Genomic DNA, 113937 nt, shown 5'->3' with positions numbered 1-113937 from the left:
GGCTTGATGTCGACGTTCTTCTTGGCGCCATAGGCCAGGTCTTCCCAGTGCAGCGGCACATAGGCAGCGTCGTCGATCAGCATGGCTTCCACCTTCTGCAGGATGGCGGCACGCTTGGCAGGATCGGTCTCGGTGTTGGCTTCCATCACCATCTTGTCAGCTTCTGCGTTGGCATAACCGCCGCAGTTGTACTGACCCATGCCGGTCTTGGCATCCTTGGTGAAGGTCAGGAACTCGAAGAAGTTCGCACTGTCTTCGGTGTCGGAGTGCCAGCCGATCAGCTGCATGTCAGCGGCGCACTTGTCAAACTCCGGCCAGTACTGGGCCACCGGCATGGTCTTCAGATCCACCTTGATGTTGATCTTGGACAGCATGGCGGAGACAGCCTGGGCAATCTTGACGTCGTTGACGTAGCGGGCAGCCGGGGAGATGAAGCTCATCTTGAAGCCCTTCTCGTAACCGGCTTCCTTCATCAGCTCCTTGGCCTTGGCCAGATCATACTGGGGCTTGAGCGCCTCGTTGTAGCCTGCGTAGCCTTTCGGGCTCAGCTGGCCGGCCGGGGTACCGAAGCCCTTGTTGATCTTGTCGACGATGCCCACCTGGTTGATGGCGTAGTTGATCGCCTGACGCACGCGCTTGTCTTTCAGCGCCGGGTTGGTGTTCTGGTTCAGCTCGATGATGATGGCACGAGTACCGGACAGGGTGACCAGCTGGGAATCCTTGCCGTTCTTCACGCGCTCCAGATCGTTCGGGGCAACCGGGTAGATCATGTCCACGTCGCCGCCCAGCAGGGCTGCAACACGGGTGGCGTCTTCCTTGATCGGTACCACGGTCAGGTTTTCGACGTTGCCCTTGGAGGCCTTGTCCCAGTAGTTGGCGTTGCGCACGTATTCCAACTTCACGCCCTGCTCGCGGAACTTGACGCTGAACGGACCGGTACCGGAGACATTGGTGGAGGCGAAGGAGTCACCGTTCTTCACGATCTCGGCCTTGTCCTTGCCCGCCTCGGTCTTGCCGCTATAGAACTTGGAGTCCATCGGGAAGATGTAGGTGACGGTCTGCAGCACCAGCGGGAACGGCTTGGCGGTGACGAGATCCACGGTGAAATCATCCACCTTCTTGGCTTCGGCGATGGGGTCGAAGATCGCCTTGAAGTCCGGGGAGGCCTTCAGACGGTTGACGGTCCATACCACGTCATCGGCGGTGAAGTCGTTGCCGGAGTGGAACTTCACACCCTTGCGCAGGTGGAAACGGACGGTCTTGTCGTCGATGCGCTCATACTTCTCGGCCAGACGCGGCTCGAACTGCAGATCCTGGGTGTAACGCATCAGGGGGTCGAACACCAGGTGAGACATCTCCAGGGTCTGACCGGAGAGCTGCTCCTGCGGGTCCAGAGAGGTGGCGTCGGACGCGACGGCGACCTTGATGTCGGCAGCAGAAACGTTGAACGCGAGACCAGCGGCGAACAGCGCCATGGCGATCTTGGATAATCCTTTCTTCATGTCTTTCTCCATGCTTTTGGCTTTTTATTGACACTTTTTTTGACAAACAGATCGGCGAAGCCTTTTTCCTGACTCGGCTTTCCTAGCTTGCGATCTCCAGCCCCTCGCGGGACATTCCCTTGAATTCCGGCATGAGGGAGATCAGCTTGCGGCTGTACTCATGCTCGGCATTAGTGAACAGTTTCTCGGTCTCGGCCACTTCCACCAGATGACCGTGCTGCATCACACCGATGCGGTCGCACATCTGGCGGATGACCGGCAGATCGTGACTGATGAACAGCATGGTGAGCCCAAGCTCCTGTTGCAAGTCTTTGAGCAGGTTGAGGATCTGGGCCTGCACCGAGACATCCAGCGCCGAGGTCGGCTCGTCGCAGATGAGGAAGCGCGGGCGGGTCGCCAGGGCGCGGGCAATGGAGATGCGCTGGCGCTGGCCACCGGAGAACTCGTGGGGATACTTGACCCCGGCGCCGCGGCCCAGACCCACGTGATCCAGCAGGTCCCCGACGATCTGCTCTATCTGCCGCTCGCTCTCGGCGAGGCGGTGGAAGCGGATCGGCTCGGCGATGATGTCACGCACCTTCATGCGCGGGTTCATCGAAGAGTACGGGTTCTGGAACACCATCTGCATCTGGCGGCGCAGGGGACGACGCTCGTGCTCCCCTTTCAGGGCGGTGAGATCGATCCCCTCGAAGACAATCTTGCCGGTGTCGGGCGGATAGAGCCCGGTGATGGCACGGGCGATGGTGGATTTGCCGGAGCCCGACTCCCCCACCAGACCGAAAGTCTCACCCTCGAAGATCTCGAAGCTGATGTTGTTGCAGGCGCGCACGTACTGGCGGCGGCTCGGGAAGATGGAATCCTTGGTGACGAACTTCAGATCCACGTTCTCCACCCGCAGCAGCGCGCCTTCATAGGTGCGCTCGTCCTGACTCTGGCCGAGCCAGTGGGTCTTGAGATCGATGCTGGTATCCGCCGCACCGGCATCCTCGATATAGGAGACCAGGGGGAAGCGCACCAGCTTCACATCCGAGCGGGGCACCGCCGAGATGAGGCTGCGGGTATAGGGGTGATTGGGGCGGCCCAGCACCTGTTCGGTGGTGCCGAACTCCACCAGATCGCCGCGGTACATCACCGCCACCTTGTCGGTGACGTTGGAGACCACCCCCATGTCATGGGTCACCAGCATGCAGCCTACCTGGCGCTCTTTGCACAGGTTGCGGATGAGCTGGAGGATCTGATCCTGGATGGAGACGTCCAGCGCCGTGGTCGGCTCATCGGCGATGATGAGCTCGGGATCCCCGGAGAGGGCGATGGCGATCACCACCCGCTGGCGCATGCCACCGGAGAACTGGTGAGGATACTGCTTGATGCGCACGTCCGGGTTCGGGATCCCCACCGCCCCCATCAGCTCGAGGGCCTTGGCAAAGGCCGCCTCGCGAGACAGGTCGGTGTTGGCGAGGATGGTCTCCACCAGCTGCTGCTCCACGGTGAACAGCGGGTTGAGGGAGGTCATGGGATCCTGGAAGATGAAACCGATGCGCGAGCCGCGAATGGCCCGCATCTCGTTCTGGCTCTTGCCGGAGATGAGCTCGCCGTTGAGGTAGATGTCACCACGGGCGATGCGACCGGGCGGGCTCAACAGATCGATGACGGCGTTGCCGATGGTGGATTTGCCAGCGCCGGACTCACCGACGACGCCGACGATCTCGCCCTTTTCAACAGAAAAAGAGAGATCCTTGACCGCGGCAAGCACCCCGTAGCGGGAGGGGTACTCGATCCGCAAGTTTTTGACTTCAAGCAAGGACATGGTTACCTCTGCGGGGGACATCCGTCCCAAATAATTCGTCCGTAAATCAGCCGCAGATGCTGGTTGTGCCTTGGTACTGCTCGAGAGCCGTTGTTGTGTAATTAACGCTCAATCCATGAGGCAGCCAAACCAGCGATCCGGGCGGGTTTTTTGCATTTTTTTGGAATAACCCGCGAGTAAGTTAGTCGGTTTGCCCGCGGGTGTAAATGATCCAGTTATACAATTTCGCAATACTTTGCCCAGAGAATGCCGGCACCCTGGGGTTAAAATGTCGATAAAAGTCACATTACTAGAGATTACGCTGGCAATGCGAGACCATCAACCAATTATGTTTCAACAAAATAGCAACAAACAATCTTATTCACTATCAGCATTATGCTGACCAGCTTCGAATGAGTAGTGAATATTTATGTGAAATGATTTTTTGACGGCAGCATATCCGGAGTAAGGAAAAATAGGCAGAGCTAAATAGGGACAATGCAGAAGGATCAACCTGGGCCACAGGCCCGCCGGCACGGCAAGCCGGGAGGGATTGCATACAAAAAAACGCAGGCCCCTCAGGGCCTGCGTGTGCGGTATATCCGACCTCTTTGCAAGTGGAGAGGAGTGAAAAAACAGCGAGAGGGCGTTTGGGAGCCGCCTCCCCTCACCAGTGGGCAAGCAGTTGCATGCAGGCCAGGGCGAACAGGCCGGCGATGAGATCGTCCAGCATGATGCCAAGCCCGCCGTGAATGCGGCGATCGAACCAGGAGATGGGCCAGGGCTTGAGCACGTCGAACAGGCGAAACAGCACGAAGCCCGCCAGCACCCACTCCCAGCCGGCCGGGGCCGCAATCATGGTGACCCCGAATCCGATGACCTCGTCCCAGACGATGGCCCCGTGATCCGGCATCCCGATGGCGTCGGTGGCGCTCTGGCAGATGCGGATGCCCGCCACGAAACCCACCACCAGCAGGGCGATGAACCAGGAGGTCGGCAGCCCGCTCACCAAGAGATAGAGCGGGATGGCTGCCAGGGTCCCCATGGTGCCCGGCGCCTTGGGGGAGAGGCCGGAGCCAAAGCCCACCGCCAGAAAGTGGAGCGGGTTTTTAAGGTTCAGCCGCGTCAGCTCGGGCTTTATCTTGAAAGACATCATGCGAAGTGATCCCAGCCCTTGAGGTGCAGTTCGACGGGTTGTTCGTCCTGCAGGTAGTCGATGCCAGGCTCCCCGGCCAGGATGCGACCGATGCGGGTGAACTTCACGCCACAATTGGCCAGCGCCGTGTCCAGGGCACCGTGATGCTCCTGGGGCACGGTGAAGCAGAGCTCGTAGTCGTCGCCCCCGGCCAGGGCCAGCTGCCAGGCATCCATGACCGGCACCGCATCCTGCAACACGGGGGAGAGGGGCAGCAGATTGAGATCGATCTGGGCCCGCACGCCGGACGCCTTGAGGATGTGGCCGAGATCGGACGCCAGGCCGTCGGAGAGATCCAGGGCGCTGCTTGCCAGCCCGCGCAGGGCCTGACCGGCCAGGATGCGGGGATGGGGATGGTCGAGGCGCGGCAGCACGGCCGCCAGCTGGTTCTCGTTGAGGGTGCGCTTGCCCAGCAGGTGGGAGAGCGCCAGGGCGGCATCTCCCAGGGTACCGGTCACGTAGACCCCATCACCGGCCTTGGCGCCGCTGCGCATCAGGGCGCGACCTGCCGGGACCGATCCTTTCACCGAGACGGTGATGGAGAGGGGCCCGCGGGTCATGTCTCCCCCCACCAGCGCCACGTTGTAGTACTCGGCGAGCTCGAGGAACCCTTCGGCGAAACCGGCGACCCAGCGCTCGTTGATGGCGGGCAGGGTCAGGGCCAGGGAGACCCAGCGCGGCTCGGCCCCCATGGCGGCCAGATCGGAGAGATTGACCGCCAGCGCCTTGTAGCCGAGATCCACCGGATCCATGTCGGGGAAGAAGTGCACGCCGCTCACCAGGGTGTCCGTGCTCACCGCCAACTGGGCGTCGGGGGGCAGGGTCAGCAGGGCACAGTCATCTCCAGGGCCCATCACCACGTCCTTGCGGGCGTGGGGGACCTTGAAGTACTTCTCAATCAGCTCAAATTCACCCATACAGTAAAAAGCCAGCAATAAGCTGGCTCCTCTCTTAATTGCTGACGGACAGCAGGATCAGCGCTTGGGCAGCGTCTTGATCACCTTGTCCAGGACGCCGTTGACAAACTTGTGGCTGTCATCGGCGGCGAAGGCTTTGGCCAGCTCGATCGCTTCGTTGATCACCACGCGCGGCGGCACATCTTCACGACGGGTCAGCTCGTAGGTCGCCAGACGCAGGATCGCCTTGTCCACCATGTCCACTTCTTCCAGCGGACGGGAGAGGAAAGGCGCGAACACCTTGTCCAGCTCGTTGCAGTGGACCGCAACCCCGAACAGCAGATCGCGGAAATAGTTCAGGTCCACACCCTTGGTGTCCTGATCGATCTTGAACTGCTCTTCGATGTCGCCCACGTTGGCCTGGGTCATCTGCCACTGGTAGATGGCCTGGGTGGCGCAATGGCGGGCCTTACGGCGCTCGGACGGTTTCAATGCATTTCTCCTCGTTACACGTCCAGTTGTTTCAGGACGTTGATCATTTCGAGCGCGCTCAGTGCAGCCTCTGCACCCTTGTTACCCGCCTTGGTACCGGCGCGTTCGATGGCTTGTTCAATGTTTTCGGTGGTCAGCACGCCGAAGGCAACGGGAATGTCGTATTCCATCATTACCTGGGCCAGACCCTTGCCGTTCTCGCTCGCTACCAGTTCGAAGTGGTAGGTACCGCCGCGGATGACGGTGCCGAGTGCGACGATGGCGTCGTATTGACCGCTCTTGGCCAGCTTCTTGGCCGCCAGGGGAATTTCGACGGCCCCCGGTACGCGCACCAGGGTCAGATTGCTCTCCTGGACCTGACCTTGACGCTTCAGCACGTCCAGCGCGCCGTTCACCAGGCTGTCATTGATGAAGCTGTTGAAACGGGCAACGACAATAGCAACACGCGCCTCGGGAGCGGCGATATTTCCTTCGATAATCTTCATTGGAAATCCTGTCTCTGTGCAATCAATTAGGGGCCGGGCTCAAAAGTGCACGCATTCTAGCACAACAGAGCCGCGACAAAAAACCATGGCCGCAACGGGCGGCCATGGTGATGAATTCAACCGTACGCAGCGCTTACTCGCCGACGTACTCCACCACTTCCAGACCAAAGCCACCGAGGGCATGGTACTTCTTGGGGGAGCTCAACAGGCGCATCTTGCCGACCCCCAGCGCCTTGAGGATCTGGGAACCGACGCCGACCCGGCGCGAGGTGCCCTGCCACTTGGCCCCTTCCGGTGCCAGCCCCTTGTCGGCGGCTTCAAAACCCTTGACCCTGGCCAGCAGCTCGGCGCCATGGGCTTCCGCCCCCAGGATCACCAGCACCCCGCCCTCGTCGGCGATGCGGGCCATGGATTTGGGCAGCGGCCAGCTGCGGGCGCTGTGGCGGTCGGTGAGCAGCAGATCGCTCAGCACGTCGTGCAGGTGCACCCGTACCAGGGTCGGCTGGTCGGCCTTCACGTCCCCTTTCTTCAGGGCGAAGTGCACCTGGTTGTCGATGGTGTCGCGGAAGGTGACGAGGTCGAACTCGCCGTATTCGGTGGGCAACTTGCACTCGGCCACCTTCTCTACCGTGGTCTCGTGCTGGTTGCGGTATTCGATAAGGTCGGCAATGGTGCCGAGCTTGATGCCGTGCTGCTCGGCAAAAATCTCGAGATCCGGGCGCCGGGCCATGGTGCCGTCTTCGTTGAGGATCTCGACGATGACGGAGGCTGGCTCGAAGCCGGCCAGCCGGGCCAGATCGCAGCCCGCTTCGGTGTGGCCGGCGCGGGTCAGCACACCGCCATCCTGCGCCATCAGCGGGAAGATGTGGCCGGGCTGCACCAGATCGGCGGCCTTGGCATGGGGCGCCACCGCGGCCTGCACGGTGACGGCGCGGTCGGCGGCGGAGATGCCGGTGGTCACCCCTTCCGCCGCCTCGATGGAGACGGTGAAGGCGGTGGAGAACTGGGCATTGTTGCGATCGACCATCAGCGGCAGCGCCAGCTGCTTGCAGCGATCCCGGGTCAGGGTCAGGCAGATGAGGCCACGACCGTAGCGCGCCATGAAGTTGATGTCTTCCGGGCGGACACAGGAGGCGGCCATGATCAGGTCCCCTTCGTTCTCCCTGTCTTCGTCATCCATCAGGATCACCATCTTGCCAGCCTTGATATCGGCAATGATTTCCTGGGTCGTGCTCAGCGCCATGGGCTACTCCATCAACATGCTTGGGGATTGAGCCAGTCGGCTCGACTTGATACTGCGTATTGTGCTCTAGATGGGGGCACGCGGCCCCGTTTCAATCCGCGCGGGATCACAGAACCGCGTTTTCCCGTCAAAACGGCTCACAAGAATCCGGACTGGGCCAGCTTTTCCAGGGTCAGGGTAGAGGCACTGCTCTGCTCGCGCTTGCCCGTCATCAGCCGCTCCAGATAGCGGGCTATCTGGTCGACCTCGAGGTTGACCCGGTAGCCGGGTTTCCAGCGGGCGATGGTGGTCTCCTGGGCGGTGTGGGGCACGATGGTCAGCCGGAAGAGATCCCCCTGAACCGCATTGACGGTGAGGCTGATGCCATCCACCGCAATCGACCCCTTCTCGGCGATGTAGCGGGAGAGCTCCCCCGGCGCCTTGATCCAGTATTCGATGGCGCGGCCGCTGGACGATTTGCTCTTCACCTCGCCGATGCCGTCCACGTGGCCGGAGACCAGGTGGCCGCCGAGGCGGGAGGTGGGCATCAGCGCCTTTTCGAGGTTGACCGGATCCCCCACCTTGGCGGCAGAAAAACCGGTGCGGGAGAGGGTCTCCAGGGAGACGTCGGCGGTATAGCTGTGATCCCCGAGCGCCACCACGGTGAGACAGACGCCGTTGGTGGCGATGGAGTCGCCCAGCTTGACGTCACTGAAGTCCAGGGTCGGCGCGTGCACGGTGAGGGCCATGTCCTCCCCCTGGCGACGCAGCTCGGCCAGGGTTCCCACCGCTTCGATAATTCCGGTAAACATGCAGATCACCTTGCTGATGACGGGGGCGATGGATGCCCCCGTGAACATTGAAAAATCAGGCTATTTTCGCAGTGATGCGAATATCCTGGCCAAGCATGCGCACATCCTTGAGGTTGAGTTTGGGGGCCTGGAACAGCCGGGTCAGCCCCGGCAGATGGAACAGGCCGCGCCCCTCATCCCCCATCAGTTTGGGCGCCTGATAGAGCACCAGCTCGTCCACCAGCCCCTTCTCCAGCAGGGCGCCGCACAGCCGTGGCCCCGCCTCCACCAGTACCGAGTTGACGTTCTGTTTGGCCAGCAGCATGAAGAGGCTGACCAGATCCAGCTTGCCATCCAGCAGCGGCACCTCCAGCTGCTGCACCCAGGCGGGCCACTCACCGGATGCCTTGTGGCGGGCCAGCAGTACCGGGCTCTCGCTCTGGAACAGGGGCAGATCCGGGGTGAGCCGGTTTTGCGAATCCACGATGACCCGCAGCGGCTGGCGCAGGGTCTCTTTGGGATAGACCGCCTTGACCGAGGGGGGCAGCTCGTCCCAGCGCACGGTGAGGGAGGCGCCATCCGCCAGCACGGTTTCGGCGCTGGAGAGGACCGCATCGTGACGGGCCCGCAGCCGCTGCACGTCCCGGCGCGCCTCCGGAGAGGTGATCCACTGGCTCTCGCCACTCGCCATGGCGGTGCGACCATCCAGGCTCGCCCCCAGCTTGACCGTCACCAGCGGAAACGCGGTGCGCATCCGCTTGAAGAAACCGGGATTGAGGGCCTCGGCTTCTGCGGCCAGCAGGCCGAAATCGGTCTTGATCCCCGCCTCGGAGAGCATCCGCAGGCCACGCCCGCCCACCTGGGGATTGGGATCCACCATGGCGGCGACCACCCGGGTCACCCCGGCCTTGATGAGTGCCTCGGCGCAGGGGGGCGTGCGACCGTGATGGGAGCAGGGCTCCAGGGTCACATAGGCGGTGGCACCGCGGGCCTCTTCCCCTGCCGCGTGCAGAGCATAGACCTCGGCATGGGGCTCACCGGCCCGCTTGTGCCAGCCCTCCCCCACCACCACGCCGGCCTTCACCAGCACGGCGCCGACGCAGGGGTTGGGGGCCGTGGTGTAACGGCCGCGCCGGGCCAGTTCGAGGGCCCGGCTCATCCATTGGTAATCGTCTTGACTAAACATCCGGGCTCCTGTGTCCAGCAACCTGTCCCCGGTGGCACGGCCATCCGATGGGACAAGAAAATAGGGTGTACGCGCTTGCCGCACGCCTTCTCGGGCAGATCGGCCATGGCATCTGACGCCATGGCGACGGACACACACATCGCAGGATGCGGCCGCACGCCCTCATACTCTTTCACCAGTGCAACGATGCGCTATCTGGATGTCTCACTGGTGTAACAACTGGCGCTGCCGCAACGGCAGCCCCTCTCTTATTCACATAGGGAGCGACAGGCCGGCGTTACTTCTCCAGCTTGGCGATCTCTTCCCCGAATTCGCGAATGTCTTCAAAGCTGCGGTAGACGGAGGCAAAGCGGATGTAGGCCACCTTGTCCAGGCTCTTGAGCTCATCCATCACCAGATTGCCCACTAATTGGGAGGCGACTTCACGCTCGCCGGTGGCCCGCAGGCGGGACTTGATGTGGTTGACCGCCTTCTCGATGGCCTCCATGCTCACCGGCCGCTTCTCCAGCGCCCGCAGAATGCCGGCCCGCAGCTTGTCTTCGTTGAAGGGCTCGCGGGAGCCGTTGGACTTGATGACGCGGGGCATGACCAGTTCGGCCATTTCGAAGGTGGTAAAACGCTCGTGACAGAGCAGGCATTCGCGACGGCGGCGCACCTGATGGCCCTCGGCCACCAGACGGGAATCGATCACCTTGGTATCAACGGCACTACAGAAAGGGCAATGCATCTGACCTCCGGCGTGGATGAAAATGGGCGCGGGCCCCGGGGGCTGGCGCTAGGCCGGCCAGTGTAACACGGCCATCCAGAGCCGGTAAAAGCCCATGAAAACAAGGGACAACCAGCCAGACCTTCGGGCAGGACTCAGTCGTCATAGGGCAACGCCTCGGGGTCGCAATCCTGGTAATCGGGGGCAGGATCCGCCGCGAACCGGCGAGCAGCCACATGGCTGTGGCCCAGCATCAGCGCCTTGCCCACCCGGTGCATGCCATCCATCACCCGACCGGCGCTGTCCAGCAGGATGGGATAGGCGAGATCCGCCGCCATCATGAGCTGGCAATGCGCCACCACGCTGCGCACCGTGGGCGTGGCGTCGCCATGGCCGTACCAGTGGTCGCGGTCAAGCTCGGCAATCTCGCCGAGTGCCACCGCCTGCACCGGCAGGTTGCGGCTCAGCCGGATCAAACGGCGCACATCCCAGGCCAGCAGCCCCTGTTCGCTGGCGCGAAAGTGGTACTGGGCGCGAACCGTCTGCCGCAGTGACGCCTCCAGCACGTCCTCTTCCATGTCATTGCACATGGTCACCTCTGTCTCATCTTGCCAGACGCTGCAAAAAAACAATGCCACCCGAAGGTGGCATTGGTCTTCAACCTGAAGGTCAGGCTGATTATGCGTAGACCGGGAAGCGGCGGCAGATGTCCAGCACCTTCTCGCGCACGGTCGCCAGCACTTCTTCGTTGTCGTGGCTGTCCAGCACGTCGCAGATCCAGTTGGCCAACTGGATGGACTCGGCTTCCTTGAAGCCGCGGCGGGTGATGGCCGGGGTGCCGATACGCACGCCGGAGGTCACGAACGGGGAACGCGGGTCGTTCGGTACGGAGTTCTTGTTGACGGTGATGTTGGCCTTGCCGAGGGCTGCATCGGCATCTTTGCCAGTCAGCTCGCGACCGATCAGGTCAACCAGCATCAGATGGTTGTCGGTACCGCCGGAGACGATCTTGTAGCCGCGCTCGATAAAGGTCGCCGCCATGGCCTTGGCGTTCTTCACGACCTGGGCCTGGTAGGTCTTGAACTCGGGCTCCAGCGCTTCCTTGAAGGCCACAGCCTTGCCGGCGATGACGTGCATCAGCGGGCCGCCCTGACCACCCGGGAAGACGGCGGAGTTCAGCTTCTTGTACAGATCTTCGTCGTCGGCGGCGGAGAGGATCAGACCACCGCGCGGACCGGCCAGGGTCTTGTGAGTGGTGGAGGTGACCACGTGAGCATGGGGCACCGGGTTCGGGTAGACGCCGGCGGCAATCAGACCGGCCACGTGGGCCATGTCCACGAACAGGTAAGCACCGATCTTGTCGGCGATTTCGCGCATGCGGGCCCAGTCGACGATGCCGGAGTAGGCGGAGAAGCCGCCGATCATCATCTTCGGCTTGTGCTCAACGGCCAGGCGCTCCATCTCGTCGTAGTCGATCTTGCCGGACTCGTCGATGCCGTAGGGGATGATGTTGTACAGCTTGCCGGAGAAGTTGACGGGGGAGCCGTGGGTCAGGTGACCGCCGTGGGCCAGGTTCATGCCGAGCACGGTGTCGCCCGGTTGCAGCAGGGCCATGTAGACGGCGCTGTTGGCCTGGGAGCCGGAGTGCGGCTGCACGTTGGCGTAGGTGGCACCGAACAGCTCTTTGGCGCGCTCGATGGCCAGGGTTTCAACCACATCCACATACTCGCAACCGCCGTAGTAACGCTTGGCCGGGTAGCCTTCGGCGTACTTGTTGGTCAACTGGGAGCCCTGGGCTTCCATGACGCGGGGGCTGGTGTAGTTCTCGGACGCAATCAGCTCGATGTGCTCTTCCTGACGACGGGTCTCGTCTGTGATGGCCTGCCACAGCTCTGGATCATAGCCGGCGATGGTCATGTCACGTTTCAACATCCGTTTATCTCCTGAAAATCGTTTGCGCGATAGGTGAAGTGGGCCCGCGCATTGTAACGTGAGCTGGATCAAAGAGACAGTCCAACCACCCAAAAAATTGTTTATAAAATGTAAAATACGTCGCAAATTTCGAATCCCGCCCCCTGGCTTCGCTCATCCCCCCGACCTCCACACACCCGCAATCCGGCTCCAGCGATCGTCCCCGCTTCCCGGGCAAGGCGATAGAAACCAGAGCCAGATCATGGATATAGCATTTACTAACAGATAACATCTTTAGGCCATGGGACATCTGCACGAGCGGGTGTCGCTCCCTGCCATCCCGGAACACAAGGGGAAACGCCATGATGGATCATCTGATGCTGTTCGTGATTGTCGCGGTCTTCGCTCTCTTCTACTGGGTCTACTACACCGCCAGCCGCAAGGGTGCCTGCACCGCCAACTGGGAGACACTTCCCACCCGGGAGCAGTACCTGGCGGCCCATCCCGGCGCCGCCGACGGGGATCTCATCTTCTGCATCCATTGCGGTCATCATCAGCAGCGGGAGGTCGGCCTAGTGCACCAGATGGATTACCGCCGCCAGCACATCTGCCCCCGTTGCAAGCAGGTGCTCTATCGCGTCGAGGAGTAGGTCGGTCTCCTCGTCGCCCACGGTGATCCCGCGATAGCGCCCCCCTCTCCTGGCGCTATCCGGCCAAAAGGCCCCATGAGTTTCCTTTATTTTTAAAGTCGTTAGAATCGGGGGCCATCAAGGCTCCCGATTGTCATCCACGGAGGAAAAATGCAGGAATTCATGGCGACCAGCGAACGCCGGGCCGAGCTTTACTGGTGGTTTTCCACCCTGTTTGCTGCCGAACTCAGTGATGCACAGATCGCTGAATACGACACCTATGACGTGCGCAGCTTCTTGAAGAGCCTCTCTACTCTCGACCCCATGCGCGAAGCCGTGGCCGAGCTCAACGACGCCATCGCCCGCCTGCTGGTGCGCCCCGAGCGCCAGACGGCGCTGGCCGCCGACTTCGCCGGCCTGTTCCTGAGCGCTCCCGGGCAGGGTGCCCTGCCCTACGAATCCCTCTACCGGGGCGAAGGCAAGCAGCTGATGCAGGCCCCCATGACCGAGATGCAGGCACGCCTCGCTCGCCTCGGCATCAATGTCAGCGACAAGTACAATGAGCCTGCCGATCATCTGGCCATCGAGCTGGATCTGATGGGCAGCCTCATCATCCGCGCCGCCGAGTCGACCACCGCCGACCAGCGCGAGGCGTGGCTTGGCGAGCAGGAGTCCCTGCTGCACGGTCACCTGCTGGGCTGGTTCGAGCGCTTCGAGCAGGCCTGCCGGGCCGCCGACACGTTTGGCTTCTACGGTGCCAGTGCCCGCCTGCTGGGGGTCTTCCTCAAGATGGACGCCAACTACCTCTCCCTGGTCAAACCGGCACCGTCCGCCGACTGAGCCCGGCATGAAGACAGCCCTGCTTCTTATCGCATGCTGGCTGCTGGCCCTGATCCCGCTGGATCAGGGTCTCACTCCCCTCGTGACGCTGCTGTTCAACCCGGACCGCGCGCTCTACGGCACCGCCCAGCTCACCGGCTTTGCCGGCATCCTGCTGACCCTCTACCTCGCCAATCTCGGGGTGGAAGTGGTGCTGCGTCGCCGTTTCCAGATAGCGGGCATGCTGGCCCTGCTCGCCGCCTGGGCAGATTTCATCAACAGCAGCGGCACCGAGAGCCACTGGCTGGTGCTCTACGCCATGGCGTTGCCGTTTCATCTGGTGGGCTGGCTGGTATTTGTTCGCGGGATCCAGGCATTTGGCCGCCAGAAAGGCTGACATCTCGTTGATTTCACACCCTTCTCACACTTTCTTTCTCTCCTGACACTTCCTGCCATACTGACACAGTCGTCCTAATGACAAAGCAATCAATTCAGGAGCCTCCATGGAAAAAGTGCTGCCCGAATCGGTTCCGACACGGCATTTGTCAGGCCCGCTCTCTCCCTACGAGTTGCAACAGCTGTTCGCCCAGGCGCCCGTCGGGATTGGGGTCTTCGATCACGAGTTCAGGTGTCGCGACGTCAACGGACGCTTTGCCGAACTGACCGGCCTCGCGCGGGCAGAGCACCCGGGCAAGACGCTGTTCGACATTGTCCCTGCCCAGACTCCCCAGCTGCTCCCGCTGTTTCAGCAACTGCGACAAGGTCCCCCCCGATGCGCATTTGAGGTGGAGACGGTCGGTCTCTCCCGCGCGGCCTCCCCGGCACGCTGGCAAGTGAGCGTCAGCTCCGTGCTGGATGAGGAGGGCACCTTCAGCGGCATCTTCCTCGTGATGAGGGAGTCCGTACAGACAAGCACCCACCTCGACGCACCCGCGTCCCCCGGCCTGCAGGAGATGACCCACCTTCATGCACTGCGTCTCTATCAGGCCGAAGCCCGCTTGCAGCACCTCTCCTATTACGATCCTCTCACCGATCTCGGCAATCGCCATCTGCTGCAAGAGCGCCTCACCCTGGAGATAGAGACGGCCAGGGTGAACCGCCACGTCCTGGCGCTGCTGTTCATCGATCTCGACGGCTTCAAGCTCATCAACGACAACCTGGGGCACAGTGCCGGCGATCTGCTGCTCAAGCTGTCGGCAGACCGCATTCGCCACTGCCTGCGCCCCGGAGACATCGCCATCCGGCTGGGGGCAGACGAATTTCTGGTGTTGCTGCCCGCCATCAGAGACACCCAGGATCTGCTGGGTCTCATCGAGGGGTTGCAACGCAGGCTGCACGATCCCGCCGACATCGGCCAGGAGCGGGTGAGGCTCTCCGCCAGCATCGGCGTCTCCCTCTATCCGGAGCATGGCCAGACCCCGGACAGCCTTATCAGCGCGGCGGACAACGCCATGCATGAAGCCAAGCGCCGTGGCCGCAACGGCTATCTGTTCCACTCCCCCGACATGACGGCACAGACCAGGGAGCGGATGCTGCTGGAGCAGGGACTGCTCAAGGCCATTGAGCAGCAAGAGTTTCGCCTGCTCTACCAACCCATGACGGATCTGGCGGATGGTCATCTCAGCGGCCTGGAGGCCCTGATCCGCTGGCAGCATCCCAGCCTTGGCATGATATCCCCGGACCGTTTCATTCCGGTGGCAGAGGAGTGCGGTCTCATCGAACCACTGGGCGAATGGGTGATGCGCACCGCCTGCCGGCAAGGGCAGCAGTGGCTAACCGAAGGGCTCGCCGTGCCCCGGCTCTCGGTCAATGTGTCGGTCAGGGAGATGCGCTCCCACGACTACGTGGAGCGGGTGACAGCCATTCTGGCCGAGACCGGTTTTCCTGCCGAGCGGCTGGAGATCGAGGTGACCGAGAGCATCATCCAGAGCGTGGATCACAGTCTGCGGCTCTTCACCCGTCTCAAGGCGCTGGGGGTACAGATCGCCATCGACGACTTCGGCACCGGTTTCTCCTCCCTGAGCCTGCTCAGGAGCCTGCCCATCGATCGCATCAAGATAGACAGGGCCTTCGTCCAGGCGTTGCCCGACGACAAGCACAGCCGCGAGCTGTGCCGTACCATAGTCCAACTGGCCAGCTCCCTCGGCATGGCCGTCACGGCGGAAGGGATAGAAACCCAGCCTCAGCGCCAGTTCCTGCAATCCCTGCGTTGCGAAGAGGGACAGGGCTACCTGTTCAGCCATCCCCTGCCAGAACCCAGCCTGCCTCCCCTGCTCCCCCTCCGCCATTGAGCCTTGGCCGCGCCACCACGCAAGCAAAGAAGGGAGCCCATGGCTCCCTTCTTTGCCCTCAACGTGTCTTCTCACCTGCTAACTTCGTCGCTATCCAAAAGTCTAATTGCCCTCGGGAACCAAAGGTATAAGTTGTTACTCAATCATTAAGAAAATGTATTCACAGGAGTGAGAGATGAGCGAGAGCAAGGTCTACCCGGTCAAGGCCCACATCGGCAACGGCGCCCTGCTGGACAAGGAAGGTTATGAAGCCATGTATCAAGCGTCGGTGCAGGATCCGGACGCCTTCTGGGGGGAGCAGGGCAAGATCCTTGACTGGATGACCCCCTACACCCGCGTCAAGAACACCTCCTACGATCCGGGCCACGTCTCCATCAAGTGGTATGAGGATGGTCTGCTCAACGTCTCGGCCAACTGCCTGGATCGTCATCTGAGCGAGCGCGGCGACAAGGTCGCCATCATCTGGGAAGGGGACAACCCAGCTGAAGATCGCAAGATCACCTATCGCGAACTGCACGCCGAAGTGTGCAAGTTTGCCAACGTGCTCAAAGCCCAGGGGGTCAAGCGTGGCCACATGGTCTGCCTTTATATGCCCATGGTGCCGGAGGCGGCCATCGCCATGCTGGCCTGTACCCGCATCGGGGCCGTGCACAGCATCGTCTTCGGCGGCTTCTCGCCGGAGGCGCTCTCGGGCCGCATCATCGACTCCGGCGCCTCCGTCGTCATCACCGCCGATGAGGGGTTGCGAGGCGGTCGCCCCATCCCCCTCAAGAAGAACGTGGATGAGGCCCTTACCCACCCGGATACCAAGGTCAGCAAGGTGATCGTCCTCAAGCGCACCGGTGGCAACGTGGCCTGGCACGAGCACAGAGACATCTGGTGGCATGATGCGGTCAACGCCGCCAGCCCGGATTGTCCGCCCGAAGCCATGGGCGCCGAAGATCCCCTGTTCGTGCTCTACACCTCCGGCTCCACCGGCAAGCCCAAGGGTGTGCTGCACACCACGGGCGGCTATCTGGTCTATGCCGCCCTCACCTTCAAATACGTGTTCGACTACCACGAAGAGGACATCTACTGGTGTACCGCCGACGTGGGTTGGGTCACCGGTCACTCCTATCTGGTCTACGGGCCGCTGGCCAACGGCGCCACCACCGTCATGTTCGAAGGGGTGCCCAATTACCCGGCCACCAACCGCATGAGTCAGGTGGTGGACAAACACCAGGTCACCATCCTCTATACCGCCCCCACCGCCATTCGCGCACTGATGGCCAAGGGCAAGGAGGCTGTCGAAGGCACTTCCCGCACCAGCCTGCGCATCATGGGGTCGGTGGGTGAACCCATCAACCCGGAAGCCTGGGAGTGGTACTACCGCACCATCGGCGACGAGCGCTGCCCCATCGTCGACACCTGGTGGCAGACCGAGACCGGCGGCATCCTCATCACTCCGCTGCCCGGCGTCACCGCGCTCAAGCCCGGCTCGGCCACTCGTCCCTTCTTCGGAGTACAGCCTGCTCTGGTGGACAACCTGGGTGAGCCACTGGAAGGCGCCACCGAGGGCAACCTGGTGATCACCGACTCCTGGCCCGGCCAGATGCGTACCGTGTTCGGCGATCACGAGCGCTTCGAGCAGACCTACTTCTCCACCTTCCCGGGTCGCTACTTCACCGGCGACGGTGCCCGTCGCGACGAGGACGGCTACTACTGGATCACCGGCCGGGTGGATGATGTACTCAACGTCTCCGGCCACCGCATGGGCACCGCCGAAATCGAGTCCGCTCTGGTGGCCCATCCGAAGATCGCCGAAGCGGCGGTGGTGGGCGTTCCCCACGAGATCAAGGGACAGGGCATCTACGCCTATGTCACCCTGATCGCCGGGGAAGAGCCGAGCCGCGAGCTGCACAAGGAAGTGAAGGAGTGGGTGCGCAAGGAGATTGGCGCCATCGCGACCCCGGACGTGATCCACTGGGCAGAAGGGCTGCCCAAGACCCGTTCCGGCAAGATCATGCGGCGCATATTGCGCAAGATCGCCACCGGCGAAACCGACAGCCTGGGGGATATCTCCACCCTGGCGGATCCGGGGGTCGTGGACAAGCTGATCCGCGAGAAGTCGGAAGCGGCGTGAGTCTCTTCCCCACGTCAACAGAGCCGGCCACGTGCCGGCTTTGTTGTCTTCGGGATCCGGACAGAGCAGAGTTCGGTGGCAGGCAGGGCTTGCGGGCAAACCAGGCCAATAAATAGCCAGATGTAGAGATTAGACCAGTAAAATGCTGCTAATTTTCACGAAATCAATATAATTGCGAAATCTGTGTGTCAGGGCACACCGATTTGTGCAAAAATTGGCTAGATTTTTGGTAGTCCAAAGATAGCTGATAGATAGCAGCATAATCATCGAGGATGTACTCAATATGTCGCAACATCACCGAATCCTCCTGCTTAACGGCCCCAATCTGAATCTGCTGGGCAAGCGGGAACCGGGAATCTACGGCAGCAAGACGCTCGATGAGATCGTCGCCGATCTGACGCGCAGCGCCAGCGAACTCGGTGTCACCCTGGAACATCTGCAATCCAATGCCGAGCACGAGCTGATCGGCCGAATCCATCAGGCCATGGGCCAGGTGGATTTCATCATCATCAATCCCGCCGCCTTCACCCATACCAGCGTTGCCCTGCGCGATGCCCTGCTGGGTGTGGCCATCCCCTTTATCGAGGTTCACCTGTCAAACGTTCATGCCAGGGAGCCCTTCCGTCATCACTCCTATCTGTCTGATGTCGCCAAGGGGGTGATCTGCGGGTTGGGTGCCGATGGTTACCAATTCGCTTTAACCGCGGCCGTGCATCAGTTGCGCGCGGCTTGATAATCACTGATCAGATAAAGAAGAAAGAGAATGCTAATGGATATCCGCAAAATCAAGAAGCTGATTGAACTGGTTGAAGAGTCCGGCATCGCCGAGCTGGAAATCTCCGAAGGGGAAGAGTCCGTTCGCATCAGCCGTAATTTCTCCGGCCAGGTTAGCGTTGCCCCGCAGATGATCATGCCCCAGGCCGCAGCTCAGGTTGCCGCACCGGTTGCCGCTGCTCCGGCAGCAGCCGCTGCACCTGCTGCCGATGCCGCCCCGAGCGGTCATCTGATGCGCTCCCCCATGGTGGGCTCCTTCTACCGCTCCTCCAGCCCGGAAGCCAAGCCGTTCGTGGAAGTCGGTCAGCACGTCAATGTCGGCGACACCCTGTGCATCGTCGAAGCCATGAAAATGATGAACCAAATCGAGTCTGACAAGGCCGGCGTGATCAAAGCGATCCTGGTTGAAAATGGTCAGGCCGTCGAGTTTGACGAGCCGCTGTTCATCATCGAATAAGGGAAAATGCCACCCATGTTGGACAAAGTAGTCATCGCCAACCGCGGTGAAATTGCCCTGCGGATCCTGCGCGCCTGCAAAGAGCTCGGGATCAAGACAGTGGCCGTTCACTCCACTGCCGATCGGGAGCTCAAGCATGTGCTCCTGGCGGACGAAACCATCTGCATCGGCAAACCTGCCAGCGGTGAGTCCTACCTCAATGTGCCGGCCATCATCGCCGCCGCCGAGGTGACCGGTGCCGTCGCCATCCACCCGGGCTACGGCTTCCTCTCCGAGAATGCCGACTTCGCCGAAGTGGTCGAGAAATCCGGCTTCATCTTCATCGGCCCGCGCGCCGAGACCATTCGCCTGATGGGTGACAAGGTCTCCGCCATCGAGGCGATGAAGAAGGCGGGCGTGCCCTGCGTACCCGGCTCCGACGGCCCGGTGGACAACGATGCCAAGCGCAACGCCGCCATCGCCAAGCGGATCGGGTATCCGGTGATCATCAAGGCCGCCGGTGGCGGTGGTGGTCGCGGCATGCGCGTGGTGCGCAACGAGGCCGAACTGGCCTCCGCCATCGCGCTGACCAAATCCGAAGCGGGCCAGTTCTTCAAGAACGACATGGTCTACATGGAGAAGTACCTGGAGAACCCGCGCCACATCGAGATCCAGGTGCTGGCTGACGGTCAGGGTACCGCCCTCTATCTGGGTGAGCGGGACTGCTCCATGCAGCGCCGTCACCAGAAGGTCGTGGAAGAGGCGCCGGCCCCCGGCATCACCGAGGAGATGCGCAAGTTCATCGGTGAGCGCTGTGTGCGCGCCTGTCTCGAGATCGGCTACCGCGGTGCGGGTACCTTCGAGTTCCTGTACGAGAACGGCGAGTTCTATTTCATCGAGATGAACACCCGTATCCAGGTGGAACATCCGGTCACCGAGATGGTCACCGGCGTCGACCTCATCAAGGAGCAGCTGCGCATTGCCGCCGGTCAGCCCCTGTCGATCACCCAGCAGGACATCCGCATCCGTGGCCATGCCATCGAGTGCCGGATCAATGCCGAAGATCCGGCCACCTTCCTGCCCTCTCCTGGTCTCATCCAGCGCTTCCACGCGCCGGGCGGCCTGGGCGTGCGCTGGGAATCCCACATCTATGCGGGTTACAAGGTCCCCCCCTACTACGATTCCATGATCGGCAAGCTGATCTGCTACGGGGAGAACCGCGACGTGGCCATCGCCCGCATGCGCCACTCCCTCGACGAGCTGGTGGTGGAAGGGATCAAGACCAACATCGCCCTGCAAAAAGAGATCATGAAGGACGAAAACTTCCAGCACGGTGGCACTAACATCCACTACCTGCACAAGAAGTTGGGTCTGTAATGGCTTGAGGCCCGACCCATTGAGCAAGGTGGCCGCATGAGCAGCCACTACCTGCACAAGAAGCCGGGTCTGTAATGGCTTGAGGCCCGACCCATTGAGCACGGTGGCAGCACAGAGCGGCCACCACCTGCACAAGAAGTCGGGTCTGCAAAGACCCCTTTCATCGGGAAATTGCGCGATCCACCCGGATCGCCAACGTAAAAAAGGGCCATGGCGACATGGCCCTTTTTTGTTATTCTTGCGCCCCGCTCACTCGTCGGAGGCCACAGTGAACCGTTTCGCACTCGCCCGTCGGGAAGCAGCCTTCTGCCTGCTGCTGACCCTGCTCTACTTTGTCGCCTGGTATGGCTCGGCGTATTTCATCCCCGAGGATCTCGAGCTGTGGGACCTGCCTCTCTGGTTCCTGCTCAGTTGCATCCTGATGCCCCTGCTGTTCATCGGCCTCTGCGCCCTCATGGTGGATCGCCTGTTCGTCGATATTCCCCTGGATAGCGAGGTACCACCCCATGAATCTTGAGCTGATGCTGCCGCTCTGCATCTACCTGGTGCTGGTACTGGGGGTCGGTTTCTGGGCCAGTCGCCACCGGACCGGCGGCAACTTCATGCAGGAGTACTTCATCGGCAACCGCAGCATGGGGGGGCTGGTGCTCGCCATGACCCTGGTGGCCACTTATACCTCTGCATCGTCCTTCATCGGCGGGCCGGGTGCCGCCTACAAGGTCGGCCTCGGCTGGGTGTTGCTGGCGATGATCCAGCTGCCCACCGTCTGGCTCACCCTGGGGGTGCTTGGCAAGAAGTTCGCCATCATCGCCCGCCGGGTCAACGCGGTGACCATCAACGACATGCTGTGGGCCCGCTACCAGAGCAGGGCGGTGGTCGTGCTGGGTTCGGTCACCATCATCCTCGCCTTCATCGCCACCATGGTGGTGCAGTTCATCGGCGGCGCCCGCCTGCTGGAAACGGCGACCGGCCTCAGCTATCAGCAGGGGCTCTTCCTGTTTGCCAGTTGCGTGCTGCTCTACACGGTGATCGGCGGCTTTCGCGCCGTGGTGATGACGGATGCCCTGCAGGGCATCGTCATGCTCATCGGCACTGGCGCCCTGCTGGCGGGCATCCTCATCGCCGGTGACGGGTTGCCGAATCTTGTCCACCAGCTCAAGGAGATAGATCCCAAGCTGGTGAGCCCCCAGGGGGCCGGCGACATGCTGACCCAGCCCTTCATGCTGAGCTTCTGGGTGCTGGTCTGCATCGGGGTGGTGGGCTTGCCCCACTCGGCGCTGCGCTGCTTTGGCTACCGGGACAGCAAAGCGCTGCACCGGGGCATCCTCATCGGCACCATCGTCTGCGCCCTGCTGATGTTCGGCATGCACCTGGCCGGGGCACTGGGCCGCGCCATCCTGCCCGGCATGGACAGCCCGGACAAGATCATGCCCTCCCTGATGATGGAGGTGCTCCCCCCCTGGCTGGCCGGGGTCTTCCTGGCGGCCCCCATGGCGGCCATCATGTCTACTATCGACTCCCAGCTGATCCAGGCCTCCGCCACCCTGGTGAAAGATCTCTACCTCAATTACCTCAACCCCAGGCAGGAGAAGCTGGAGGTCCGGGTGCCGCGCCTCTCCCTGCTCTGCACCCTGATCCTGGGTACCCTGGTGCTGCTGGCGGCGCTCCAGCCCCCCGAGATGATCATCTGGCTCAACCTGCTCGCCTTCGGCGGCCTGCAGGCGGTCTTCCTCTGGCCCCTGGTGCTCGGCCTCTACTGGTCCAGGGCCAACGGCCCGGGAGCCCTGGCCAGCATGGTCTGCGGCATCCTCTGTTACGGTACCTTGAGCCAGTGGGGGATCAAGGTGGCCGGTCTGCACGCCATCGTCCCGAGCCTGGCCCTTGGCCTGGCGGCCTTTGTCCTGGTCAGCCTGCTCACTCCTGCCCCGGATCAGCGTGTCCGTCGATTGTTTGATCAAAATTAAGAAAAGGATCAATAAAGGAAGGCTCGCCTATTCCCAAATGGGGGCTCACGGGTAAAATGTGCGCCACGTCACAAATACCGTGCCCCCATGCCAGTCCAGAACGCCAGAAAGATCCTGACCCAGTCCCTGCAGCGCCTCGGCTATGCCCTGTTGCTGCCCGTCTCCATCCTGCCCCTGGCCGCCCTGCTCCACCGGCTCGGCCAACCGGACGTGCTGGATCTCGCCGTGCTCTCCCTCGCCGGTCGCGCCCTCTTCAGCCAGATGCCGCTCATCTATGCGGTGGCCATCGCCTTCGGGTTGAGTCGCCAGGGGCAAGGAGCCCAGGCGCTCGCCGGTGCGGTCAACTTCCTGCTGCTGAGCTCGGCGCTGGGCACCCTGGTGCCCGGGCTGCATGCGGACATGATCTGCGGCCTGCTGGCCGGGCTGGTCACCGCCATGGTCTGCTCCCGGTCCCGCGCTCTGCGGCTGCCGGGCTGGTTGCGCCCCCTGCAGGAAGATCTGCCGGGCATGCTGCTCTCGGCGCTGGCCTGCCTGCTGCTGGTGATCCCCCTCTCCATCCTCTGGCCGCTGCTGGAACAGGGGCTCACCCTGCTCGCCTCCGATCTGCTCACCACGCCATTTGGCGCCTTCTGCTACGGCGTGCTGAACCGACTGCTGATCCCCCTCGGCCTGCACCAGGTGCTGGGCAGCCTCATCGGGCTCGGGGAGAGCAACCTGCAAGCCCTCTCGACCGCCCAGCCGCTGCATGAAGGCTATGTGGCCGGGCTCTATCCGGTCATCATGTTCGGCCTGCCCGGTGCCTGTTTTGCCATCTGGATCCATCGCCAGCGGATGCAGCAACTGCCCCAGGGAGGGTTGCTGCTCACCCTGGCGCTCACCTCGGCACTGGTGGGCATCACGGAGCCCATCGAGTTTCTGTTTGCCTTCACCGCACCCTGGCTGTTTCTGGCCCATGCCCTGCTGACCGGGCTGTCGCTGGCCATCTGCAGCGGGCTCGACATCCAGGTGGGCAGCTACTTTTCCGCCGGATTGCTGGACCTGGTGCTGAGCTACCACGCCGGTCTGCACAGCTTCTGGCTCATCCCCCTGGGCATCCTCTTCTTCGTCGTCTATGCCCTGCTCTTCTCCCGGCTGCTGGAACACGCTCCCCTCAGTCTGCCGGGCAAGCCCATCGCCGAGGATCTCTCCCGGCTCGCGACCGTGGCCCCCACCGATCCCCAGATGCTGGCTATCCAGTACCTCAAGATGCTGGGGGGCATGGACAACCTGCAGGCCATGAGCGTCTGCCTGACCCGCCTCAGCCTGCGGGTTCGCGACATGGCCCTGGTGGATCAATCCTGCCTGGCCAGACTGGGCTGCCTCTCCTGGGTCGTGCTGAACGAACATCAGCTGGTGCTGGTGCTCGGCCCCCATGCCGGCCTCATCGAAGGGCAGATCCGCATGCTGGCGGAACGCCAGTCGGTCCCGCTCGGTCTCGAACCGGCTCAGGCTCCCCTTGGCCAGCACCAGTGATCAGGCGAAGGGAAGACGCTCGGCCACGAAGTCCATCAGGCTGCGAAGGGCGGGGGCCAGGTGTTCCCGGCTCGGGTAGATGAGATAGAAGGGGTTCACCGGGACCAGGAGATCCGGCAGCACCTTGAGCAGTCGCCCCGCCGCCAGATCGTCGCCGCAGACATGGGCCGGCAGCAGGGCAATCCCCCCGTCATGGAGTGCCAGCTCCCGCAGCGCCAGCAGGCTGTTGCTCTGGCAGGCCCCGCGAGGGCGCCAGCCCCCCTCCTGCAATGGCCACACCGGCAAGGAGCCATGTACCAGGCAGGCGTGTCCGGCCAGCTCTGAGAGCTGGAGCGGCGTCCCGTTGGCAGCCAGGTAACCGGGAGATGCCACCAGATGGCGCGCCACCTGGCCGATGCGCCGGCAGATGAGGCTGGAATCTTTCAGCGGCGCCGCCCGCAGCGCCAGATCGTAACCTTCCCCCACCAGATCAAGCTGTTCATCGCAAAGGGTCAGCTCCAGCACCACCTCGGGGTAGAGGGCGCGAAATTCGGCCAGTATCCGGCCAAGCAGCAAGGTTCCCGTGGCTTCGGGAGCAGTGATCCGCACCCGCCCTCCAGGAGCCGCGCGCAACCGCGCCATCGCCAGGTTGGCACTACGCGCCAGTGCCAGCAGCTCCTGACAATGGGTCACATAGACCTCCCCCTGGGGCGTCAGGCTGAGCCTGCGGGTGGTGCGTTGCAGCAACCTCACCCCGAGCCGGGATTCGAGGCGCGAGATCTTCTGGCTCACCGAGGACTTGGGCATGCCGAGCACCTCGGCCGCCCCGGTGAAGCTCCCCTGCTCCACCACGGTGGCGAACAGCCCCATCAACTCCAGTTCGACATTGTTCATTTATTCAAACAGTCTTTACCAATTACCCATCTTAATCTTGATAATTATCCAGACTAGAGTGAGTGGCAATCCCGAACACTGCTATTTGAAAGGAAAAGCCATGAAAGCCATCGCCCTGACTCACTATCTGCCAAGCAACCACCCCCACTGCTTCATCGAGAGCGATCTGCCCGATCCGACACCGGGCCCGCGGGATCTGCTGGTACGGGTCAACGCCACCTCCATCAATCCGGTCGACACCAAGGTACGCGCCCCCAAGGACAAGGTCGAAAGCAGCCCCCGCGTACTGGGCTGGGACGCCGTGGGCGAGGTGATCGCCGTCGGTAGCGACGTCACCCTGTTCAAGGCCGGTGACAGGGTCTGGTATGCCGGCGACATCAGCCGCCCGGGCAGCAACAGCGCCCTGCAACTGGTGGACGAGCGCATCGCCGCCATCGCCCCAGTCACCCTGACCGATCTGGAAGCCGCCGCCCTGCCGCTCACCGCCATCACCGCCTGGGAAACCCTGTTCGAGCGCATGAGCCTCACCCGCGAAAGCACCGGGCGACTGCTGATTATCGGGGGCGCCGGCGGAGTCGGTTCCATCGCCATCCAGCTCGCCCGCCAGCTCACCGGCATGGAGGTGATCGCCACCGCATCGCGCCCCGAAACACGGGAGTGGTGCCTGGACATGGGGGCCCACCAGGTGGTGAGCCATCACCATCTGCAGGCGGAGCTCAAGGCTCTCGGCATCAACGAGGCGGATGCCATCTTCTGCACCAACGCCACCGAGCAGCACTGGAACACCATGGCCAGCCTCATCCGTCCGTTTGGCCACATCTGCACCATCGCCGAGTCCAGTGACCCCTGGGATCTGGGTCTGCTCAAACCCAAGAGCGTCACCTTCAGCCAGGAGTTCATGTTTACCCGCTCCCTGTTCCAGACCCCGGACATGATAGAGCAGCACAACCTGCTCGGCCGGGTCGCGGCCCTGATCGATGAAGGGGTGCTCAAGACCACCCTCAGCAAGGTGGTGCCCGAACTGACGCCCCTCACCCTGGCCCGGGCTCATGCCGAGCTGGAAGCGGGTCGCATGGTGGGCAAGCTGGTGATCGACATGAGCGGCTTCCATCGCTGAGGCACAGCCCAAGCGGGCCTTACCGTCCAGCCTATTCCCTTGTAGGTAAATAAATGCACCATCATGGGGTGAAATCACCAGTGACAAGCCCCAAGAGTGCACAGCCCCGCAGGTGACCTTTGTCCCTGACGGGGCATCTCCCCCGAAAAAACCATAAAAAAGAGGCCATCCCGTCGGGATGGCCCTAAAAACCTGAACGTTGGGGTAACAATCACACACATATCCTTATGCAGGACATCTGTAACTTTGCAGATAGCGTGCCAATCTCTGCCTTTCCCTCCCAATTAACCGCTTTTCAGCGCACCGGCATAAAAAAAGCCACCCGAAGGTGGCTGAAAAAAGATGACGGAACTTCATAGAGCAAAGCATTCAGCGGGAACAAGTTGCTTCCCGTCACCCATGAAGGAATACATTAACCGTGCCAACTTGGCAGAGTTACCTCCCTTCCCCATGAGGCCATGGTCAAACCACGACAGCACGGGCCCATGATGATAGAATCCCGCGGTTTCACATTTATGAAGAGCCGACGCCATGCCCTGGATACAAATTCGAATCAACGCCACTGCCAAGACCGCAGACAAGGTGAGCAACATGCTGCTGGGGCGTGGGGCCCAGGCGGTGACCTTTATGGATGCCAAGGATGTGCCCGTCTATGAGCCCATGCCCGGTGAAACCCCGCTCTGGGGCGAGACCGAAGTAATGGGACTGTTCGATGCCGAAACCGATCCGGCTCCCACCATCGCCTTCTTCCAGCAGATCTTCGGCGAAGACGTGGGCTACAAGGTCGAACAGCTGGAAGACAAGGACTGGGTGCGCGAGTGGATGGATCACTTCCACCCCATGCAGTTCGGCGAGCGGCTCTGGATCTGCCCGAGCTGGCGCGACGTGCCGAACCCCGATGCGGTCAACGTCATGCTGGACCCGGGCCTGGCCTTCGGCACCGGTACCCACCCCACCACGGCGCTCTGCCTGCAGTGGCTGGACGGGCTGGATCTGGCCGGCAAAACCGTGGTCGACTTTGGTTGCGGCTCCGGCATCCTCGGCATCGCCGCCCTGAAACTGGGGGCTGCCCGGGTCATCGGCATCGACATAGATCCGCAAGCCATCCAGGCCAGCCGTGACAACGCCGAGCGAAATGGCGTAGCCGACCAGATTGAACTCTACCTGCCGGCGGATCAGCCGCAAGACGTCGAAGCGGACGTGGTGGTCGCCAACATCCTGGCCGGCCCGCTGCGGGAACTCGCCCCCCTCATCGCCGGTCACGGCAAGGCGGGCAGCCTGATGGCCCTCTCAGGCGTGCTGGAAAGCCAGGCGCCAGAGCTGGAGACCATCTATGGCCAGTGGTTCGAAATGGACCCGACTGCGGTGAAGGAAGAGTGGTGCCGCCTCTCCGGCCGCAAATTCGGCTGATAAACAACAAGCCACGGTGGCTGGCCGCACACTCGGCTGATAAGCAACAAGCCACGGTGGCTGCCAACCCATCAGCCACACACTCGGCTGATAAGCAACAGGCCACGGCAGTTGCCAACCCATCAGCCGCACACTCGGCTGACAAGCAACAGGCCACAGCGGCAACACTTAGGTCGCTGAACGGCAAGGGCACCCCAGGGTGCCCTTGCCATTTCCGGACGCCCATTCTCCTTCTGCCCACTCTGGGGAGAGCCTCACGCTTCTCTGCCTCCCGATGGCTTATCCTCTCTTCCTCCACCCCATCGAGGCCCAGTCATGACCGAATACGAGAAGATGATCGCCAGCCAGCCCTACAACTGCATGGCGCCAGAGCTGGATCTGTTGCGCCGGGAGACGGCCCGCCTGTACCGCCGCTTCAATCGCAGCGACGAGGAGGATGAACAGCTGGCGCTGCTGCAGCAGATCGTCGGCGACCTGGCACAGGGTGCCTTCATCTGCCCGCCCCTCTACTGCACCTATGGCCGCCACATCCACCTTGGCAAGGGCAGCTACATCAACATGGGGGCCACCCTGCTGGACAATGCCCCCATTCACATCGGTGCCGAGGTGATGATTGGGCCGAACGTGCAGATCTACACCGCCGCCCATGCGCTGGACGCCGATGAGCGTATTCAGGGGGTTGAGACGGCGCTGCCGGTCACCATCGAAGACAGGGTCTGGATTGGCGGCGGCGCCATCCTGCTTCCCGGCGTCACCATAGGGCGGGAAGCCGTCGTGGGTGCGGGCTCGGTCGTGACAAGAGATGTACCGGCCGGTGCCAGGGTGGCAGGCAACCCGGCACGGCTGCTGCCAGTCAAAAGTTGAGCGGAAGGCCCGAGGCTCGCTCAGGCGCTTTCCAGCAAGCGGTCGATACAGTGCACCACCTGCATGCTGGCGTTTTCCATGGTCTTGAGCTGCTCGACCATCCCTTTGATATCGCCCTGCTCGCGCGCGTGCAGGGCGGCCTTGCCGCTCTCGTGGACCCGCTTGTGGGGCCCGTCCAGTTCACGAAAGCCCGGCTTGTGGGCGAAGAGCTCCGCACCCTGCCCCTCGAAATACCATTTACCCAGCCTACACTGAGCGTGGTCGCTCACCGGCTCGTGAAAATGCTGCTGATCGATGAGCCGATAGATGGTGTTCTTCCAGACGGCGTGATCCAGCTTGGTGGTATTGAGGAAGGAGGTGGAGGCCGCACTGTGGATCACCTGCTGCATCCGGCCTGATTGTGCCAGCACCTGGGTCACCACCACATCGATCTGGGAGGAGGAGGTCGCCACCTCGGCGGCACTGGCCTGGTTGTCATCGATGATGGACTTGATCTCCTGCGCCTGGGCCACTATCTGTCTGACCAGCACCTCGATCTGGCTGCTGGCCTCATGGGCCTTGCTCGCCAGCTGACGCACCTCATCGGCGACCACGGCGAATCCACGGCCAGCCTCACCGGCCCTGGCCGCCTCGATGGCCGCATTGAGTGCCAGCAGGTTGGTCTGATCCGAAATGCCCTGGATGGCGGTCACGAACTGGTTGATGGCGGATGTGCTGGCATCGAGCTGATGGACGGCTGCGAGGCTGCGAGCCGCCTCATCCGTGATGGCATGGGCGCGATCGGAGAGACGGGTGATGGCGCCCCGGGTCTGGGCAAAGAGCTGATCCAGCTCGCAGAGCGCGCCCTTTTCCGCCATCAGGTGCTCGGCACTGCCAGCCAGCGCTTCCCGCACGCTCTGCAGCATCTCACCTCCCTGGTTCTGGCAGGAGATCACCTGATTGAAGAGATCGCCACGTTCCCGGCTGGTGCGCTGCATGTGCTCGTATTCACCGATGGTGGCACGCAATTCGGCCAGCTCGCGCTGGTGCTGCTGCTCTTTGAGAAGCATCGCCTCCCTGAGCTGTTGATTCTCTTTTTCAAGCTTGCGGTTGAACCACATATGGCCTCCGGATGGCAAAGGTGCGGACAGTCGACGTCGAAGGGAAGCCTCTGGCTCTCTTGTCTCTGCCGATGCTGGCGGATCCCGGGCCGGATTTCACCTGCAAATGCAGGATATTTGACCCTGACCCTGATTCCAATCGAGGCCACATCAATGACTGTGCAAAAGATCGCCACAAAGGGGCCGGGTGAGGTAGAGAAGAGGCAGAGGAGAGGCAGAGGAGAAAGAACGTTGACGTGCCAGCCCTACAAAAAATGAAGCCCAATGTCATCAAGACGTTGGGCTCTAAAAAGGTGCTACGGAATTGCGACTCTCATCGCAGAAAATTAGAAGGGGTCACCTTCTAAACTGGCAGTGGGATAATAACGTGGCGCAAACGTTTTACATAGCGTAATAAACCAGGAGTGAGAAGAATCTCTCACAATTCAAAAAATGTCCGGCCAACCCCCTTCTACCCTCTTGGCAAGTGCGCATTTATCAGTACAGCCTGACGGCTTTGTCAGAAAACAAAAAAGCCCTGAATAATCAGGGCTTTTGGCGTTCTGTGCTTCAGAAGCTGCGCACGAAGTCCTGGATGGGCAACTCGCGCAGCTTGCGGGCCTCCAGCATGGGGGTGCCAAGGTAGAGGAAGCCCACCAGTTGATCCTCCGGTGCCAGCCCCAGTGCACCATGGATCTGCTCGTCGAAGATGAACCAGCCGGAGCGCCAGATGCCGTTGAAGCCCTGGGCCTGGGCCGCCATCTGCATCGCCATCAGGGCGCAACCGGCAGAGAGCTCCTGCTCCAGTTTCGGTACCTTGGGGTGCGCCTGATAACGGGTCGCCACCGCGATCACCAGGGGAGCACGCAGTGGCGCGGCGCGGCACTTCTCGACACTGTCCGCATCCTCGCCACGGGCATGGGCGGCATCGGCCAGCAATGTCCCCAGACGCTTACGCCCCTCCCCTTCAAACAGGATGAACTGCCAGGGGGTCAGGGTGCCGTGATCCGGCGCCCGCAGCCCGGCCTTGAGGATATTTTCAAGCACTTCGCCACTCGGGGCAGGCTCGGCCAGACGACCACAGGAGTGGCGATTGAGTAACAAATGGAGGGCATCCATGGGGCAGTTCCTTGTCAAAGGCGATGATGGCGCTACCTTAGCACAGCACCAGATGAAGAAAACCCCTGAGGTTCAGGGGTTTGTCAGGATACGAAAGGGCCGGGAGGCTAGATGACGGCAGCCAGCTCCGCCCCTTGCCGGATGGCGCGTTTGGCATCCAGCTCGGCGGCCACGTCGGCACCGCCGATGATGTGCACCGGCTTGCCAGCGGCCTGCAGACCGGCCTGCAACTCCTTGAGGGGCTCCTGTCCGGCACAGATGATCACCTGATCCACCGGCAGGCACTGCTGCTGGTCGCCCACCTGGATGTGAAGCCCGGCATCGTCGATACGCAGGTACTGGACGCCGGAGAGCATCTGCACCTTGCGATTCTTGAGCACGGTGCGATGGATCCAGCCGGTGGTCTTGCCAAGGCCGTCGCCCACCTTGCTCTCCTTGCGCTGGAGCAACCAGATCTGGCGCTCGGGGGCATCGATTTCGGGGGTAGTCAGGCCGCCGCGCTCGCCGAGCTGCTTGTCGATGCCCCACTCCTTGAGCCAGTGATCGCGATGACTTGCGGCATCCGGCGATCCTCTCTTCTCCACCAGGTATTCGGCCACGTCAAAGCCGATGCCGCCGGCGCCGATCACCGCCACCTTCTCACCCACCGGCTTATGATCACGCAAGACATCGAGGTAGCTCATCACCTTGGGGTGCTCGATACCCGGAATGTTGGGAGTGCGCGGGCGGATGCCGGTGGCGAGGATCACCTCGTCAAAACCGCCGCCCAGCAGGCTCTCGGCACTCTGGCGCTGGCCAAGATAGAGCTCGACGCCGCACTTCTCCAGCCGTTTGGCGAAGTAGCGCAGGGTCTCGTGAAACTCCTCCTTGCCCGGGATCTGCTTGGCAAAGTTGAACTGGCCGCCGATTTCGCTCGCCTGATCGAACAGGCTCACCTGATGGCCCCGCTCGGCGGCGTAGCAGGCAAACGCCAGCCCCGCAGGACCCGCCCCCACCACCGCCAGCTTCTTGGGCTGGGGCACCCGGCCAAACGTCAACTCGGTCTCGAAACAGGCGCGGGGATTGACCAGGCAGGAGGCACGCTTTTGCTTGAACACGTGGTCGAGGCAGGCCTGGTTGCAGGCGATGCAGGTGTTGATCTCGTCCGCCCTGTCTTCAGCCGCCTTGATGACGAACTCGGGGTCCGCCAGGAAGGGGCGCGCCATGGAGACCATGTCCGCCTCCCCCCCCGCCAGGATGCGCTCCGCCACCTCGGGGGTGTTGATGCGGTTAGTGGTGATGAGGGGCACCTTGAGGTGCTTTTTCAGCTCGGCGGTCACCCAGCTGAAGGCACCGCGCGGCACGCTGGTGGCGATGGTGGGAATGCGCGCCTCGTGCCAGCCGATACCGGTGTTGATGAGGGTGACCCCCACCTGCTCCAGTGCCCGGCCAAGGGCGATCACTTCCTCAAGGGAGGAGCCCTGCTCCACCAGATCCAGCATGGAGAGGCGGAAGATGATGATGAAATCCGTGCCCACCCGCTCCCGCATGGCGCGGACAATCTCCACCGGGAAGCGCATGCGGTTTTCGCTGCTGCCGCCCCAGCCATCGGTGCGCTTGTTGGTGCGTTCGCAGATGAACTGGTTGATGAGATAGCCTTCCGACCCCATCACCTCGACCCCGTCATAACCGGCCGCCTTGGCCAGCGCCGCAGTGGCGGCGAAGTCGCGAATGGTGCCGCGGATCTGCCGCTCGCTCATGGCCCGCGGCTTGAACGGGGAGATGGGAGCCTTGAGGGCGCTCGGCGCCAGGCTGAACGGATGGTAGGCGTAGCGGCCCGCATGAAGGATCTGCAGCGCTATCTTGCCCCCTTCCTGGTGCACTGCCTCGGTCACCTTGCGGTGTTTGGCTACCTGCCAGGGAAAGCTCAGCTGGGAGCCGTGGGGCACCAGCCGCCCCCGCAAATTGGGGGCGATGCCGCCGGTCACGATGAGACCGACCCCGCCACGGGCCCGCTCACCATAGAAGGCGGCCAGCTTGTCAAAGCCCCCCTTTTCCTCCTCGAGCCCGGTGTGCATGGACCCCATCAGTACGCGGTTGCGCAACTGGGTAAAACCCAGATCGAGGGGGGTCAGCAGCGTGGGATAACGGCTCATGATGCACTCCTTGTCGAGGTCGATGTGCACGGGGTCATGCTCCAGCCTTCCTGGCTGCCTCGGGTGACGGGCAGTAAAAAGAAGGGGGTGGGTGGAGATGGGGCCGGCTCATCGGGCCTTTCAGTTAATTTTTTGTTATCAAACGGGAGCTAGAGTAAAGAATCGAAAACTCTTTTTCAAACAAATGTTTGGACATTTTTTCAGCGAACAGCCGTGTTCCGAAGTGGCGGGGAGGCAGTCGACTCAAGGGGAAATGGCAATTGGCTGCGCAACTGGTTAATAATGGCTGCTCTCAACCCATTAACAGGGCGACAACGCAGCTATGTCTATTTTCAAAGGTCTGGGATGGCTCTTTCGCAGCCTCTGGCGCCTGCTCAACTTTACCCGCTTGATGCTGGTCAACCTGCTGTTTCTTCTCGTCGTGCTGGTCATTGTCTTCAGCGTCAGCCAGAGCGAGACCCCAAGCACCCCCATCGAAGGGGCGCTCACCCTCAATCTCTCCGGTGTGCTGGTAGAACAGCGCACCCAGACCGATCCCACGGTGCAACTGCTCAGGCAGATGGACAAGGGGGACGAGCAGCCAAGCGAAATCGTCCTCTCCGATCTGCTGTGGGCCATCAAGAGCGCGGGGAATGACGATCGCATCAAGGCGCTGGTGATCAAGCCCCAGGGTCTGCAAGGGGCCAGCCTCTCCAAACTGCAGGAGGTGACGGCCGCCATCGACGCCTTCAAGGAGAGCGGCAAGCCGGTCATCGCCATGGCGGACTACTACAGCCAGGGGGCCTATCTGCTCGCTGCCCACGCCGACCACGTGCTGCTCAACCAGAGTGGTGCCGTGCTGATCGAGGGGCTGGGTGTCTACCAGACCTATTTCAAGTCGGCACTGGAGAAGCTCAATATCACCCCGCACGTCTTCAAGGTCGGCACCTACAAGTCCTTCGTCGAGCCCTACACCCGGGACGAGATGTCCCCCGAGAGCAAGGAGGCGAACCAGCGCTGGCTGGATCAGCTGTGGCAATCCTATGTGGCCGACGTGGCGGAGCAGCGGGAGATCGAACCTGATGCCGTGGCACCGAACAAGGATCACTTCCTCGAACTGCTGCGCAAGGCCGGTGGCAATGCGGCCAGCTACGCCCTCGACAACGGTCTGGTGGATCAACTCGCCACCCGCGACGAAATGACCCAGGCGGTGATCAAGGAAGTGGGCGAGGCCGATGACCACGGCTGGAAGGGCGTGGGCTTGAAAGAGTATCTGGCCGCCATCCCGGAACAGTACCCCCAGAGCGGCAAGGATGAGGTAGGCCTCATCACCGCCAGCGGCGCCATCATGGATGGCGTCCAGCCTGCCGGCACCATCGGCGGCGACAGCCTTGCCGATCTGCTGGCCGAGGCCCGCCGTGACGATCAGGTGAAAGCCGTGGTGCTGCGAGTGGACAGCCCCGGCGGCAGCGCCTTCGCCGCCGAGCAGATCCGCGCCGAATTGCTGGCCCTGAAACAGGCGGGCAAGCCGGTGGTCATCTCCATGGGCAGCTACGCCGCCTCCGGTGGCTACTGGATCTCCGCCGATGCGGACAAGATCTTCGCCTCCCCCACCACCCTCACCGGTTCCATCGGGGTGTTCGGCATGTTCGCCACCATCGACAAGGCGCTCTCCCAGTACGGGGTACACACCGACGGCGTCGGCACCACCGACTTCGTGGGGGTCGGGCTGACCCGTGCCCTGCCGGATCACGTGGGTGAAGCCATTCAACTGAGCGTGGAAGACACCTATCAGCGCTTTGTCGGCCTGGTGGGCAAGGGCCGGGGCCTTAGCCCGGAAGAGGCGGAAAAAGCCGCCGAAGGCCGGGTCTGGACCGGGCAGGATGCCAAGGCACTGGGGCTGGTGGACGAGTTCGGCAATCTGGATGACGCCCTCAAGGCGGCCGCCGATCTCGCCAACCTCAAGAGCTGGCAGGTCACCCCCATCGCACCGGAAGAGTCGGCCAGGGACAAGTTCCTGCGCGAGCTGTTTGACAGCAGCGCCCAGGCGCTGGCCCCGCACCTGCAAAGCTGGCTGCCCACCGGGCTTGGCAAGGCGCTGCTGGAGATGAACCGCGGTCTGGACCCGCTGACCCGCTTCAACGATCCCCAGGGCACCTACGCCTTCTGCCCGGTCTGTCTCCCCTGACGCCGGGGACAGCCATAAAAAAACCGCCGACAGGCGGTTTTTTTATGGGGCAAGCGGCCTTGTCAGGTCAGCAAGCCGGACGCTTGCCAGCGGTGCAACTCTGCCAGCACCCGGGTCTCTCGCGCCGTCCACTGGGGACAGGGACCCGCCAGCTGGGTCTTGTTGGTCTGCAGGGCCTCGGCCAGGGGGAACCAGCCCGGCGTGAAGCCGAGGCGGATCTCGTAGGGCTGGGGGCGCGGCGCACTCCAGTCCTCCCCGACCCGGCAGAGGTAATAGGACGATCGGATGCAGTAGGCATCGTAATCCGGCTCGCGCGCGGCACGATACTCCCGGGTCTCTCCCAGCAGGGGGCCCACGGCCACCAGCTCGGCGCCACACTCTTCCCGCAGCTCCCGGGCCAAGGCCGCATCGTGCGCCTCCCCGTGCTCGATGCCGCCACCGGGGAACATGAGATCCCCGTTGACGCGGGAGTGCACCAGCAGCAGTCGATCACCACGCATCACCACGGCCCTCACCGTGGCCCGTTCAAGCACCCTGTCCTCGCCGCGGATCTGGCCGTGGACGAGGCGGATATCGAAGGGATGGGCCCACTCCCGGACCTCTGTCAGGGTCGGATTCATGGTGTGCGGTAGCTCCCCTGCCTGAGTGCGTCGACGATGGTGGCCGCCTGGTCGTCCAGCGTCTCCTGCTCCTCCTTGCCGATGGCATGGTAAATGCCGAGCCGGGTGGCGGAGACCTCGGGGCTCTCCTGGAATGACTCGCTCACCTTGCCCCACAGATAGGCCTGATCAAATCGCTTCTGCCCCATGTAGAGGGTGCTGAGGGCGGTGAGGATCCGGCTGTTGACCTTGTCCCCCTCCCGATAGAGGGAGAGCGCATGGTGCATCAGCCTGATGGCCTTCTCGGGCTCGCTCTTGGCATAGATGCCGCCGAGCGCCAGTTGCAGCTCGGGCTCCTCGAGGCTCGGCGTCCCCTCCTGCGCGAGGAAGCTGGCGCGGGCCTCGGGACTGGTGTTGTTGGTCCAGTGCCAGAGCAGCAGGTAGGGATCCTGGGAACCCCGGGTCTGCGCATCCAGTTGCTCCAGTTGACGGCCGGCGGCCAGCATCCCTTCCACTCTGGGGCTCTTCTGCTCCCTGGCCCGCTTGTACTCGATGTTGGTGGAGTGCTCGGCGCACTGCAGATAACGCTCCAGGCCGCGCATCAGCTCGTACTTGCGCCTGTCCGTCCCCTCTTCCTGGAGATAGTAACGACCGCGAATGACGTCGCTGCGCTCATAGCGACACCAGCCGTCGTCCACCAGGTCCGCGCACAGGGCGGGATATTGGGAGCAGATGTTGTGGATCCTGTCGTCGTCGCAGGCCGTCAACGTCAGGCAACAAGCGAGGGAAAGCAGTAACGGACGCTGTGAGAATAGGGTCATGGTTCACATCTGGTTGATAACAATCGCAACCCGCACCGGCCACCGCCAACTAGCAAACAGGCTACATATCCATTACAATGCGCGCGCCGTATAAGGCCGCGATTGCAGAATAATATAACGAAACCATCAGCCCTACACTGATCTGCCTTCGACGAATTTCAATTTGCCTAGGCAACTTGCTTCAACAACGTGAAATAAAAGGATCTGGTTAATGACCCACGAGCACTACTTGCAGACGTGGCAGGAGAGCCAGGAGCTCGCCGAAGCCATGCAACCCTTGATAGGTCGCCTCTACCGACAGCAAGGGATAGAGATCACCCTCTACGGACGCCCGCTGCAAAACGCCTCCACCATCGATATCCTCAAGGCCCACCGGGTCGTTCGCCGCCACCAGGGCACCCCGCTGCCCATCCAGCAAAGCTTCCCTCTCCTGCGCGCCATCGTCGCCCTGAACCCCACCGCCGCCGAAGTCGATCTCGGCAAACTGGCCGTGGGCTACTGGCAGGATCACCAGGATGAAGCCGGCATCGAGGACTATCTGCGTGCCAAGCTGGCACCAGCCCTGAACCGCAGTGCCGTGCCCGCCCCGACCGACGTGGTGCTCTACGGCTTCGGCCGCATCGGCCGCCTGCTGGCCCGTCTGCTCATCGAGCGCACCGGCGCCGCCAACTCCCTGCGCCTGCGCGCCATCGTGGTGCGCGGCGGTCGCGACGGGGATCTGGAGAAGCGTGCCAGTCTGCTGCGCCGCGATTCGGTGCACGGCCCCTTCAATGGCTCCATCGAAGTGGATAGTGATCGCAGCGCCATCATCGCCAATGGCACCTTCATCCAGGTGATCTACGCCAACAGCCCGGCCGACATCGACTACACCGCCTACGGCATCGACAATGCGCTGATCGTCGACAACACCGGCGTCTGGCGTGACGAGGCGGGCCTGTCCGAGCACCTCAAGGCCCGCGGCGCCGCCCGGGTGCTGCTGACCGCCCCCGGCAAGGGGGAGATGAAGAACGTGGTGTTCGGGGTCAACCACGAGGTGATAGGTCCGGATGACAAGATAGTCTCCGCCGCCTCCTGCACCACCAACGCCATCACCCCGGTGCTCAAGGTGATGCAGGACAAGTACGGCATCCGCCACGGCCACGTGGAGACGGTCCACTCCTATACCAACGATCAGAACCTCATCGACAACTATCACAAGGGCGAGCGCCGCGGTCGCAGCGCAGCCCTCAACATGGTGATGACCAGCACCGGCGCCGCCAAGGCGGTGGCCAAGGCGCTGCCGGAGCTCAAGGGCAAGTTGACCGGCAACGCCATCCGGGTGCCCACACCCAACGTGTCCCTGGCCATCATCAACCTGTCGCTGGAGCAGACCACCGATCGGGAGAGCCTCAACGCCTATCTGCAGCAGATGGCACTGAGCTCGGCCCTGCATCGCCAGATCGACTTCAGTGCCAGCACCGAGCTGGTCTCCTCCGACATGGTGGGCTCCCGTTTTGCGGGCATCGTCGACTCCCAGGCCACCATCGCCGAGGGGGATCACTGCGTGCTCTACGTGTGGTATGACAACGAGTTCGGGTACAGTTGTCAGGTAGTCCGGGTGATGGAGCAGATGGCTGGCGTAGTCCGCCAGGATCTACCGGTATAGTCCGACAGGATCTGCCCGCCTGAACCCGTGTTCATGGCTCAATTTTCAAGGAGAGGCCGGATGTCGTCTCAGCAAGTGACGTTTCAACAAGCGATAGCGCAGATGCCCAAAGAGGTGTACGAACGACTCAAGACTGCGGTCGAGCTCGGCAAATGGCCGGATGGCAAGCCCCTCACCGAGGAGCAGAAGGCCACCTCCCTGCAGGCCGTGATGGCCTGGCAGGCGATGCACCTTGAGAACCCCGAGCACATGAACATCGGCCGTGACGGCGAGATCGTGATGAAGAGCAAGAGCGAGCTCAAGCGTCAGTATCGCGACGAGGAAGAGATAGTGCGGGTCGACCTTAGCCACTGAGGCAGGCCGCACGTCACCTATCGCGGTAACGAAATGAAAGAGGGGAGCCATTATGGCTCCCCTCTTTTTTTCCTCTCTATGCAGGATGACTCATCCCCGGCCCTTCTCCCACCAGGGGAGAAGGGAGCTGGCACGCACCTGCGAGCAGTCAGCGTGCCACCTGCCGGCGATCTTCATGGCAAACCTCGCCACCTCGATCTATCCCCTCTCCCGCTGGGAGAGGGTTAGGGTGGGAGGGAAAGTCAGGGGGTCAGTTCACCCCGCAGGGACTGCTGCATCAGCTCGCGGATGCGCGGCGCCGGCAGATCCTGGCTCAGCAGGAAGTGCAGCTTGGTGAGCGCCGCCTCGGCGGTCATGTCAAAGCCCGAGATGACTCCCGCACGGGAGAGGGCGTTGCCGGTGGCATAACCCCCCATGTTGACCTTGCCGTGCAGGCACTGGCTCAGGTTGACGATGATGACGCCCCGGGCAGATGCCTCTGAGAGCAGCGCCAGCATGGCCGGGTTCTGGGGCGCATTGCCCACCCCGAAGGAGAGCAGGATCAGCGCACGCACCGGCTGTTGCAGGATGTTCGCTATCACCTCCGCCGATATCCCCGGGTAGAGGGTCACCACCCCGATGGGCTGGGGGGTGATGTCGTGCAGCACCAGGGGGCGATCGCACGGCACGCCCAGCTCACCTGCCTCCAGGGAGATGGCGATACCGGCATTGAGCAGGGGCGGGTAGTTGGGCGAGTCGAAGGCGTGGAAGCCGTCGGCATGCACCTTCTTGCTGCGGTTGCCGCGATAGAGCTGGTTGTTGAAGAAGAGCGTCACCTCGTGGATCGGGTAGTTGGCCGCGATATAGAGGGCGTTGAGCAGGTTCTGCTGACCGTCCGAGCGCAGCTCGGCCAGGGGGATCTGGGAGCCGGTGATGATGACCGGCTTGTGCAGATCTTCGAGCATGAAGGAGAGCGCAGACGCGGTGAACGACATGGTGTCGGTGCCGTGCAGAATGACGAAACCGTCGTACTTGTCGTAGTTGCCCTTGATATCCTCGGCGATGCGCTGCCAGTCTGCTGGCGTCATGTCGGAAGAGTCGATGAGGGGGGCATATTCGTGAATATGGTAATCGGGCATTTCCGGTCGATGGAACTCGGGCATCCGTGCCAGACAGTCCTCCATGAAGCCCGCCATCGGTACATAACCGTGGTCGGAACGCTGCATCCCTATGGTGCCGCCTGTGTAGGCAATGTAGATGGACTTCTTCACACCCTCTCCTCTCTCTGGACTGGAAACCGGCAAATCAAACAGGGCTCAACCGATACAGCCCCCGTCCTTCAGATGGTGCGGGCGGGCTCAATATCGGTCATCCGCAGACCTCTTGAGGGTCTGTGTCCTCCCGTGGGGGCGGAACCGGGCGAATTATAAAGAGTGCCGCTGCAAATGACAGCCGCAGCAGCATTGTTGCGATCCGGAGCACACTCGGCGAGGCAGTTTTAAATGCCATGTTAACACCATGTTTTAATCATTAATGTGACATATGTGGATGTACTTGGTGTTTTTTGCTAGTATCCGGCGGATTTTTCACAAATCTCATCTGGACGCCCGACGAACACGGGCTCGTGTCGACCCCCTCTTTTGCAGAGGGACGGGGCTGCGGCCCCTCTGTCACTGGCGCGTTCGCCACTCTGTTTCATCCCGGCTGGATCCGTGAGTCTTTCTCGCCAAAGACACAGCCGATCAACATGGGAGCACTGAATGCTACAACTTGATGCCTACGCCACCCTGGTCGCCGCGACCCTGGTGCTGCTGCTTGGCCGCCTGCTGGTCAACAAGATAGGACCCCTGCGCACTTTCAACATCCCCAAACCCGTGGCCGGTGGCCTGGTGGTTGCCCTGGTGCTGCTGGTGCTGCGTTCCACCCTGCAGATCGAACTGCAATTTGATACCAGCCTGCAGACGGCCCTGATGCTGACCTTCTTCGCCTCCATCGGCCTCTCCGCCGATCTGGGCAGCCTCAAGCGCGGCGGCAAGGCGGTGGCCACCTTCCTGCTGGTGGTCACCGGCCTGCTGCTGGTGCAGAACACCCTGGGGGTGGGTCTGGCCACCCTGCTGGGGCTGGATCCCCACATGGGGCTGCTGGCCGGCTCCATCACCCTCTCCGGCGGCCACGGCACCGGGGCGGCCTGGGGCTCCATCTTCACCGAGAAATACGGCGTGCAATCCGCCGCCGAGCTGGCGATTGCCTGTGCCACCTTCGGCCTGGTGCTGGGGGGCCTCATCGGCGGCCCGGTGGCCCGTTATCTGGTGAAGAAAGTGCAGGTGCCCGGTGAGGAGCACAACCGTGACGGCGCCCCCCAGGGCTTCGAGATGCCGGACATGGAGCGCCCGCTCACCACCTTCAGCCTGATCGAGACCCTGGCACTCATCGCCATCAGCCTGAAAGGGGGCGAAATGCTGGCCCTCTACCTCAAGGGCGGCGTCTTCGAGTTGCCGATCTTCGTCTGCGTGCTGTTCGTCGGCGTGCTACTGCGCAACCTGCTCACCCTGCTCAACTGGCACGAAGTGAGCGACCGTGAGGTCTCCCTGCTCGGCAACGTCAGCCTGTCGCTCTTCCTCGCCATGGCGCTGATGAGCCTCAAGCTGTGGGAGCTGGCAAGCCTGGCCCTGCCCATCTTCATCCTGCTGGCCGTACAGACGGTAGCGATGGCGCTCTACGCCATCTTCGTCACCTTCCGGGTCATGGGGCGCAACTATGATGCGGCCGTGCTGGCGGCGGGTCACTGCGGCTTCGGCCTCGGCGCCACCCCCACTGCCATTGCCAACATGCAGGCCATCACCCAGCGCTTTGGCCCCTCCCACCTGGCCTTCCTGGTGGTGCCCATGGTCGGTGCCTTCTTCATCGACATCATCAACGCCGTGGTGATCAAGCTGTTCCTGGCCCTGCCCTTCCTGTGATCCCGGACGCAGGCCCCGTATGACAGAGCCCACCTTGCGGTGGGCTCTGTCATTTCTGCTCGCCAGGAGCACTGAATCCCATCCTTCATGGGTGCCCGCTGGGAAACACCTAAACAAAAAGCCCCGCACTCGGCAGAGTGCGGGGCTTTATCATGGCGGCCTTGATCGCCGCGTGTCAGAACTTACAGGAGGATGGTCGATACCTGCTGGTTCAAATTGTGGCCTGACCTTCCTTACAAAATAAAGGTCGACACCTGCTGGTTCAGATTGCGCCCTGACCTTCCTTACAAAATAAAGGTCGACACCTGCTGGTTCAGATTGCGCCCTGACCTTCCTTACAAAATAAAGGTCGACACCTGCTGGTTCAGATTGCGCCCTGACCTTCCTTACAAAATAAAGGTCGACACCTGCTGGTTCAGATTGCGCCCTGACCTTCCTTACAAAATAAAGGTCGACACCTGCTGGTTCAGATTGGTGGCACGCCCCTTGAGGTTGTGCGCCTGATCCAGGTCGCGCATGGCGGAAGCGGTGATCTCGTCGCTCACATCCTTGATGGCGGTGGTGTTCTGGGTGATTTCACCGGTCACCTGGGTCTGCTCCTCGGCGGCGGTGGCGATCTGGCCCGCCATGTCGGAGATGAGGCTGACGGCCTGGGTGATCTCCTCCAGGGCCGCAGCGGCAGCGTCGGCATCTTTCACGCTGTTGTCCGCCAACCCCTGGCTGGTCTGCATCAGGCTCACCGCGCGGGCCGTGGTCTGTTGCAGGGTTTCGATGGTGGACTGGATCTCCTGGGTGGAATCCTGGGTACGGCGCGACAGCACCCGCACCTCGTCCGCCACCACGGCGAAACCGCGACCCTGTTCACCGGCACGGGCCGCTTCAATGGCCGCGTTCAGCGCCAGCAGGTTGGTCTGCTCGGCGATGCCCTGGATGGTGGAGAGGATGCCGGAGATGGCCTGGGCGTGACGGCTCAGCTCACCGATGACACCGGTCGCCTGCCCCACTTCCTCGGCCAGGTTGTTGATGGACTGGCGAGTCTGGTTCACCAGGATCTTGCCCTGTTCACTGCTCTGGGCGGATTGCTGGGCGGCGGCAGCGGTGTTCTCGGCGTTGCCCGCGATCTCCATGGTGGCACTCGCCATCTCGGTAACGGCAGTGGCAACCATGGTCACCTCCTGTTGCTGGCGCTGCAGCTCTTCCACCGCGGCCTGGTTGGTCACCAGACTGCGTTCGGCATCAGCGTTCAGCTCGTTGGCAAGCTGACGGATGTTGGCGATGAGCTGATGCTGGCTGCCCACGAAGCGGTTGAAGCTGCCGGCGAGCTGGCCCACTTCGTCATTGGCGTCGATCTTGATGCGCTGGGTCAGATCGCCGTTACCGTCGGCGATGCGGGCCAGGGCCTGGGACACCTTGGTGAGGGGACCGAGCAGCAGGCTGACCAGCCAGGAGATGGCGAGAATGCTGCCCACCAGCACCAACAGGGCCAGGCCGAGCTGGGTCATCAGCAGGGAGGAGAGCGGCGCCTCCAGGGTGCTCTTGTCCAGTACCAGCACCAGCTCCCAGTCGGTGTCCGGAATGTCCGTCGCCCACAGCAGCTTGTCACGCCCCTCGTTGTCGAAGAAAGCAGGCACCAGACTGTTGCTCGCCTTGCTCTGATCGATCAGGGCATTGGTCAGATCGTTGTCGATCTCGCTGGCCGGCTTCATCGCCTTGGCCGCATCCTTGTAGGCGATGACGGTGCCATCCTTGTGCATCAGGATGGCGAAGCCGTCCGCTGGCAGCTTCATCTTGGTGATGTCATCCACCAGGGAGGCAATGGAGAGATCCCCCCCCACCACGCCGCCCTGGGCAGGCTGGGCCAGGGTCACCACCAGAATGTTGTAGGCCACGTCAAGGTAGGGTTTGGTGACGATCATGCCGCCCTTGGCCATGGCTTCCTGATACCAGCCACGGGAGCGGGGATCGTAACCGTCGCGGTTGATGGAGGGGTCGGAGTCGTTCATCTTGCCGCTGCCCTCACCGAAATAGGTGAGCTGGAAACGGCCGGACACCTGGGCCTGTTGCAGGGCGTTGAGGGGCTCGGCACCGGCCTTGTTGCCAAGGGCCTGGATGACGTCACGACGGGCGGCAAGCCAGTCGCTGACGCTGGCGGCCTGCTGGCTGCCAAGGCGCTGCACCTGTTCCTGACTGCCTTGCAGCAGCATGGACTTCTGGCTGGTGTAGCTCTGCCAGGAGAGCAGCAGGATCACCAGTGACAAGGCGATGACCACAGACAACAGTATCTTCTGCTTGAGTGATAGGTTTTTCATCGTGTTTTCTTCTTGTGGGGGTCGGGAACAGGATCAATCGGGAGTGCGTGGCACTGTGTGTTGTTAGCGGCCAATCTGCGCAAAACTGAAGCGGAGAATGGCGTGAGTGACGATATTTTACGCGGAAATTTTAAAAATGCTGCGGAAAATTGGAGCAGGAAAAAGAGCGGGGCCAGCCAACCCTGTTTATTCCTTCTGCAATTGGCTAGAATATCCCGTTTTTAAATCACATCGACCCCGAGAGTTTTCACGATGTTTGAAGTCAATCCTGTATTAAACAAGCTTAAGGAGCTGTCTGAGAGGACCGAGCTGCTTAGGGGGTACCTTTGACTATGACGCCAAGAAAGAGCGTCTAGAAGAGGTCAATGCCGAGCTGGAACAGCCGGATGTCTGGAACGAACCCGAGCGCGCACAGGCGCTGGGCAAGGAGCGCGTCTCCCTGGAGAACGTCGTCAGCACCATCGATACCCTGACCCAGGGCGTCGATGACGTCGAGATGCTGGTCAGCCTGGCCGTCGAAGGCGAAGACGAAGAGACCTTCAACGAAGCCGTGGTCGAAGCGGACGAGCTGGAGGCCAAGCTGGTGGATCTCGAGTTCCGTCGCATGTTCTCCGGTCAGCACGACGGTTCCGACTGCTACATCGACATCCAGTCCGGTTCCGGTGGCACCGAGGCCCAGGACTGGGCCAACATGGTGCTGCGCATGTACCTGCGCTGGGGCGATGCCCACGGCTACAAGCCCGAGCTCATCGAATGCTCCGAGGGCGACGTGGCCGGCATCAAGTCCGCCACCATCAAGTTCACCGGCGAGTATGCCTTCGGCTGGCTGCGCACCGAGACCGGCGTGCACCGTCTGGTACGCAAGTCGCCGTTCGATTCCGGCGGCCGTCGCCACACCTCGTTCTGCTCCGTGTTCGTCTACCCCGAGATCGATGATGACATCGAGATCGAGATCAACCCGGCTGATCTTCGCATCGACGTCTACCGCGCCTCCGGTGCCGGTGGTCAGCACGTCAACCGGACCGAGTCCGCGGTGCGTATCACCCACGTGCCGACCGGCGTGGTGGTGCAGTGCCAGAACGACCGTTCCCAGCACAAGAACAAAGATCAGTGTATGAAGCAGTTGAAGGCCAAGCTCTACGAGCTGGAAATTCAAAAGCAGAACGCTGAGAAGCAAGCCCTCGAAGAGACCAAGTCCGACATCGGCTGGGGCAGCCAGATCCGCTCCTACGTACTGGATGATTCCCGTATCAAGGATCTGCGCACCGGCGTCGAAACCCGCAATACCCAATCGGTACTCGACGGCGACTTGGACAAGTTTATCGAAGCCAGCCTGAAATCAGGCCTGTAAACAGAGCAGCAGGAATCACCATGTCTGAACAAACCACCACCCCGGAAGTCGACCAGACTCTCGAACTGAACAACGAGATGCTTGAGCGTCGCTCCAAGCTGGCCGCCTTGCGCGCCCAGGGCAACCCCTTCCCCAACGACTTCCGTCGTGACAGCCTCTCCGGCGATCTGCACGCCGAATTCGGCGACAAGAGCAATGACGAGCTGGTCGCCCTGGGTAAACAGGTGAAGATTGCCGGTCGCATCATGACCCGCCGGATCATGGGCAAGGCGTCTTTCGCGACCCTGCAGGACATGGCTGGCAAGATCCAGATCTACGTGACCCGTGACGACCTGCCGGAAGGCTTCTACAACGAGCAGTTCAAGAAGTGGGATCTGGGGGACATCGTCGGTGTCGAGGGCACCCTGTTCCGCACCAACGCCGGTGAGCTCTCCGTACACGTCTCCACCATCCGCCTGCTGACCAAGGCCCTGCGCCCGCTGCCCGAGAAGCACAAGGGTCTGACCGACCAGGAAGCCCGCTGCCGCCAGCGTTACCTGGACCTGATCGCCAACGAAGAGTCCCGCAAGACCTTCGTGACCCGCACCAAGGTGGTGGCCGGCATTCGCAAGTTCCTGAATGACAAGCGCTTCATGGAAGTGGAAACCCCCATGATGCAAGTCATCCCGGGTGGCGCCTCCGCACGTCCCTTCATCACCCACCACAATGCGCTGGACATCGACATGTACCTGCGTATCGCTCCGGAACTCTATCTGAAGCGTCTGGTGGTCGGTGGTTTCGAGCGTGTCTACGAGATCAACCGCAACTTCCGCAACGAAGGCATCTCCGTTCGCCATAACCCCGAGTTCACCATGCTCGAGTTCTATATGGCCTACGCCGATTACATCGATCTGATGGATCTCACCGAAGAGATGCTGCGCACCCTGGCACAGGACATCCTGGGCGACACCAGGATCCGTTACGCCAAAGAGGGCGAAGAGGGCCTGACCATCGATTTCGGTCAGCCGTTCCAGCGCCTCTCCATGGTGGACTCCATCCTGAAGTACAACCCGGGTGTCACCCGTGACGATCTGGCCACCCTGGAGAAGGCCACCGCCGTCGCCAAGGGTCTGAAGATCGAGCTGATGAAGAGCTGGGAGCTGGGCCACGTGATCACCGCGATCTTCGAAGAGACCGTGGAACACATGCTGCTGCAACCGACCTTCATCACCGAGTACCCGGCCGCCGTCTCCCCGCTGGCCCGTCGCAACGACCAGAACCCGGACGTCACCGACCGCTTCGAGTTCTTCATCGGCGGCCGCGAGCTGGCCAACGGCTTCTCCGAGCTGAACGATGCGGAAGATCAGGCCGAGCGCTTCCAGGCCCAGGTTGACCAGAAAGCCGCAGGGGACGACGAAGCCATGTTCTACGACGCCGACTTCGTCACCGCGCTGGAACACGGTCTGCCGCCGACCGCCGGTCAAGGTATCGGCATCGACCGTCTGGTGATGCTGTTCACCAACAGCCACACCATCCGCGACGTCATTCTGTTCCCGGCCTTGCGTCCACAAAAGTAAGAGCCGCAGAAACAGGGCCGCAGCAAAACGCTGCCGTCCATGGCAATCAAAACGCCCCGCAATTGCGGGGCGTTTTTTTATGCAGAACTCACACAGTGACGAGCGGTCATCGGTCCGCTGGTACGCCAGGCGGCAGCAGCCACTCCCCCTGCCACAGGGTCAGTGCCCGGCCCGCCATCAGCACCCGCTCCTCCTGCAATTCCAGCCTGAGGTCCCCGCCCCGGGCCGAGATCTGGCGGGCCCGCAATTGCCGTTTGCCGAGCCGCTCGGCCCAGAAGGGCACCAGGGCGCAGTGGTTGGAGCCGGTCACCGGATCCTCGTCCACCCCGACCCAGGGGGCGAAATAGCGGGAGACGAAGTCATGACCCTGATCTCTCGACGGCGCAGTCACCATGATCCCCCGGCCCGGCAGCGCCCGCAGGGCGTGAAAATCGGGGGTGAGCGCGCGAACCTCTTCCTCGCTACCGAGCTCAAGCAGGAACTTGGCCCCGGCCGCCAGGGTTTGCAGCGGCTGGCAGCCGAGGGCAGCCCCATAGGCCGGATCCAGAATGAGCGGCGCCAGGGCAATGCGCGGAAAATCGAGCCAGATCCACTCCCCTTCCCGCCGGGCCACCAGCTCGCCGCTGCGGGTCGCGAAGCGGATGGGCTGATCTTCGGCCACCGCCCCCGTCTGCCACAGCACATGGGCCGCCGCCAGGGTGCCATGGCCGCACAAGTCCACCTCCACTTGCGGGGTGAACCAGCGCAACCCGTAATGCCCCTCCCCCAGTTGGGTCAGAAAGGCGCTCTCAGAGAGGTTGAACTCCGCTGCCATGGCCTGCAGCTCGGCGTCGGGCCGCGCTTCCCCCAGCACCACCACGGCGGGGTTGCCTCCGAAGGGGTGATGGCTGAAGGCGTTGACATGATAGAGACGGGACATGCTTGCTCCTTGGGGCATGAGAGATCCCCGGGACAGGGGGCTCGGCAAGGCCATTTTTATATCACGGGCCCCCCCGGGGCTGAGATGGATTTTGGCTTTATAAATTCATAAATCGCATAAAGAAGATATTTTTATTCTTTGTTGTTATTCATTACACCCCTTACCCTGACCAAAAATCAGACCATGGAAGACATGTGTGATGCCATTGACAGCCCCCACCCTGAGCCCGCTCTCTGACGAACAGCAGCGCCAGCTCAACCAAGTTCTCACCACCCTCAATACCCAGCAACTGGCCTGGGTCAGCGGTTATCTCTACGGCCTCTCCCAGGCGGGCGTCCAGCCCGTGGCGAGCGCAGGCGCAGAAGTCGCGGCTCCCGGCGGCAGCCTGACCATTCTCTACGGCTCCCAGACCGGGAATGCCAAGGGCGTGGCCAGCGCCATCAAGGCCCAGGCCGAGGCCCGCGGCCTGCCGGTGACCCTCACCTCCATGGCGGACTACAAACCCAAGCAGCTCAAGAAAGAGAGCCACCTGCTGGTGGTAGTGAGCACTTACGGGGAGGGGGAGCCCCCCGAGAGCGCCGTCGATCTGTTCGAGCAGCTTAAAAAAGGCAAGATTGGCAAACTCGAGGGCCTCAAATTTGCCGTGCTGGGGCTGGGTGACAGCTCCTATGAGTTCTTCTGCCAGACCGGCAAGGATTTCGATGGTTTCCTCGCCAAGGCAGGGGCCGAGCGCATCCATGAGCTAGCTAGCCTCGATGTGGATTATCAGGATGCCGCTAAGACCTGGGGCGAGCAGGCCGTTTCGGCGGTCGCCGCCACCCTCTCTGCCGGCGCCGCGACAGCCAGCTTGGCGGGCTCGGTGCAGGCCGCCGTCGGCCACAGCCAGTACAACAAGGAGAACCCCTTCCCCGCCAGACTCTCGGTGAACCAGAAGATCACCGGCCGCGACTCCACCAAGGACATCCGTCATATCGAGATCAACCTGGAAGAGTCCGGCATCACCTATCAACCGGGGGATGCGCTCGGCATCTGGTTCGACAACGACGCCGATCTCGTGGGGGAAGTGCTGGCCCTGGCCGGTCTCACCGGTGACGAGGCCACCCCCCATGGCAGCCTGCGCGAGGCGCTGACCCGTCACTACGAACTGACCCGGCTGCACGGGGGCCTGATCACTGGCCTCGCCGAGATCACGGACAACGCGGCGCTCAAAGATCTGGCCGGTGACAAGGCCCAGGTCAACGCCCTGGTCGCCTCTGCTCAAGTGGTGGACGTACTGAAACGCTTCCCGGCTTCCTTGAGTGCCGATCAACTGATCGCACTGCTGCGCCCCCTCACCCCCCGCCTCTACTCCATCGCCTCCGCCCAGAGCGAGGTGGAAGAAGAGGTGCACCTGACCGTCGGCGTGGTGCGCTACCCGCAAGAAGATGGCACAGTGCGAAGCGGCGGCGCCTCCTCCTATCTGGCGGACCGTCTGCCGGAAGATGCCGAGGTCCGGGTGTTCGTGGAGCACAACGACAACTTCCGACTGCCCGCCAATCCCGACACCCCCGTCATCATGGTGGGCCCGGGCACTGGCATTGCCCCGTTCCGCGCCTTCCTGCAGGAGCGGGAAGCACAGGGGGCAGAGGGCAAGAACTGGCTCTTCTTCGGCAACCCCCACTTCACCCAGGACTTCCTCTATCAGGTGGAGTGGCAGCGTTATGTGAAATCGGGCCTGCTGTCCAAGATCTCCCTGGCCTTCAGCCGGGATCAGGCCAACAAGATTTATGTGCAGGACCGCCTGCGCGAGGCAGGGCTTGAGCTCTACCAGTGGCTGGAAGCAGGCGCTCACTTCTATGTGTGTGGCGACGCCAACCACATGGCGAAGGATGTGCAGGAAGCCCTGCTGGAAGTGATTGCGGAACACGGCCACAAGAGCCGTGAGGAAGCAGAAGAGTATCTGAGCGAATTGCGTCGTGCCAAACGTTATCAAAGGGATGTCTATTGATGAGCAAACAACTTATTCCGGGACCGGTCGAAGGGCCGCTGGCTGACAACGAACGCCTCAAGCGCGAGAGCAACTTCCTGCGCGGCACCATCGCCGAAGATCTGCAGGACCCGCTCACCGGCGGCTTCAACGGCGACAACTTCCAGCTGATCCGCTTCCACGGCATGTATCAGCAGGATGACCGCGACATCCGCCCGGAGCGCGCCGCCCAGAAGCTGGAGCCCCTGCACAACGTCATGCTGCGCGCCCGCCTGCCCGGCGGCATCATCACCCCGGCCCAGTGGCAGGTGATCGACAAGTTCGCCGAAGAACACAGCATGTACGGCAGCATCCGCCTGACCACCCGCCAGACCTTCCAGTTCCACGGGGTACTGAAGCGCGACATCAAGCTGATGCACCAGACCCTCAACAGCACAGGTATCGACTCCATCGCCACCGCGGGGGACGTGAACCGCAACGTGCTCTGCACCAGCAACCCGGTGGAGTCCGAGTTGCACCAGGAGGCCTACGAGTGGGCCAAGAAGATCTCCGAGCACCTGCTGCCCAAGACCCGCGCCTACGTGGAGATCTGGCTGGATGGCGAGAAGCTGGGGGGTGACGAGGAGCCGATCCTGGGCTCCAACTACCTGCCGCGCAAATTCAAGACAACCGTGGTCATCCCGCCCCACAACGATGTGGACATCCACGCCAACGATCTCAACTTCGTGGCCATTGCCGATCACGGCAAGCTGGTGGGCTTCAACGTGCTGGTGGGGGGCGGTCTCGCCATGACCCACGGCGACACCACCACCTACCCGCGCAAGGCGAGCGACTTTGGCTTCATTCCGCTCTCCCACGTGCTGGAGGTGGCGGCCGCCGTGGTCAGCACCCAGCGCGACTGGGGCAACCGGGTCAACCGCAAGAACGCCAAGACCAAGTACACCCTTGAACGGGTGGGGGTCGAGGCCTTCAAGGCCGAGGTGGAGAACCGCGCCGGCATCCAGTTCGGGCCGGTTCACCCCTATGAATTCACCAGTCGTGGCGATCGCTTCGGCTGGGTGGAGGGGATCGACGGCAAGCACCACCTGACCCTGTTTATCGAGAACGGCCGCCTGCTGGACTTCCCGGGCAAGCCCCTCAAGACCGGCATGCTGGAGATCGCCAAGGTGCATCAGGGGGACTTCCGCCTCACCGCCAACCAGAACCTCATCATCGCGGGCGTGCCTGCCGGCGAGAAGGCACGCATCGAAGCGCTGGCGCGCCAGTACGGTCTGCTGGATGACGGCGTGAGCGAGCAGCGCAAGCAGTCCATGGCCTGTGTGGCCCTGCCCACCTGCCCCCTGGCAATGGCCGAGGCCGAGCGCATGCTGCCTGCCTTCGTCACCGACATCGAGGGGCTGCTGGCCAAGCACGGCCTGGCGGATGACGCCATCATCTTCCGGGTCACCGGCTGCCCCAACGGCTGCGGCCGCGCCATGCTGGCGGAAGTGGGTCTGGTGGGCAAGGCGCCGGGTCGCTACAACCTGCACCTGGGGGGCAACCTCGAGGGGACCCGCATCCCGCGCCTGCACCTGGAGAACATCACCGAGCCGCAGATCCTGGCCGAACTGGACGCCCTGATCGGCCGCTGGGCCAAGGATCGCAACCCGGACGAGTGCTTCGGCGATTTTGTCATTCGCGCCGGCATCATCGCCCCGGTTATCGACTCCGCGAGGGACTTCTATGCAGCCTGAACAGACTGATACAGCCCGGCTGGCGCGCACCGCCGACGGCCGGCTCGACCTCGACGCCCTGCTGGCCCTGGGCCGGGAGGAGCAGGTCGAGGCGCTGGCCCCCCTCAACCGGGAGCTGGACGCCATGAGCGCCCCCGAGCGGGTGCGCTGGGCCCTGGCCAACCTGCCGGGGGAGCATGTGCTGTCGTCGAGTTTCGGCATCCAGGCGGCGCTCATGCTGCACCTGGTGAGCCGCGAGCGGGCCGACGTGCCCGTGGTGCTGACCGACACCGGGTACCTCTTCCCCGAGACCTACCGTTTCATCGACGAACTGACCGAGCGTCTCGCGCTCAACCTCAAGATCTACCGGGCCGAACTCAGCCCGGCCTGGCAGGAGGCCCGCTTCGGCCTCCTGTGGGAGCAGGGGGTGGAGGGGATCACCCGCTACAACCAGCTCAACAAGGTGGAGCCCATGGACCGCGCCCTGAACGAGCTGGGTGCCCGCACCTGGTTCTCGGGCCTGCGCCGTGAGCAGTCCGGCAGCCGAGGCAAGCTGCCGGTGCTGGCCATCCAGCGCGGTCGCTTCAAGTTCCTGCCGGTGATCGACTGGAGCAACAAGGACGTCTTCTACTACTTCAAGGAGTTCGACCTCCCCTACCACCCGCTGTGGGAGCAGGGCTACCTCTCGGTCGGCGACGTGCACACCACCGCCAAGTGGGAGCCCGGCATGAGCGAGGAGCAGACCCGCTTCTTCGGCCTCAAGCGCGAGTGCGGCCTGCATGAGGAAGGTGGCGAGAGCGACGGCTCCGGCATCTGATCCCCCTGCCCGGCCATGTGCTGCGCCCCGCCCACAAAAAAACGCCCGGCAACTGCCGGGCGTTTTTCTTTGCGCAAAAGGGTGATGTAACGCCCTTCATTACATGGCGGCAGCGCGCGCCTGATTCAGCCAGTCGTTCACCAGTGCCTCGTGGCCCTTGAGCCAGGCGTCGGCATGACGCTCCACGTCCGCCGGCTTGTTCTGCCCCTTGTTCATCAGGCCGTTCTGCACGTTGATGTCATTGAGCGGCAGCTTGACGATGGAGAAGAGCTTGGCGGCGGCCGGATTGGCCTCGGCAAACCGCTTGTTGGCAACGATATGCATGGTGTTCACCGCAAAGCCGTAGTTCTTGCCGTTCGGCAAACGGGTCTTGGCCGCATCCGGGGCGTCGGCGGGGACTTCCAGCCACACCACATCCTTGCCCGGCACCAGTTCGCTGCTGAGCCAGTAGGGGGTCCAGGTGTAATAGAGCACCGGCTTGCCGGCCTGGTAGCGAGCCAGGGTATCGGCGATCAGCGCCGCGTAGTTGCCCTGCTTGTGGGCCACCGTGGGGGTCAGACCAAAGGCGTCGAGGTGATGGTTGATCGCCCCCTCGCAGCCCCAGCCGGGGTTGCAACCAATGAGGTCGGCCTTGCCGTCGCCATCCCCGTCAAACAGCGCCGCCACCTCGGGATCCTTGAGCTGGCCCAGGTTGGTGATGCCGTATTGGGTCGCGGTCTTCTTGTCGATGAGGTACCCCTGGGCGGCACCGGCCACATAGGTGCCCTCACGGAAGAACACCTTGTCACCCCCCGCCTGCTCGTACTTGTTGTCCTGCAGCGGCACCCAGTTGAACGCGAGGAAGGTGCCGTCTCCCTGGGCCACCGAGGCATAAGCCACGTTGTAGTCCACCTCCTGGGCGGGCTGGACATCGTAACCCAGACGCGCCATCAGCTTGCTCACCAGCAGGCTCTGGAAGGCCTCTTCCGGCAAGGAGCTCTGCAGGGGCTGAACGCGAACCCCCTCCCCCGGCAACTCGGCGCTGGCCATGGCGAGCGGGCTCAGCAGTTGGGCACTCAGCAGCAATGTGCCCAGGGTCAATCCTTTGGTGATCGGTCTCATGCGTTTACTCCTTTGTAATCGATTTTCTTGTCACGGCCGGCCAGGCGCAGCAGCAGGGCGGCGGGGCCATGCTGATACCAGCGGCCGGTACGGGTGCGATCCGGTTGCCCCATCGCCTGGGTGAGGCGGTCGAGCACGATGGCCAGCAGCACGATGCCGAGGCCGCCGATGGAGGCGAGCCCCATGTCGAGCCGGCCGATGCCGCGCAGCACCATCTGGCCGAGGCCCCCCACCGCGATCATGGAGGCGATCACCACCATGGAGAGCGCCAGCATCAGGGTCTGGTTGACCCCGGCCATGATGGTGGGCATGGCGAGCGGCAGCTGAACCTTGAACAGCAACTGGGAGGGGCTGGCACCGAACGAGTGGGCCGCCTCCACCAGATCCGTGGGCACCTGGCGAATACCCAGCATGGTGAGCCGGATCATGGGCGGCAGGGCGAAGATGACGGTCACCACCACCCCGGGCACGTTGCCGATGCCAAACAGCATCACGATGGGGATGAGGTAGACGAACGCCGGGGTGGTCTGCATGGCATCCAGCAGCGGCCGGGTCCAGGTGGAGAGCCGCTCGCTGCGGGCCAGCAGGATGCCGGTGGGCAACCCCAGCAGCACACAGAAGAACAGCGAGGTCAACACCAGGGACAGAGTCACCATGGCATCGGACCAGGCCCCGATGAGCCCGATCCCCACAAGAGATACGAGCGTGCCGAGCGCCATGCGGCCGTTCACCAGTTGCCAGGCAAGCAGGGCCAGGAGCCCCATCATCAGGGTGGAGGGCACCGTCTGCAGCAGATGGGTCATGGCGTTCAGGGTCAGCTCCACCGGTGCGCGGATCAGCTGGAACAGCGGCCGCAGGTTCTCCACCAGCCAGCCGATGCCCCCTTCCACCCAGGTATCCAGCGGCACCAGCGCCTGCTGGAAAGGATCCAGCCAGTCGATGGCGGTTGTGGTGTCGGCGGCTTCGATCTGGTTCTGCCAGTCGGTGGCCTGGGTGTCGGTACTGCCCCAGGGATCGGACACCTCGGTGGACGCAGGTGCGCTCCAGGGATCTGCCGCCACCTCATCGGCCCGCAGGGAAGGGCTCGCCAGCAGCACCAGGGCCAGCAGCCCGCTCAGCAAGAAATGGGGATTCATCAGCTTCATGCCGGAGTACTCCTGTCCAGGGTGTTGAGCAGATTGGCCTTGGAGATGAGGCCGAGGTAAGTGCCATCCTCCTCGACCACGGGCACCTGACAGGGGGCTGCCGCCACCTGGCTGATCAGTTCATTGAGGGCGGTGTCCGCCAGAATGGGCTGAATGTCCGCCAGCAGCGCCTGCTCCAGGCTGCCTTTGGCCCTGACCGCCTGACCGAGCGACTCCACCGAGACGACCCCGAGGAAGCGACGGCTGCGATCCACCACGTAACCGAACTCCCGCTCAAGCTCCTTGAGCTGGCGCAGAGCGTTGCCCGGCCCGTCGGTGGTGTGTTTCTTGATGAGGGGCACCTGCTTGCGGCTGGCCACGTCGCGGGCGCTGAACACATGGGCCAGATCCACCCCGCGAAAGAAGGCGCGCACATAGTCGTTGGCGGGCTGGTTCAGGATCTCGTCCGGGGTGCCCACTTGCACCAGCTGGCCATCCTGCATGATGGCGATGCGATCGCCGATGCGCATCGCCTCGTCCAGATCGTGGGAGATGAAGACGATGGTGCGCTGCTGACTGGCCTGCAGCTTGAGCAGCTCATCCTGCATTTCGGTGCGGATCAGGGGATCCAGCGCGGAGAAAGCTTCGTCCATCAGCAGGATGTCGGGGTCATTGGCAAGGGCCCGGGCCAGCCCGACCCGCTGCTTCATGCCGCCGGAGAGGGCATCCGGATAAGCCTCTATCCACTGTCCCAGCCCCACCTGATGGAGCGCCTGACGGGCGCTCTGCTGGCGCTCCGCCAGCGGTACACCGGCCAGCTCCAGCCCGAAGGCGGTATTTTCCAGCACACTCAGGTGCGGCATCAGGGCGAAAGACTGGAATACCATGCTGATCTTCTTTCGACGCACCTGGCGCAGCTCGCGCTCCGAGATGGCGGCGATGTCCTCGCCATCGATCAGCACCTGGCCGCGGGTCGGCTCGATCAGCCGGTTGAAGAGACGCACCAGGGTGGACTTGCCCGAACCGGAGAGGCCCATCACCACGAAGATTTCCCCTTCGTTGATGGCCAGATTGACATCCTGGACCCCCAGGGTCTGTCCGGTCTTTTTCAGGATGCTGGCGCGATCATGCCCTTTCGCCAGCAGTTTGAACGCTTTATCCGGCTGATCGCCGAAAATTTTGTAGAGGGATTTGACCTCGAGTTTGACTGTCATATTGTCCTTTTTTCTTGGCCGACGCCTTGCCTGGCAAACCGTCGAACGTGAGCCAATTACTTTTAACACTAAGCAATTTCGCGCCCAAACAAAAGAATCAATTGAAGCCACCTTAAAAGGATTAAATTTAAGTCATTGATTTTTATTAGTTATTTTCATTCATAAAAATCCATTAAATCACGATAAAAACGCCTATAACAGACAGGGTCGCCACAGTAGCGATGCACTTGCAGCACATTTCATTAATGATTAAAGGGCGTTAGCAGCAGGCGAAAAGAGAGGGTGGGGACGACGGTGCCCATCGGGGCGATGAATGGCTTATTCATTACATAACTAATCATTTTAATGTCACGCATTCCGGATATTGCTTCAGGCACCTTCAGCCATGTCGGTTCAACCCCCTTCTCTTTGCGGCAACAGGGCACAAAAAAGCCCCCGGCTGTCGCAAGGGGCTCTTCATGGCATCAGAGGGCTCAGCGCCGCTGCCAGGTCTCGAAACAGTAGGGATGGGGGTTCTTCTCGTCAGGCTGATGGGACTCGCGCTCGATGCAGGACCAGTCGCCCTCGTCAAAGGCCGGGAAGCGGGTATCCCCCTCCACCGCCAGATCGATGCGGGTCAGATAGAGCCTCTCGGCCCGTGGCAATAGCTGGCCGTAGAGATGCCCCCCCCCGATCACCATCAGCTCGGCCACATCGCTGCCCGCCAGCAGCGCCAGTGCGGCCTCCACCGAGTCGATGACCTCCACGCCGTCGGCCCGGTAGTCGGGGTTGCGGCTGATCACCAGATTGCGGCGCCCGGGCAGCGGTCGTCCGATGGACTCGAAGGTCTTGCGCCCCATCAGCACCGGCTTGCCCAGGGTGACCCGCTTGAAGTGGGCCAGATCCGCTGGCAGATGCCAGGGCATCTGGTTGTCCAGGCCGATCACCCTGTCCTGGGCCATGGCGGCAATCATGGAAATCATCATGGGGTCAACCTCTCGCACCGTCGTCAGATAATGGGGCGGTTACGGTACACGACCAGAGAGGGGATCGCCAAACCGAAACTCAAGGCCCCCACGATAAAGAGCGCCTTGAGGCCGTTCTCCACCGCGCTCTGAAGCAGCTCCATGGTCACCCCGGAGATATTGAGCTCGACGATGGCGATCATGGTCTTGAACGCGTAGCTGCCCGGGATCATGGGGATGATGGAGGCGACGCTGAACACCGGGCGTGGTGCCAGCAGGCGGCGCGACCAGTAGACACAGACAAAGCCGACCGTGGTCGCCGCTGCCAGGGTGGCCCACTCGATGGGCATGCCGTAGTGGATGAGCAGGGTACGCAGGCTGTGGGCCAACGCGCCCCCCATGGCGCAATATTTGAGCATCCGTGGCGGCACGTTGAACAGCATGGCAAAGCCCACCGCCGGAATGGCCGACCAGAAGGCATCCTTGGCCAGCAGCCAGAGCAGTTCCATCATACCTTCCACCCCCAGATACCGGTCACCGACATGGCGCGCATGATCCCGATATGGTTCCGCGCGCTGATGGATAGCCGGTTTGCCCCGATCAACAGGGTCGATACAACGTCAAAGATCTTCATACCTTCCACCCCCAGATGCCGGTCACCGACATGGCGAGCATGATCCCGATATGGTTCCGCGCGCTGATGGATAGTCGGTTTGCCCCGATCAACAGGGTCGATACAACGTCAAAGATCTTCATACCTTCCACCCCCAGATGCCGGTCACCGACATGGCGAGAATGATCCCTATGGCTGCGCTGATGGTCAGCAGTGTCGCCGTGCCCCAGCGGGCCAGCCCCATGTTGAAGTAACCCTTCACCATGTCGGAGACCGCATTGATGAGCGGGAACCCCGGCACCAGCAGCAACACGCTGGCGGCCATGGCGAGATAGGGTTGTTCGCCCCAGCCGAAGAAGGTGGCGCTGGAGGCGAGCAGGGTGGCGATGAAACCGGTGGCGGCAAAGTTGATGAGGGGGCTGTGGTGATGGCGGGCAATGAGCTGGCGCACCCGCATGGCGACCGAGGCCGAGCAGCAGGTCACCAGGAAGATGGGCCAGTCACCGCCAAACAGCAGGCTGAAGGCACCGCAAGAGAGCCCCACCATGGGCACCACCAGCCAGGGGTGATAGTGGAACGGCGTGATGGCCTCGAGGCGCTGACGTACCTCGCGCGCGCCGATAAGCGACTTTTCCGTCATGATGCAGATGCGCTGGATTTCGCACACCACCTGCATGTTGATGCCGTGCTCCCGCACCCGGCGGGTGGTGGTGACGCAACTGCCCTGGTAGAGGCTGGTGAGGACGATGGCGCTGGAAGAGATGGCCATCTCGACGCTCTCCAGCCCGAGCGCCATCCCCAGGCGGACCGTGGTCTGCTCGATGATGCGGCTCTCCGCCCCAAACTGGGCCAGCATCTGGCCCGCCTTGACGATGATCCGGGTGATCTCCGTCTGCTGCTCTCGCGACAGCACCCTTCCTGGTGTGATGCTTCTCATGATCCCTTTGAGTCATAGCAAGATGAAATGTGTCTGGATATTACCCCAAAATAAATACACCTTCATCCATCTCTATCGGACTGCGGGCACTGGTCACTATTATTCAGCCGCCCGGGGAATATTTGCAGCAAATAAAAAACAATTCACCCAACTTGCTTAACAACTTGTTTGAGAAGGGGTGAGACAAATTAATAAACACCCTGTTTTTTTATATCTTGAACAGGGCCTTTAATTATTTCCGTTTCAGATAACTGGAAAACGCTATCACATTATCCGGCAGCGGGGGCTCTGCCATTTCCTGACAGGATTCGTTCTGCAGATCCAGAATGTGCTGGCGCATGGCGTAGACGGAGTCATGCATCATGTTGGCTATCCGGATGCAGCTGTCGAGGTTGTTTCTTGCCAGGCGGCGCTGGCAGTCGATGCGAAATTGCAGACCTCGCAACCGACGTTGCCGCTCTGGCCCCACCTGGGCGATCAGGGTCTCTATCTGCTGGTGCAGCAGCGCGTCGAGTCGCTCCGGCTCGGCCAGCGCCCAGTACTTCAGGGTATCGAAATCAGGCAGCTCCATATACCCTCCTGGCCGGACCTCGCCCATGGAATGGAACGACGCCGGGCACATCACTATTTCACTGTCCCTAGGGAAGGTTATATAGGATGGTGGCGATTTTGGGTCATTCACCGCCGAGCCACAGGAGTCCGGTTTTTGGCACGAATTGCGCGTCGTTGGCGGAAAAAATCATTTATTCCTTATGATTCATGAAATTAACCGAATCCGGCCTGCGTCAGTTTTTTTATAAAATTTCAGCGTCATTTTTCTCGGCCTTATTCCTTATTAACGGACTTTTCTCAAAATTGTTTTTCATTCGACTCTCTCCCTGACTCGATGCCCTCCCGTTGCCTCATCCGGCGGTTTAACATATCTCACTGATTATGTTATTTTATTTACCACTTTATTGCGGCAACCAAGGGCAGACCATGAGCAAGGCAAGAATCGGTATCGTCACCGTCAGCGATCGCGCCAGTGCAGGCATCTACGAAGATCTCTCCGGCAAGGCCATCATCGACACCCTGAACGCCTACCTGACCTCGGAATGGGAGCCCGTCTATCAGGTGATCCCCGACGAGCAGGATCAGATTGAGGCGACCCTGGTTCGGCTGGTGGACGATGAGCAGTGCTGCCTTGTCGTTACCACGGGGGGCACAGGGCCGGCCAGGCGGGATGTGACCCCGGAGGCCACCGAGGCGGTGTGCGATCGCATGATGCCGGGCTTTGGCGAGCTGATGCGGGCCGAGTCCCTCAAGTTCGTGCCGACCGCCATCCTGTCGCGCCAGACCGCCGGCCTGCGCGGCAGCTCGCTCATCGTCAACCTGCCGGGCAAGCCCAAATCGATCCGCGAGTGCCTGGATGCGGTCTTCCCCGCCATCCCCTACTGCATCGACCTGATGGAAGGGCCCTATCTCGAGTGCGACGAGGCCATCATCAAGCCGTTCCGCCCGAAGAAATAAGCACTGGGCGGGGATTTCCCCCGCCCTTCGCTCATTTGCGCCCATACACCTTGACCCCTGCCCTGCTCCCTTCCGAATTGCCGTACACCTCGATGCGCTTGATGCAGAGTCGGCTGCCGAGGGATTGCCACCCCGACTCCTGATCCTCTTTCAACACCTTGTCGAAATAGAGGGTCTTGCTGCGATCGTTGCCGTAGAACACCTTGACCCGCTCCAGGGTCAACTCCCGCCCTGCCTTGACCATGATGGATTTGGTCGGCCGGCAGGCGAGCATGGGAATGATGGCGGGATGATCGCCGACCCCGAGCAGAATGGTCTGCCCCAAGCGGATATCCTCGTCGGCCATGGCCGGGGGAACAGCAGCCCCCAGCAGCGCCATGGGTACGCAGATGCGCAACGCGCGGGCAAGAGTGGACGAGGAGTGAAGGGAAAACAGCGCTGACATGATGCCTCCTGAAAAAAGGAGTCATGATAAGGGCCCGATGCCAGACCCAAGCTGTACTGGCCCTGTACCAGGGGCCATGACAATGGCCGGAGGCCCGTGTGGGTAACGGGGGCCTGGGCCCCTGTTACCCCTGCCGGACGCGCTAACCGCCCCACATGGCCGACAGCCGCGACTCCATGGCCTCTTCCTCCTCGTCAGGCAGCTCGGTAAAGAAGTCGAGTCCGGTCTGCTCCTCCACCTCATCCACCGTCACCACATAGTCCGCCAGCTTGCTGGCCGAGACGTTCTCTTGCGGCAGGATGAAGGCGATGGCCCGCTTGCCCGCCAGATCCATCACCACCCGGTAGTAGGCGTGGGGCACGGTCACGCCGTTGCCGATGGCGCCATCGGAGTGGGTGAAGATGGGGCCGGTGATCACCTGCACGCTCTTGTAGGTGATGGCCCACTGCCGGGTCTTCTCCTCCAGGATGCGCCAGGCCCCCTGGTTGAGCGCTGGCAGTTGCGGGGTCATGTTGGTGAGCAGGAAGCTCTGCTTCATGGTGTTGGCGGTGGAGCGCATGTCCGCCGCCGGCGCCTGGTGGCCGCGGTCATAGCCCGAGCCCTTGTAGTCCGACAGGGTGGCGCGAAACTGCACCGGCACCTCCTTGTCCTCGGCGAAGGCATCCTTGCGCGGCACCTGACCCTGGGCGCTGGCGGCCGTCATCCGGTAAGAGACCCAGTCAGAGACCTTGGTGTCGTAGTTGTACCCGGCGGCATAGCCCTCCCGGCACAACAGCTGACTGGATTGACCGGGTACCCCCAGGGTAACGTGCTCCCCGCACTGGAATCCCGCCGCCAGGCTCGGGAAGGTGGTGAGAGTGAATCCGATAGCCAGAACTAATTTATTGATATTATTCATTATTATGCCACTCCTTGTGTTAGGCGGAGTGATTTGACACCAGGTCGGATGAGTAAGGCAATCGCACAAATAGCGAGCAATCCGGAAATGTGAAGAGGACGGCAAAACCGCAAACAAGGCGCCGCCAACCGGGGGATTGCCATCCCGCCGTCACTGTGATGAGGGGGGAATTTCTCCTGCACTATCAGAGGGATAAGGGGTCAACTCCGAGGCACTCTGTCAGCGCAGCGCCCGGCTCCCGCCACGCACGCCCCTGACCGGGTCAGGGAATATCGAACAAATCCCAGCGAAATAAGGGATCCTCAAGCCCGATAATTAGTCCGCGCTTGTTTGCTCGAGATCAAACGGAGCCATGAAAAGCCCTCTAGAATCAGCCCGTCATCTATTTGGGACGCCATGAAAGGGGGCCGTTCATTGCGAAAATGCCCGCAGGATTTCTCCTTCATGAATAAGCGAGCCCCGTTGCCGGAATACATCATGGCGCCGCCTCATGCCACGCTTCAAATAACGATGACGACAGACCTTTCATAACAATTAATCCGGTCTGGCACCGCGTACCCTGCGTTTCCAACGATGCCATTGATGAGGCCTTCCTGCCGGAAGGCCAGGAATGGCCGTGCTTTTCAATCAGGATAAGGATGCATGATGAAAAAGTCCCTGCTGGCTGGCGCCCTGCTGCTCTGCCCTGCCGCCTTTGCCGCCACCACACACTGGGAATACAGCGGCGAGGCCGGCCCGGCGAAATGGGCCAGCCTGACCCCGGAATATGGCCAGTGTGCCGGCAGCAACCAGTCGCCGGTCAACCTCTCGGGTCTGGTGAAGGCCGATCTGGCCCCCCTGCAGTTCCACTATCAGGCGGGTGGCAAGACGCTGGTCAACAACGGCCACACGGTGCAGGTCAACTATGCCCCCGGCAGCACCCTTGAGCTCGACGGCATGCACTTCGAGCTCAAGCAGTTCCACTTCCACGCCCCCAGCGAAAACCTCATCGAAGGCAGGTCCTACCCCCTGGAGGGTCACCTGGTCCATGCCAATGACAAGGGGGAGCTGGCGGTGGTCGCCGTGATGTTCGAGCCGGGCCAGGCCAATGGGGCCCTGAGCCAGGCCTGGCAGGTGTTGCCAGCCAAGGCGGGGGAGATCCATGCCTTCAAGGAACCCATCTCGGCAGAGCAACTGCTGCCCGCCCAGCACGACTACTACCGCTTCAGCGGGTCCCTGACCACCCCACCCTGCTCGGAAGGAGTGCGCTGGCTGGTGATGAAGGAGCCGGTCCAGGCCAGCCAGGCCCAGATCGATGCCTTCAAGGCGGTGATGCACCACCCCAACAACCGCCCCGTCCAACCTCTCAACGGGCGACTGGTGCTGGAATAAGGAGGTTATCTCACCGATTCGCGCAATAAAAAGAGGGCCTGTTGGCCCTCTTTTGCATCTTTCGCAAAGGTGTTTACAGGCTGGCAGCGATGCGCCCCCCCAGCGCGGCGTTGTTGAGCACCAACTGGATATTGGCCGCCAGGGAGTTGCCACCGGTCAGTCGTACGCCCGGACTACCGGTTACAGGCTGGCGGCAATCTTTGCACCCAGGGCAGCGTTGTTCAGCACCAGCTGAATGTTGGCCGCCAGGGAGTTGCCACCGGTCAGCTCGCACACCCGGGCCAGCAGGAAGGGGGTGGACGCCTTGCCCTTCACCCCCTGCTCGTCCGCCTCACGCAGTGCCTGGGCAATGGCGGCGTCGATGTCGGCCTTGGGCATGGCAAACTGGGTCGGGATCGGGTTGGCCACCACGGCGCCCCCCGCCAGCCCCAGCTCCCACTTCAGGCGCAGCGCCTCGGCAATGGCCGCCGGGCTCTCCAGGCGGTAATCCACCTTGAAGCCGCTCTCCCGGGTGTAGAAGGCGGGCAGCTCCTCGGTCTGGTAGCCGATCACCGGCACCCCCTGAGTCTCCAGGTACTCCAGGGTCAGACCGATGTCGAGGATCGACTTGGCGCCGGCGCAGACCACGGCCACCGGGGTCTGGGCAAATTCCTGCAGGTCAGCCGAGATGTCGAAGGTCTCCTGGGCGCCGCGATGCACGCCGCCGATGCCGCCGGTGGCGAACACGCGGATCCCGGCCATGGCGGCCACTATCATGGTGGAGGCCACCGTGGTCGCCCCCAGCCCCTTGTTGGCCAGCACGAAGGGGATGTCGCGGCGGCTGCACTTGGTGGCGGCGTGCCCGGCACGGCCCAGCGCCTCCAGGGCCCCCGCATCCAGACCCACCTTGAGGCGGCCATCGATGATGGCGATGGTGGCCGGCACGGCGCCGTTGTCCCGCACCACCTGCTCCACCTGGCGCGCCGTCTCCACGTTCTGGGGATAGGGCATGCCGTGGGAGATGATGGTGGACTCCAGGGCCACCACCGGCTTGCCGGCAGCCAGCGCGGCGGCAACTTCAGGTTGGATATCGAGGTAAGCGTTCAACATGGGTACTCCTCCAGCATGCGTTCAACGGCGGCCTTGGATAGGCCGGAAAAGACGGTATCGGAACAATTGACGGTGAGGGCGGCGCAACCGAGGGCGAACCGGGTTGTCTCCATGATGCCCTGCTCCTGCAACCAGGCGTGGGCCAGCCCTGCCATGAAGGCATCGCCGCCGCCGGTCACGTTGACGACCGGGCTGCCGAGCACGGGCAGATGGCCCTGGCAGGCCCCGTCGCTATAGAAGATCCCCTGATCGCCGAGGCTCAGGAAGAGCCGCTGCACCCCGGCGCGGTGGAACCAGGCCGCCGCCATGGGCCAGGTGTCGGGCCCGCCGATGGTGAAGCCGCACAGCTGCTCCGCCTCGGTGCGATTGGGTTTGAGGGTGTGGATGCGGTGCAGCCAGGGGCGGATTTTCTCCACCTTGGCCACCGACACGGTGTCCACGAAGATGATGTGCTCCCCCTGGCGCTCGAACAGCCAGTCCAGGGTGTGGGTGGCAAGGTTGGTGTCGAGCACCCAGAGCCGGGCCGCTCCGAGAAAACCGCTCAGGGGGGTGAGCCGGGCCGGGGTGAGCTGCTCGATGATCCCCATGTCGTTGACGGCGCAGCTCATCTCGCCGCTGCCATCGTGCAGGCTGAGATAGCAGGAGGTCGATTGACCCTCCAGCACCAGTACCTGGCGCACATCGACCCCGGCGCGCTGGCTCACCTCCAGCAGGTGGTGGCCGTATTGATCGTTGCCCACCGCAGTCAACAGCCGGGTGTCGGTGCCAAGGCGCGCCAGGTTCTCGGCGATGTTGCGCCCTACCCCGCCGGCGGAGGTGCGTACCCGGCCCGGGTTGGAATCGCCGATGCGCAGGTTGTCGTGGCTGCAGCCGCAGATATCCATGTTGGCGCCGCCTATCACTACGGCGTAGGGGCCTTCGCGCAGCACATAACCGCGCCCCTGCACATAGCCCTGGCGCATCAAGCTGGAGATGTGGCTCGCCAGCGCGGAGCGGCTGATGCCGAGCCTGTCCGCCAGCTCCTGCTGGGCAATCATGGGATCCTGGCGCAGCAGGGCGAGGATCTCTTGCTCACGTTCCGTCATAGACAAACATCCAGTTGCAAACGTTTGTCCATTATTTCCGAAAAACGTTTTCCCGCCATCCTCTCGTACAAGAAATGTCGGGTCGCGCACAAAAAATCACCGGGCAGTGCCCGGCGATCACAACATGGTTTTCAGATGGGCCACTCACCCCAGCTGTACCCAGACCTCGCTCCCCTCCAGCCGCACCGGCCAGCAGGCGACGCTCAGGGCAGGATCGTCCAGACAGCGACCGTCCATCAGGGCGTAGCGCTGCTTGTACAGCGGCGAGGCCACCACGGGTTCCCCCCCCGCATCCCCCACCAGACCACGCCCCAGCACTGCGACACCGGCCAGGGGGTCCACCCCGTCCAGGGCATAGACATGCTCCCCGAGGCGAAACAGCGCCAGTACCCGCCCCTCCAGCCAGGCGCTGCGCCCGGCCTGCTCCGGCAGCGCCGCCAGCTCGCATACCCGGTGCCACTGCCCGCAGAGCTGTGCATCGTCCTTGTCATCCTTCATACCACCTCCTTGATACTGATGGCGGGCGTGCAACCCGTTGCCCCCGCTCATACCACCTCCTTGACAGCGATATCCGGCACCCATTGCCCCCGCTCCTCACGGCGCGGCGGCGTCTCGTCCTCGGGCCGGTTGACGAAGGCCTCGAACAACTTGAGCTTGTCCGGATCCGCCAATGTGCTCTTCCACTCGCACTGCCAGGTGCCGACTATCCCCTCCATCATGGCCTCCAGCTCGGCACCGATGCCGAGCCTGTCCTCGATGATCACCGACTTTAGGTAGTCGAGCCCCCCTTCCATGTTCTCCATCCAGACCGAGGTACGTTGCAGTCTGTCCCCGGTGCGCACGTAGAACATCAGCAGCCGGTCGATGTAGCGGATCAGGGTCTGCTCGTCGAGATCCGTGGCAAAGAGGTCGGCGTGGCGCGGCCGCATGCCGCCGTTGCCACACACATAGAGGTTCCAGCCCCGCTCGGTGGCGATGACGCCGATGTCCTTGCTCTGGGCCTCGGCGCACTCCCGGGTGCAGCCTGAGACCGCAAACTTCAGCTTGTGTGGCGCCCGCAGCCCCTTGTAGCGGTGCTCCAGGGTCTGGGTCAGGGTCATGGAGTCCTGCACCCCGTAGCGACACCAGGTGGAGCCCACACAGGACTTCACGGTGCGCACCGACTTGCCGTAGGCCTGACCGGTCTCGAAGCCCGCTGCCACCAGCTCGCCCCAGATGGCGGGCAGCTGGTCGACCCGGGCACCGAACAGGTCGATGCGCTGGCCGCCCGTGATCTTGGTGTAGAGGCCGTACTTGCGCGCCACTTCGCCGATGGTGATGAGCCCCTCCGGGGTGATCTCCCCCCCCGGGATGCGCGGCACCACCGAATAGGTGCCGTCCTTTTGCAGGTTCGCAAGGAAGGCGTCGTTGGTATCCTGCAACGCGCGGTGGGGCTTCTCCAGCACGTGCTCGTTCCAGAGGGACGCCAGGATGGAGGCCACCGTCGGCTTGCAGATGTCGCACCCCAGCCCCTGGCCATGCTTGTCCCGCAGCGCCTCGAAGCTCTTCAGCTCGCCGACCCGGGCCAGGTGATAGAGCTCTTGACGGCCGTAGGCGAAGTGCTCGCACAACCCCTTGTCCGCCTCGACGCCAAGATCCGCCAGGGTCTGATCCACCACTTGCTTGAGCAGGTTGCTGCAACCGCCGCAACCCGTGCCGGCCTTGGTGCAGCTCTTCACCGCCGACAGCTCGTGATTGCCCGCCCGAACGGCGGCCACCACGTCCCCCTTGCTGACGTTGTGGCAGGAGCAGAGGATGGCGCTGTCCGGCAGCACCAGGGGCGCGGGGGCGGCCCCGACCTCCCCCACCAGCAGGGAGAGCGGCGGCTGGGGCAGCGCCACCCCGTTCTGGTAGTACTGCAGCAGCCGCTCATAATCGGCCCCGTCCCCCACCAGGATGGCGCCGAGCAGGCGATTGCCCTCGCCGTCGGTCACCAGCTTCTTGTAGATGCCGTTGACCCTGTCCAGCAGCAGCAACTCCTGGGCGCCGGCGGTGTTGGCGTGGGCATCGCCGATGGAGCCCACGTCCACCCCCATCAGCTTGAGCTTGGTGGACATGTCGGCCCCGATAAAGCGGGTCTCGCCGCCGCACAGACTGGCCACTGCGGCCCGGGCCATCTGGTAGCCGGGAGCCACCAGGCCGAAGATGCGCCCCTGCCAGAGCGCGCACTCGCCGATGGCGAGGATGGCGGGATCCGAACTGTGGCAGCCGTCGTCGATGCAGATGCCGCCGCGCTCCCCGACCTCCAGCCCGGATTGCCGGGCCAGGGTGTCGGCGGGTCGAATACCGGCGGAGAACAGCAGCACGTCGGTCTCAATGTGAGTGCCGTCCTTGAAGCGCAGGCGATGACGGGCCTGCTCCCCCTGCTCGATGCACTCGGTGGCTTTCTCCACCAGCACCTCGACCCCGAGGGCCTGGATCTTGTCCCGCAGCACGGCGCCGCCGCTCTCGTCGAGCTGTACCGGCATCAGCCTGGGGGCGAACTCCACCACCTGGGTCTTGAGGCCGAGCAGGCGCAGGGCGTTGGCCGCCTCCAGCCCCAGCAGGCCGCCACCGATGACCACGCCGCTGCGGGCCTGGGCGCAGGCATCGCGGATGGCGGCGAGATCTCCCAGGGTGCGATAGACGAAGCAGCCCTCCCGCTGATGACCGGGGATGGGGGGCACGAAGGGGACCGAGCCGGTCGCCAGCACCAGACGGTCGTAAGGGAACTGCTCGCCGTTGGCCAGCGTCAGGGTGCGGGCCGCCCGGTCGAGCACCTCCACCTCGGCCCCCAGTCGCAGCGTTATGCCGTGCTCTTCATACCAGGCGGGATCCGCCATGCGCAGGGCCTGGGGCGCCTTGCCGCCGAATACCTCGGAGAGGTGCACCCTGTCGTAGGCGGGGTCCGGCTCGGCGCCAAATACCGTCACCTCGAACCGGCTCAGGCCACCGGCCGCCACCAGCTGTTCGACGAAGTGATGACCCACCATGCCGTTACCCACCACCAGCAGCCGTTGCTTGTCGGCCGTGTCGGCGGAACCACTGTTCTGGCGACCGAGCAGGTCCATGCCGTCCTCTGCCACCCACTGTTGCTCTTTGTCTGTCATGTCTCTCTTCCTTGAATCCGGCGGGCTCAGGCGCGCAGCTTGCTGCGCACCTGCCCGGCTGCCTTGAGGGGGGTCACCTTGCGTTGCTTCTCGTAGAGGAAGCGCAGCACCTGCTGGCGCAGCTTGTGGTAGTGGGGATCGTCCGCCAGGGCGACCCTGTCTCTGGGCCTTGGCAGGTCGACGGTCAGGATCTCACCGACCGTGGCGCTGGGGCCATTGGTCATCATGACGATGCGATCGGAGAGCAGCACCGCCTCGTCCACGTCGTGGGTGATCATGATGACGGTGTTGCCAAGCTCCGCCTGGATCGCCATCAGAGCATCCTGCAGATGGGCCCGGGTCAGGGCATCGAGGGCGCCGAACGGTTCGTCCATCAGCAGCACCTTGGGGGAGAGCGAGAGGGCGCGGGCGATGCCGACCCGCTGCTTCATCCCCCCCGACAGCTCGTGGGGCATCTTCTGGCTGGCGTGATCCATCTGCACCAGGGAGAGGTAGTAGTCCACCCGCTCCGCCACCGCCCGCTTGTCAGACTCCACCTGGGCCACCGCCAGCGCCACGTTCTGCTGGACGCTGAGCCAGGGCAGCAGGGCGTGGTTCTGGAACACCATGGCGCGCTCGGGCCCCGGGCCCGCCACCTCGCGACCATCGAGAATGATGCCCCCCAGGGTCGGCTCCAGCAGCCCGGCCACCAGGTTGAGGACGGTGCTCTTGCCGCAGCCCGAGTGACCGATGAGGGAGACGAACTCCCCCTTCTCGATGCGCAGGTTGACCCGGCTCAAGGCCTCGAAGCTGCCCTGCTCCGTCTCGAACGAGATGCCGACGTCGCTTATCTCCAGATAACTCTTCATTGGCTCTTCTCCTGCCTGAATAGAAATGTGATTAACGCAGCACCTGGCGCTTGTCCCAGGACAACCACTGCTGCAGGGCCAGCATGCCCCTGTCCAGGGCGCAGCCGATGAGGCCTATGGTGATCACCGCCACCATGATGCGGGCCAGAGACGCAGAGCCGCCGCTCTGGAACTCGTCCCACACGAACTTGCCGAGCCCCGGGTTCTGGGCCAGCATCTCCGCCGCGATCAGCACCATCCAGGCCACCCCCAGTGAGAGCCGCAGCCCGGTGAAGATCATGGGCAGGGCCCCGGGCAGCACGATGCGCCGCACATGGGTCACAAAGGAGAGGCGCAGCACCCGGCTGACGTTGTGCAGATCCCCATCCAGCCCCGCCACCCCCACCGCCGTGTTGATCAGGGTCGGCCAGAGGGAGCAGAGGGTCACCGTCAGGGCCGAGGTGAGGAAGGACTTGGCAAGCCAGGGGGTGGGGTTTGCATACAGAGCGCTCACCACCAGGGTGATGAGGGGCAGCCAGGCCAGCGGCGACACCGGCTTGAGCAGCTGGATCACCGGGTTGGCTGCGCGATAGAGCCCCTGATTCATGCCGAGCAGCACCCCGCACGGAATGGCGATCAGAGTCGCCAGCGCGAAGCCGCACAGCACGGTGAGCAGGCTGGTGGCTATCTGATCGAAGAAGGTGGGACGTCCTGTGTAGGGACGCAGCTTCACCTCGGCCGCCGGATCCGCCGCCAGCCTTGCCGCATTGCGCACCTGCTGGCGTTCGAGGAAGGCCGCCGCCTTCTCCCGCTCCTGCAGATGCTCCTGCCCGAGGGACCAGAGCTGGCTGGCGGTGGCGAGCGGCCCCGGCAGGGTGCCCAGACTGGTCTGCACCTGGCTCGCCCCCCACTGCCAGAGGCCGAGGAAGAGCAGCACGCCGAGCAGGGGCTGCACCATGATTTTCCAGTTGATGGCTTTTAAATGGATGAGGGGCCATGTGTGTCGTTTCATCGGGATCTCCTTGCTCATTGCACCCGCTCATCGCCCTTGAGGCCGATGGCGAACTGTTGCAGGTAGGCGTTGGGGTGGCGGCCGTCGTAGATGAGGCCGTCGATGAAGCCATCCTGGGGGCCGCGATAGCCCTGCTCGCTGGCAAAGTCGGGGAAGTCACTGGCCTTGAGCTTGCCCTCGGCGATCAGCGCCTCGGCGGCCTGGCGATAGACGTCCGGTTGATAGACGGCCTTGGCCACCTGCTCGAACCAGGCGTCCGGCCTGGCCTCGGGGATCTGGCCCCAGCGCCGCATCTGGGTCAGGTACCAGATGGCGTCGGAGTAGTAGGGATAGGTGGCGTGGTGGCGGAAGAAGACGTTGAAATCCGGCACCTGGCGCTTGTCCCCCCTGGCGTACTCGAAGGTGCCCGTCATGGAGTTCGCGATCACCTGCTCGTCCGCCCCCACGTACTCGGGTTTGGCCAGCAGCTTGGCCGCCGCGCGCCGGTTGCCGTTGTCGTCTGCATCCAGCCACCAGGCCGCCCGCAGCAGCGCCTTCACCAGCCGCACATGGGTGTTGGGGTGACGCTCGGCCCACTGCCGGGTGACGCCGAACACCTTCTCCGGGTTGTTGCGCCAGATCTCGTTATCCGTGATGACGGGCACCCCTATGCCCCTGGCGACCGCCTGCTGGTTCCAGGGCTCCCCCACGCTGTAGCCGGCGATGGTGCCCGCCTCCAGGGTGGCGGGCATCTGGGGGGGCGGCGTCACCGACAGCAGCACGTCCGCCTGGCGCTGGCCCGAGTTGTCGCCGAGTCGGGGTGCATAGAAACCGGGGTGCAGACCACCTGCCGCCAGCCAGTACCTCAGCTCGTAGTTGTGGGGGGAGACGGGGAAGACCATCCCCATGTTGAAGGGCTTACCCCCCTGGCGATACTCCGCCACCACGGGCTTGAGGGCGGCGGCGCTCACCGGGGGCGGCACCTGGCCCGCCTGCGGCCTGGGCAACTGGGGCGCCATGGCGGCCCAGACGCTGTTGGCCACCGTGATGGCGTTGCCGTTGAGATCCATGGCAAACGCCGTCACCAGTTCGGCCTGGGTGCCGATGCCGATGTGGGCCGCCAGGGGCTGGCCCGCCAGCATCTGGGCACCGTCCAGCTCGCCGTCTATCACCCGATCCAGCAGGATCTTCCAGTTCGCCTGGGCTTCGAGGGTGACGTAGAGTCCCTCATCCTCGAAATAGCCCCGCTCGTAGGCCACCGCCAGCGGCGCCATGTCGGTCAGCTTGATGAAGCCGAGCCTGAGCTCCTCCTGCTCCGGGGCTCCCAGTGCCAGCACCGGCAGCGACAACGCCGCCAGCAGCAGTCCCGCACATCCTTGTCGTCCGTTCATTGCATCTCCTCCCTCGGTTCCGGGTCAGGGCCATGGCGCCAGGCTGCCTGGAATCGCAGTGCTACCTCGTTGCAGCGCTGCGACCCAAGGTGCGTCGCGACCAAAAAAAAGCCCCGCCGATCCGGGATCGGCGGGGCTTCTTTGCCCTGTTGCGGGTGAGTGGCCTGACCGGCCCCTCACTGCGCATCGTGACTTCATTGCTATCGTGTTTTTGTTATTCACTTTCCGTGCCAGCTCGTCCAGGGTGCATCAGGCGGCCCTTTGCGGCCTGTGGTGCCCTGATCCTCCCTCAAATTTGCCTCAATTAGGCGCAGTTGCACCAAAACGGTTGGCCACGGGAGCGCTCAGGCGGGCAAAGCCTGCAGCAGTTGCCGCGCCAGCTCCCCCAGGCTCAGGTGACGGCTCATGGCGGTGCTGCGCATCAGGCGATAGGCCTCGTCCTCGTCCAGCCCCTGATGGCGCATCAGGCGTCCCTTGGCCTGCTCGATGAGCCGCCTATCCTCCAGCTTCTGGCGCAGCTCGCTCTCGGTCTGCATCAGGGCCTGCACCATGGCGAGCTGACTGCGGGCCAGGCGCAGCCACTGCTCCACCGGCTCACGCTCGCCGCAAGGGTGGGGCACCAGCAACACCCCCTGCTGCAATAGGGCGAGCTGGGTATCACCCCCCAGCCGCTCGCAGAACAAGAGGCGCGGCATGTCGGGCCAAAGGGAGAGGCCAAGGCGTACCTCGGCGCTGAACTGGCGGCAACTGACGAGCAGGGCATCCCCCCTCTGCGTCGGCGTCAGCAACTGGCGGGTATCGAGGATCCCGGGCTGATGGCCGTAGTGACTGACCAGCAGGGCCAGGCGGTTCGCCTGGCCCGGGTCATCGGCGTGGATCAACAGCCGGGAAGCGGGGCCGTCCTGGCCCCGGGTGGAAAAAGTGGTCATGGCGCTCCTTGCCGGCGACGATCGCGTTCTGTCTGGCGAAAATACCGCAACATGAAGGCCAACTCTTTGAATCTACCTCCTTTTTATCTATCAGGAGGTAGTGGGGGTAGAGGGAAAATCGCCCCTCAGGCGACCCGTTCCAGGGCCTCCGTCAGCAGCCCCTGCAGCTCGGCGCGCAGCCGCACCACCTCCCCCATGATGATCAGCACCGGGCTCTGGCCCAGCAGGGCACGGGCGGCCTGCTCCAGGCCATCGAGCGTGGCCTCGTGCACCTGCTGGCGGGGGCTGCAGCCAGCCACCACCAGGGCCACCGGCAGCGCGCCCGGGGCCCCCGCCCTCAACATCCCTTCCCGAATGCGGGCCGCCCGCTCCAGCCCCATGTAGAACACCAGGGTGTGGCCCGCCCGGGTCAGCCCCTGCCAGCCCTGATAGTCGCGCTCGTCCATCAGGTGCCCCGTCACCAGGGTCAGAGAGCGGGCCAGCCCCCTGTGGGTCAGGGGAATGAAGCTGCTGGCGGCGCACCCCAGGGCCGCCGTGATCCCCGGCACCAGCTCGGCCTCGATGCCGTGCCGGGCCAGGTGCAGCGCCTCCTCGCCGCCGCGCCCGAACACCAGGGGATCCCCTCCCTTGAGGCGCACCACCCGCTTGCCCATGCGGGCCAGGGACAGCAGCAGGGCGTTGATCTCCTCCTGGGTCGGGCTCGGCTCACCGCAGCGCTTGCCCACGTCGAAGCGGGCCGCACCGTGGGGAATGCGGGCCAGGATCTCGCTCCCCACCAGGCGGTCATAGACCACGACCTCTGCCGCCTCCAGACGGTGCAGGGCGCGCAGGGTCAACAATTCGAGGGGCCCGGGGCCCGCTCCCACCAGACTGATTTGGCTCATCTCAGGCTCCTTGTGTCCTGGCACAGCACTAAGCGGATGCCAGGAAAACATGTTTGATCAACAGCTTGTCGATTTCGGGCAGACAGGTGCCGCAGTTGCTGCCACAGCCGAGCAGGGCCTGCAGCCCCGCCAGCTCGCTCACCCCCTGCCGGGTGATGGCATCGACGATGCGCTGCTCCGAGACCCGCAGGCAGGAGCAGACCAGCCGGCTCTCCCCGGCCAGGGCCTGGCTCAGGGTCTGGCTCAGGGCCCCCGCCTGGAGCGGCGTGCCGAGCAGACTGGCCAGCAGGTCGACCTTGATGTCCGGGCGCCGCACCCCCACCAGCAAGATGCCCTCGATGCGATCCCCTGCCAGGGCCACGGCCAGCCACCCCTCCTTCATGGGCAGCCTGAGCCAGTGCCCCTCGGCCCCCAGCCGTTGCCACAGGCGCTCTGTGCTCTCTGACCAGGAGGCCAGCAGAGTGCAGTTCCCCTCGGGCAGGGGACGCCTGGCCCACCAGTCCACCGGCTCGCGCCACTCACCCCGGCCACACCAGAGCCCTTGCCAGCGGGTGAGCTGCGCCCTGGCCTGCACCCGCCCCTGTTTGAACATGGGCTGGCCGGAAAGGGGATCCACCACGGGGGCGATGAGGCGGTTGACCGCCCCCTGGCTGCACTGGCTGTCGGTCCAGTGCATGGGCAGGAAGGCCTCCCCCTCCCTGAGCCCCTCATCCAGCCCCACCAGCAGCAGCGCCTCCCCGAGCCCGTTGCAAAGGCGCACCATATCCCCCTCCTTCACGCCAAGCGCCAGCAGGCTGGCGGCCCCCATTCGCACCCTGGGCCAGGGCTCGGCCTCCTGCAACCGGGGCACGTGGCCGGTGCGGGTCATGGTGTGCCACTGATCCCGCAGGCGGCCACTGTTGAGGAGCAGGGAGACAGCCCCTGCAAGCGGGGGCGTTGCTGGCTGCTCGGGGAAGCGCTGGGCCAGGGGCAGCAGGCGGGCCCGGCCATCCGGGGTGGCAAAGCGCCCATCCTCGAACAGGCGATCCCGCCCACGGGGCCAGTCGGCGTTGACAGGCCAGCGCAGGGGAGAAAGGGCCTCGAATTCGGCACGGGTGAGACCCGCCAGCCCGGAGATGTCGAACTGGCGGGATCCGTCGTTCTCAAAGCCGGAGAGGGCGGCATGCTCGCAGAAGATCTCGTGCTCGTGCTCATAGGCGAACCCCTCGCCAAAGCCGAGCCGACGGGCGAACCGGGTCAGGGCCCACCAGTCGGGCCTGGCCTCCCCCGGCAGAGGCAGGAAGGCGCGCTGGCGGCTGATGGTGCGCTCGGAGTTGGTGACGGTGCCGCTCTTCTCCCCCCAGGCGGCGGCAGGCAACAGCAGGTGGGCGAGGCGCGCCGTGTCGGTGTTGGCGGTCACCTCGGAGACCACCAGCAGCTCGCAGCGGCTCAGGGCCTCGCGCACCCGGTTGCCGTCCGGCAGGGAGACCGCCGGGTTGGTGCCGAGCACCCAGAGCGCGCGGATCTCCCCCCGGTGCACCGCCTCGAACAGCTCGACGGCCTTGTGCCCCGGCCCGCGCACCATGGTCGGGCTTCCCCAGAAGCGCTGTACCCGATCGCACTCGGCCTCGCCAAAGCCCATGTGGGCGGCGAGCTGGGTCGCGAGCCCTCCCACCTCACGTCCTCCCATGGCGTTGGGTTGCCCCGTCATGGAGAAGGGAGCCGCCCCCGGCTTGCCGATGCGACCGCACATCAGGTGGGCGTTGATGATGGCGTTGGCCTTGTCCACCCCCTGGTTGGACTGGTTGATCCCCTGGCAGAACAGGGTGACGGTCTTGGGGGTGCGGGCGAACAGTTGGTAAAACCCGAGCAGATCGCTGCGGGAGAGGCCGCAGCTGCGGGCCACCTCGTCCAGTTGCCAGGCGGGGTCGTCCAGCGCGCCCGCAAGTTCCTCGAAACCGCTCACGTGCTGCGCCACATAAGCCTTGTCCCAGCCATCGACATCGAGCAGGTAGCGGCACAGGCCGTTCCAGAGCGTCACGTCGCTGCCGGGTTTGAGCGCCAGATGCAGATCCCCCTGCTCCGCCGTCATGGTGCGGCGGGGATCCAGCACCACCAGCCTGAGCTCGGGGCGCCGCGCCCTGGCCTGCTGCAGGCGGCGAAACAGCACGGGATGGGTCCAGGCGGTGTTGGCACCGGTGAGCACCACCAGATCGGCGAGCTCGAGATCCTCGTAACAGGCGGGCACCAGATCCTCCCCGAAGGCGCGCTGGTGGGCCACCACCGCCGACGACATGCAGAGCCGGGAGTTGGTGTCCACGTTGGCACTGCCCAGATACCCCTTCATCAGCTTGTTGGCGACGTAGTAATCCTCGGTGGTGAGCTGGCCCGACAGATAGATGCCGATGGCACCCGGCCCGGACTCGGCCAGGATGGCGGCAAAACGCGCAGCCAGGGTGTCCAGGGCCTCTTCCCAGCCGATGCGCTGCCCCATCCAGCGCGGATAGAGCAGGCGGTCGGGAAAGGCCAGGCTCTCCAGCAGGCTGGCCCCCTTGACGCACAGGGCGCCGCCGTTGGCCGGATGCTGCTCATCCCCCTGCAACTGCCAGTTGTCACCCTCCCGGCTCAGCCGGATGCCGCACCCCACTCCGCAATAGGCACAGGTGGTCTTCATTCCCTTGCTCCTTGTCATGTGTCTGACGAGGGGCCCATAAAAAAAGCGTCCGCCCCCCTGCGGGGACGGACGCCTTTGTCCGGATGCCTCATCGTCTTGTATGGGGAAGTGACTGCAAACCCCGCGCCAGGATGCAAGGGGCGCCGCCATTACGAATCAGGGTGTCGGGCTGCGCCGCCACGGTGCAGCCGCCCCCTTGTTGGGCCCGCCTTGCGGGAATCCGCCCCGCACGCTGGGCAAGGGGCCCACCGGGGGTATAATGCGCCGCCACACAGGAGAGAGAGAGATGAAAGTGTCAGATGAAGGCGCCACCGGGCAGCACCGGGCAGATGCCCGGGAGAGAGGGGACTATTGCGCCATCGGGCTGGTCAATCCCAAATCCCCGGAAAACGTGGGCGCCGTGATGCGGGCCGCCGGCTGCTACGGGGCGGACGAGGTCTACTACACGGGGCAGCGCTTCGAGCTGGCACGGCGTTTTGTCACCGACACCAAGCAGATGGTGGAGAAGATCCCCCTGCTCGGGGTCGAGGAGCTGCTGGACTTCGTGCCCGAGGGCTGCACCCCAGTGCTGGTGGATCTGATCGAGGGTGCCACGCCCCTGCCGGATTACGTGCACCCCGAGAGAGCCTTCTACATCTTCGGCCCGGAGGATGGCACCCTGGAACCCGCCCGCTTCGCGGCGGTGAAGGAGGTCATCTATGTGCCAACTCAGGGTTGCATGAACCTGGCCGCCTCGGTCAACGTCATCCTCTATGACCGGTTGGCCAAGACGCTCAGAGCCAAAGGCTGAGGCAGGACAAGCGGGGCCCGATGACGGCATCAGGCCCGACAGCTAGGGCTGTGGCTTGTTCGCCCGCACCACCTGCTCCCTGAGAAAGTCCTGGTAGTAGTCGTAGAGCTTGTTCTGCCGATAGATCTCCGCCAGCTTGCCCTGCCTTATCAGGGTACGCATGCCGGGATCCCAGAGCCCGTGCAACTGCCTGCCCTTCGGGGTATCGGCGAAGATGGGGTAGGTCGGGATCCAGCGCAGGAATACCTGTACCAGCTCGGGGGGAAGGGAGCCTTCGGGGTAGAGGGCGCCGTCGGTCAGGTAGTAGCGGTAACGCCCCTTGATCAGCAATTGCAGCGCCATCTCGTGGCTGTCTATCTCGAACCAGCGCATCGGCTCCGGGATGAACTTGTCAAAGGCCCACCCCCTCAGCCAGAGCACCTCCTGCTCCTTGAGGCTGTGCTCCCCTGCCCAGTGCGGCAGCCAGCGCTTTTGCATCACCACGCTCACGTAGTCAGCCGAGTCAGGGTAGTCGGGCTGATGGACCCCGGGCACCTCTCCCCGATAGACCCCCATCGCCATGTCCCCCTCCTTTTGCGACACCACCGCCAGTGCCCGTTTGTAAGGCACCATGTGAAGCTTCACCTCGTGCCCCAGGGGTTCATAGATGGCTCGAACCACATCCAGATAGACCCCCTTGCCGTCCCGGTGACAGAAGCCGGGCCAGTCGTCGCAATAGACGTGTATGGTGTCTGCCCGCACGAACGAGGTGATCAGCAGGCAACAGAACAGAAAAAGACGAACCATGAATATCCTCAGTGATATGGCACTCGGCAGATGCTCACCGCCGGACGGCCCGTTCAGGCATACAGATAGCATAGAAAAACAGAGTCCCGGCCGACATTTTCCCCATTTTGCGAGCGGGTCGAGGGTTATTGTCGCCCCACAGCGTATCATGGCAAACAAGATTCATTAGTAGCCCAACCTGAGGGGAGATTCTCATGCCAACCATCAAATCCCTGCTCTGCCCCGTCGATTTCTCCGAGATGTCCAGAGCGGTACTCGACTACGCCGTCTTCATGGCCAACACCCACCAGGCCGAGCTCAAACTGGTCCACGTGGTGGATCAGCTGCACGGCTTCGACAGCTACAAGATCCTGCACATGACGGCCATCGAGATCACCCACGAGATGGAACGCCAGGCCAAGAGTCAGCTCAAGGAACTGGTCGCCTGCCTGCCGATTCCGGCCAAGTTCGAGGTTCGTTTTGGCCGCGCCGCCGATGAAATCGTCCTCCAGGCGAAGGAAGACAAGGTGGATCTCGTGGTCATGGGCAGCCATGGCCGCTCCGGTATCAGCCACCTGCTGGTGGGCAGCGTGGCGGAATCCGTGGTGCGCCACGCCCCCTGCCCTGTGCTGGTGGTCCGCAAATAATCCCCACCTGATGCGCCAAGGCCAGCATATGCTGGCCTTTTTGCTGTTGATTGCCATGGGATGCTCATCGCAGCACACTCGCGGGCAGGCTCTCAGCCATGGGCATAGATGACGCTCCCTCCCTTGATGGTGTCGATGATGGCCCTGGACTGCTCCCTTGGCAGGGCCGGGCATCCCCAGCTGCGCCCCAGCTTGTCAAACTTCTGCAGATGCCTGGGGCTGGCGTAGTCCGCCCCGTGCACCACGATGGCGCGCTTGCGGGCATTGCTGTTCTTGCCGGGACTGAGGCCGTCGAGACGCAGGGAGTAACCGTGCTTGCCCTGATAGGTCTCGGCGGTGCGGTAGACCCCGAGGGAACTTTGCCGGGAATTCATCTGATTGGAGAACTGGCGGGCGGCCAGCTCCCCCGAATTGCGGCCGTGGCTGACCCAGGTGTGGTAGAGCAGCTTGTGGCGCTTGACATCGATGACGAACAGCCGGCGCATGGTCGAGGGCTTGCTGTAGTCGATGATGGTGAGAATGGGTTTTCGCTTGTGGCGCACGCTCTGGTAACCGTCCAGGGCCTTGCGAAACACGCGGCTGTCGAGCTTGCCGGCCAGCCCGAGCTGACGATAGAGATCCTGGTCCCAGCTGGCGTGGCTGGCGCCGCTGAAACAGAGCGCCCCCAGCAGCAGTGGCAGGCTCAGCCAGAGGCTGCCCCACCACGCACTCCTATCCTGTCCCTTCATCCTTGAAGTTGCTCCCCTTGCTGTCGGTGGCCTGATGCCCCGGGTGACACCGCATCCTGCTGGATAGTTATATGCAAGCCATTGATTGCGAGCAATAAAAAAGCACAAAAATGCCGACCTGAGTCGGCATTGTCCTGCTTGCTGAGCGTGCCTGGATCAGGCACGGCTGAGATAATCCGCCTGCCCCACCCACTTGTAGCTGGTGAGTTCGGTCAGCCCCATGGGGCCACGGGCGTGAAGCATCTGGGTCGAGACCGCCACCTCGGCCCCGAGGCCAAACTGGCCACCGTCGGTGAAGCGGGTGGAGGCGTTGACATAGACCGCCGCCGAACCGGCCCCGTTGACGAAACGCTCGGCATTGGCGAGGGAGTTGGTCAGGATGGCATCGGAGTGGCCGGCGTTGTGCTCGCGCATATGGGCGAGCGCCTCGTTGACGTCCGCCACCACCTTGACCCCCAGGGTCAGCCCCAGCCACTCGGTGTCGAAATCTTCCGGCCCCGCGTCGCACAGGTTGTCGCTGCCAGCCAGCAGCGCCATGGCGTTGGGCGCCCCCACCAGAGTCACCTTGCGCTCGTTCATCAGAGCCACCAGTTGCGGCAGCAAGGTAGCCGCCACCTTCTCGTGTACCAGCAGGGTATCGAGGGCGTTGCAGGCGGAGGGGCGCTGCACCTTGGCGTTCTCGATGACCGCCAGGGAACGCGCCAGATCGGCGCTCTCGTCCACGAAGATATGGCTGATACCGAACCCGCCGATGATGACGGGGATGGAGCTGTTCTCCTTGCACATCTTGTGAAGACCCGCACCGCCGCGGGGGATGATCATGTCCACGTAACGGTCAAGGCGCAGCAACTCGGCCACCAGCGCCCTGTCCGGGTTGTCGATGTACTGCACCGCCGCCTCGGGCAGACCGGACGCCGCCAGGGCATGCTGGATCACCCGCACCAACTCCAGGTTGGAGTGGAAGGTCTCGCGACCGCCGCGCAGAATGCTGGCGTTGCCGGTCTTGAGGCAGAGGCTGGCGATGTCGATGGTGACATTGGGGCGCGCCTCGTAGATGACGCCGATGACACCGATGGGCACCCGGCGACGGGAGAGGCGCAGGCCATTCTCCAGCACCCGGCTGTCGATTTCGGCCCCGACCGGATCGTCCAGGGTGATCACCTTGCGCACATCCGCCACTATGCCGGCAAGGCGCGCCGGGTTGAGCAGCAGGCGATCCAGCATGGCTTCCGTGAGCCCCGCCTCGCGCCCGGCGGCGATGTCTTTCTCGTTGGCCGCCAGGATCTGGGCACTGCGTGCTTCCAGTTCATCGGCGATGGCCGCCAGCGCCCGGTTCTTCTGTGCCGTGCTGACGGTGGCCAGTTGATAGGCGGCTTCACGGGCCGCCTGCCCCATTTTCTCCAGACTCATCACAGTTCCCTTTTGTTCATGCGGTGCCGCCCTGTTCAGAGCAGCACCATGTCATCACGGTGGATGGCCACGGCCCCATAGCCGTAACCCAATACCTGTTCAATCTGATCCGAGTGGACACCGCGCAGCCGATCCAGCTCCAGATGGTCGTAACGGCAAATGCCGCGAGCCAGCTCGCTCCCCTTGGGATCCAGGATACGCACCACGTCGCCACGCACGAAATCTCCCTTCACCGCGACGATGCCCTTGGGCAGCAGGCTGGAGCCCTTCTCCTGCATGGCGGCCACGGCCCCCTGATCCACCTGCACTTCGCCGTGAGGGGGGGGCCCTGCCAGGATCCAGCTCTTGCGCCCTTCCAGGGGGGATGCCAGGGCCGGGAACAGGGTCCCCACCCGCTCCCCGGCGGCGAGTCGGCCGATCACTTCCGGGATCTGGCCGGTGGCGATCACCACGTCCACCCCGGCCCGGCGCGCCACGTCGGCCGCCTGCAACTTGGTAGCCATGCCACCGGTGCCAAGACCGCTCACGCTGTCACCGGCAAGGGAGCGCAGGGTGTCGTCTATGGTCTGCACCTCTTCGATGAGCTGGGCATCCGGGTTGGTGCGCGGGTCGGCGGTGAAGAGCCCCTTCTGATCCGTGAGCAGGACCAGCAAGTCCGCATCCGCCAGGATGGCGGCACGGGCAGAGAGGTTGTCGTTGTCCCCCACCTTGATCTCGGCGGTGGCCACGGCGTCGTTCTCGTTGATGACGGGGATGATGCGGTGATCAAGCAGAGTGCGCAGGGTGTCGCGGGCATTGAGGTAGCGCTCCCTGTCTTCCAGGTCGGCGCGGGTCAGCAGCATCTGGCCGATGTGCAGCCCGTAGAGGTTGAACAGGTCCTGCCATACCCGGATGAGCTGGGTCTGACCCACCGCCGCCAGCATCTGTTTGTTCGGCAGGGTAGGCGCCAGCGGAGGGTGGCCCAGATGCTCACGACCGGCGGCGATGGCCCCCGACGTGACCAGCACGACACGGTGCCCGTGTCGATGCAAGGCGGCACATTGTCTGACCAGCTCGACCATGTGGGCACGGTTGAGGCGGGCAGATCCCCCGGTGAGCACGCTGGTGCCCAGTTTGACGACTATGGTTCTGTTTTCCATGGGAACGAAGGGTTAGAAAAGTAAGGAATCCCTTTATACCCACGGCCCCCCTGCCCTGCAAGGCAATTAAGCCTCGCCAGGCAGTTGCGGGCTCGGTGACAAAGCATCGGGGTACCCCGCACCGGGAAGATGCGGGGCTTGGGGATCAGGCTGCCGTCACGCTCAGTTCGGCAGTCACCTGCTTCGCGGGGGATAGGGTGCACTCCAGCTGGGTCAGCTTGCCGCTGATGAGCTTGTAGAAATGTTGCAGGGTGCGTTCCACTTCCGCCTGATGCTTCTTGGGCAGCGCCTTGTCGATCCACTCCCCGTCCGCGTTGTAGAACCCCGTCTGATAGTGGTAGCTGAAGCTGTGATCCGCCTGCTCCAGCACCAGCCACCAGCCCCAGAACTCCCGCTTGTCCGGAGCAGGCTTGGCGCTGACGCAGACGGACAGGCAGTCAAAGCGGTATCGGCCCTCCTCGCACAGGTCTTCACGCAAATAGGGGCCAATGGCCGCGAACTGCCGCAGCAATCGCTTGTAAGTCACTCTTTCTGACATGCTAACCTCCCTGTTGAACAAGCCATACCATCACATGGTGATGTTACATTTTTAGTTTTATATCATGTACATAAGTGCTTTTTGAGCCAATCTACCGTCTCTTTCAGTGCCTCGTCATAGACCTCGAGCAGTGGCTGCTTGTCAAACACCACCGCCTTGCCGTTGCGACTCGCAGCGGCCAATGCCCGGACATCCTGCTCGGGACAAATAAAATCTTTCTTGTGCCCGATACTCAATATCGGCACGGAAGTGCGACTCCCCAGCAATCCCTGGGTCTTGAGGGAGAAGACCTGACACTTGGTGCGCAGCAGATCCCACTGGGCCGCGTCCGCCCCCAGCCGGTTCGCCAGCCCGTCGCGCATCATACGCGGGCAGCGGGCGAACATCTCCTGATTGGTGAACACCTGGTTGATGCCGGCACCGATGCAGACCACGGTCCTAAGCTTGAACGGCTCGACGAAGGCGAGACGGGCCGCCACATTGCCGGCGAGGCGGAACCCTACCATGGCGATGCGCTGGTGATCGACCCAGGCCACCTCCGAGAGGTAGTTGAGCACCGCCTGGTGCAGGCGGCTGGTGTCCTGCACCAGGGGCCAGTGCTCGGCATAGCCGGTGCCCGGCATGTCCAGGGAGAGCATCCCGATGCCGTGGGGCTCGAGACACTTGAAATAGAAGTTGAGGAAGTCCACCTGAAGCGAATCGATGCCACCGCTGACGATGACCAGGGGCACAGGTTTCTCGGTGGTGGGCAGATGCAGGTAGCCCTGGATGGTCTTGCCCCGAAACGGGACCTGCAACTCCTTGAGGGGCACCTTGAACAGGCGTCCGGCCTCGCGATAGGCCATGTTGCCAAGCAACTGGGCCTGATCCGCCAGCTCGTCGTGCTTGAGGTGGGGGTAGCTTGCGATGGAGTAATAGCGCACTGCCTTGAGCAGGCTCTTCAGCGCCGCGGCGCGATCCCCTTCCCCCAGCAGCGTCCGCCCCGTATTGAAATAATGGCCGGCGAGCTGGCTCCACTCATAGACCCAGTTGCCGGGCACATAGCCCTTGATGGTGTCCAGATAGCGTTCGTGACTGCGCTCCCCCTGCCCCATGGCGATGTGCGCCAGGGTCTGCTCCACCTCGACGGGATCGGCCCCCTGCCAGGCCCAGGTCGGTCTGCGCAGCAGGCGATACCAGCGGGGCGACAGGGCGCCATCGATGAAGCTGTCAGACAGTGCGCTGTCTTGCTCGTCGACGGGGCTCGAGTTGGAGACTTCGGAAGTTTCCAATACCTTTTTGACCCGGGTAAACAGCTTTTCCGTCAGATTGGTATCGTCGTTTGGTTCCAAAATAGTGGCTCTTCTGTCTCAAACAATGTCCCATCTTAACCACTTTTCACATCGAGCAGCCACACCAGAAACGCATTGAGCCCCAAAAGGGGCTCAATGTGGTCAACCTTGCATCACGACGGATCAATCCGCTCCCAAATGCCGGGGAGTCACTGGTAGCGACCGGTGGGGCGATTACGCTTCGTCGCAGATCGGCTTGGCGAACTCCAGCGCCATGTCCCAGGGCTGTTCAATCCAGGTATCCTGCGGAATAGCGACTTCGAAGTCATCCACAAGGGGTTCGCCCATGGGCTTGGCGAAGATAGTGATGAACTTGGCTCTGGGGTAGAGCTCGCGGATCGCCTTGGCGGTGCCGCCGGTGTCCACCAGATCGTCCACCACCAGCCAGCCTTCGCCGTCACCTGCGGTGGTGGCAGCCTTCACCACCACCAGCTCGCGCTGGTTGTCGTGGTCATAGCTGGAGATGCAGAGGGTTTCGACATTGCGAATGCCAAGTTCGCGGGCCATCAGGGCCGCAGGCACCAGACCACCGCGGCTGACGGCGATGATCCCTTTCCACTGGCTGACAGGCAGTTGACGACGGGCCAGACGGCGCGCTTCGCGTTGCAGGTTATCCCACGATACATAGAACTTTTTTGGCATGCTATCGATCTCAACGAGTTATAAAGCAATCACTTATGAGGCGAAACCCGGCAAAGAGACGGGTTCAGGTCAATTCTGGCACCCCGTTTCCCGAATTTTGCTTGCACTTTTTCGGCCTCGGGGCTGACGCCTCGGCGGCAAAAACGGATGCAATGCGAACAGGGATGGGGTGTAGCTGGCGGCCATGTCGGGTGGACTCCCGATCTCGGGCCGGCTGTTGGGCCGGTATGATAGCACTCTTTATGGATAAATTGAGCGGCAAACGTATGCGAAAAACAGGAAATGTCCGCCATCTTCCGCTCTGTCGCCCTTTTGGGAGGGCTCCGGCGACACCGACAGGTTAGCCGTTTGACACACATTCCATGACATTCGGGCAAAAAAATAGCAGGGGGAGGAGAGGTTCCTCACACACCTGCTGCTGTTACCTGTGACGCCTGCGAGCCTTAACGGCGGGTGGCGTAGGGATTCGGGTAGTTGAAACCCTGGGTATAGAGAGATTGGGCAAACCAATAGGTTGAATTGCTGCCTGACATCATAAACTCCTGATTGCTTAACAAGTTACGTACCTTAATGCGGGTTCACATCCTTGAACTGACACTCGGTTCCATGGAGGCGCACTTGCTTTGCTTCGGTTCCCTGGAGGCATTGATTGTCATCCTGACAAGTGGGCTGGCCACGGCGGCTAATTTACCACCCGGCGCCCAAAAGACAATATTTTTGTGACTGATATCACAAAATTGATGTTGTGCTGACACGAATAAGGCAGGCAGTGAAGTTCGCCATCCATGCTCCCTTTCCCAGCACAAGCAGAGCGTCATTTGCGCTGATCGCTCACATTTTTGCGTGATTGACTGTATTATCGTTATCCTCTTCCCCGGCCCGCAGAGTGGGGCCCGACATTTTCCATGCTGGTAAGGAGTCCCGACGTGGCACAGCTCAGTTCTCTGTCTCCCAAGTTGATTTGGCAATTCTTCGAGCAGATCTGCTCCATCCCTCACCCCTCCAAGCACGAAGCCCAGCTGAGCGCCTGGATCGTGGCGTGGGCCCAGGGAGAAGGCCTGGCGGTCAAGCAAGATGCCGTCGGCAACATCATCATCAAGAAACCGGCCACACCGGGGATGGAAAACCGCAAGGCCGTGGTGCTGCAAGCCCACATCGACATGGTGCCCCAGGCCAACGCCGACACCCAGCACGACTTCACCACCGATCCCATCGATGCCTACATCGACGGTGAATGGGTCACTGCCCGCGGTACCACCCTGGGTGCCGACAACGGCATGGGCATGGCGGGCTGCCTGGCCGTGCTGGCCGACAAGACCATCAAGCACGGCCCGCTGGAAGTGCTGCTGACCACCGACGAAGAGACCGGCATGACCGGCGCCTTCGGTCTGGAAGCGGGCTGGCTGGAGGGCGAGATCCTGCTCAATACCGACTCCGAAGAGGATGGCGAGGTCTACATGGGCTGCGCCGGCGGGGTCGATGCCAATATCCGCTTCCCCCTGGAGCGGGTCGCTGCCACCGAGGGTGAAGGTTTCGAGCTGCAGGTCAAGGGCCTGCGCGGCGGCCACTCCGGGGTCGACATCCATCGCGGCCGCGGCAACGCCAACAAGCTGCTGGTCCGTCTGCTCAAAGCCGCCGAACCGCTGGGGGTGCGCCTTGGCGATCTCAGCGGCGGCACCCTGCGCAACGCCATCCCCCGCGAGGCCCGTGCCAGCCTGCTGGTGCCCGCCGCCAGCGTGGCTGACTTCAAGGCCCTGGTGGACCGCTACGCCGGCATCTATCAAAGCGAGCTGGCCGCCACCGAGGCCAACCTCACCGTGCTGCTCACCGCCCGGGAGAAACCGGCCCAGCTCATGAGCGAGTCCCTGCAAAGCCGCCTGCTGGATGCCCTGATGGCCTGCCCGAACGGGGTGATGCGCATGAGCGACGCCATCCCGGGCGTGACCGAGACCTCCACCAACCTGGGTGTCATCAAGACACTCGAGGGGGAAGTCTATGTGCAGTGCCTGATCCGCTCCCTCATCGATTCCGGTCGCGAGAACATCGAGCAGATGACCCGCTCCCTGTTCACCCTGGCCGGCGCCAGCTGCGAGTTCACCGGCGCCTACCCGGGCTGGGCACCGAACGTGGACTCCCCAGTAATGGCGCTGGTACGCAACAGCTACCAGACCCTGTTTGGCGAGATGCCGAACGTCATGGTGATCCATGCAGGCCTCGAGTGCGGTCTGTTCAAGAGCGCCTACCCGGACTGGGACATGGTCTCCTTCGGCCCGACCATCCGTGGCGCCCACGCACCGGGGGAGAAAGTACACATCCCGGCGGTCGAGCGTTTCTGGCAACTGCTGGTTCACGTGCTGGAACATATCCCGGCCAAGTAAGCCAGCTCACGACCATACCGATGCCCCGCCCAGTGCGGGGCATCTTTTTTGTGCTCCCTCCTCGGCCACCTCTCTCATATCCCCGATTCCACGCGCGGCCCTGGCTTGAAACCGTATCCATGAACAGGTCTGCATTTGAAAACCCTTTCCATGATTTATGTAAATTTACAACACAAAAAGTTGATCCAGCTCACATATACCCCTAGGATCAGAACGTGACCAAGGTCACACAACCCATGAACCACAGAGAAACGAGGTCATCTTATGTTCGAGAATCTGGCAGTGCTGTTCCACCTGAAGGGTGCAACCAGCAAGAAAGGTGCTGAAGAGAAAGACACTTATGCGCCTGCAACCCGCAATTACTACTTCCGTTATGGCGCCTGATATCGCCTGTCCGGAAGTTGAAATTAGCAACGTAATAAAACTACAAAACAACTCAGCAATCCACACAGCAGCCACCCCCATCGGGGCGCTGTCCTGCCCGGGCCAGAATTTCCACGGCCAAACCTGAACTCCAACCATGAAGATGGGGCCCGCAGGCCCCATTTTTTTATTCCGTTTCCGCCTCTATTGCGCCTCCTCGGTGCCACCTTGCAGCGATGCCTGTTGCGACGTGGCGGGCGCCGGCATCATATCGCCTTTCCCAGTGGCACCGCCTCCTGCACGGGCAAGGGGAAATGGCAGGCCACCTGATGCCCCTGCCCGCCGCACGCCTCAAGGGCGGGCGAGCGGGTGCGGCACAGATCCGTTGCATGGGGGCAGCGCTGGTGAAAGTGGCAGCCACTCGGCGGCGAGATGGGGGACGGCACATCCCCCGTCAGCAGGATGCGCTGGCTGCGCCGCCGTGGATCCGGCACCGGAATGGCGGAGATGAGCGCCTGGGTATAGGGATGGCGTGGTGCCAGGTAGAGTGCCTGGGCCTCGGCCAGCTCGACGATCCGGCCCAGATACATCACCGCAATCCTGTCCGAGATGTGCTTGACCACCGACAGGTCATGGGCGATGAAGATGATGGCGAGGTTCATCTCCCGCTGCAGATTGAGCAGCAGGTTCACGATCTGGGACTGCACCGACACGTCGAGCGCCGACACCGCCTCGTCACACACCAGCAGCTTGGGCTTGAGGGCGATGGCGCGGGCGATGCCGATGCGCTGGCGCTGGCCACCAGAGAACTCATGGGGATAGCGATCCACCGCGCTGCCGGGCAAACCGACTTTCTCCAGCAGCTCCTGCACCCATGTCCGGCGCTGTTCGGCGTTGCCCTTGCCGTGGATGATGAAAGGCTCCTCCAGGATCTGCCCCACCGTGTGGCGGCTGTTGAGGGATTCTGCGGGATCCTGGAACACGATCTGCATCTCCTGACGCAGGGATCGCATCTCCTTGGGCGAGAGGTGGGTGATGTCACGCCCCTCGAAGGTGATGGAGCCGGCGCTCGGCTCGAACAGCTTGAGCAACGAACGCCCCAGGGTGGACTTGCCGCATCCCGACTCTCCCACCAGGCCAAGGGTCTCCCCCTGCCTGAGATCAAAGCTGATGCCATCCACCGCGTAGACGGTGTATTGCTTGCGCAAGAAACCTCCACCCATCTTGAAATGCTGCTTTAAATTGCTTACCGACAACAAGCTGGTCATGACTTCCATCCCCGACGATTCATGGCAGCAGACGACCTGATCGCCTTCCCGCCGCCTGGCTGCCCTGCGACACCCCGTCCCCACACCAGGCCGTTCATAGGCTCACCTCCTTCCAGTGGTGGCAGGCCACCCCGTGACGTTCGCTCAACTGCTCGGTCACCGGTATGGTCTCCACGCAAAGGGGCGTGGCATGGGGGCAGCGGTTTGAGAAACGGCACCCCGCCGGCATCTCGTGCAGGGCGGGCACCTGACCCTTGATGGTCTTGAGCAGGCTCTTTGGCACATCTTCCAGACGCGGGATCGAGGCCATCAGACCATGAGTATAGGGATGGTGCGGGTGGTCAAACAGTTCATAGATATCGGCCCGCTCCACCGCTCGCCCGGCATACATCACCACCACCTCGTCGCACAGCTCCGCCACCACCCCGAGATCGTGGGTGATGAAGATGATGGCCATGCCGGTCTGGGCTTGCAGCTCCTTCATCAGATCCAGGATCTGGGCCTGGATGGTCACATCTAGCGCCGTGGTCGGCTCGTCGCAGATGAGCAGGGCCGGTTCGCAGGCCAGCGCCATGGCGATCATCACCCGCTGACGCATGCCGCCGGAAAGATTGTGGGGATAAGCTGCGAAACGCTGGGCAGGCTCGGGGATCCCCACCTTCTGCAACATGGCGATGGCGGCGTCACGGCGCTGGGCCTTGCTGTAATCGGGGCGGTGGAGGCGAAACACCTCCATCAGCTGATCGCCGACCGTCTGCACCGGGTTGAGGGCCGTCATGGGCTCCTGAAAGATCATGGAGATACGGTTGCCACGCACCTTGTACATCTGCTCCGGCGGCAGATTGAGCAGCTCCTCCCCCTGAAAGCGGATGGAGCCCGCCACCACCTGACCGTGGGGCCTTGGCAGCAACCCCATGATGGCCAGCGAGGTGACGCTCTTGCCGCAGCCGGACTCGCCGACTATCCCCAGGGTTTTGCCCGGGGCGACCTGGAAGCTGACCCCGTCGAGCACCTTGATCTTGCCGTCGTCGACGGCGAACTCCACCTCGAGATCCCGCACCTCGAGGATGGGGGACAGAGACTGCCCCTCATGATCTCTGGTGCCGGGGGCGGCGGCCTGTGTGTTGGGCATGACTGCTGCTCCCTTCTGGGCCACATCAATGATGTGCATAGGTCTTGTCGATCAGGGTGATGGGGGCCAGCGACTTGCCGTCAGCCTTGGCCTTCTGGGTCTCCTCTTTCACCTTGGGATCGATCCAGAGCAGGCCGCCACTGCTGTGGGGGTAGCCATCCATGGGCCAGTAGAGCAGATCCGGGGTGTTGCGGGTGGCGGGCACCTCCGGCAGCATCACATAGCGCCAGCTGCTGGCTCGCACGTAGTTGAGCTGAACGCCGGGCACGAAGATGGCGAGATCATAGATGCGCTGCTGGATCTGGTGGGAAAGCGCGGCCCGCTTGTCCATGTCGAACTCGACGTTGTAGGCGTCGATCAGACTGTCGAGCTCTTTGTCAGCCACGTTGAACAGGTTGTTGGTCTGGGGCTTGTTGGCATTGTCGGAGTGGAAGGACTCCCAGTATTGCGGATAGAGACCGCCGCCCCCCCAGCCAAGCCAGGCCGCCTCGTGTTTCTTCTCCAGCATCACCTTGAAGCCGGTGGCGCCATCCACCAGATTGAGCTCCAGATCCAGGCCCGCCTTCTTGGCCTCTTCCTTGAGCACGGTCAGCCGCTTGGAGTGCTCCTGGCTGGTGTAGGTGAGGGCCAGGGTGAGCCGCTCTCCCTTGTCGTTTTGCAGGATGCCGTCCGGTCCCTGCTTGCCGTAACCGCCCTTGGCGAAGTACTCCCGTGCCTTGGCGATGTCGTAGGCCCGCTCAGGGAGCGCGATGTCGGTGAAGGCCCCGAAGCCAGAGCCGAAGGTGGTAGCGCGGTCATAATCGCCGTGCAGCACCGTCTCTATCATCTTGTCGATGTTGAAGGCGTGCTGGATGCCGAGCCGCACGTTGAGATCCGCCAGCTTGGGATTGGCCACGTTGAGGTGAACCCCCTGCCCCCCCTGCTTGGTATCGGTCATGGCCATCACCTTCTGCACGTATCCCTGCTTGTACTCCGGGGTGACCGCTTTCTCATGCCACCAGTTGGGCAGGATCATCTCGAAGGTGTCCAGCTCCCCCTTGAGGAAGTGGCGGAACGCGATGTTGTGGTCGCGGATCACCTGCACCTTGATGGTGTCGAGGTTGAACCTGTGCTGGTTGTAGCGATCGTCTTTTGCCCACCACTCCTTCTGCTTGCTGAAGGTGACGGACTTGCCCTTTTTTACGTCGCTCATCACGTAGGGGCCCGTGGTGGGTACCACGGCCCAGTTGTACTGCTTCACCCAGTTCGGGCCCATCTTGTAGTAGTGCTTGGGCTGAGGCCACAGTTCGGTGGTGTTGAGGAGATCGAGCTTGGCCTTGCGGCTGCCCGCCTTGACCAGGATGGTGTGGTCGTCAATCTTCTCCACCGCCACCACCTCGGTGGTGTAGTAGTTGTTGAACCAGGGGCCCTTGATGTCCTTGGAGCGCATCATCTCGTAGCCGAAGGTGTAGTCATCGGCGGTGACCGGCTTGCCGTCGGACCACTTGGCGCGCGGGTCGAGTTTGAAATAGACGGTCTGGCTGTCCGGCGCGATGGCCCAGGCATTCGCCAGGGCCGGAATGGGGTTGCCCGTGTTGGGATGGAAGCTGATGAGCCTCATCTGGTTGTCGAGGATGAAGGAGCGGAACGAGCCGTTGGAATCCGGCCCCACGGTGCGAAACGTCAGCGGGAAGCTGTCGACGAAGAGATTGAGGTTGCCGCCGGGCAGCGCCTTGGGAGAGGCGAACACGGGGTCGGTGTCGTTGGTCTCCCACGTCAGATCCGCGGGCAGGCTGGCCGCCCACACACAGGATCCGTTCAACAGCAGAAAGAGAGCACCTGTCCATTTGATTTTATTGTTCATGTTTGACTTCCTGGTCATGCCCCTGCACTGGGGGCGTCTTCATTAAGGGTCCTGTCGATGTGCCCTGGCAAGGCGCCACCGCTCACTGATAACGGGTAAATTTGCGCGGATCGAACGCCTCCCGGATGGCCTCCCCGATAAAGGAGACCATGATGAGCACCAGGCTCACCGCCGCCACCACCGAACTCACGATCCAGATGGCGTCGAGGTTGTTGATCCCCTGGGAGAGCAGCTCCCCCCAGCTCGGGGTCGGCGGCGCCAGGCCAAAGCCCAGGTAGTCCAGCGCCGTCAGGGTGGAGATGTTGCCCACCACGGCAAACGGGGCCAGGGTGACGATCATCATCAGGGTATTGGGCAGAATGTGGTTGAAGATGATGCGCCGGGTGCTCGCCCCCTGGGCCCGCGCCGCCATCACGTAGTCCCGCGCCCGCTCCTTGTAGGTGAGGGTGCGCATGTACCAGGTGATCCCCATCCAGCCGAACAGCACGTTGATGCCGACGAACAGGCCGAAGTTCGGCTTGGCCAGGGAGACCAGGATCATGATGACGTAGAGGAAGGGCACCTGGGACCAGATCTCGATGAAACGCTGCATCAGGAGATCGAACCGACCGCCGAGGAACCCCATCATGCAGCCGATGCTGACCCCGATGACATAGCTCGCCACCAGCGCGATGAAGGCAAAGCCGATGGCGATGCGAAAGCCGTAGACCAGCCGTGCCAATACGTCGCGACCGCTGGTGTCGGTGCCGAGGAAGTGGCGCTCCGCCAGGCTCGGGGCATAGGGCGGATAGGCCTCCTCCTTGAAGTCCTGCTCATAGGGGTTCCAGGGGACCAGGGGCAGCAACACCCAGTCCCCCTTCCCTTCCTTCGCAAATTGGCTCTTGAGCTGGCGGTAGTTGGTCTCGTACTCGTAGTCGAGCCCGAAGTGCTGGCCCGGGATCACGTCCCCATAGGTGGGGAAATAGAGCTCCCCCTGATAGCTCACCGCCAGGGCCCGGCTGTTGACCAGCAGTTCCGCCAGCAGAGAGATGACCACCAGGACCGAAAAGATGACAAAGGAGTAGTAGCCGCGCTTTATCGACTTGAAGCGCTTGAGTTTTTTCAGAGTTACCGGATTCAGGTTCATGCTCACTCTCCAAACCGCACGCGAGGATCGACCAGGGCAACGCAGATGTCGGAGACAATGTTGCCCACCAGCATCAGCATGGAGGTGATGGCCAGAATGCCCATGACGGTGGGGTAATCCCGCTCGACGATGGCCTCGTAACCGAGCAGGCCGATGCCGTCGATGTTGAAGATGGTCTCGATGAGGAAGGAGCCCCCGAAGAAGACGGTGAGCACCGACCCCAGGTGACTCGCGATGGGGATCAGGCTGTTGCGCATGGCGTGATCGGTCACCGCCTTGCGAAACGGCAGCCCCTTGGCCACGGCGGTGCGCACATAATCCGCCGACAGGTTCTCCATCAGGCTGTTCTTCATGGTCATGGTGAGGATGGCGAAATCCCCGATGGCGTAGGCGATGAGCGGCAGCAGGGCGTGGGCGAAGACGGTGCGGATCTGATCCCAGCTGCTCTCCATCCCGTCAAACTCGTCCCCCGGGAAGCCCCCCATGGGCAACCACTCCAGATGGAACGCAAAGACGGTGATGAGGAAGATCCCCACCACGTAGGCGGGCAGCGCATAGGCCATGTAGATGAGCATGGAGCTCAGGGAATCGAAGCGGCTGTTGTGCCTGAGCGCCTTGGCCACTCCGAGCGGGATGGAGACGGCATAACTCAGCAGAAAGGTGGCGAGCCCGAAGAAGGCGGTCACCGGCAATCTCTCCTTGATGAGATCCCACACCGGCTCGTAATAACGGGTCGACTCCCCGAGATCCAGCACCGCCAGCTTCTGCAACCAGTCCCAGTAGGCGACCAGCATAGGCTTGTCGAGACCGTAGAACGCCTTGAGCTCTTCAATCTGTTCGTCGGAGAGTGCCTGCGCCCCCTTGCTGCCACTGGAGCGGCCGGACTCGTTTTGCGAGACCTGCGCCTGCAGCAGCATGCGCTCGACCGGGCCGCCCGGCACGAAGCGGGTGATGGTGAAGACGAGCAGGGTGATACCGAGAAACGTCGGGATGATCAAAAGCATCCGACGTAGGAAATACGACAGCATGGTGGAACCTCGTCCTTGTTGTTCTTTTATGGCCAGTCACATCCGGTGACGGGCCTATCCTTACCTGGCATTACTCACTGAATTGACTGGCATTGGCAGACAATCCGGCTCGGTCACTGTAAAAGCTCTGCAACAAAAATCAAGTAGAACCCTGTCTGCGACCAGGAATGTCCCCCCGCAGCATATCCCGCGGATGATTTTTTCCAAAAAAACCAACTTCAATATAAAAAACTGCTACGCCTACCCGTCCAACTCGATTTTAATTATTAAAAAATTAATTACACAGGTGTTTTAATCCATATCAAACAGAATAAAATCAACAAGTTAAGGATAGGTCGGGTTACTTTCTCATTTACCTATAAAAGAAGAGGGATAGCCTCCCCCACCCTCCGTTCCCCGGAAAACGCTCTCGCCATAAAAGCAGATGAAAATACTGCAAAAAACCGTTTTCTCGATATCGGCACCGGAGTGACAAGCGACTTATCGATAAGTTCAAAAATAATCAATAAAATTGTAAAAATCTAACTTAACAACATCTTTACATAAGTTGACGCAACATTTATGGAATAAAACGCCAAAAATATTCCATCAAGTGCATATTCCCATCTAATTCCCTCTGCTGCCCCCATCCCCGCCGCTCCATTTGACGTCCATCACCAAACCTTGATAAGCCTTACGCACCGCTCCAACGAGGGCGGTAATGGAAGCAAACAATAAACAATCAGGAAGGATACTAGCGATGCTTAGGAAAAGCAGACTCTCTGCTGCCGTAGCGTTTGCCTTGGCGAGCGCGGCAGTTGTGGCCACCCCTGTCCTGGCCGAAGAGGGCCAGAACGTAGAAAAACTGCAAAAAATCAAGGTCACCGGCTCGCGGATCTCCCGGGTCGATGTGGAAGGCGCCACCCCGGTCGTCTCCGTGACCAAGGCGAAAATCGAGCAATCCGGTCAGCAGACCGTCGCCGATTACCTCAAGCAAGCCTCCTACAACTCCTTTGGCGGCGTCTCCCCTGCCTCCGGCAGCTCCTTCCAGTCCCAATCCACCGTCGGCCTGCGCGGCCTGGGTTCCGAGCGTACCCTGGTTCTGCTGAACGGCAAGCGGGTAGCGGGTTCCCCCACCATGGGCGGCACCTCCATCAACCTCAACACCATCCCCATGGCCGCCGTTGAGCGGGTCGAGGTCAACCTGGACGGCGGCTCCGCCATCTATGGTTCCGACGCCATCGGTGGCGTGATCAACGTGGTGCTCAAAGAGGGCTACGAAGGGCTGGACTTCCAGGGCCGCATCGGCTCCCCGAGCGAAGAGGGCGGCGACGAGAAGAGCGGCTCCATCGTGGCAGGGGTGGCCGGCGAGAAGGGCTCCCTGATGGCGGTCTACGAGCACGACAAGAAGGACGTCATCTACGCCCGGGATCGTGACTATCTCTCCAAGCAGGGCAACGACTCCCCCAGCCCCTACGGCCGCAACGTGGAAGGGATCACGGGTCTTGACGCCAACGGCGACCCCATCTGGAAATACGGCCCCCTGGCCGGCGCCACCAATGCCGACGGCTCATGCAAGGAGCCCTTCGTCGGGTTCGAGGGCGGCTGTAACTTCAACTACGGCCAGGTCGCGGCCACCACGGCCTCCCGCAGCCGTGACACCCTGTACGTGAACGGTCGCTACCACATCAACGACAACGTGGACTTCGTGCCGCAGATCATCGGCTCCCGGGTCGAGAGTTTCGGCCGCTTCGCCCCGGCCGCCGGTGCCTTCACCATTGACCCGGCCAACCCGAAGAACGCTCAGTTCTTCGCCGACAACGGCCTGGATGCCGCCGCCACCCAGGGTCTGGGTGAGGCTGCCTACGCCTACTACCGCTTCAGCAACGTCGGTCCCCGTGACAACTATGTCACCGACACCACCGGCAGCATGAACCTCGGCTTCGAAGGCACCATCGCCACCGAAAGCGTCGGCGACATGCAGTGGAACGCCGGCTACATGTACTCCAAGACCGACAACAAGGAGAACGGCACCGGTTACGTGCTGAAGTCCGCCGCCCAGCAGGCGGTCGCCGACGGCAAGTTCGTCGGTGGCGAGTTCGACGCCTCCACCACGGCCTCCATGGCCGCCGACACCAGCCGCCGCTCCACCATGGACTTCTACCAGTGGTACGCCGGTGTCCAGTGGGACATGGGTGAACTGCCGGCCGGTCCGGTCAGCTGGTACGCCGGTGCCGAGTACAACGACTGGGTCTATGCCGACAAATACGACGCCCAGTCCGAAGCCGGCAACATCATCGGCTCCTCCGGCAACTCCTCCGGTGGCGTGCGTGACGTGACTGCCGCCTACATCGAGTCCCTGGTGCCCATCACCGAGCAGATCGAGCTGAACGTGGCCGGTCGCTTCGACAAGTACAGCGACTTCGGCAGCGCCTTCTCCCCCAAGGCGAGCCTGCGTTACCAGCCGCTGGACAACCTGATGCTGCGCACCTCCTGGTCCCGTTCGTTCCGCGCCCCCAGCCTGAGCGATCTCTACTCGGCTGACTCCTTCTCTGCCGACTGGGCGAAGGATTACGTCTACTGCGAGGCCAACGGCATCTCCGCGGCTGACTGCCCGAACCGCCAGTACGACACCACCCGTACCTCCAACGAGGATCTGAAGGAAGAGACCGCGGACACCTGGAACTTCGGGGTGGCCTACAGCCCGGTGGATGACCTGAACCTCTCCCTGGACTACTACACCATCAAGATCGAGGACGTGATCCAGCTGAACTCCCTGCAGTCTCTCATCTATGACGAACTGAACAGCGGCAGCTCCAGCAGCATCACCCGCAACAGCCAGGGCAAGATCAGCAACGCCATCGCACCCATGGTCAACCTGGGGACCCTCGAGACCTCCGGCCTCGACCTGAAGGTGGATTACACCTACGACCTGAACTACGCCACCGTGCGTTATGACCTGGGCGGTACCTACATCCTGAAATACAAGGAAGGTCTGTACGCCGGTGGTCCCATCATCGACAAGATCGGCCAGAACGGTCTGCCCCAGATGCGCTTCAGCTCCGGTGTGGGTGTCAACGTTCCCCAATGGTGGAACATGGATACCTACCTGAGCGCGAACTACATCGACTCCCAGAGCCAGGATTACATCGCCGATACCGGTGAGGAAGTGGGCCACATCGCGTCCCAGACCACCTGGAACCTGAACGTCGGCGTGGAAGCGCCCTGGAACGGCAAGATCCAGGTCGGCGTGAAGAACATGTTCAACGTGGGCCCGTCCCTCGAGAGCGATGGCTTCACCTATGACGACGAGCTCTACAGCATCGACGGTCGCATCTACTACCTCGACTACAGCCAGAAGTTCTAATCCACCAGCAAACCACAAGCCGGCCCGTTCGGGCCGGCTTTGCCCAAGGTCCCAAGGAAGTTACGGAGATAGGGTAATCCTATGAAAACAAGGACAACTACAATGAAGAACGCGCTCCTCGGCAGCCTGATTTCGGCTGCCTTGCTGACCAGCTTCAATCTGAGTGCCGCCTCTGCCAGCCAGGCCGTGGACGCTCAAGCCGCCACCGACAATGCATCCAAAGTTTCCCAGCAGAAGATCGACAGCTACGCCGAGTCTGCCGAGTCTGCCCTGGCCCAGTACAAGGCCGCCCTGCGCCAGGTCGACAGCCTGCGCACCTACAACGAGCAAGTGGGCAAGATGGTCGACTCCCAGAGCGCCGAACTCGCCTCCATGCAAAAGCAGATCGCCCAGATCGACCAGACCAGCACCGAAGTGGTGCCCCTGATGCTCAAGATGATCGACTCCCTCGAGCAGTTCGTCTCCCTGGACCTGCCGTTCCAGAAGGTGGAGCGTGAGGACCGCGTGGCGGCCCTGACCGATCTCATGAACCGGGCCGATGTCACCATCTCCGAGAAGTACCGCAAGATCCTCGAGGCCTACCAGATCGAGGAGGGCTTCAGCCGCACCATCGAAGCCTACAAGGCGAGCCTGGACAAGGATGGGGACGAAAAGACCTACGAGTTCCTGCGCGTCGGCCGCATCGCCCTGCTCTACCAATCCCCGGATGGCAACGAGACCGGCATGTGGAACAAGAAGACCCGCCAGTGGGAAGTACTGCCCCAGGAGTATCGCAGTGCGGTTGAACAAGGCCTTCGCATCGCGAAGAAGCAGGCGCCCCCCGCCCTCATCAAGCTGCCGGTTCAAACTGCGGAGAAAGCATCATGAAAGGAATCAAACTTGCCATCGCCTCGCTGATCGCGGGCGCCACCCTGGTCACCCTGCCGGTGACCGCCGCCGAGAAGCCGGTGGATCTCAACGCCCTGCTCAATCAGGTCAAGGCCGCCAGCACCAGCGAATCCCAGCTCAACAAGGAGCGGGAAGCCCGCTTCCTGGCTGACAAGAACGAACAAGGGGCCCTGCTCGCCAAGGCCAAGGCGGATCTCGCCGCCGAAGTCGCCAGGGGCGAAAAGCTCAAGGCCACCTTCGATGCCAACGACAAGCAGCTCACCGAGCTGACCGAGACCCTGCGCCAGCGCTCCGGCAACATGGGCGAGATGTTTGGCGTGCTGCGCCAGTTCGCCGGCGAGTTCAAGGGGATCTTCAACGCCTCTGCCCGCCGGGTCGAGCATCCGGAGCAGACCGCCCTGCTGACCCGCCTGGCCGAGAGCAAGGAGCTGCCCTCCAGCGATGACCTGACCGCCTTCTGGACCACCACCCTCAGCCGCATGGTCGACGGTGGCAAGGTGAGCCAGATCCCGGCCACCGTGGTCTATGGCGAAGGCAACCAGGCCGAGAAGACCGTCACCCAGATCGGTGAGTTCAACACCGTCTCCGAAGGCAAGTACCTCACCTTCGTGCCGGAGACCGGCAAGTTCGAACAGCTGCCCCGCCAACCCGACAAGGGGGTGCTGGAACCCATCGCCGACTTTGAACAGGGTGGCGGCGGCGTCAAGCCGATCTTCGTCGACCCGTCCCGCGGCGTGATCCTCTCCCTGCTGGTGCAGTCGCCGACCCTGAAGGAGCGGATCGACCAGGGTGGTGAAGTGGGCTATGTCATCATGGTGCTCGGCGTGCTCGGTACCCTGTTGGCCCTGTTCTGCGGCGCTCGCCTCTCCCTCATCGGCGGATCCATGCGCAAGCAGCTCAAATCCGATCAGATCATCAAGGGCAATCCCATCGGCGAGATGCTGGGGGCCTACCAGAGCCATCGTGGCGACAACATCGAGGATCTGGAATCCAAGCTCGACGAGATCATCCTGCGCAACGTGCCCAAGTTCGAGAAGGGCATCAGCATCATCAAGCTGATCGCCTCGGTCGCGCCGCTGCTGGGTCTGCTGGGTACCGTGGTCGGGATGATTGCCACCTTCCAGGCCATCACCCTGTTCGGTACCGGCGATCCCAAGCTGATGGCGGGGGGTATCTCCGAGGCCCTGGTGACCACCATGCAGGGTCTGGTCGTGGCCGTGCCCATGCTGTTCCTCTACACCATCGTGCAGACCCAGAGCCGCCGTCTGATCCAGGTACTGGAAGAGCAGAGCGCCGGTTTCGTCGCCCGCTACCAGGAACGTCTGCACGCCGCCAAAGCCGCAGCCTAAGGAGTCACCCATGTGGTTCTGGTTGATTGAAGAAGTCGAGTCGGTCCGTCGGTTTCTGGGATTGGGGGGCGACGTACTGGTCGCCCTGTTCTTCCTGACCCTGATGATGTGGGCCCTGCTGCTGGAGCGCTGGTTCTACTTCATGGCGGTCTACCCCAAACAGGTGAAGCAAACCAAGGCTACTTGGCTGGCCCGCACCGATCACCTCTCCTGGTCTGCCAGGCAGATCCGCCGCGAGCTGGTCTCGCGGGTGGCCATGGCGGTGGACAAGGGGATGCCGGTCATCAAGGTGCTGATCGCCCTCTGCCCGCTGATGGGGCTGCTCGGGACCGTGGTGGGCATGGTGCAGGTGTTCGACACTCTGGCCATTACCGGCACCGGCTCCCCCAGGGCGATGGCCTCGGGGATCTCCAAGGCGACGGTACCGACCATGGCGGGCATGATTGCCGCCCTTTCCGGCCTGTTTTTTGTCAACCAGCTCGATCACAAGGCCAAGTTGGCGGTGCAGAAGCTGGAAGACAACCTGAAACACGGCTGATGCAGGATGCACATCCCCGGCCGGGCCATGCCCGCCGGGGCACAGAACAAGCAAGGAGTTTTTTGCCATGAGAAAACGTCACAGCGACAGCGGTGCTGACGAGGCGGCCATCGATTTGACCCCCATGCTGGACATCGTGTTCATCATGCTGATCTTCTTCATCGTCACCACCTCGTTCGTCAAGGAGTCCGGCGTGGAGATCAACCGCCCGAGCGCCAGCACGGCCGAGACGGTGAAGAAGGGGAACATCATGGTCGCGGTCCGCGAGAACGGTCAGGTCTGGGTCGACAAACGGGTCGTCGAAGTGGGTGCCGTGCGCGCCAACATCGAGCGGCTGCGGGCGGAGAACCCGGAGAGCGCCGTGGTGATTCAGGCCGATACCGAGTCCCGTTCCGGGCTGGTGGTGCAGGTCATGGACCAGATCCGCATGGCCGGTGTCCAGAACATCTCCATCGCGGCGAGCAAGAGCAGCTGATGCCGGAGCGAGCCCTATGAGATACCTGATATCGTTGGCGGTCTCCTGCGTGGTGGTGTTCTTCCTGTTTCTGGGAATGAACAAGCTCATCACGCCGGATCACCGGGAGCTGACGGAGCGGGAGGACGTCACCATGACCGACTTCATCCGCCTCAAGCCTCAGGAGACCCTGCAAGAGAAACAACGGGAACTGCCCAAGCCGCCGCCCCCGAACCGCCCGCCGCCCCCGCCCGAGATGGAGGTGGCGAGCACGGACAGGCCGCAGATGGAGAGCTCCCCCATGGACATGCCCAAACTCGACATCCCGGTCAACATCGGTGGCGGCAACGCCCTGGGTGCCTACAGCACCGGCGGCGGTGGCGGCGGCATGGGTGGCAACAACGGCGCCATCCCGATGGCGACCTTCGAGCCCATGATGCCCCGCAAGGCGGCCCTGGCCGGTCTCGCATCCGGCAAGGTACTGGTGGAGTTCACCGTCACCGAGCGCGGTACCGTGAGCAACATCCGCATCGTCAAGGAAGAGCCCCGCAGCTATGACCTCGGCAAGGCGGCGCGCCAGACCATTGCCAAGTGGACCTTCAAGCCGGCCATGGTGGACGGCAAGCCGCAGGCCAGTCGCATGCAGCAAGAGATCGAGTTTGCGACCAACTAAGGAGGGTGGCGATGAAAAAGTTACATACCCTGATCCTCGCCCCGGTGGCCATGGCGGTGCTGCTCAGCACCGCCACCTGGGCTGCCGAACAACCCGCCCTGTCTGACCGCGCCTACCGCGCGGTCAACAAGGCTCAGGCGTTGATCACCGAGAAGAAATACGGCGAGGCCAATGCCAAGCTGCAGGAGGCGCTGTCCGGCGCCGGCGAGCGGGTCTACGACAAGGGGGTCATTTTGCAGACCCTGGGCTTCGTGGCGGCGCAGCAGGAGAAGTACGGTCAGGCGACCAAGTACTTCGCCGACGCCATCGCCACCGGCGGACTGCCCCAGCCGGTGGCCCAGCAGGTGCGCTACAACCTGGCCCAGCTCTACATGGCGGAGGGGAACTTCAAGGGTTCCATCAACACCATGAAGGAGTGGTTCGCAAACCTCGGCAAGGACGAGAAGCCGACCCCGCACGCCTACATCACCCTGGCCAACGCCCATGTGCAGCTCAAGCAGTACCGGGAAGCCATTCCGGCAGTGGACAACGCGATCAAGCTCTCCGCGGGCAAGGCGCCGGAGTCCTGGTACCTGCTGAAGATGGCGGCCCACTACGAGCTGAAACAGTACAAGCCGGCCACCGAGGTGCTGACCGCCCTGGTGGACCGCTACCCGGAGAAGAAGAAGTACTGGACCCAGCTCTCGGCCATGCACATGCAGGCGGGCAACGATGCCAAGGCCCTGGCGGCGCTGGAAGGGGCCTACAACCTCGGCATGCTGACCGAAGCCAACGAGTTGCAGCGGCTCGCCAACTACCTCGCCTTCGCCGGCATTCCCCACCGCGCCGCCCGCGTGATGGAGAAGGCCATGAAGGAGGGGCAGATCGAGAGCACAGCGGCCAACTACAAGACGCTGGCCAACTACTGGCATCAGGCCAAGGAGCTGGACCCGGCCATCGACACCCTGGCCAAGTCCTACAAGCTGGCCCCCAATGCCGAGCTGCAGCTCAAGATGGCGCGCATGATGATCCAGAGCAAGCGCTACCAGGATCTGGTGGCCTTCGCCGCCAAGCCTGCCGCCAACGCCAGCGGCGAGCAGCGGGCGGATCTGAAGTTCCTGACCGGGGTCGCCTATTTTGAGCAGCAAAAGCCCAAGGAGGCGCTCTCCGCCTTCACTCAGGCCGCCCAGAATGGCAATGTCAGTGGTCGCGCTTCCCCCTGGATCAGCTTCTTGAAAGAGCAGCAGGGCGGCGCCGTCACCCAATAAAGCTGCGCGGCCCGGCTGGCGGGACGGGGATCTCCCCGACTCGGCATCCGGGCCGCGACACATCGACAAGGGGGTCACCCCGCAGATTGCCTTGGTGGCAATTGGCCGCTCTTCGGAGCGGTCTTTTTTATGGCACCGCCCCTGCCCTTTTCCCCCTCCTTCTCCTGATGCAAGGCACAAAAAAATCCGGAGCCTGGGCTCCGGATTGGGTCATTGCCTTGCGAGAGAACAGGCCATGCAAAGTGCCGGCCTGCCGCTCAAACGGTCATCAGTAGCTGCACACCAGCTTCCAGCTGCCGTCGCCCACTCTGAGTTCGCTGCTGGTATAGCAGCCTGGACAACTCAGTAGCTGCATATCAGTTTCCAGCTGCCGTCGCCCGCCTTGGGCTCGCTGCTGGTCCACCAGTTGGCCTGCCACACCGCCTTGCCGTTGGTCATGCGGTCGTTGCCATTGGCGTGATCCCCGCGCGGCCAGGTCGGATAGGCATTGTAGTCCGCCGGGTTGACGTTCTGGCTGGCACAGGTGGTGCCACCGCTGCCGCCGTCACCACCGCCACTGCTGCCCAGCACCGCCTCGGCCAGGGCCGGGAAGTCGGACTTCAGGCCTATGGTCTGGCTGCCGGCAATCAGGCGCATGCCGCTCGGCACGCCGGCGGCCGGCAGGTAGTAGGTCATGGCCACTTCCACGTCGCTGTCCGGCGTCCAGGCTTTCCAGGCTGGCAGCGTCAGAGCCACCTTGTGGAAGTCCTTCTCATTGGCGATGCCGTCCGAGTTCTGGTTGCCACCGCTCTCCACCACTTTCAGCCCCATGCCGCTCTGGTCGGTGATGGTGTCTGAGGTGGAGGTGGGGACCAGGAACTCGATGCGGGTGCCACCCGGAATGGTCTGGGTCGACTTGTTGGTGAGCTTGAGGGTCGGGTTGATCGGGTAGTTGGAGTCCCCTTCCTTGAAGCCGGAGAGGCTCACGCCGATGTCGAGCTGGGCGGCCGGAGCCGGCAGATCATTCTGCTTCAGTGCCGCCTTGTCGGCCTTGCTGAACTTCTCGTAGGCGAGGCTGGTGAGGGTGCTGCCCATCACGTACTCGTTCTTCGCGGCGTCGAAGTCATAGTCCCCCGCCATCTCCCAGAACATGACGCCCCCCAGGCCCCGCTTGACGATGTAGTCGAGCTTGTGACCCATGGACTCTTCATCTTCGGTGGAGAGGAACACCTTCTTCTGCTCGTTCCAGAGCCAGGGCGCATGAGCCTTGTCGTCGTAGTAACGCACATACTGGCCTTGCATCACGTGGGCCGGGTTGTTGGGATCCAGACCCCAGGCCTGGCCGTAACTCGGCAGGGTGGTGATGCCGAGGCTGGCCGCGTGCTCCAGGTTCTTGGCATGCCACATGGGCACGGCGCCACCGCCAATCTCCTTGCCGTTCTTGTCAAGGTCATGCCAGATGTTGTCGATGCCCACCGCCCCGTTGCCGCACGGAATGGTGCTGCCACCGGTGCCAGGCTGGCAATCGCTCTGGCTCGGCAGCGCCGCCTTGCCACCCAGACCGTGGGTGCCACCGGTGACCCCCTGCCAGCCACGGGTGTAATAGGGCACCCCTATGTTGATCTTGCCCGCCGCCAGGGCACCACGGAAGTAGTGGGCCGCCCAGGCGGAGTTGAGATAGCCGATGCCGCCAAACTGGGCCTGGGTGTAGACCCCCCACTGGGACAACTCGGGATCCGCCTTGTTGTCGAACAGGGCGGCGTTGTGACCGACGAAGTGGTTCCAGGCACCGTGGAAGTCATAGGTCATCAGGTTGACGTAGTCGAGGTACTGGGTGACCTGGAAGTTCTCCATGCCGCGCAGCAGGTAGGCCGAGGCCGGCGAGGCGATGGTCAGCATGTACTTGCGACCGTCCTCGGTGCCGGCGCTGTCGAGCTTGTTGCGCAGGGTCTTCATCAGCACTTCATAGTTCGCAAAGAGCTTGCCGCGACACTGGTTGGAGAGCGGGAAATCGTTGGGGTTGCCCGCATCCTTCATGGAGGTGGGGTACTCGTAGTCGATATCCACCCCATCGAAGCCGTACTGGCGGATGAAGCCCACGGCCGAGTCGGCAAAGGCGTTGATGCCGGCGGTGTTGACCGAGCAGTCGCCCTTGGTGGTGGCGGCGTAGAAGCCGCGGGTATCGGCCCACCCCCCCACCGAGATCAGGGTCTTCACGTCCGGATACTGCTTCTTGTACTTCGACAGCAGGTTGAAGTGGCCCTTGTAGGCAAACTCCGGATCCATCTCGGCGCCCGGCACCCCGTTCCAGGTCAGCTTGGTGGCGGCGTCATCCACCTTGATGGTGTGACTCTGCTCGTCCACCGCCGCGAAGGCGTAGTTGATGTGGGTGATCTTGTCCCAGGGAATGTCGCTCACCAGGTAGGCGGGCAGGCCGTTCTTGCCGGTGCGCCAGGAGGTGAAATACCCGATGACGCGGCGGCCGTGGTCATCCCCCATGCACTCGCTGCCATCGGCGCGGTAGATCTGGCGCACGTCGCAGGAGAGGTTGCCGCCGGTGGGGGGCAGGGCCGCCTCTTCCACCTGCACGTCCACCTGGGCCGACTCGCCAGAGAGGTTGCTCTTGTCGGTCGCCACCAGCTTGAGGCCGGTCAGCCCCTTGTTCTGGGGCGTCCAGCTCAGCTGCCAGGGGGCGCTGGTGTCCTCGCCCACCTTCTGGCCATTCACGAAGAGCTCGACCTTGGCGACGTCGTCATTGGCGTCGGTGACATTGCCGCTCACGGTGAGGGCGCGGCCCAGGGTCACCCTGGCGCCGGCGGCGGGGCTTGCGATGCTCACCCTGGGCGCCTCTGGCGCCACCACAGCGGCGGCCTTGAAGCTCGAATCCGCCTCGCTCAGCACCTTGCCGTCTTTATCCAGCGCCCGGGCCTTGAGGGCGTGATTGCCCGCACCGGCAGCAGACCAGCTGGCACTCCAGGGAGAAGCCGTGGCGGTGGCGACCAGGGTGCCGTCGATGAGGTATTCCACCCGGGCGAGCGCCGTGACCGGGCCGCTCAGCGTCACCGCCAGGGCCACACTGGCCCCCTCGCTGACGCTGGCACCCACGGCGGGGGAGCCGATGGCGACGACCAGGGACGGTGGCGGCACCTCGCCACCATACAGCTTCCAGGCATCGGCCCAGACCACACCCACCCCGGGGGCATAGTGATAGGGGGACGCGCCGCACCAACCGGAGTAAGGGAATTCCTTGCATTCATAGAGGGCGCCTGCGTTGCTGACGATGTCGCCAGCCTTGTAGGCGGTGCCGGCCTGATAGGCGGGGTAAGCGGCCTGCGCCCAGGCAGGGACGGCCGCAAGGGCGACCAGCATGGCAAGCCTGCTGGGCCTCAAGATCTGTTGCATATTGTTATCTTCCTTGTTTTGTCTTGGCTTCAATGCCGGGAAAAGCGCAATCGCAACAGGGAACAAGGGAGCGACAACAGGCCATGGACGGGCCACAAACCCTCAAGTCACCCTGGGTAACCCCGCTGTCTGGCCCGGATGGGACAGATCGGAGGCTTTGCGTCCCGGCATCACTGCCGGTTTGCCCTTTGCCTGGGTTCCGTGAGGAACGGCTCGAGTATAGGAAGCAAGTGACCACTGCTCAATCTTTATTCTCGAAGGAAAATATGTGAATGCTGGCCGCCTCACACTTTTCGCTCCCACCTGATGACAAATAGATCATCAATATCAAACTGTTAGCCACGTCAAAAAATGGCAAATGGGCTCCTTTGTCTCCTCATAATGTGCGTTGGTTCACTGGTCAGAGCTGCCAGAAATGTGACAATGCGCGCCCTTGGCCACGATGCCAAGGCTATGGAAACACTGGCAAAAATAAAAAAAGGAATACCCATGAAAGGAACACCTACCCTGCTGTCGCTGGCCGTGGGGCTCGCGCTCGCGTCCCCGTCTCTCTACGCCGCCGGCTTCAGTTGCCCGGCCGACAGTGCCCTCACCCCCATCCCCGCCATCCAGGGCAGCGGCGACAAGAGCCCCCTCGTCCCGGACGATCAGTTCGAAAGCACCCAGAGCGTCTCGGTCAAGGCGGTGGTCTCAGGTCTGGGCGAAAGCCTCAACAAGGGCTTCTACCTGCTGGATGTGCAGGGGGACGGCAACCCCGAGACGTCGGACGGCATTTTCGTCTACCTCAACGACAAGAACTTCGCCAGCAAGTACCCGGACATCCAGCCGGGCGCCCTGGTCTGTCTGGAGGCCAAGGTCGAGGAGTATTACGGCCACACCCAGCTCAAGCCCCTGTTTGACGGCAGCACGCCGCGCCTGACGACCCTGGCCCAGGGCGCCGCCCCGGCCGCCACGGCGCTGCGGGTACTGGAGGGGGAAACCCTGGCCCGGGCCCTGGAGCGTCACGAAGGGATGCGGGTGCGCCTTGACGCCGACAGCGCCCTCCAAATCAGCCGCAACTTCAGCTACGACTATGCCGCGCGGCGCAACAACCTGGTGCTCGCTCACGGCGCCCCGCTGATGAAGCCGACCCAGCTCCATGTGGCAAGCAGCCCCGAGGCCGTGGCGCTGGCCGAGGCCAACGCCAGCAACCGCGTCTTCCTCGAGTCGGACGTCAAGGCGGGGGACGGCAAGCTCCCCTGGCTGCCCGCCTGGGAGCCGGAGCAGGGTTACCTGCGCATCGGCGATGCCCCGGTCAATCTGGAGGCCATGGTCGGCTACAGCTACAACGAGTACCGCCTGATCGTGCCCCGGGATCAGACCATCACCGCGGGGGATCTGCTGCGCACCGGCGACAACGACCGCCAGAGCGCCCCGGCCCGCCTGGATGGCACTGACCTTCGCATCGGCAGCTTCAACGTGCTCAACTACTTCACCAGCCACTCCAGCGTGGGGGGTGCCCTCAACGTGCTCTGCGCGGATCAGGCGGATGCGGACAGCGCCAAGGGCTGCAACCGCGGCGCCAAGAGCCTGGAGGAGTTCCAGTTGCAGCGCGCCAAGATCGTCAACGCCATCACCGAAATGGACGCCGACCTGCTCGGCCTGATGGAGATGGAGAACAACGGCTTTGATGAGCACGCCGCCCTCCACGATCTGGTGGAGAGCCTCAACGCCAGGCAGAAGGAGGCGAGCAAGCACTACGCCTTCGTCACCCTGCCCAAGGCCCTGCTCACGGAGGATCGCTTCTTTGGCGGCGACGCCATCATGGTGGCCATGATCTACCGCCCCGCCCTGCTCACCCCGAGCGGGGATGCCGACGTCATCCCCCTGCCCCAGCAGCGCTACACCACGGGCGGCGTCACCAAGAGCGCCGGTCAGCGGGACTCCCTGGTCCAGCGCTTCACCGTGGCGGGCAGCGACGCCCCCCTGACCCTGGTGGTCAACCACCTCAAGTCCAAGGGGTCGGGCTGCTATGAAAACGGGGATGGCAAGACGGAGCCTGCGGATCTGCAGGGCAAGTGCACCGAGTTTCGGGTGAGCGCCGCCAAGGTGCTGGGGGAGGCGGTGAGCAAGATGCCGGGCCAGGTGCTGCTGGTGGGGGACTTCAACTCCTACGCCAAGGAGGATCCCATCCGGGTGCTAACCGACTATGCGCCGGTCGCGGGGGAGCGCCAGATCCGCTCCGCCTCCCACACCTACATCGGCGACAAGCCCTATGAACAGATGGGCCAGACGGTGGCCAAGGGTTACGGCCTGGTGGATCTGAACGTCAAGTTCAACCAGGAGAAGGCCATCTCCTACAGCTACGAGGCCGAGCTCGGCACCCTGGACTACGCCCTCGCCAACCCGGCGCTGGCTGACAAGGTGGTGGCGGTGGCCGACTGGCACATCAACTCCTTCGAGAGCAACCTGTTCGAATATGGCAGCGCCTACACCGGCGATCTCATCAAGTCGGACAACCCCTTCAGCGCCTCGGACCACGACCCCGTCATCGTCGACCTCAAGCTCAAGGAAGCGAGCAAGGGGGGTGGCGGCGCCATGGGGGCCCTGCTGCTGGCCTTGTTGCCGCTCGCCTGGCGGCGTCGTCGCTAAGACGCGGCATCTTCGATGCCAGGTGCAAAGCCCGCGATGATCGCGGGCTTTTTTTGTGCCATGGCCATTTGAAAAACAAATGCAAAGGGCCACATCATGGGATGAATAAATGCCCTGTTGCCCCACCCGCCCCTTTCCCGGGGGGCTGGCACCCTGTCGACGGGGAAACCCGGTGCTGACACCAGGGGCCGGATGGCGTATCCCGCAGGCTGCCGAACGAGCCAACCGCCACGCGGCAGAGGATGGCATCGCGCAGCCCGCGCCATGGCCATGGCGGCATCGGCGCCAATCCCCCCCCTCACACCCGTCAGCGGCGGCCAGGGCCGCTGATGTCCTCGCGGACAGGGTGAAACGCCATTTGCCAGACAAATGCAAAGGGCGAGATCATGGGAAATCCAAATGACAGGCAAACAAAAAGGCCACCGCGATGCGGTGGCCTTGGTGCTTTCTTGCGAAAGGTGGTGGAGCTACGCGGGATCGAACCGCGGACCTCTTGCATGCCATGCAAGCGCTCTCCCAGCTGAGCTATAACCCCGATGTGTGTGAGTGACACTGAATCACTCTGAATTTGGTGGAGCTACGCGGGATCGAACCGCGGACCTCTTGCATGCCATGCAAGCGCTCTCCCAGCTGAGCTATAACCCCAAATTCGGTACTCAATGAATGGTTCTGGCGGCCATTCATCCTCAATAATGGTGGAGCTACGCGGGATCGAACCGCGGACCTCTTGCATGCCATGCAAGCGCTCTCCCAGCTGAGCTATAACCCCACAAAGGTCGGCCTGGGTGATACACACCGCACTGCCCTGGGTACTTCATATCAATCGGGAACCTGGTGGAGCTACGCGGGATCGAACCGCGGACCTCTTGCATGCCATGCAAGCGCTCTCCCAGCTGAGCTATAACCCCTTGGATTCCAGATTGTTCGAGGAGAATTTGGTGGAGCTACGCGGGATCGAACCGCGGACCTCTTGCATGCCATGCAAGCGCTCTCCCAGCTGAGCTATAACCCCAACTCACCTCGGCGCTACCAAAGTTATCTCTGGCAACGGAGGCGCATGATAGGCATCACCCGCTTTGCTGTCAACCCAAAATTCTCGCCCACTGGAGCGTTTAGTCAAAATTCAGGCAGTTAGCTGTTTTTACCGCCAACCTCGTCGCTATGTCGCTGTTTTACGTCGCAAATCCGCTTGAGGCCAAAATACGAAGGGCCCCCGTCAGGGAGCCCTTTTCATGCCATGGCCGATGTTTATTCAGCGGCCATGCGCGCTTCGATATACGCCAGGGCGCGGTCGATGCGGGCGAGGACCCGCTCCTTGCCCACCAGCGCCATCACGGCATCGATGGCAGGGGAAAGATTACCCCAGACCGGTGACGGCAATGTGCGGCGGCAAGCTTACTCGGCGGCCATGCGCGCTTCGATATACGCCAGGGCGCGGTCGATGCGGACGAGGACACGCTCCTTGCCCACCAGCGCCATCACGGCATCGATGGCAGGAGAGAGAGATTACCCCAGACCGGTGACGGCAATGTGCGGCGACAAGCTTACTCGGCGGCCATGCGCGCTTCGATATACGCCAGGGCGCGGTCGATGCGGGCGAGGACCCGCTCCTTGCCCACCAGCGCCATCACGGCGTCGATGGCAGGAGACTGGCCCAGACCGGTGACGGCCACACGCAGCGGCATGCCGACCTTGCCCATGCCCTGACCCAGCTCGGCGGCGGTCGCTTCAATCAGCTCGTGCAGCGCCTCGGTGGTCCAGGTCTCCAGGGCCGCCAGCTTGGTCTTGGCCAGAGCCAGCGGCTCGGCAGCCACACCGCGCAGGTGCTTCTTGGCAGCGGCTTCGTCAATGGCTTCGTACTCTTCGAACAGGTAGCGGCTCTGGGCAGCCACCTCCACCAGGGTGTTGCAGCGCTCGGCCAGCAGGGTGACCACGTCGGCCAGCGCCGGGCCATTGCTGGTGTCGATCTGCTGGTGTTCCATGTGCCATGCCAGATGCTTGGCCACATAAGCCGGATCCAGGCTGCGCATGTAGTGGTTGTTGAGCCACAAGAGCTTGTCGGTGTTGAAGGCAGAGGCGGACTTGGAGATGGCATCCAGGCTGAACAGCTTGATCATCTCGCCCAGGGTGAAGATCTCCTGATCCCCGTGGGACCAGCCCAGACGTACCAGATAGTTCAGCAGCGCTTCCGGCAGGTAACCGTCGTCGCGGTACTGCATGACGGAGACGGCGCCGTGGCGCTTGGAGAGTTTGGCGCCGTCGTCACCCAGGATCATGGAGACGTGGGCAAATTCCGGTACCGGCGCGTTCAGCGCCTTGTAGATGTTGATCTGGCGCGGGGTGTTGTTGATGTGGTCTTCCCCACGCACCACGTGGGTGATCTCCATGTCCCAGTCATCGACCACCACGCAGAAGTTGTAGGTCGGCGCGCCATCGGTACGGCGAATGATGAGATCGTCCAGCTCGGTGTTGGCGAACTCGATGCGGCCACGGACGTGGTCATCGAACACCACGGAGCCTTCGGTCGGGTTGCGGAAGCGGATCACGTGGGGCGCATCGGCCGGGTGATCGTGGGCGCCATCCCGGCACTTGCCGTCATAGCGGGGCTTCTCGCCGTTGGCCATCTGGCCTTCGCGCAGCGCTTCCAGCCGCTCCTTGGAGCAGTAGCACTTGTAGGCGCGGCCGTCAGCCAGCATCTCGTCGATAAGGCCGTTGTAGCGATCGAAGCGCTTGGTCTGGTAGTAGGGGCCCTCATCCCAGTTCAGCTCCAGCCATTCCATGCCCTCAATGATGGCGTCGATGGCCTCCTGAGTGGAACGTTCCAGATCGGTATCCTCGATACGCAGCACAAACTCACCGCCCTGGTTCTTTGCAAACAACCAGGAATAGAGTGCGGTACGGGCACCGCCGACATGCAGAAAGCCGGTCGGGCTGGGAGCAAAACGGGTTTTGACTTTCATCTTTAAGCCTTGTGTAGAGGGCCTTGGGCCAATTCGTTAAAAAAACCGTCGCATTTTAGCACCGACAATGACGGATGGGAAAACCATGGCGAGGCAGAGGGGAAAATAGGCTCCATTCCCGCAAAAACCGCTGTTTTAGAGTGATGTCTCAGAATTTTCCCTTTTTTCCCGCTTAGCTAGGCGAGGTTGCTGGAGAGATCTCCCGCACAGCCGATACTTCAGTCACCCCGTCAACGAACCCTCAACGATACAAGGAACGCGCGATGCAGTTTCGTTCTATCCAGAATCGTATCCTGGTACTGGCCGGTGTCGCCATGACCACGGCCCTGGTCATCCTGATCCTGCTCAACCAGTATTCAGGCCGGCAGACCCAGCAGCTCACCATCGACTCCAGCCGCGCCGCCCTGCAACAGGAGGCGTGGCAGAAGGTGAGCGCCAACGCCCGTGCCGAGGCCGCCACCATCACCCAACTGCTGCAAAAGGGGCTCTCCTACACCCAGCAGATGGCCAGCGTCTTCGCCCGCCAGCAGGAGGGCAAGCTGCCGCTGGATCGCCAGCAAGCCACCGACCTGCTCAAGGCCCAGCTTGCCCTGGATCCTCAGCTCTATGGCGCCTTCGCGGGATTCGAGCCCAACGGCTTCGACGGCCAGGACGAAAGCTTCGCCGGCCAGAGCGCGCTCGGCAGTGACGACAAGGGGCGCTTCGTTCCCTACTTCTATCGCGACAAGGATCAGATCGGCAGCGATCTGCTGCTCTCCATCGAAAAGAGCGATCCGGACGAGTTCGGCAACCCGGCCAACGACTACTACGCCTGCCCGAAACGGGAGGGGCGCCCCTGCCTCATCGACCCCTTCAAGGTGGACATCAACGGCCAGCAGGTGCTGGTGAGCACCATCACCACCCCCATCCTGGTGGATGGCCGGTTCAAGGGCATCGCCGCGCTGGATTTGGCGGTGGACTCCATCAGCCGTCAGGCCCAGTCTCTCAATAGCAACATCTATGACGGCAAGGGGGAGACCCTGATCGTCAGCGCCGCCGGTGTCATCACCGGCACCAGCGGCGACGCCAGCCTGCTCGGCAGCCGCGCCGACAAGGTGCTCGGCAACGGCTGGCAGCAGTACCTCAAACCGGACGTGCAGCGCCAGGAGCTTGACGATGCGTTTCGCATCTCGGTGCCCATCGCGGTGCCCGGCATGGCCCGCAACTGGGCCATCATCGTCACCCTGCCCTACAAGGTGGTGCTGGCGGGAGCGGACGAGCTGGCACGCCAGCTCACCGACATGAACCGCGCCGCCATGACCCAGCAGCTCATCGGTGCCCTCATCGTACTGGCGCTGGCCCTTGGCACCATGCTGGTCATTGCCCGCAGCATCACGGGCCCCATCCGCCAGATGGTGAGCCTGGTAGATGACATCGCCGACGGCGACGGGGATCTCACCAAGCGTCTGGAGACCCGCTCCCGGGACGAGCTAGGGGCCCTGGCCCGGGGCATCAACCGCTTCATCGACAAGCTGCAGGCCCTGCTCGGGGATGTGCAGAAGACCGCGAGCGAGGTCCATCGCCACGCCGGGGACACCGATCGCATCGCCGGCCAGACCGACAGCAACCTGCAGCATCATCAGGCCGAGATGGAGCAGATGCTGACCGCGGTGCAGGAGATGTCCTATGTCAGCCAGGAGGTGGCCACCCACGCCAACAACACCGCCGACTCCGCCAAGCAGGCCCAGGGCGCGGCGGACGAGGGCAAGGTACGCTTCCAGCGGGTGATCCACTCCATGCACAAGGTGGCTGCCGAGGCGGGCAAGGGCGCCGAGGTGGTGGAAGGGCTGGCTCACGACAGCGAGCAGATCACCAGCATCCTCACCGTCATCCAGGGGATCGCCGATCAGACCAACCTGCTGGCACTCAACGCCGCCATCGAGGCGGCCCGGGCCGGGGAGCAGGGGCGCGGTTTTGCGGTGGTGGCCGACGAGGTGCGCAAGCTGGCGGGCAACACCCAGCAGGCGGTGCAGAATACCCAGGAGCTGATCGACAAGATCCGCCACAGCTCCACCAACGCGGTCAACGCCATCCAGCAAAGCCAGCAGCTGACCCATCAGGCGGTGGGGGAAGCGGATCAGGCGGAGGCGGCCCTCGGCAGCATCTTCCAGGCCATCGCCACCATCAACGACATGACCTACCAGATCGCCTCCGCCGCCGAGGAGCAGAGCTCGGTTTCCGAGACCGTCTCCGGCAATCTGTCAAAAACCAGCGCACTGGCCAACGACATCGCCAGGGACGCCACCAGCACGGCCAACGCCAGTCAGGCCTTGCGTCAGGCGGCGGAACGTTTGCAGCAATTGTTGGGTCAGTTTCGTCTCAGCTGATAATTTTCATGCTCCGGACTCTCCCCCTCGGGGACGAGTCCGTTTACCATAGGCGGCATATTTGCCTGATGGCAGGCAATGTAGTGAGAGGTAAATGCCGTGCCCACCCCGGACCGTCGCCCACGTGGCCATAACAGACGAGCCCAGCAGCGTCGCCAAGACGAATCACAAGGAACCCTGCTCCAACGTATCAACGCGGCTACCCTGCCCCTGCGCCAGCGTCTCGGCCAGGGCATGAGTGGCCTGGGTCAGCGCAACAAGGAGCCGAAGGCGGCCTCGTTCAAGCTGGCAAGCCCCCTGCCCCGCAAACACACCATAGGGTTGCTGGTGCTGATCCCGCTCTGGCTGCTGGTGCTGGCCTGGGAGCCCGCCCCCGCCGCCCCGACCACAGCGCCGTCAGGCTCTCTGGCGGTCCCCCTGGCCGTGCCGGCCCAGGCCCTGACCGTCGGCAACGCCGGTGAGCCCCAGGCCGCCAAGCCCGTCGAGGAAAAAGTGGATGGCACCTGGTTGCAGCACGACGTGCAGGCCGGTGAAACCCTCTACTCCATCTTCCGCAAGTTCGAGCTGCCGGGGGCCGAGCTCAGCCGGCTCATCGCCATCGAAGGGCCGGACAGGCCGCTGACCCGGCTGCAGTCGGGCAAGTCGGTGTTCATCCTGGTGGACACCAGCCGCCGCATCCAGCGGGTCGAGGTCCGCTCTCTCGGTCAGGTCAGCTACCGCTACGACCGCCAGGGGGAAGGGTTCGCCCTCAAGGAATAGGGGGCTCGACCACCCCCCCCTTATGCAGACGGGAGGCCATGGCCTCCCATTTTTTTTGATGTGAAGCATGAATCAAGCTGCTGACTTCACAATACTTTTAGCTCGCTCAAAAAATGAAAAGTGCCAAATTGACAAGGGATCGGGCTCCAGTACAATCGGTCAGGCTTTAGACAGGGATTGTGCTACATGCTACTGGGACAAAGAGACGTGGTCAGTCATGCTTCAACCCCTGACTTCCAGGCAAATGCTGCCCAACCAGGCTTAGTTTCATTTTGTTATAGATAGGACTTACCACATGTCTGACATTCGCACCGGCCAAGTAAAATGGTTCAACGAAACCAAGGGTTTTGGCTTCATCGAGCAATCCCAGGGACCGGACGTTTTCGTTCACTTCTCCTCCATCCAGAGCGCAGGTTTCAAGACCCTGGCTGAAGGTCAAAAAGTCCAGTTCACTGTGACCCAGGGCAAAAAAGGCCCTCAGGCCGAGAACGTCACCGTTATCTGAGCCAGCGCCAGTGAACCCGTAGGAGGAGCCATCGCCCCTCCTATTTTTTTGCCCGCGATTTCCCCTCCTCGATCGGCAGAGCTCTTGCCGGGCTTGCCATCCCCACCTGCAAGCCGTTTATGGCCGCCACCAGCCGCCATAAATCAAAATGATGAGTTTTGGTTAAATGCCCCGGTTTTAACTTATAGCGAGCCACTGTCTGTCATTCAGGCCCTGCCAAGCCTGTTAGCCGACCGCAAAGGGTTGTGCCCGATCTCCGGGAGGCTATTAGCAAGCAATACATCTTGGTCTTATGACTTGGGATGTGCGGGGAAGAGAGAAATCAGGCAAACGCCGGATACGACAAATCATCGCGGCGCGATGTGATGGGCAATTCAAAGGGATTATGAGGACGTCGAAGAGAGATTGGAGCGGAAAACGAGACTCGAACTCGCGACCCCAGCCTTGGCAAGCGCGGATCATGCTCTACCAACAGGACGCGGCAGTGATGGTACTGAGAAACTGGATTCGTGTACTTGGGGGAGAGATTGAATTCGAAGGGTTCGAAGAGAGATTGGAGCGGGAAACGAGACTCGAACTCGCGACCCCGACCTTGGCAAGGTCGTGCTCTACCAACTGAGCTATTCCCGCAACAGGATGTCATCTGCAAGTGATTGGAGCGGGAAACGAGACTCGAACTCGCGACCCCGACCTTGGCAAGGTCGTGCTCTACCAACTGAGCTATTCCCGCA

At 62.7% G+C, this 113937-nt stretch carries 94 protein-coding genes, 7 tRNA genes and 1 riboswitch (1 of these 102 only partly in view); of the genes, 39 read left to right on the top strand and 62 right to left on the bottom strand.

Going from position 1 to position 113937, the window contains the following annotated elements; genetic code table 11:
* The 12 genes from AB5Y80_RS15745 to glyA form a co-directional block, all read right to left on the bottom strand.
* Window positions 1–1502, bottom strand: partial view of an ABC transporter substrate-binding protein gene (locus tag AB5Y80_RS15745; protein ID WP_010675386.1) — the 5' portion only. 55 nt of this gene lie to the left of the window's left edge; only the first 1502 of its 1557 coding nucleotides appear in the window; it begins with the start codon at window positions 1500–1502; its stop codon lies off the left edge, out of view.
* Window positions 1503–1584: 82 nt separating this feature from the next.
* Window positions 1585–3309, bottom strand: coding sequence for an ABC transporter ATP-binding protein (locus tag AB5Y80_RS15740; RefSeq protein ID WP_010675387.1), 1725 nt, complete (start codon window positions 3307–3309; stop codon window positions 1585–1587).
* 646 nt (window positions 3310–3955) lie between these two features.
* Window positions 3956–4444: a phosphatidylglycerophosphatase A gene (locus AB5Y80_RS15735; protein ID WP_010675388.1), complete on the bottom strand. Its 489-nt coding sequence runs from the start codon at window positions 4442–4444 to the stop codon at window positions 3956–3958.
* On the bottom strand, window positions 4441–5400 hold the full coding sequence (gene thiL, locus AB5Y80_RS15730) for a thiamine-phosphate kinase (RefSeq protein ID WP_182935325.1): 960 nt from the start codon (window positions 5398–5400) through the stop codon (window positions 4441–4443). Before thiL ends, AB5Y80_RS15735 begins: the two co-directional genes overlap by 4 nt.
* 57 nt (window positions 5401–5457) lie before the next feature.
* Window positions 5458–5871: a transcription antitermination factor NusB gene (nusB, locus tag AB5Y80_RS15725; protein WP_010675390.1), complete on the bottom strand. Its 414-nt coding sequence runs from the start codon at window positions 5869–5871 to the stop codon at window positions 5458–5460.
* Between the two features lie 14 nt (window positions 5872–5885).
* Window positions 5886–6356: a 6,7-dimethyl-8-ribityllumazine synthase gene (gene ribE / locus AB5Y80_RS15720; RefSeq protein ID WP_010675391.1), complete on the bottom strand. Its 471-nt coding sequence runs from the start codon at window positions 6354–6356 to the stop codon at window positions 5886–5888.
* Between the two features lie 133 nt (window positions 6357–6489).
* The gene (gene ribBA / locus AB5Y80_RS15715; RefSeq protein ID WP_039040299.1) at window positions 6490–7599 is read right to left on the bottom strand and encodes a bifunctional 3,4-dihydroxy-2-butanone-4-phosphate synthase/GTP cyclohydrolase II; all 1110 of its coding nucleotides are present in this window, start codon (window positions 7597–7599) and stop codon (window positions 6490–6492) included.
* Window positions 7600–7736: 137 nt separating this feature from the next.
* Window positions 7737–8390, bottom strand: coding sequence for a riboflavin synthase (locus AB5Y80_RS15710; RefSeq protein WP_041212973.1), 654 nt, complete (start codon window positions 8388–8390; stop codon window positions 7737–7739).
* Window positions 8391–8445: 55 nt separating this feature from the next.
* Window positions 8446–9555, bottom strand: coding sequence for a bifunctional diaminohydroxyphosphoribosylaminopyrimidine deaminase/5-amino-6-(5-phosphoribosylamino)uracil reductase RibD (ribD, locus tag AB5Y80_RS15705; RefSeq protein ID WP_039040300.1), 1110 nt, complete (start codon window positions 9553–9555; stop codon window positions 8446–8448).
* Window positions 9556–9832: 277 nt separating this feature from the next.
* The gene (gene nrdR / locus AB5Y80_RS15700; protein ID WP_010675395.1) at window positions 9833–10282 is read right to left on the bottom strand and encodes a transcriptional regulator NrdR; all 450 of its coding nucleotides are present in this window, start codon (window positions 10280–10282) and stop codon (window positions 9833–9835) included.
* 134 nt (window positions 10283–10416) lie between these two features.
* Entirely contained in the window at window positions 10417–10851 is a 435-nt protein-coding gene (locus AB5Y80_RS15695; protein WP_368173169.1) for a hypothetical protein, read from the bottom strand.
* 88 nt (window positions 10852–10939) lie between these two features.
* On the bottom strand, window positions 10940–12193 hold the full coding sequence (glyA, locus tag AB5Y80_RS15690) for a serine hydroxymethyltransferase (protein ID WP_010675397.1): 1254 nt from the start codon (window positions 12191–12193) through the stop codon (window positions 10940–10942).
* 341 nt (window positions 12194–12534) lie between these two features.
* On the opposite strand from glyA, the gene AB5Y80_RS15685 reads away from it, so the two are divergent.
* The 11 genes from AB5Y80_RS15685 to AB5Y80_RS15635 all read left to right on the top strand — a co-directional run bounded on the left by AB5Y80_RS15685 (window position 12535) and on the right by AB5Y80_RS15635 (window position 24096).
* On the top strand, window positions 12535–12822 hold the full coding sequence (locus AB5Y80_RS15685; protein ID WP_010675399.1) for a hypothetical protein: 288 nt from the start codon (window positions 12535–12537) through the stop codon (window positions 12820–12822).
* A 150-nt stretch (window positions 12823–12972) separates the two neighbouring features.
* Window positions 12973–13641 carry a molecular chaperone TorD gene (torD, locus tag AB5Y80_RS15680; protein WP_103857882.1) on the top strand — a complete coding sequence of 223 codons (669 nt, stop codon included), beginning with the start codon at window positions 12973–12975 and terminating at the stop codon, window positions 13639–13641.
* 7 nt (window positions 13642–13648) lie between these two features.
* Window positions 13649–14017, top strand: a complete 369-nt coding sequence (locus AB5Y80_RS15675) for a hypothetical protein (RefSeq protein WP_042014461.1) — start codon at window positions 13649–13651, stop codon at window positions 14015–14017.
* 106 nt (window positions 14018–14123) lie between these two features.
* On the top strand, window positions 14124–15911 hold the full coding sequence (locus AB5Y80_RS15670; RefSeq protein WP_368173168.1) for an EAL domain-containing protein: 1788 nt from the start codon (window positions 14124–14126) through the stop codon (window positions 15909–15911).
* 175 nt (window positions 15912–16086) lie between these two features.
* Window positions 16087–18033: an acetate--CoA ligase gene (acs, locus tag AB5Y80_RS15665; RefSeq protein ID WP_039040306.1), complete on the top strand. Its 1947-nt coding sequence runs from the start codon at window positions 16087–16089 to the stop codon at window positions 18031–18033.
* Between the two features lie 283 nt (window positions 18034–18316).
* Window positions 18317–18766, top strand: a complete 450-nt coding sequence (aroQ, locus tag AB5Y80_RS15660; RefSeq protein WP_039040307.1) for a type II 3-dehydroquinate dehydratase — start codon at window positions 18317–18319, stop codon at window positions 18764–18766.
* A gap of 36 nt (window positions 18767–18802) precedes the next feature.
* Window positions 18803–19264, top strand: a complete 462-nt coding sequence (gene accB, locus AB5Y80_RS15655) for an acetyl-CoA carboxylase biotin carboxyl carrier protein (protein ID WP_010675405.1) — start codon at window positions 18803–18805, stop codon at window positions 19262–19264.
* A gap of 15 nt (window positions 19265–19279) precedes the next feature.
* Window positions 19280–20620, top strand: a complete 1341-nt coding sequence (accC, locus tag AB5Y80_RS15650; RefSeq protein WP_039040308.1) for an acetyl-CoA carboxylase biotin carboxylase subunit — start codon at window positions 19280–19282, stop codon at window positions 20618–20620.
* Between the two features lie 268 nt (window positions 20621–20888).
* On the top strand, window positions 20889–21137 hold the full coding sequence (locus AB5Y80_RS15645; protein ID WP_039040309.1) for a YhdT family protein: 249 nt from the start codon (window positions 20889–20891) through the stop codon (window positions 21135–21137).
* Window positions 21127–22584: a sodium/pantothenate symporter gene (panF, locus tag AB5Y80_RS15640; protein WP_042014456.1), complete on the top strand. Its 1458-nt coding sequence runs from the start codon at window positions 21127–21129 to the stop codon at window positions 22582–22584. Before AB5Y80_RS15645 ends, panF begins: the two co-directional genes overlap by 11 nt.
* A gap of 87 nt (window positions 22585–22671) precedes the next feature.
* Complete coding sequence (locus AB5Y80_RS15635) at window positions 22672–24096, top strand: PTS transporter subunit EIIC (RefSeq protein WP_201925255.1); 1425 nt, start codon at window positions 22672–22674, stop codon at window positions 24094–24096.
* On the opposite strand, the gene AB5Y80_RS15630 is transcribed toward AB5Y80_RS15635, so the two are convergent.
* The gene (locus tag AB5Y80_RS15630) at window positions 24097–24969 is read right to left on the bottom strand and encodes a LysR family transcriptional regulator (protein ID WP_180344901.1); all 873 of its coding nucleotides are present in this window, start codon (window positions 24967–24969) and stop codon (window positions 24097–24099) included. It abuts the gene before it with no gap.
* 100 nt (window positions 24970–25069) lie between these two features.
* Here AB5Y80_RS15630 and AB5Y80_RS15625 point away from each other — a divergent pair, with 100 nt between their 5' ends.
* The 3 genes from AB5Y80_RS15625 (at window position 25070) to AB5Y80_RS15615 (ending at window position 28360) form a co-directional block, all read left to right on the top strand.
* Window positions 25070–26086: a zinc-binding alcohol dehydrogenase family protein gene (locus AB5Y80_RS15625; RefSeq protein WP_279986651.1), complete on the top strand. Its 1017-nt coding sequence runs from the start codon at window positions 25070–25072 to the stop codon at window positions 26084–26086.
* 531 nt (window positions 26087–26617) lie between these two features.
* Window positions 26618–27496, top strand: a complete 879-nt coding sequence (gene prmA / locus AB5Y80_RS15620) for a 50S ribosomal protein L11 methyltransferase (protein ID WP_039040314.1) — start codon at window positions 26618–26620, stop codon at window positions 27494–27496.
* A gap of 315 nt (window positions 27497–27811) precedes the next feature.
* A complete protein-coding gene (locus AB5Y80_RS15615; protein ID WP_301481655.1) occupies window positions 27812–28360 on the top strand; it encodes a sugar O-acetyltransferase in 549 nt (182 codons plus the stop codon).
* 20 nt (window positions 28361–28380) lie between these two features.
* On the opposite strand, the gene AB5Y80_RS15610 is transcribed toward AB5Y80_RS15615, so the two are convergent.
* The 3 genes from AB5Y80_RS15610 to AB5Y80_RS15600 all read right to left on the bottom strand — a co-directional run bounded on the left by AB5Y80_RS15610 (window position 28381) and on the right by AB5Y80_RS15600 (window position 32693).
* Window positions 28381–29460, bottom strand: a complete 1080-nt coding sequence (locus tag AB5Y80_RS15610; protein ID WP_048207046.1) for a methyl-accepting chemotaxis protein — start codon at window positions 29458–29460, stop codon at window positions 28381–28383.
* Window positions 29461–30009: 549 nt separating this feature from the next.
* Window positions 30010–30558: an NAD(P)H nitroreductase gene (locus AB5Y80_RS15605; protein WP_368173167.1), complete on the bottom strand. Its 549-nt coding sequence runs from the start codon at window positions 30556–30558 to the stop codon at window positions 30010–30012.
* Between the two features lie 107 nt (window positions 30559–30665).
* Window positions 30666–32693 (bottom strand): FAD-dependent oxidoreductase, encoded by a 2028-nt coding sequence (locus AB5Y80_RS15600; protein ID WP_368173166.1) that lies wholly within the window; start codon window positions 32691–32693, stop codon window positions 30666–30668.
* Between the two features lie 322 nt (window positions 32694–33015).
* Between AB5Y80_RS15600 and sppA the strand changes: the two genes are divergently transcribed.
* A complete protein-coding gene (gene sppA, locus AB5Y80_RS15595; protein WP_139739626.1) occupies window positions 33016–34860 on the top strand; it encodes a signal peptide peptidase SppA in 1845 nt (614 codons plus the stop codon).
* A 62-nt stretch (window positions 34861–34922) separates the two neighbouring features.
* Here sppA and AB5Y80_RS15590 read toward each other — a convergent pair whose 3' ends face one another.
* Window positions 34923–35480, bottom strand: a complete 558-nt coding sequence (locus AB5Y80_RS15590; RefSeq protein WP_010675420.1) for an NUDIX domain-containing protein — start codon at window positions 35478–35480, stop codon at window positions 34923–34925.
* Window positions 35477–36280, bottom strand: coding sequence for a DUF2989 domain-containing protein (locus tag AB5Y80_RS15585; RefSeq protein WP_368173165.1), 804 nt, complete (start codon window positions 36278–36280; stop codon window positions 35477–35479). Before AB5Y80_RS15585 ends, AB5Y80_RS15590 begins: the two co-directional genes overlap by 4 nt.
* Window positions 36281–36491: 211 nt before the next feature.
* Here AB5Y80_RS15585 and AB5Y80_RS15580 point away from each other — a divergent pair, with 211 nt between their 5' ends.
* Together AB5Y80_RS15580 and AB5Y80_RS15575 are read left to right on the top strand one after the other, a co-directional pair.
* On the top strand, window positions 36492–37925 hold the full coding sequence (locus AB5Y80_RS15580) for a glyceraldehyde-3-phosphate dehydrogenase (RefSeq protein ID WP_368173164.1): 1434 nt from the start codon (window positions 36492–36494) through the stop codon (window positions 37923–37925).
* 60 nt (window positions 37926–37985) lie between these two features.
* Window positions 37986–38279 carry a YeaC family protein gene (locus AB5Y80_RS15575; protein ID WP_010675423.1) on the top strand — a complete coding sequence of 98 codons (294 nt, stop codon included), beginning with the start codon at window positions 37986–37988 and terminating at the stop codon, window positions 38277–38279.
* Between the two features lie 242 nt (window positions 38280–38521).
* Here AB5Y80_RS15575 and ansA read toward each other — a convergent pair whose 3' ends face one another.
* The gene (ansA, locus tag AB5Y80_RS15570) at window positions 38522–39529 is read right to left on the bottom strand and encodes an asparaginase (RefSeq protein ID WP_010675424.1); all 1008 of its coding nucleotides are present in this window, start codon (window positions 39527–39529) and stop codon (window positions 38522–38524) included.
* A gap of 489 nt (window positions 39530–40018) precedes the next feature.
* On the opposite strand from ansA, the gene gltS reads away from it, so the two are divergent.
* Window positions 40019–41218, top strand: a complete 1200-nt coding sequence (gltS, locus tag AB5Y80_RS15565; protein WP_041215692.1) for a sodium/glutamate symporter — start codon at window positions 40019–40021, stop codon at window positions 41216–41218.
* A gap of 437 nt (window positions 41219–41655) precedes the next feature.
* On the opposite strand, the gene AB5Y80_RS15560 is transcribed toward gltS, so the two are convergent.
* Window positions 41656–43527, bottom strand: coding sequence for a methyl-accepting chemotaxis protein (locus AB5Y80_RS15560; RefSeq protein WP_039040322.1), 1872 nt, complete (start codon window positions 43525–43527; stop codon window positions 41656–41658).
* A gap of 252 nt (window positions 43528–43779) precedes the next feature.
* Here AB5Y80_RS15560 and prfB point away from each other — a divergent pair.
* Together prfB and lysS are read left to right on the top strand one after the other, a co-directional pair.
* A protein-coding gene (gene prfB / locus AB5Y80_RS15555) for a peptide chain release factor 2 (protein WP_102948437.1) occupies window positions 43780–44878 on the top strand; the annotation gives its coding sequence in 2 pieces (ribosomal slippage) (window positions 43780–43854 and window positions 43856–44878; 1098 coding nt in all).
* 77 nt (window positions 44879–44955) lie between these two features.
* Window positions 44956–46434 (top strand): lysine--tRNA ligase, encoded by a 1479-nt coding sequence (gene lysS, locus AB5Y80_RS15550; protein ID WP_223302609.1) that lies wholly within the window; start codon window positions 44956–44958, stop codon window positions 46432–46434.
* A gap of 106 nt (window positions 46435–46540) precedes the next feature.
* Here lysS and AB5Y80_RS15545 read toward each other — a convergent pair whose 3' ends face one another.
* On the bottom strand, window positions 46541–47353 hold the full coding sequence (locus AB5Y80_RS15545; RefSeq protein WP_368173163.1) for a PhzF family phenazine biosynthesis protein: 813 nt from the start codon (window positions 47351–47353) through the stop codon (window positions 46541–46543).
* 199 nt (window positions 47354–47552) lie between these two features.
* Here AB5Y80_RS15545 and AB5Y80_RS15540 point away from each other — a divergent pair, with 199 nt between their 5' ends.
* The 3 genes from AB5Y80_RS15540 to AB5Y80_RS15530 are packed head-to-tail and all read left to right on the top strand — an operon-like array spanning window position 47553 to window position 51848.
* Window positions 47553–49340, top strand: coding sequence for an assimilatory sulfite reductase (NADPH) flavoprotein subunit (locus tag AB5Y80_RS15540; protein WP_368173207.1), 1788 nt, complete (start codon window positions 47553–47555; stop codon window positions 49338–49340).
* Window positions 49340–51052 carry an assimilatory sulfite reductase (NADPH) hemoprotein subunit gene (gene cysI, locus AB5Y80_RS15535; RefSeq protein WP_048207036.1) on the top strand — a complete coding sequence of 571 codons (1713 nt, stop codon included), beginning with the start codon at window positions 49340–49342 and terminating at the stop codon, window positions 51050–51052. Before AB5Y80_RS15540 ends, cysI begins: the two co-directional genes overlap by 1 nt.
* Entirely contained in the window at window positions 51042–51848 is an 807-nt protein-coding gene (locus AB5Y80_RS15530) for a phosphoadenylyl-sulfate reductase (RefSeq protein ID WP_010675432.1), read from the top strand. Before cysI ends, AB5Y80_RS15530 begins: the two co-directional genes overlap by 11 nt.
* A gap of 99 nt (window positions 51849–51947) precedes the next feature.
* On the opposite strand, the gene proX is transcribed toward AB5Y80_RS15530, so the two are convergent.
* The 8 genes from proX to AB5Y80_RS15490 form a co-directional block, all read right to left on the bottom strand.
* Window positions 51948–52949, bottom strand: coding sequence for a glycine betaine/L-proline ABC transporter substrate-binding protein ProX (gene proX / locus AB5Y80_RS15525; RefSeq protein WP_039040327.1), 1002 nt, complete (start codon window positions 52947–52949; stop codon window positions 51948–51950).
* Window positions 52946–54094 (bottom strand): glycine betaine/L-proline ABC transporter permease ProW, encoded by a 1149-nt coding sequence (proW, locus tag AB5Y80_RS15520; protein WP_042014434.1) that lies wholly within the window; start codon window positions 54092–54094, stop codon window positions 52946–52948. The genes proX and proW overlap by 4 nt, the downstream gene beginning before the upstream one ends.
* Entirely contained in the window at window positions 54091–55287 is a 1197-nt protein-coding gene (gene proV, locus AB5Y80_RS15515) for a glycine betaine/L-proline ABC transporter ATP-binding protein ProV (RefSeq protein WP_041212476.1), read from the bottom strand. Before proV ends, proW begins: the two co-directional genes overlap by 4 nt.
* Before the next feature lie 473 nt (window positions 55288–55760).
* The gene (gene folA, locus AB5Y80_RS15510; protein ID WP_202015318.1) at window positions 55761–56252 is read right to left on the bottom strand and encodes a type 3 dihydrofolate reductase; all 492 of its coding nucleotides are present in this window, start codon (window positions 56250–56252) and stop codon (window positions 55761–55763) included.
* A 23-nt stretch (window positions 56253–56275) separates the two neighbouring features.
* Window positions 56276–56743, bottom strand: a complete 468-nt coding sequence (locus AB5Y80_RS15505) for a threonine/serine exporter family protein (RefSeq protein WP_010675437.1) — start codon at window positions 56741–56743, stop codon at window positions 56276–56278.
* 118 nt (window positions 56744–56861) lie between these two features.
* Window positions 56862–56987 (bottom strand): hypothetical protein, encoded by a 126-nt coding sequence (locus AB5Y80_RS15500; protein WP_010675438.1) that lies wholly within the window; start codon window positions 56985–56987, stop codon window positions 56862–56864.
* Window positions 56984–57781 (bottom strand): threonine/serine exporter ThrE family protein, encoded by a 798-nt coding sequence (locus tag AB5Y80_RS15495; RefSeq protein ID WP_042014428.1) that lies wholly within the window; start codon window positions 57779–57781, stop codon window positions 56984–56986. The genes AB5Y80_RS15500 and AB5Y80_RS15495 overlap by 4 nt, the downstream gene beginning before the upstream one ends.
* 232 nt (window positions 57782–58013) lie before the next feature.
* Window positions 58014–58352 carry a DUF3135 domain-containing protein gene (locus AB5Y80_RS15490; protein WP_010675440.1) on the bottom strand — a complete coding sequence of 113 codons (339 nt, stop codon included), beginning with the start codon at window positions 58350–58352 and terminating at the stop codon, window positions 58014–58016.
* A 407-nt stretch (window positions 58353–58759) separates the two neighbouring features.
* Between AB5Y80_RS15490 and mog the strand changes: the two genes are divergently transcribed.
* A complete protein-coding gene (gene mog, locus AB5Y80_RS15485) occupies window positions 58760–59290 on the top strand; it encodes a molybdopterin adenylyltransferase (RefSeq protein WP_041212474.1) in 531 nt (176 codons plus the stop codon).
* Between the two features lie 31 nt (window positions 59291–59321).
* Here the strand turns inward: mog and AB5Y80_RS15480 are convergent, their stop codons facing one another.
* Both AB5Y80_RS15480 and AB5Y80_RS15475 read right to left on the bottom strand, forming a co-directional pair.
* Window positions 59322–59669, bottom strand: coding sequence for a DUF2541 family protein (locus tag AB5Y80_RS15480; protein ID WP_103255340.1), 348 nt, complete (start codon window positions 59667–59669; stop codon window positions 59322–59324).
* A 208-nt stretch (window positions 59670–59877) separates the two neighbouring features.
* Window positions 59878–60633, bottom strand: coding sequence for a DNA/RNA non-specific endonuclease (locus AB5Y80_RS15475; RefSeq protein ID WP_286700308.1), 756 nt, complete (start codon window positions 60631–60633; stop codon window positions 59878–59880).
* Between the two features lie 645 nt (window positions 60634–61278).
* Between AB5Y80_RS15475 and AB5Y80_RS15470 the strand changes: the two genes are divergently transcribed.
* Window positions 61279–62004: a carbonic anhydrase gene (locus AB5Y80_RS15470; protein WP_039040335.1), complete on the top strand. Its 726-nt coding sequence runs from the start codon at window positions 61279–61281 to the stop codon at window positions 62002–62004.
* A 180-nt stretch (window positions 62005–62184) separates the two neighbouring features.
* Here the strand turns inward: AB5Y80_RS15470 and AB5Y80_RS15465 are convergent, their stop codons facing one another.
* From AB5Y80_RS15465 to AB5Y80_RS15420, 10 genes are all read right to left on the bottom strand, one after another.
* The gene (locus AB5Y80_RS15465) at window positions 62185–63093 is read right to left on the bottom strand and encodes a pseudouridine-5'-phosphate glycosidase (protein WP_167824671.1); all 909 of its coding nucleotides are present in this window, start codon (window positions 63091–63093) and stop codon (window positions 62185–62187) included.
* Entirely contained in the window at window positions 63087–64178 is a 1092-nt protein-coding gene (locus tag AB5Y80_RS15460) for a PfkB family carbohydrate kinase (RefSeq protein ID WP_042014421.1), read from the bottom strand. Before AB5Y80_RS15460 ends, AB5Y80_RS15465 begins: the two co-directional genes overlap by 7 nt.
* Before the next feature lie 144 nt (window positions 64179–64322).
* A complete protein-coding gene (gene nirD, locus AB5Y80_RS15455) occupies window positions 64323–64676 on the bottom strand; it encodes a nitrite reductase small subunit NirD (protein ID WP_048208634.1) in 354 nt (117 codons plus the stop codon).
* Window positions 64677–64723: 47 nt separating this feature from the next.
* Window positions 64724–67306: a nitrite reductase large subunit NirB gene (nirB, locus tag AB5Y80_RS15450; RefSeq protein ID WP_368173162.1), complete on the bottom strand. Its 2583-nt coding sequence runs from the start codon at window positions 67304–67306 to the stop codon at window positions 64724–64726.
* A gap of 26 nt (window positions 67307–67332) precedes the next feature.
* Entirely contained in the window at window positions 67333–68154 is an 822-nt protein-coding gene (locus tag AB5Y80_RS15445) for an ABC transporter ATP-binding protein (protein ID WP_010675449.1), read from the bottom strand.
* A 31-nt stretch (window positions 68155–68185) separates the two neighbouring features.
* Window positions 68186–69145, bottom strand: a complete 960-nt coding sequence (locus AB5Y80_RS15440; RefSeq protein WP_201900655.1) for an ABC transporter permease — start codon at window positions 69143–69145, stop codon at window positions 68186–68188.
* A gap of 14 nt (window positions 69146–69159) precedes the next feature.
* The gene (locus AB5Y80_RS15435) at window positions 69160–70515 is read right to left on the bottom strand and encodes a CmpA/NrtA family ABC transporter substrate-binding protein (RefSeq protein WP_042014417.1); all 1356 of its coding nucleotides are present in this window, start codon (window positions 70513–70515) and stop codon (window positions 69160–69162) included.
* 344 nt (window positions 70516–70859) lie between these two features.
* Window positions 70860–71444, bottom strand: coding sequence for an ANTAR domain-containing response regulator (locus tag AB5Y80_RS15430; RefSeq protein ID WP_010675452.1), 585 nt, complete (start codon window positions 71442–71444; stop codon window positions 70860–70862).
* A 125-nt stretch (window positions 71445–71569) separates the two neighbouring features.
* A complete protein-coding gene (gene cobA / locus AB5Y80_RS15425; RefSeq protein WP_368173161.1) occupies window positions 71570–72328 on the bottom strand; it encodes a uroporphyrinogen-III C-methyltransferase in 759 nt (252 codons plus the stop codon).
* Window positions 72329–72356: 28 nt separating this feature from the next.
* Window positions 72357–74981, bottom strand: a complete 2625-nt coding sequence (locus AB5Y80_RS15420) for a molybdopterin-dependent oxidoreductase (RefSeq protein WP_368173160.1) — start codon at window positions 74979–74981, stop codon at window positions 72357–72359.
* 286 nt (window positions 74982–75267) lie between these two features.
* Here AB5Y80_RS15420 and AB5Y80_RS15415 point away from each other — a divergent pair, with 286 nt between their 5' ends.
* Window positions 75268–75771, top strand: coding sequence for an RNA methyltransferase (locus AB5Y80_RS15415; protein ID WP_202015300.1), 504 nt, complete (start codon window positions 75268–75270; stop codon window positions 75769–75771).
* Window positions 75772–75813: 42 nt separating this feature from the next.
* Here the strand turns inward: AB5Y80_RS15415 and AB5Y80_RS15410 are convergent, their stop codons facing one another.
* Complete coding sequence (locus tag AB5Y80_RS15410; protein ID WP_042865053.1) at window positions 75814–76557, bottom strand: hypothetical protein; 744 nt, start codon at window positions 76555–76557, stop codon at window positions 75814–75816.
* A 194-nt stretch (window positions 76558–76751) separates the two neighbouring features.
* Here AB5Y80_RS15410 and AB5Y80_RS15405 point away from each other — a divergent pair, with 194 nt between their 5' ends.
* Window positions 76752–77183 (top strand): universal stress protein, encoded by a 432-nt coding sequence (locus AB5Y80_RS15405; RefSeq protein ID WP_010675457.1) that lies wholly within the window; start codon window positions 76752–76754, stop codon window positions 77181–77183.
* A gap of 92 nt (window positions 77184–77275) precedes the next feature.
* Here the strand turns inward: AB5Y80_RS15405 and AB5Y80_RS15400 are convergent, their stop codons facing one another.
* From AB5Y80_RS15400 to gpt, 6 genes are all read right to left on the bottom strand, one after another.
* Entirely contained in the window at window positions 77276–77911 is a 636-nt protein-coding gene (locus AB5Y80_RS15400; RefSeq protein WP_042016892.1) for a murein L,D-transpeptidase catalytic domain family protein, read from the bottom strand.
* 156 nt (window positions 77912–78067) lie between these two features.
* Window positions 78068–79324 (bottom strand): glutamate-5-semialdehyde dehydrogenase, encoded by a 1257-nt coding sequence (locus AB5Y80_RS15395; protein ID WP_262512438.1) that lies wholly within the window; start codon window positions 79322–79324, stop codon window positions 78068–78070.
* Between the two features lie 32 nt (window positions 79325–79356).
* Complete coding sequence (gene proB / locus AB5Y80_RS15390; RefSeq protein ID WP_048207022.1) at window positions 79357–80460, bottom strand: glutamate 5-kinase; 1104 nt, start codon at window positions 80458–80460, stop codon at window positions 79357–79359.
* 145 nt (window positions 80461–80605) lie between these two features.
* Complete coding sequence (crl, locus tag AB5Y80_RS15385; protein WP_039040346.1) at window positions 80606–80998, bottom strand: sigma factor-binding protein Crl; 393 nt, start codon at window positions 80996–80998, stop codon at window positions 80606–80608.
* Between the two features lie 62 nt (window positions 80999–81060).
* Window positions 81061–82329, bottom strand: a complete 1269-nt coding sequence (frsA, locus tag AB5Y80_RS15380; protein WP_041215706.1) for an esterase FrsA — start codon at window positions 82327–82329, stop codon at window positions 81061–81063.
* A 174-nt stretch (window positions 82330–82503) separates the two neighbouring features.
* The gene (gpt, locus tag AB5Y80_RS15375) at window positions 82504–82971 is read right to left on the bottom strand and encodes a xanthine phosphoribosyltransferase (protein WP_039040347.1); all 468 of its coding nucleotides are present in this window, start codon (window positions 82969–82971) and stop codon (window positions 82504–82506) included.
* Between the two features lie 926 nt (window positions 82972–83897).
* Between gpt and AB5Y80_RS15370 the strand changes: the two genes are divergently transcribed.
* Window positions 83898–85349, top strand: a complete 1452-nt coding sequence (locus AB5Y80_RS15370; RefSeq protein WP_201894393.1) for an aminoacyl-histidine dipeptidase — start codon at window positions 83898–83900, stop codon at window positions 85347–85349.
* A 629-nt stretch (window positions 85350–85978) separates the two neighbouring features.
* Here the strand turns inward: AB5Y80_RS15370 and AB5Y80_RS15365 are convergent.
* The 5 genes from AB5Y80_RS15365 to AB5Y80_RS15345 form a co-directional block, all read right to left on the bottom strand.
* Window positions 85979–86980 (bottom strand): ABC transporter ATP-binding protein, encoded by a 1002-nt coding sequence (locus tag AB5Y80_RS15365; RefSeq protein WP_041212969.1) that lies wholly within the window; start codon window positions 86978–86980, stop codon window positions 85979–85981.
* Window positions 86981–87074: 94 nt separating this feature from the next.
* The gene (locus AB5Y80_RS15360; protein WP_368173159.1) at window positions 87075–88112 is read right to left on the bottom strand and encodes an ABC transporter ATP-binding protein; all 1038 of its coding nucleotides are present in this window, start codon (window positions 88110–88112) and stop codon (window positions 87075–87077) included.
* A 25-nt stretch (window positions 88113–88137) separates the two neighbouring features.
* Window positions 88138–89955 (bottom strand): extracellular solute-binding protein, encoded by a 1818-nt coding sequence (locus AB5Y80_RS15355; RefSeq protein ID WP_368173158.1) that lies wholly within the window; start codon window positions 89953–89955, stop codon window positions 88138–88140.
* A gap of 82 nt (window positions 89956–90037) precedes the next feature.
* Window positions 90038–91081, bottom strand: a complete 1044-nt coding sequence (locus tag AB5Y80_RS15350) for an ABC transporter permease (protein WP_214004362.1) — start codon at window positions 91079–91081, stop codon at window positions 90038–90040.
* A gap of 2 nt (window positions 91082–91083) precedes the next feature.
* The gene (locus AB5Y80_RS15345; RefSeq protein WP_010675471.1) at window positions 91084–92109 is read right to left on the bottom strand and encodes an ABC transporter permease subunit; all 1026 of its coding nucleotides are present in this window, start codon (window positions 92107–92109) and stop codon (window positions 91084–91086) included.
* A gap of 739 nt (window positions 92110–92848) precedes the next feature.
* Between AB5Y80_RS15345 and AB5Y80_RS15340 the strand changes: the two genes are divergently transcribed.
* The 7 genes from AB5Y80_RS15340 (at window position 92849) to AB5Y80_RS15310 (ending at window position 100604) form a co-directional block, all read left to right on the top strand.
* Entirely contained in the window at window positions 92849–95455 is a 2607-nt protein-coding gene (locus AB5Y80_RS15340; protein ID WP_039040352.1) for a TonB-dependent siderophore receptor, read from the top strand.
* 102 nt (window positions 95456–95557) lie between these two features.
* Window positions 95558–96322: a DUF3450 domain-containing protein gene (locus tag AB5Y80_RS15335; RefSeq protein WP_323920042.1), complete on the top strand. Its 765-nt coding sequence runs from the start codon at window positions 95558–95560 to the stop codon at window positions 96320–96322.
* The gene (locus tag AB5Y80_RS15330; RefSeq protein ID WP_041215711.1) at window positions 96319–97692 is read left to right on the top strand and encodes a MotA/TolQ/ExbB proton channel family protein; all 1374 of its coding nucleotides are present in this window, start codon (window positions 96319–96321) and stop codon (window positions 97690–97692) included. The genes AB5Y80_RS15335 and AB5Y80_RS15330 overlap by 4 nt, the downstream gene beginning before the upstream one ends.
* A 10-nt stretch (window positions 97693–97702) precedes the next feature.
* On the top strand, window positions 97703–98230 hold the full coding sequence (locus tag AB5Y80_RS15325; RefSeq protein ID WP_041212455.1) for a MotA/TolQ/ExbB proton channel family protein: 528 nt from the start codon (window positions 97703–97705) through the stop codon (window positions 98228–98230).
* A 67-nt stretch (window positions 98231–98297) separates the two neighbouring features.
* The gene (locus AB5Y80_RS15320) at window positions 98298–98705 is read left to right on the top strand and encodes a biopolymer transporter ExbD (RefSeq protein WP_005327075.1); all 408 of its coding nucleotides are present in this window, start codon (window positions 98298–98300) and stop codon (window positions 98703–98705) included.
* A 16-nt stretch (window positions 98706–98721) separates the two neighbouring features.
* Window positions 98722–99357, top strand: a complete 636-nt coding sequence (locus tag AB5Y80_RS15315; protein WP_039040356.1) for an energy transducer TonB — start codon at window positions 98722–98724, stop codon at window positions 99355–99357.
* Window positions 99358–99368: 11 nt separating this feature from the next.
* Window positions 99369–100604, top strand: coding sequence for a tetratricopeptide repeat protein (locus tag AB5Y80_RS15310; RefSeq protein ID WP_323932083.1), 1236 nt, complete (start codon window positions 99369–99371; stop codon window positions 100602–100604).
* 342 nt (window positions 100605–100946) lie between these two features.
* Here AB5Y80_RS15310 and AB5Y80_RS15305 read toward each other — a convergent pair whose 3' ends face one another.
* Window positions 100947–103952, bottom strand: a complete 3006-nt coding sequence (locus AB5Y80_RS15305; RefSeq protein WP_368173206.1) for a glycosyl hydrolase family 18 protein — start codon at window positions 103950–103952, stop codon at window positions 100947–100949.
* A gap of 145 nt (window positions 103953–104097) precedes the next feature.
* Window positions 104098–104181: riboswitch (cyclic di-GMP riboswitch) on the bottom strand.
* A gap of 293 nt (window positions 104182–104474) precedes the next feature.
* Here AB5Y80_RS15305 and AB5Y80_RS15300 point away from each other — a divergent pair.
* Window positions 104475–106616 carry an ExeM/NucH family extracellular endonuclease gene (locus tag AB5Y80_RS15300; protein WP_368173157.1) on the top strand — a complete coding sequence of 714 codons (2142 nt, stop codon included), beginning with the start codon at window positions 104475–104477 and terminating at the stop codon, window positions 106614–106616.
* 459 nt (window positions 106617–107075) lie between these two features.
* On the opposite strand, the gene AB5Y80_RS15295 is transcribed toward AB5Y80_RS15300, so the two are convergent.
* From AB5Y80_RS15295 to gltX, 6 genes are all read right to left on the bottom strand, one after another.
* Window positions 107076–107151, bottom strand: a tRNA-Ala gene (locus AB5Y80_RS15295).
* A 34-nt stretch (window positions 107152–107185) separates the two neighbouring features.
* Window positions 107186–107261: transfer RNA gene (locus AB5Y80_RS15290), tRNA-Ala, on the bottom strand.
* Between the two features lie 48 nt (window positions 107262–107309).
* Window positions 107310–107385 (bottom strand) — tRNA-Ala (locus AB5Y80_RS15285).
* 63 nt (window positions 107386–107448) lie between these two features.
* Window positions 107449–107524 (bottom strand) — tRNA-Ala (locus AB5Y80_RS15280).
* Window positions 107525–107552: 28 nt separating this feature from the next.
* Window positions 107553–107628 (bottom strand) — tRNA-Ala (locus tag AB5Y80_RS15275).
* A 532-nt stretch (window positions 107629–108160) separates the two neighbouring features.
* Window positions 108161–109576, bottom strand: a complete 1416-nt coding sequence (gene gltX / locus AB5Y80_RS15270) for a glutamate--tRNA ligase (RefSeq protein WP_368173156.1) — start codon at window positions 109574–109576, stop codon at window positions 108161–108163.
* 263 nt (window positions 109577–109839) lie between these two features.
* On the opposite strand from gltX, the gene AB5Y80_RS15265 reads away from it, so the two are divergent.
* From AB5Y80_RS15265 to AB5Y80_RS15255, 3 genes are all read left to right on the top strand, one after another.
* Window positions 109840–111942: a methyl-accepting chemotaxis protein gene (locus AB5Y80_RS15265; protein WP_368173155.1), complete on the top strand. Its 2103-nt coding sequence runs from the start codon at window positions 109840–109842 to the stop codon at window positions 111940–111942.
* A 99-nt stretch (window positions 111943–112041) separates the two neighbouring features.
* A complete protein-coding gene (locus tag AB5Y80_RS15260) occupies window positions 112042–112701 on the top strand; it encodes a LysM-like peptidoglycan-binding domain-containing protein (protein WP_010675484.1) in 660 nt (219 codons plus the stop codon).
* 295 nt (window positions 112702–112996) lie between these two features.
* Window positions 112997–113206, top strand: coding sequence for a cold-shock protein (locus AB5Y80_RS15255; RefSeq protein ID WP_005297820.1), 210 nt, complete (start codon window positions 112997–112999; stop codon window positions 113204–113206).
* A gap of 554 nt (window positions 113207–113760) precedes the next feature.
* Here the strand turns inward: AB5Y80_RS15255 and AB5Y80_RS15250 are convergent.
* Both AB5Y80_RS15250 and AB5Y80_RS15245 read right to left on the bottom strand, forming a co-directional pair.
* Window positions 113761–113836 (bottom strand) — tRNA-Gly (locus tag AB5Y80_RS15250).
* A 24-nt stretch (window positions 113837–113860) separates the two neighbouring features.
* Window positions 113861–113936: transfer RNA gene (locus tag AB5Y80_RS15245), tRNA-Gly, on the bottom strand.
* Window position 113937 lies beyond the last annotated feature (1 nt).

The organism is Aeromonas sp. R2-1, from assembly GCF_040908425.1.
Taxonomy (GTDB): domain Bacteria; phylum Pseudomonadota; class Gammaproteobacteria; order Enterobacterales; family Aeromonadaceae; genus Aeromonas; species Aeromonas caviae.
This window is presented reverse-complemented; position numbering and strand designations above follow the sequence as displayed.

What these genes read in the sequence shown, in the direction of transcription:
- AB5Y80_RS15740 (WP_010675387.1), bottom strand. Translation starts at nt 3,309, where the DNA reads ATGTCCTTGCTTGAAGTCAAAAACTTGCGGATCGAGTACCCCTCCCGC.
- AB5Y80_RS15735 (WP_010675388.1), bottom strand. Translation starts at nt 4,444, where the DNA reads ATGATGTCTTTCAAGATAAAGCCCGAGCTGACGCGGCTGAACCTTAAA.
- thiL (WP_182935325.1), bottom strand. Translation starts at nt 5,400, where the DNA reads ATGGGTGAATTTGAGCTGATTGAGAAGTACTTCAAGGTCCCCCACGCC.
- ribE (WP_010675391.1), bottom strand. Translation starts at nt 6,356, where the DNA reads ATGAAGATTATCGAAGGAAATATCGCCGCTCCCGAGGCGCGTGTTGCT.
- ribBA (WP_039040299.1), bottom strand. Translation starts at nt 7,599, where the DNA reads ATGGCGCTGAGCACGACCCAGGAAATCATTGCCGATATCAAGGCTGGC.
- AB5Y80_RS15710 (WP_041212973.1), bottom strand. Translation starts at nt 8,390, where the DNA reads ATGTTTACCGGAATTATCGAAGCGGTGGGAACCCTGGCCGAGCTGCGT.
- ribD (WP_039040300.1), bottom strand. Translation starts at nt 9,555, where the DNA reads ATGTTTAGTCAAGACGATTACCAATGGATGAGCCGGGCCCTCGAACTG.
- nrdR (WP_010675395.1), bottom strand. Translation starts at nt 10,282, where the DNA reads ATGCATTGCCCTTTCTGTAGTGCCGTTGATACCAAGGTGATCGATTCC.
- AB5Y80_RS15695 (WP_368173169.1), bottom strand. Translation starts at nt 10,851, where the DNA reads ATGTGCAATGACATGGAAGAGGACGTGCTGGAGGCGTCACTGCGGCAG.
- glyA (WP_010675397.1), bottom strand. Translation starts at nt 12,193, where the DNA reads ATGTTGAAACGTGACATGACCATCGCCGGCTATGATCCAGAGCTGTGG.
- AB5Y80_RS15685 (WP_010675399.1), top strand. Translation starts at nt 12,535, where the DNA reads ATGATGGATCATCTGATGCTGTTCGTGATTGTCGCGGTCTTCGCTCTC.
- torD (WP_103857882.1), top strand. Translation starts at nt 12,973, where the DNA reads ATGCAGGAATTCATGGCGACCAGCGAACGCCGGGCCGAGCTTTACTGG.
- AB5Y80_RS15675 (WP_042014461.1), top strand. Translation starts at nt 13,649, where the DNA reads ATGAAGACAGCCCTGCTTCTTATCGCATGCTGGCTGCTGGCCCTGATC.
- AB5Y80_RS15670 (WP_368173168.1), top strand. Translation starts at nt 14,124, where the DNA reads ATGGAAAAAGTGCTGCCCGAATCGGTTCCGACACGGCATTTGTCAGGC.
- acs (WP_039040306.1), top strand. Translation starts at nt 16,087, where the DNA reads ATGAGCGAGAGCAAGGTCTACCCGGTCAAGGCCCACATCGGCAACGGC.
- aroQ (WP_039040307.1), top strand. Translation starts at nt 18,317, where the DNA reads ATGTCGCAACATCACCGAATCCTCCTGCTTAACGGCCCCAATCTGAAT.
- accB (WP_010675405.1), top strand. Translation starts at nt 18,803, where the DNA reads ATGGATATCCGCAAAATCAAGAAGCTGATTGAACTGGTTGAAGAGTCC.
- accC (WP_039040308.1), top strand. Translation starts at nt 19,280, where the DNA reads ATGTTGGACAAAGTAGTCATCGCCAACCGCGGTGAAATTGCCCTGCGG.
- panF (WP_042014456.1), top strand. Translation starts at nt 21,127, where the DNA reads ATGAATCTTGAGCTGATGCTGCCGCTCTGCATCTACCTGGTGCTGGTA.
- AB5Y80_RS15635 (WP_201925255.1), top strand. Translation starts at nt 22,672, where the DNA reads ATGCCAGTCCAGAACGCCAGAAAGATCCTGACCCAGTCCCTGCAGCGC.
- AB5Y80_RS15630 (WP_180344901.1), bottom strand. Translation starts at nt 24,969, where the DNA reads ATGAACAATGTCGAACTGGAGTTGATGGGGCTGTTCGCCACCGTGGTG.
- AB5Y80_RS15625 (WP_279986651.1), top strand. Translation starts at nt 25,070, where the DNA reads ATGAAAGCCATCGCCCTGACTCACTATCTGCCAAGCAACCACCCCCAC.
- prmA (WP_039040314.1), top strand. Translation starts at nt 26,618, where the DNA reads ATGCCCTGGATACAAATTCGAATCAACGCCACTGCCAAGACCGCAGAC.
- AB5Y80_RS15615 (WP_301481655.1), top strand. Translation starts at nt 27,812, where the DNA reads ATGACCGAATACGAGAAGATGATCGCCAGCCAGCCCTACAACTGCATG.
- AB5Y80_RS15610 (WP_048207046.1), bottom strand. Translation starts at nt 29,460, where the DNA reads ATGTGGTTCAACCGCAAGCTTGAAAAAGAGAATCAACAGCTCAGGGAG.
- AB5Y80_RS15605 (WP_368173167.1), bottom strand. Translation starts at nt 30,558, where the DNA reads ATGGATGCCCTCCATTTGTTACTCAATCGCCACTCCTGTGGTCGTCTG.
- AB5Y80_RS15600 (WP_368173166.1), bottom strand. Translation starts at nt 32,693, where the DNA reads ATGAGCCGTTATCCCACGCTGCTGACCCCCCTCGATCTGGGTTTTACC.
- sppA (WP_139739626.1), top strand. Translation starts at nt 33,016, where the DNA reads ATGTCTATTTTCAAAGGTCTGGGATGGCTCTTTCGCAGCCTCTGGCGC.
- AB5Y80_RS15590 (WP_010675420.1), bottom strand. Translation starts at nt 35,480, where the DNA reads ATGAATCCGACCCTGACAGAGGTCCGGGAGTGGGCCCATCCCTTCGAT.
- AB5Y80_RS15585 (WP_368173165.1), bottom strand. Translation starts at nt 36,280, where the DNA reads ATGACCCTATTCTCACAGCGTCCGTTACTGCTTTCCCTCGCTTGTTGC.
- AB5Y80_RS15580 (WP_368173164.1), top strand. Translation starts at nt 36,492, where the DNA reads ATGACCCACGAGCACTACTTGCAGACGTGGCAGGAGAGCCAGGAGCTC.
- AB5Y80_RS15575 (WP_010675423.1), top strand. Translation starts at nt 37,986, where the DNA reads ATGTCGTCTCAGCAAGTGACGTTTCAACAAGCGATAGCGCAGATGCCC.
- gltS (WP_041215692.1), top strand. Translation starts at nt 40,019, where the DNA reads ATGCTACAACTTGATGCCTACGCCACCCTGGTCGCCGCGACCCTGGTG.
- AB5Y80_RS15560 (WP_039040322.1), bottom strand. Translation starts at nt 43,527, where the DNA reads ATGAAAAACCTATCACTCAAGCAGAAGATACTGTTGTCTGTGGTCATC.
- lysS (WP_223302609.1), top strand. Translation starts at nt 44,956, where the DNA reads ATGCTTGAGCGTCGCTCCAAGCTGGCCGCCTTGCGCGCCCAGGGCAAC.
- AB5Y80_RS15545 (WP_368173163.1), bottom strand. Translation starts at nt 47,353, where the DNA reads ATGTCCCGTCTCTATCATGTCAACGCCTTCAGCCATCACCCCTTCGGA.
- AB5Y80_RS15540 (WP_368173207.1), top strand. Translation starts at nt 47,553, where the DNA reads ATGCCATTGACAGCCCCCACCCTGAGCCCGCTCTCTGACGAACAGCAG.
- cysI (WP_048207036.1), top strand. Translation starts at nt 49,340, where the DNA reads ATGAGCAAACAACTTATTCCGGGACCGGTCGAAGGGCCGCTGGCTGAC.
- AB5Y80_RS15530 (WP_010675432.1), top strand. Translation starts at nt 51,042, where the DNA reads ATGCAGCCTGAACAGACTGATACAGCCCGGCTGGCGCGCACCGCCGAC.
- proX (WP_039040327.1), bottom strand. Translation starts at nt 52,949, where the DNA reads ATGAGACCGATCACCAAAGGATTGACCCTGGGCACATTGCTGCTGAGT.
- proW (WP_042014434.1), bottom strand. Translation starts at nt 54,094, where the DNA reads ATGAAGCTGATGAATCCCCATTTCTTGCTGAGCGGGCTGCTGGCCCTG.
- proV (WP_041212476.1), bottom strand. Translation starts at nt 55,287, where the DNA reads ATGACAGTCAAACTCGAGGTCAAATCCCTCTACAAAATTTTCGGCGAT.
- folA (WP_202015318.1), bottom strand. Translation starts at nt 56,252, where the DNA reads ATGATGATTTCCATGATTGCCGCCATGGCCCAGGACAGGGTGATCGGC.
- AB5Y80_RS15505 (WP_010675437.1), bottom strand. Translation starts at nt 56,743, where the DNA reads ATGATGGAACTGCTCTGGCTGCTGGCCAAGGATGCCTTCTGGTCGGCC.
- AB5Y80_RS15500 (WP_010675438.1), bottom strand. Translation starts at nt 56,987, where the DNA reads ATGAAGATCTTTGACGTTGTATCGACCCTGTTGATCGGGGCAAACCGA.
- AB5Y80_RS15495 (WP_042014428.1), bottom strand. Translation starts at nt 57,781, where the DNA reads ATGAGAAGCATCACACCAGGAAGGGTGCTGTCGCGAGAGCAGCAGACG.
- AB5Y80_RS15490 (WP_010675440.1), bottom strand. Translation starts at nt 58,352, where the DNA reads ATGGAGCTGCCTGATTTCGATACCCTGAAGTACTGGGCGCTGGCCGAG.
- mog (WP_041212474.1), top strand. Translation starts at nt 58,760, where the DNA reads ATGAGCAAGGCAAGAATCGGTATCGTCACCGTCAGCGATCGCGCCAGT.
- AB5Y80_RS15480 (WP_103255340.1), bottom strand. Translation starts at nt 59,669, where the DNA reads ATGGCGCTGCTGGGGGCTGCTGTTCCCCCGGCCATGGCCGACGAGGAT.
- AB5Y80_RS15475 (WP_286700308.1), bottom strand. Translation starts at nt 60,633, where the DNA reads ATGAATAATATCAATAAATTAGTTCTGGCTATCGGATTCACTCTCACC.
- AB5Y80_RS15470 (WP_039040335.1), top strand. Translation starts at nt 61,279, where the DNA reads ATGAAAAAGTCCCTGCTGGCTGGCGCCCTGCTGCTCTGCCCTGCCGCC.
- AB5Y80_RS15465 (WP_167824671.1), bottom strand. Translation starts at nt 63,093, where the DNA reads ATGTTGAACGCTTACCTCGATATCCAACCTGAAGTTGCCGCCGCGCTG.
- AB5Y80_RS15460 (WP_042014421.1), bottom strand. Translation starts at nt 64,178, where the DNA reads ATGACGGAACGTGAGCAAGAGATCCTCGCCCTGCTGCGCCAGGATCCC.
- nirD (WP_048208634.1), bottom strand. Translation starts at nt 64,676, where the DNA reads ATGAAGGATGACAAGGACGATGCACAGCTCTGCGGGCAGTGGCACCGG.
- nirB (WP_368173162.1), bottom strand. Translation starts at nt 67,306, where the DNA reads ATGACAGACAAAGAGCAACAGTGGGTGGCAGAGGACGGCATGGACCTG.
- AB5Y80_RS15445 (WP_010675449.1), bottom strand. Translation starts at nt 68,154, where the DNA reads ATGAAGAGTTATCTGGAGATAAGCGACGTCGGCATCTCGTTCGAGACG.
- AB5Y80_RS15440 (WP_201900655.1), bottom strand. Translation starts at nt 69,145, where the DNA reads ATGAAACGACACACATGGCCCCTCATCCATTTAAAAGCCATCAACTGG.
- AB5Y80_RS15435 (WP_042014417.1), bottom strand. Translation starts at nt 70,515, where the DNA reads ATGAACGGACGACAAGGATGTGCGGGACTGCTGCTGGCGGCGTTGTCG.
- AB5Y80_RS15430 (WP_010675452.1), bottom strand. Translation starts at nt 71,444, where the DNA reads ATGACCACTTTTTCCACCCGGGGCCAGGACGGCCCCGCTTCCCGGCTG.
- cobA (WP_368173161.1), bottom strand. Translation starts at nt 72,328, where the DNA reads ATGAGCCAAATCAGTCTGGTGGGAGCGGGCCCCGGGCCCCTCGAATTG.
- AB5Y80_RS15420 (WP_368173160.1), bottom strand. Translation starts at nt 74,981, where the DNA reads ATGAAGACCACCTGTGCCTATTGCGGAGTGGGGTGCGGCATCCGGCTG.
- AB5Y80_RS15415 (WP_202015300.1), top strand. Translation starts at nt 75,268, where the DNA reads ATGAAAGTGTCAGATGAAGGCGCCACCGGGCAGCACCGGGCAGATGCC.
- AB5Y80_RS15410 (WP_042865053.1), bottom strand. Translation starts at nt 76,557, where the DNA reads ATGGTTCGTCTTTTTCTGTTCTGTTGCCTGCTGATCACCTCGTTCGTG.
- AB5Y80_RS15405 (WP_010675457.1), top strand. Translation starts at nt 76,752, where the DNA reads ATGCCAACCATCAAATCCCTGCTCTGCCCCGTCGATTTCTCCGAGATG.
- AB5Y80_RS15400 (WP_042016892.1), bottom strand. Translation starts at nt 77,911, where the DNA reads ATGAAGGGACAGGATAGGAGTGCGTGGTGGGGCAGCCTCTGGCTGAGC.
- proB (WP_048207022.1), bottom strand. Translation starts at nt 80,460, where the DNA reads ATGGAAAACAGAACCATAGTCGTCAAACTGGGCACCAGCGTGCTCACC.
- crl (WP_039040346.1), bottom strand. Translation starts at nt 80,998, where the DNA reads ATGTCAGAAAGAGTGACTTACAAGCGATTGCTGCGGCAGTTCGCGGCC.
- gpt (WP_039040347.1), bottom strand. Translation starts at nt 82,971, where the DNA reads ATGCCAAAAAAGTTCTATGTATCGTGGGATAACCTGCAACGCGAAGCG.
- AB5Y80_RS15365 (WP_041212969.1), bottom strand. Translation starts at nt 86,980, where the DNA reads ATGACCAGCTTGTTGTCGGTAAGCAATTTAAAGCAGCATTTCAAGATG.
- AB5Y80_RS15360 (WP_368173159.1), bottom strand. Translation starts at nt 88,112, where the DNA reads ATGCCCAACACACAGGCCGCCGCCCCCGGCACCAGAGATCATGAGGGG.
- AB5Y80_RS15355 (WP_368173158.1), bottom strand. Translation starts at nt 89,955, where the DNA reads ATGAACAATAAAATCAAATGGACAGGTGCTCTCTTTCTGCTGTTGAAC.
- AB5Y80_RS15350 (WP_214004362.1), bottom strand. Translation starts at nt 91,081, where the DNA reads ATGAACCTGAATCCGGTAACTCTGAAAAAACTCAAGCGCTTCAAGTCG.
- AB5Y80_RS15345 (WP_010675471.1), bottom strand. Translation starts at nt 92,109, where the DNA reads ATGCTGTCGTATTTCCTACGTCGGATGCTTTTGATCATCCCGACGTTT.
- AB5Y80_RS15340 (WP_039040352.1), top strand. Translation starts at nt 92,849, where the DNA reads ATGCTTAGGAAAAGCAGACTCTCTGCTGCCGTAGCGTTTGCCTTGGCG.
- AB5Y80_RS15335 (WP_323920042.1), top strand. Translation starts at nt 95,558, where the DNA reads ATGAAGAACGCGCTCCTCGGCAGCCTGATTTCGGCTGCCTTGCTGACC.
- AB5Y80_RS15330 (WP_041215711.1), top strand. Translation starts at nt 96,319, where the DNA reads ATGAAAGGAATCAAACTTGCCATCGCCTCGCTGATCGCGGGCGCCACC.
- AB5Y80_RS15325 (WP_041212455.1), top strand. Translation starts at nt 97,703, where the DNA reads ATGTGGTTCTGGTTGATTGAAGAAGTCGAGTCGGTCCGTCGGTTTCTG.
- AB5Y80_RS15320 (WP_005327075.1), top strand. Translation starts at nt 98,298, where the DNA reads ATGAGAAAACGTCACAGCGACAGCGGTGCTGACGAGGCGGCCATCGAT.
- AB5Y80_RS15315 (WP_039040356.1), top strand. Translation starts at nt 98,722, where the DNA reads ATGAGATACCTGATATCGTTGGCGGTCTCCTGCGTGGTGGTGTTCTTC.
- AB5Y80_RS15310 (WP_323932083.1), top strand. Translation starts at nt 99,369, where the DNA reads ATGAAAAAGTTACATACCCTGATCCTCGCCCCGGTGGCCATGGCGGTG.
- AB5Y80_RS15305 (WP_368173206.1), bottom strand. Translation starts at nt 103,952, where the DNA reads ATGCTGGTCGCCCTTGCGGCCGTCCCTGCCTGGGCGCAGGCCGCTTAC.
- AB5Y80_RS15300 (WP_368173157.1), top strand. Translation starts at nt 104,475, where the DNA reads ATGAAAGGAACACCTACCCTGCTGTCGCTGGCCGTGGGGCTCGCGCTC.
- gltX (WP_368173156.1), bottom strand. Translation starts at nt 109,576, where the DNA reads ATGAAAGTCAAAACCCGTTTTGCTCCCAGCCCGACCGGCTTTCTGCAT.
- AB5Y80_RS15265 (WP_368173155.1), top strand. Translation starts at nt 109,840, where the DNA reads ATGCAGTTTCGTTCTATCCAGAATCGTATCCTGGTACTGGCCGGTGTC.
- AB5Y80_RS15255 (WP_005297820.1), top strand. Translation starts at nt 112,997, where the DNA reads ATGTCTGACATTCGCACCGGCCAAGTAAAATGGTTCAACGAAACCAAG.